Annotated in this window: 99 protein-coding genes and 1 pseudogene (2 of these 100 running past the window's edge); 50 read left to right on the top strand and 50 right to left on the bottom strand. The window is 67.7% G+C overall.

The annotated features are described in order from the left end of the window. The 3 genes from AWC12_RS27770 to AWC12_RS27780 form a co-directional block, all read left to right on the top strand. Positions 1–304: the 3' portion of an Hsp20/alpha crystallin family protein gene (locus tag AWC12_RS27770; protein ID WP_024446660.1), read on the top strand. 128 nt of this gene lie to the left of the window's left edge; 304 of the gene's 432 nt are visible here — the last part of the coding sequence; the start codon falls outside the window, past its left edge; it ends in the stop codon at positions 302–304. A 68-nt stretch (positions 305–372) separates the two neighbouring features. Continuing rightward, positions 373–804, top strand: a complete 432-nt coding sequence (locus tag AWC12_RS27775) for a hypothetical protein (protein ID WP_024446659.1) — start codon at positions 373–375, stop codon at positions 802–804. Positions 805–903: 99 nt separating this feature from the next. Next, positions 904–1,968 carry a GGDEF domain-containing protein gene (locus AWC12_RS27780; RefSeq protein WP_085178140.1) on the top strand — a complete coding sequence of 355 codons (1,065 nt, stop codon included), beginning with the start codon at positions 904–906 and terminating at the stop codon, positions 1,966–1,968. Between the two features lie 13 nt (positions 1,969–1,981). Here the strand turns inward: AWC12_RS27780 and AWC12_RS27785 are convergent, their stop codons facing one another. The 6 genes from AWC12_RS27785 to AWC12_RS27815 all read right to left on the bottom strand — a co-directional run bounded on the left by AWC12_RS27785 (position 1,982) and on the right by AWC12_RS27815 (position 4,668). Further along, a complete protein-coding gene (locus tag AWC12_RS27785) occupies positions 1,982–2,545 on the bottom strand; it encodes a hypothetical protein (protein ID WP_085178141.1) in 564 nt (187 codons plus the stop codon). Positions 2,546–2,547: 2 nt separating this feature from the next. Beyond that, positions 2,548–3,084, bottom strand: coding sequence for a DUF6286 domain-containing protein (locus tag AWC12_RS27790; RefSeq protein ID WP_085178142.1), 537 nt, complete (start codon positions 3,082–3,084; stop codon positions 2,548–2,550). Continuing rightward, positions 3,081–3,455: an Asp23/Gls24 family envelope stress response protein gene (locus tag AWC12_RS27795; protein ID WP_085178143.1), complete on the bottom strand. Its 375-nt coding sequence runs from the start codon at positions 3,453–3,455 to the stop codon at positions 3,081–3,083. The genes AWC12_RS27790 and AWC12_RS27795 overlap by 4 nt, the downstream gene beginning before the upstream one ends. Beyond that, positions 3,448–3,627 carry a hypothetical protein gene (locus tag AWC12_RS27800; protein WP_064284027.1) on the bottom strand — a complete coding sequence of 60 codons (180 nt, stop codon included), beginning with the start codon at positions 3,625–3,627 and terminating at the stop codon, positions 3,448–3,450. Before AWC12_RS27800 ends, AWC12_RS27795 begins: the two co-directional genes overlap by 8 nt. Before the next feature lie 262 nt (positions 3,628–3,889). After that, on the bottom strand, positions 3,890–4,204 hold the full coding sequence (locus AWC12_RS27810; RefSeq protein WP_085178145.1) for a hypothetical protein: 315 nt from the start codon (positions 4,202–4,204) through the stop codon (positions 3,890–3,892). Next, on the bottom strand, positions 4,204–4,668 hold the full coding sequence (locus tag AWC12_RS27815) for an Asp23/Gls24 family envelope stress response protein (RefSeq protein WP_085178146.1): 465 nt from the start codon (positions 4,666–4,668) through the stop codon (positions 4,204–4,206). The genes AWC12_RS27810 and AWC12_RS27815 overlap by 1 nt, the downstream gene beginning before the upstream one ends. A 141-nt stretch (positions 4,669–4,809) precedes the next feature. Between AWC12_RS27815 and AWC12_RS27820 the strand changes: the two genes are divergently transcribed. Continuing rightward, a complete protein-coding gene (locus tag AWC12_RS27820) occupies positions 4,810–5,247 on the top strand; it encodes a universal stress protein (RefSeq protein ID WP_024446652.1) in 438 nt (145 codons plus the stop codon). Positions 5,248–5,396: 149 nt separating this feature from the next. Further along, positions 5,397–5,828: a hypothetical protein gene (locus AWC12_RS27825; RefSeq protein WP_085178147.1), complete on the top strand. Its 432-nt coding sequence runs from the start codon at positions 5,397–5,399 to the stop codon at positions 5,826–5,828. Positions 5,829–5,832: 4 nt separating this feature from the next. Here the strand turns inward: AWC12_RS27825 and AWC12_RS27830 are convergent, their stop codons facing one another. Continuing rightward, the gene (locus tag AWC12_RS27830; RefSeq protein WP_024446650.1) at positions 5,833–6,594 is read right to left on the bottom strand and encodes an isocitrate lyase/PEP mutase family protein; all 762 of its coding nucleotides are present in this window, start codon (positions 6,592–6,594) and stop codon (positions 5,833–5,835) included. A gap of 113 nt (positions 6,595–6,707) precedes the next feature. Between AWC12_RS27830 and AWC12_RS27835 the strand changes: the two genes are divergently transcribed. The 5 genes from AWC12_RS27835 to AWC12_RS31770 all read left to right on the top strand — a co-directional run bounded on the left by AWC12_RS27835 (position 6,708) and on the right by AWC12_RS31770 (position 11,162). Next, positions 6,708–7,010 (top strand): Rv0250c family protein, encoded by a 303-nt coding sequence (locus tag AWC12_RS27835; RefSeq protein WP_024446649.1) that lies wholly within the window; start codon positions 6,708–6,710, stop codon positions 7,008–7,010. 73 nt (positions 7,011–7,083) lie between these two features. After that, a complete protein-coding gene (locus tag AWC12_RS27840; protein WP_024446648.1) occupies positions 7,084–7,902 on the top strand; it encodes a succinate dehydrogenase subunit SdhC in 819 nt (272 codons plus the stop codon). A gap of 49 nt (positions 7,903–7,951) precedes the next feature. Next, positions 7,952–9,877, top strand: a complete 1,926-nt coding sequence (locus tag AWC12_RS27845) for a fumarate reductase/succinate dehydrogenase flavoprotein subunit (protein WP_085178148.1) — start codon at positions 7,952–7,954, stop codon at positions 9,875–9,877. Between the two features lie 2 nt (positions 9,878–9,879). Then, entirely contained in the window at positions 9,880–10,632 is a 753-nt protein-coding gene (locus AWC12_RS27850) for a succinate dehydrogenase/fumarate reductase iron-sulfur subunit (RefSeq protein WP_024446646.1), read from the top strand. A gap of 44 nt (positions 10,633–10,676) precedes the next feature. Beyond that, positions 10,677–11,162 carry a hypothetical protein gene (locus tag AWC12_RS31770; RefSeq protein WP_085178149.1) on the top strand — a complete coding sequence of 162 codons (486 nt, stop codon included), beginning with the start codon at positions 10,677–10,679 and terminating at the stop codon, positions 11,160–11,162. 13 nt (positions 11,163–11,175) lie between these two features. Here AWC12_RS31770 and AWC12_RS27860 read toward each other — a convergent pair whose 3' ends face one another. Then, a complete protein-coding gene (locus AWC12_RS27860) occupies positions 11,176–11,634 on the bottom strand; it encodes an Lrp/AsnC family transcriptional regulator (RefSeq protein WP_085178150.1) in 459 nt (152 codons plus the stop codon). A gap of 60 nt (positions 11,635–11,694) precedes the next feature. Here AWC12_RS27860 and AWC12_RS27865 point away from each other — a divergent pair, with 60 nt between their 5' ends. From AWC12_RS27865 to AWC12_RS30760, 3 genes are all read left to right on the top strand, one after another. Then, on the top strand, positions 11,695–13,428 hold the full coding sequence (locus tag AWC12_RS27865; RefSeq protein WP_024446643.1) for an acyl-CoA dehydrogenase family protein: 1,734 nt from the start codon (positions 11,695–11,697) through the stop codon (positions 13,426–13,428). Positions 13,429–13,518: 90 nt separating this feature from the next. Then, complete coding sequence (locus AWC12_RS27870) at positions 13,519–13,962, top strand: rhodanese-like domain-containing protein (RefSeq protein WP_085178151.1); 444 nt, start codon at positions 13,519–13,521, stop codon at positions 13,960–13,962. A 59-nt stretch (positions 13,963–14,021) separates the two neighbouring features. Then, complete coding sequence (locus AWC12_RS30760) at positions 14,022–14,183, top strand: hypothetical protein (RefSeq protein WP_110802514.1); 162 nt, start codon at positions 14,022–14,024, stop codon at positions 14,181–14,183. Positions 14,184–14,213: 30 nt separating this feature from the next. Here AWC12_RS30760 and AWC12_RS27875 read toward each other — a convergent pair whose 3' ends face one another. Beyond that, positions 14,214–14,723, bottom strand: coding sequence for a flavin reductase family protein (locus AWC12_RS27875; RefSeq protein ID WP_024446641.1), 510 nt, complete (start codon positions 14,721–14,723; stop codon positions 14,214–14,216). Between the two features lie 117 nt (positions 14,724–14,840). Between AWC12_RS27875 and AWC12_RS27880 the strand changes: the two genes are divergently transcribed. Further along, complete coding sequence (locus tag AWC12_RS27880; RefSeq protein ID WP_085178152.1) at positions 14,841–15,491, top strand: GAP family protein; 651 nt, start codon at positions 14,841–14,843, stop codon at positions 15,489–15,491. Here the strand turns inward: AWC12_RS27880 and pe are convergent. The 4 genes from pe to AWC12_RS27900 form a co-directional block, all read right to left on the bottom strand. Further along, entirely contained in the window at positions 15,488–16,633 is a 1,146-nt protein-coding gene (gene pe / locus AWC12_RS27885) for an acyltransferase PE (RefSeq protein WP_024446639.1), read from the bottom strand. The two genes, AWC12_RS27880 and pe, sit on opposite strands and share 4 nt — an antisense overlap. Before the next feature lie 18 nt (positions 16,634–16,651). Continuing rightward, positions 16,652–18,412, bottom strand: a complete 1,761-nt coding sequence (locus AWC12_RS27890) for an AMP-binding protein (RefSeq protein WP_081660010.1) — start codon at positions 18,410–18,412, stop codon at positions 16,652–16,654. 88 nt (positions 18,413–18,500) lie between these two features. Further along, positions 18,501–21,509, bottom strand: coding sequence for an MMPL/RND family transporter (locus tag AWC12_RS27895; protein WP_085178153.1), 3,009 nt, complete (start codon positions 21,507–21,509; stop codon positions 18,501–18,503). Between the two features lie 63 nt (positions 21,510–21,572). Beyond that, entirely contained in the window at positions 21,573–22,994 is a 1,422-nt protein-coding gene (locus AWC12_RS27900; RefSeq protein ID WP_085178154.1) for a condensation domain-containing protein, read from the bottom strand. 214 nt (positions 22,995–23,208) lie between these two features. Between AWC12_RS27900 and AWC12_RS27905 the strand changes: the two genes are divergently transcribed. The 3 genes from AWC12_RS27905 to AWC12_RS27915 are packed head-to-tail and all read left to right on the top strand — an operon-like array spanning position 23,209 to position 35,506. Then, complete coding sequence (locus AWC12_RS27905) at positions 23,209–34,185, top strand: type I polyketide synthase (protein ID WP_085178155.1); 10,977 nt, start codon at positions 23,209–23,211, stop codon at positions 34,183–34,185. Positions 34,186–34,195: 10 nt separating this feature from the next. After that, complete coding sequence (locus tag AWC12_RS27910) at positions 34,196–34,690, top strand: TspO/MBR family protein (RefSeq protein WP_110808766.1); 495 nt, start codon at positions 34,196–34,198, stop codon at positions 34,688–34,690. 30 nt (positions 34,691–34,720) lie between these two features. Then, on the top strand, positions 34,721–35,506 hold the full coding sequence (locus AWC12_RS27915) for an SDR family oxidoreductase (RefSeq protein ID WP_024445873.1): 786 nt from the start codon (positions 34,721–34,723) through the stop codon (positions 35,504–35,506). Here the strand turns inward: AWC12_RS27915 and AWC12_RS27920 are convergent. Continuing rightward, a complete protein-coding gene (locus AWC12_RS27920) occupies positions 35,503–36,591 on the bottom strand; it encodes an NAD(P)H-dependent amine dehydrogenase family protein (protein WP_085178156.1) in 1,089 nt (362 codons plus the stop codon). The genes AWC12_RS27915 and AWC12_RS27920 overlap by 4 nt on opposite strands. Before the next feature lie 237 nt (positions 36,592–36,828). Here AWC12_RS27920 and AWC12_RS27925 point away from each other — a divergent pair, with 237 nt between their 5' ends. After that, on the top strand, positions 36,829–38,664 hold the full coding sequence (locus tag AWC12_RS27925) for an acyl-CoA dehydrogenase (RefSeq protein ID WP_024445875.1): 1,836 nt from the start codon (positions 36,829–36,831) through the stop codon (positions 38,662–38,664). 168 nt (positions 38,665–38,832) lie between these two features. Further along, positions 38,833–39,753 carry a DUF2189 domain-containing protein gene (locus tag AWC12_RS27930; protein WP_085178157.1) on the top strand — a complete coding sequence of 307 codons (921 nt, stop codon included), beginning with the start codon at positions 38,833–38,835 and terminating at the stop codon, positions 39,751–39,753. Here the strand turns inward: AWC12_RS27930 and AWC12_RS27935 are convergent. The 3 genes from AWC12_RS27935 to AWC12_RS27945 all read right to left on the bottom strand — a co-directional run bounded on the left by AWC12_RS27935 (position 39,743) and on the right by AWC12_RS27945 (position 42,708). Continuing rightward, on the bottom strand, positions 39,743–40,018 hold the full coding sequence (locus AWC12_RS27935) for a hypothetical protein (RefSeq protein ID WP_024445877.1): 276 nt from the start codon (positions 40,016–40,018) through the stop codon (positions 39,743–39,745). The two genes, AWC12_RS27930 and AWC12_RS27935, sit on opposite strands and share 11 nt — an antisense overlap. A gap of 238 nt (positions 40,019–40,256) precedes the next feature. Beyond that, positions 40,257–41,183, bottom strand: coding sequence for a TIGR03564 family F420-dependent LLM class oxidoreductase (locus AWC12_RS27940; protein ID WP_085178158.1), 927 nt, complete (start codon positions 41,181–41,183; stop codon positions 40,257–40,259). A gap of 223 nt (positions 41,184–41,406) precedes the next feature. Next, positions 41,407–42,708 carry an acetyl-CoA C-acetyltransferase gene (locus AWC12_RS27945; RefSeq protein WP_085178159.1) on the bottom strand — a complete coding sequence of 434 codons (1,302 nt, stop codon included), beginning with the start codon at positions 42,706–42,708 and terminating at the stop codon, positions 41,407–41,409. Between the two features lie 159 nt (positions 42,709–42,867). Here AWC12_RS27945 and AWC12_RS27950 point away from each other — a divergent pair, with 159 nt between their 5' ends. Both AWC12_RS27950 and AWC12_RS27955 read left to right on the top strand, forming a co-directional pair. Next, on the top strand, positions 42,868–44,220 hold the full coding sequence (locus AWC12_RS27950; protein ID WP_024445880.1) for a 3-oxoacyl-ACP reductase: 1,353 nt from the start codon (positions 42,868–42,870) through the stop codon (positions 44,218–44,220). Between the two features lies 1 nt (position 44,221). After that, complete coding sequence (locus AWC12_RS27955) at positions 44,222–45,070, top strand: MaoC/PaaZ C-terminal domain-containing protein (RefSeq protein ID WP_085178160.1); 849 nt, start codon at positions 44,222–44,224, stop codon at positions 45,068–45,070. Here AWC12_RS27955 and AWC12_RS27960 read toward each other — a convergent pair. Then, a complete protein-coding gene (locus AWC12_RS27960) occupies positions 45,057–45,698 on the bottom strand; it encodes a TetR/AcrR family transcriptional regulator (RefSeq protein ID WP_024445882.1) in 642 nt (213 codons plus the stop codon). The two genes, AWC12_RS27955 and AWC12_RS27960, sit on opposite strands and share 14 nt — an antisense overlap. Positions 45,699–45,763: 65 nt before the next feature. Continuing rightward, positions 45,764–46,969, bottom strand: a complete 1,206-nt coding sequence (locus tag AWC12_RS27965) for a glycoside hydrolase family 3 N-terminal domain-containing protein (RefSeq protein ID WP_085178235.1) — start codon at positions 46,967–46,969, stop codon at positions 45,764–45,766. A 210-nt stretch (positions 46,970–47,179) separates the two neighbouring features. Here AWC12_RS27965 and AWC12_RS27970 point away from each other — a divergent pair, with 210 nt between their 5' ends. The 4 genes from AWC12_RS27970 to AWC12_RS27985 are packed head-to-tail and all read left to right on the top strand — an operon-like array spanning position 47,180 to position 53,610. Further along, complete coding sequence (locus AWC12_RS27970) at positions 47,180–47,668, top strand: universal stress protein (protein ID WP_085178161.1); 489 nt, start codon at positions 47,180–47,182, stop codon at positions 47,666–47,668. Between the two features lie 57 nt (positions 47,669–47,725). After that, positions 47,726–47,899: a DUF2613 domain-containing protein gene (locus AWC12_RS27975; protein WP_003933939.1), complete on the top strand. Its 174-nt coding sequence runs from the start codon at positions 47,726–47,728 to the stop codon at positions 47,897–47,899. 19 nt (positions 47,900–47,918) lie between these two features. Beyond that, a complete protein-coding gene (locus AWC12_RS27980; protein WP_207576499.1) occupies positions 47,919–52,124 on the top strand; it encodes an alpha-(1->3)-arabinofuranosyltransferase in 4,206 nt (1,401 codons plus the stop codon). A 1-nt stretch (position 52,125) separates the two neighbouring features. Continuing rightward, on the top strand, positions 52,126–53,610 hold the full coding sequence (locus tag AWC12_RS27985; RefSeq protein WP_420087754.1) for an AMP-binding protein: 1,485 nt from the start codon (positions 52,126–52,128) through the stop codon (positions 53,608–53,610). 108 nt (positions 53,611–53,718) lie between these two features. On the opposite strand, the gene AWC12_RS27990 is transcribed toward AWC12_RS27985, so the two are convergent. Then, entirely contained in the window at positions 53,719–54,897 is a 1,179-nt protein-coding gene (locus tag AWC12_RS27990; RefSeq protein WP_110808767.1) for an acyltransferase family protein, read from the bottom strand. Between the two features lie 181 nt (positions 54,898–55,078). Here AWC12_RS27990 and pgfA point away from each other — a divergent pair, with 181 nt between their 5' ends. Beyond that, positions 55,079–56,284, top strand: a complete 1,206-nt coding sequence (gene pgfA / locus AWC12_RS27995; RefSeq protein WP_024445888.1) for a cell envelope lipid trafficking protein PgfA — start codon at positions 55,079–55,081, stop codon at positions 56,282–56,284. A gap of 20 nt (positions 56,285–56,304) precedes the next feature. Further along, on the top strand, positions 56,305–58,047 hold the full coding sequence (locus AWC12_RS28000) for an MmpA family trehalose lipid delivery protein (protein ID WP_085178165.1): 1,743 nt from the start codon (positions 56,305–56,307) through the stop codon (positions 58,045–58,047). Here the strand turns inward: AWC12_RS28000 and AWC12_RS28005 are convergent. Genes AWC12_RS28005 through AWC12_RS28015 form a run of 3 tightly spaced genes read right to left on the bottom strand, consistent with a single transcriptional unit; the run spans position 57,988 to position 59,338 of the window. Further along, positions 57,988–58,248, bottom strand: a complete 261-nt coding sequence (locus tag AWC12_RS28005) for a hypothetical protein (protein ID WP_024445890.1) — start codon at positions 58,246–58,248, stop codon at positions 57,988–57,990. The two genes, AWC12_RS28000 and AWC12_RS28005, sit on opposite strands and share 60 nt — an antisense overlap. 11 nt (positions 58,249–58,259) lie before the next feature. Next, positions 58,260–59,120, bottom strand: coding sequence for an oxygenase MpaB family protein (locus tag AWC12_RS28010; RefSeq protein ID WP_085178236.1), 861 nt, complete (start codon positions 59,118–59,120; stop codon positions 58,260–58,262). Next, entirely contained in the window at positions 59,117–59,338 is a 222-nt protein-coding gene (locus AWC12_RS28015; RefSeq protein WP_085178166.1) for a hypothetical protein, read from the bottom strand. The genes AWC12_RS28010 and AWC12_RS28015 overlap by 4 nt, the downstream gene beginning before the upstream one ends. 200 nt (positions 59,339–59,538) lie before the next feature. Between AWC12_RS28015 and AWC12_RS28020 the strand changes: the two genes are divergently transcribed. After that, a complete protein-coding gene (locus tag AWC12_RS28020) occupies positions 59,539–60,693 on the top strand; it encodes a cytochrome P450 (protein WP_337360680.1) in 1,155 nt (384 codons plus the stop codon). On the opposite strand, the gene AWC12_RS28025 is transcribed toward AWC12_RS28020, so the two are convergent. Next, the gene (locus AWC12_RS28025; protein WP_085178168.1) at positions 60,668–61,894 is read right to left on the bottom strand and encodes a glycosyltransferase family 4 protein; all 1,227 of its coding nucleotides are present in this window, start codon (positions 61,892–61,894) and stop codon (positions 60,668–60,670) included. The two genes, AWC12_RS28020 and AWC12_RS28025, sit on opposite strands and share 26 nt — an antisense overlap. 36 nt (positions 61,895–61,930) lie before the next feature. On the opposite strand from AWC12_RS28025, the gene AWC12_RS28030 reads away from it, so the two are divergent. Beyond that, entirely contained in the window at positions 61,931–62,698 is a 768-nt protein-coding gene (locus AWC12_RS28030; protein ID WP_085178169.1) for a class I SAM-dependent methyltransferase, read from the top strand. Between the two features lie 54 nt (positions 62,699–62,752). Then, positions 62,753–64,228: an aldehyde dehydrogenase gene (locus tag AWC12_RS28035; RefSeq protein ID WP_085178170.1), complete on the top strand. Its 1,476-nt coding sequence runs from the start codon at positions 62,753–62,755 to the stop codon at positions 64,226–64,228. Between the two features lie 70 nt (positions 64,229–64,298). On the opposite strand, the gene AWC12_RS28040 is transcribed toward AWC12_RS28035, so the two are convergent. The 5 genes and pseudogenes from AWC12_RS28040 to AWC12_RS28060 form a co-directional block, all read right to left on the bottom strand. Further along, entirely contained in the window at positions 64,299–64,694 is a 396-nt protein-coding gene (locus AWC12_RS28040) for a YybH family protein (RefSeq protein WP_085178171.1), read from the bottom strand. Between the two features lie 45 nt (positions 64,695–64,739). Continuing rightward, positions 64,740–66,574 (bottom strand): annotated as a pseudogene (locus AWC12_RS28045) (acyl-CoA dehydrogenase). 64 nt (positions 66,575–66,638) lie between these two features. Further along, a complete protein-coding gene (locus tag AWC12_RS28050; RefSeq protein WP_085178172.1) occupies positions 66,639–67,160 on the bottom strand; it encodes a dihydrofolate reductase family protein in 522 nt (173 codons plus the stop codon). Between the two features lie 11 nt (positions 67,161–67,171). Further along, positions 67,172–68,098 (bottom strand): helix-turn-helix domain-containing protein, encoded by a 927-nt coding sequence (locus tag AWC12_RS28055; RefSeq protein ID WP_024445900.1) that lies wholly within the window; start codon positions 68,096–68,098, stop codon positions 67,172–67,174. A gap of 123 nt (positions 68,099–68,221) precedes the next feature. Beyond that, positions 68,222–69,049, bottom strand: a complete 828-nt coding sequence (locus tag AWC12_RS28060) for an arylamine N-acetyltransferase family protein (RefSeq protein ID WP_085178173.1) — start codon at positions 69,047–69,049, stop codon at positions 68,222–68,224. 217 nt (positions 69,050–69,266) lie between these two features. On the opposite strand from AWC12_RS28060, the gene AWC12_RS28065 reads away from it, so the two are divergent. The 4 genes from AWC12_RS28065 to AWC12_RS28080 all read left to right on the top strand — a co-directional run bounded on the left by AWC12_RS28065 (position 69,267) and on the right by AWC12_RS28080 (position 73,816). Then, on the top strand, positions 69,267–69,950 hold the full coding sequence (locus tag AWC12_RS28065; protein ID WP_085178237.1) for an SDR family oxidoreductase: 684 nt from the start codon (positions 69,267–69,269) through the stop codon (positions 69,948–69,950). A gap of 133 nt (positions 69,951–70,083) precedes the next feature. Continuing rightward, a complete protein-coding gene (locus AWC12_RS28070) occupies positions 70,084–70,893 on the top strand; it encodes a 1-acyl-sn-glycerol-3-phosphate acyltransferase (RefSeq protein WP_024449345.1) in 810 nt (269 codons plus the stop codon). Positions 70,894–70,896: 3 nt separating this feature from the next. Further along, the gene (gene fadD12, locus AWC12_RS28075) at positions 70,897–72,543 is read left to right on the top strand and encodes an acyl-CoA ligase FadD12 (protein ID WP_085178174.1); all 1,647 of its coding nucleotides are present in this window, start codon (positions 70,897–70,899) and stop codon (positions 72,541–72,543) included. Further along, positions 72,536–73,816 carry an alpha/beta hydrolase gene (locus AWC12_RS28080; protein WP_085178175.1) on the top strand — a complete coding sequence of 427 codons (1,281 nt, stop codon included), beginning with the start codon at positions 72,536–72,538 and terminating at the stop codon, positions 73,814–73,816. Before fadD12 ends, AWC12_RS28080 begins: the two co-directional genes overlap by 8 nt. A 124-nt stretch (positions 73,817–73,940) precedes the next feature. Here the strand turns inward: AWC12_RS28080 and AWC12_RS28085 are convergent, their stop codons facing one another. Together AWC12_RS28085 and AWC12_RS28090 are read right to left on the bottom strand one after the other, a co-directional pair. After that, positions 73,941–75,359, bottom strand: a complete 1,419-nt coding sequence (locus tag AWC12_RS28085) for a WS/DGAT/MGAT family O-acyltransferase (RefSeq protein ID WP_085178176.1) — start codon at positions 75,357–75,359, stop codon at positions 73,941–73,943. 94 nt (positions 75,360–75,453) lie between these two features. Beyond that, on the bottom strand, positions 75,454–76,674 hold the full coding sequence (locus tag AWC12_RS28090) for an alpha/beta hydrolase (protein ID WP_085178177.1): 1,221 nt from the start codon (positions 76,672–76,674) through the stop codon (positions 75,454–75,456). Positions 76,675–76,843: 169 nt separating this feature from the next. On the opposite strand from AWC12_RS28090, the gene AWC12_RS28095 reads away from it, so the two are divergent. Both AWC12_RS28095 and AWC12_RS28100 read left to right on the top strand, forming a co-directional pair. Then, positions 76,844–79,021: an acyl-CoA dehydrogenase family protein gene (locus AWC12_RS28095; protein WP_085178178.1), complete on the top strand. Its 2,178-nt coding sequence runs from the start codon at positions 76,844–76,846 to the stop codon at positions 79,019–79,021. 44 nt (positions 79,022–79,065) lie between these two features. Beyond that, positions 79,066–79,971, top strand: a complete 906-nt coding sequence (locus AWC12_RS28100; RefSeq protein ID WP_024449351.1) for an alpha/beta hydrolase — start codon at positions 79,066–79,068, stop codon at positions 79,969–79,971. On the opposite strand, the gene AWC12_RS28105 is transcribed toward AWC12_RS28100, so the two are convergent. Genes AWC12_RS28105 through AWC12_RS28115 form a run of 3 tightly spaced genes read right to left on the bottom strand, consistent with a single transcriptional unit; the run spans position 79,968 to position 83,371 of the window. Beyond that, the gene (locus AWC12_RS28105) at positions 79,968–81,242 is read right to left on the bottom strand and encodes an amidohydrolase family protein (RefSeq protein ID WP_085178179.1); all 1,275 of its coding nucleotides are present in this window, start codon (positions 81,240–81,242) and stop codon (positions 79,968–79,970) included. The genes AWC12_RS28100 and AWC12_RS28105 overlap by 4 nt on opposite strands. Then, positions 81,236–82,351, bottom strand: a complete 1,116-nt coding sequence (locus tag AWC12_RS28110; protein ID WP_085178180.1) for a CoA transferase — start codon at positions 82,349–82,351, stop codon at positions 81,236–81,238. Before AWC12_RS28110 ends, AWC12_RS28105 begins: the two co-directional genes overlap by 7 nt. A gap of 15 nt (positions 82,352–82,366) precedes the next feature. Then, positions 82,367–83,371 (bottom strand): MaoC family dehydratase, encoded by a 1,005-nt coding sequence (locus tag AWC12_RS28115; RefSeq protein WP_085178181.1) that lies wholly within the window; start codon positions 83,369–83,371, stop codon positions 82,367–82,369. A gap of 40 nt (positions 83,372–83,411) precedes the next feature. On the opposite strand from AWC12_RS28115, the gene AWC12_RS28120 reads away from it, so the two are divergent. Beyond that, positions 83,412–84,605 carry an acyl-CoA dehydrogenase family protein gene (locus AWC12_RS28120; RefSeq protein ID WP_085178182.1) on the top strand — a complete coding sequence of 398 codons (1,194 nt, stop codon included), beginning with the start codon at positions 83,412–83,414 and terminating at the stop codon, positions 84,603–84,605. Next, complete coding sequence (locus AWC12_RS28125) at positions 84,605–85,327, top strand: GntR family transcriptional regulator (RefSeq protein WP_085178183.1); 723 nt, start codon at positions 84,605–84,607, stop codon at positions 85,325–85,327. The genes AWC12_RS28120 and AWC12_RS28125 overlap by 1 nt, the downstream gene beginning before the upstream one ends. On the opposite strand, the gene AWC12_RS28130 is transcribed toward AWC12_RS28125, so the two are convergent. Beyond that, positions 85,297–86,151 carry a helix-turn-helix domain-containing protein gene (locus tag AWC12_RS28130; protein WP_085178184.1) on the bottom strand — a complete coding sequence of 285 codons (855 nt, stop codon included), beginning with the start codon at positions 86,149–86,151 and terminating at the stop codon, positions 85,297–85,299. The two genes, AWC12_RS28125 and AWC12_RS28130, sit on opposite strands and share 31 nt — an antisense overlap. Before the next feature lie 86 nt (positions 86,152–86,237). On the opposite strand from AWC12_RS28130, the gene AWC12_RS28135 reads away from it, so the two are divergent. Next, positions 86,238–86,966, top strand: coding sequence for an SDR family oxidoreductase (locus tag AWC12_RS28135; RefSeq protein WP_085178238.1), 729 nt, complete (start codon positions 86,238–86,240; stop codon positions 86,964–86,966). 1 nt (position 86,967) lies between these two features. On the opposite strand, the gene AWC12_RS28140 is transcribed toward AWC12_RS28135, so the two are convergent. Both AWC12_RS28140 and fadD4 read right to left on the bottom strand, forming a co-directional pair. Then, on the bottom strand, positions 86,968–87,846 hold the full coding sequence (locus tag AWC12_RS28140) for an enoyl-CoA hydratase/isomerase family protein (protein ID WP_110808769.1): 879 nt from the start codon (positions 87,844–87,846) through the stop codon (positions 86,968–86,970). Then, positions 87,843–89,363 carry a fatty-acid--CoA ligase FadD4 gene (gene fadD4 / locus AWC12_RS28145; RefSeq protein WP_085178186.1) on the bottom strand — a complete coding sequence of 507 codons (1,521 nt, stop codon included), beginning with the start codon at positions 89,361–89,363 and terminating at the stop codon, positions 87,843–87,845. Before fadD4 ends, AWC12_RS28140 begins: the two co-directional genes overlap by 4 nt. 236 nt (positions 89,364–89,599) lie before the next feature. Between fadD4 and AWC12_RS31260 the strand changes: the two genes are divergently transcribed. Next, positions 89,600–89,776, top strand: a complete 177-nt coding sequence (locus tag AWC12_RS31260; protein ID WP_165762864.1) for a hypothetical protein — start codon at positions 89,600–89,602, stop codon at positions 89,774–89,776. A gap of 81 nt (positions 89,777–89,857) precedes the next feature. Here AWC12_RS31260 and AWC12_RS28150 read toward each other — a convergent pair whose 3' ends face one another. The 3 genes from AWC12_RS28150 to AWC12_RS28160 all read right to left on the bottom strand — a co-directional run bounded on the left by AWC12_RS28150 (position 89,858) and on the right by AWC12_RS28160 (position 94,027). Continuing rightward, on the bottom strand, positions 89,858–91,687 hold the full coding sequence (locus AWC12_RS28150) for a phosphoenolpyruvate carboxykinase (GTP) (RefSeq protein WP_024449364.1): 1,830 nt from the start codon (positions 91,685–91,687) through the stop codon (positions 89,858–89,860). Positions 91,688–91,850: 163 nt separating this feature from the next. Then, positions 91,851–93,026 (bottom strand): hypothetical protein, encoded by a 1,176-nt coding sequence (locus AWC12_RS28155; RefSeq protein ID WP_234814189.1) that lies wholly within the window; start codon positions 93,024–93,026, stop codon positions 91,851–91,853. Positions 93,027–93,046: 20 nt separating this feature from the next. Next, positions 93,047–94,027, bottom strand: a complete 981-nt coding sequence (locus tag AWC12_RS28160) for a hypothetical protein (protein ID WP_234814190.1) — start codon at positions 94,025–94,027, stop codon at positions 93,047–93,049. A 149-nt stretch (positions 94,028–94,176) separates the two neighbouring features. Between AWC12_RS28160 and trmB the strand changes: the two genes are divergently transcribed. The 3 genes from trmB (at position 94,177) to AWC12_RS28175 (ending at position 99,031) form a co-directional block, all read left to right on the top strand. After that, positions 94,177–94,932: a tRNA (guanosine(46)-N7)-methyltransferase TrmB gene (gene trmB / locus AWC12_RS28165; protein WP_024449367.1), complete on the top strand. Its 756-nt coding sequence runs from the start codon at positions 94,177–94,179 to the stop codon at positions 94,930–94,932. After that, positions 94,929–95,654, top strand: a complete 726-nt coding sequence (locus tag AWC12_RS28170; RefSeq protein WP_085178188.1) for an NYN domain-containing protein — start codon at positions 94,929–94,931, stop codon at positions 95,652–95,654. The genes trmB and AWC12_RS28170 overlap by 4 nt, the downstream gene beginning before the upstream one ends. Before the next feature lie 62 nt (positions 95,655–95,716). Further along, positions 95,717–99,031, top strand: a complete 3,315-nt coding sequence (locus AWC12_RS28175) for an MMPL family transporter (protein ID WP_085178189.1) — start codon at positions 95,717–95,719, stop codon at positions 99,029–99,031. Between the two features lie 19 nt (positions 99,032–99,050). Here the strand turns inward: AWC12_RS28175 and AWC12_RS28180 are convergent, their stop codons facing one another. Next, a complete protein-coding gene (locus AWC12_RS28180) occupies positions 99,051–99,401 on the bottom strand; it encodes a cupin domain-containing protein (RefSeq protein ID WP_024449370.1) in 351 nt (116 codons plus the stop codon). Positions 99,402–99,407: 6 nt separating this feature from the next. Beyond that, on the bottom strand, positions 99,408–100,562 hold the full coding sequence (locus AWC12_RS28185; RefSeq protein ID WP_024449371.1) for an AI-2E family transporter: 1,155 nt from the start codon (positions 100,560–100,562) through the stop codon (positions 99,408–99,410). Positions 100,563–100,639: 77 nt separating this feature from the next. On the opposite strand from AWC12_RS28185, the gene AWC12_RS28190 reads away from it, so the two are divergent. The 3 genes from AWC12_RS28190 to AWC12_RS28200 are packed head-to-tail and all read left to right on the top strand — an operon-like array spanning position 100,640 to position 103,451. Further along, the gene (locus AWC12_RS28190; RefSeq protein ID WP_085178190.1) at positions 100,640–101,815 is read left to right on the top strand and encodes a lysylphosphatidylglycerol synthase transmembrane domain-containing protein; all 1,176 of its coding nucleotides are present in this window, start codon (positions 100,640–100,642) and stop codon (positions 101,813–101,815) included. A gap of 9 nt (positions 101,816–101,824) precedes the next feature. Continuing rightward, entirely contained in the window at positions 101,825–103,087 is a 1,263-nt protein-coding gene (locus AWC12_RS28195) for a M23 family metallopeptidase (RefSeq protein ID WP_085178191.1), read from the top strand. Then, complete coding sequence (locus AWC12_RS28200) at positions 103,074–103,451, top strand: DUF3054 domain-containing protein (RefSeq protein ID WP_024449374.1); 378 nt, start codon at positions 103,074–103,076, stop codon at positions 103,449–103,451. Before AWC12_RS28195 ends, AWC12_RS28200 begins: the two co-directional genes overlap by 14 nt. Position 103,452: 1 nt before the next feature. Here the strand turns inward: AWC12_RS28200 and AWC12_RS28205 are convergent, their stop codons facing one another. The 4 genes from AWC12_RS28205 to AWC12_RS28220 all read right to left on the bottom strand — a co-directional run bounded on the left by AWC12_RS28205 (position 103,453) and on the right by AWC12_RS28220 (position 106,497). Next, entirely contained in the window at positions 103,453–104,793 is a 1,341-nt protein-coding gene (locus tag AWC12_RS28205; RefSeq protein WP_085178192.1) for a HAMP domain-containing sensor histidine kinase, read from the bottom strand. Beyond that, positions 104,790–105,536: a response regulator transcription factor gene (locus AWC12_RS28210; protein ID WP_085178193.1), complete on the bottom strand. Its 747-nt coding sequence runs from the start codon at positions 105,534–105,536 to the stop codon at positions 104,790–104,792. Before AWC12_RS28210 ends, AWC12_RS28205 begins: the two co-directional genes overlap by 4 nt. Before the next feature lie 8 nt (positions 105,537–105,544). Continuing rightward, positions 105,545–105,946 carry a heme-binding protein gene (locus tag AWC12_RS28215; protein ID WP_024449377.1) on the bottom strand — a complete coding sequence of 134 codons (402 nt, stop codon included), beginning with the start codon at positions 105,944–105,946 and terminating at the stop codon, positions 105,545–105,547. A gap of 140 nt (positions 105,947–106,086) precedes the next feature. Further along, positions 106,087–106,497, bottom strand: coding sequence for a hemophore (locus AWC12_RS28220; protein WP_085178194.1), 411 nt, complete (start codon positions 106,495–106,497; stop codon positions 106,087–106,089). A gap of 280 nt (positions 106,498–106,777) precedes the next feature. Between AWC12_RS28220 and AWC12_RS28225 the strand changes: the two genes are divergently transcribed. The 3 genes from AWC12_RS28225 to AWC12_RS28235 are packed head-to-tail and all read left to right on the top strand — an operon-like array spanning position 106,778 to position 110,898. After that, on the top strand, positions 106,778–109,711 hold the full coding sequence (locus AWC12_RS28225) for an MMPL family transporter (protein WP_085178195.1): 2,934 nt from the start codon (positions 106,778–106,780) through the stop codon (positions 109,709–109,711). An 8-nt stretch (positions 109,712–109,719) separates the two neighbouring features. Then, complete coding sequence (locus tag AWC12_RS28230) at positions 109,720–110,223, top strand: XRE family transcriptional regulator (RefSeq protein ID WP_412093778.1); 504 nt, start codon at positions 109,720–109,722, stop codon at positions 110,221–110,223. Between the two features lie 3 nt (positions 110,224–110,226). Further along, a complete protein-coding gene (locus tag AWC12_RS28235; protein WP_051226970.1) occupies positions 110,227–110,898 on the top strand; it encodes an alpha/beta fold hydrolase in 672 nt (223 codons plus the stop codon). Positions 110,899–110,928: 30 nt separating this feature from the next. Here AWC12_RS28235 and AWC12_RS28240 read toward each other — a convergent pair whose 3' ends face one another. The 4 genes from AWC12_RS28240 to AWC12_RS31265 form a co-directional block, all read right to left on the bottom strand. After that, a complete protein-coding gene (locus AWC12_RS28240; RefSeq protein WP_085178196.1) occupies positions 110,929–111,690 on the bottom strand; it encodes a class I SAM-dependent methyltransferase in 762 nt (253 codons plus the stop codon). Next, positions 111,683–112,675, bottom strand: coding sequence for a methylenetetrahydrofolate reductase C-terminal domain-containing protein (locus AWC12_RS28245; RefSeq protein ID WP_165762865.1), 993 nt, complete (start codon positions 112,673–112,675; stop codon positions 111,683–111,685). Before AWC12_RS28245 ends, AWC12_RS28240 begins: the two co-directional genes overlap by 8 nt. A gap of 89 nt (positions 112,676–112,764) precedes the next feature. Then, on the bottom strand, positions 112,765–113,454 hold the full coding sequence (locus tag AWC12_RS28250) for a hypothetical protein (RefSeq protein WP_085178197.1): 690 nt from the start codon (positions 113,452–113,454) through the stop codon (positions 112,765–112,767). Beyond that, positions 113,451–114,125, bottom strand: a complete 675-nt coding sequence (locus AWC12_RS31265; RefSeq protein WP_420087755.1) for a hypothetical protein — start codon at positions 114,123–114,125, stop codon at positions 113,451–113,453. Before AWC12_RS31265 ends, AWC12_RS28250 begins: the two co-directional genes overlap by 4 nt. On the opposite strand from AWC12_RS31265, the gene AWC12_RS28260 reads away from it, so the two are divergent. Then, on the top strand, positions 114,088–115,343 hold the 5' portion of the coding sequence (locus AWC12_RS28260; RefSeq protein WP_085178199.1) for a M13 family metallopeptidase. 742 nt of this gene lie beyond the right edge of the window; only the first 1,256 of its 1,998 coding nucleotides appear in the window; its start codon is at positions 114,088–114,090; its stop codon lies beyond the right edge, outside the window. The two genes, AWC12_RS31265 and AWC12_RS28260, sit on opposite strands and share 38 nt — an antisense overlap.

Below are 115,343 nucleotides of genomic sequence, written 5' to 3' on the forward strand. Positions count from 1 at the left end.
TGGCGACGACGCGGTGGTGCGGGTCGACCTGCCCGGCGTCGACGTCGAGAAGGACGTCACGGTCGAGGTCGACAGGGGCCGCCTCGTGATCCGAGGTGAGCGCCGCGACGAGCGCTCCGACGAGACCGCTGGCCGCACGATCAGCGAGGTGCGGTACGGCTCCTTCCGCCGCTCGTTCACGCTGCCCGCGCACGTCACCGGCGACGCCGTGACCGCGGGATACGAGGCGGGGGTGCTGACCGTACGGGTGGCCGGTGCCCACAAGGGCGCCGAAGCCCAGCGCATCGCCGTCGAGAGCAAGTAACCCGCTGAGAGCCAGCAGCGGTGGGAGCCTCCGGTTCCCACCGCTGTTCTGGATACAGTGCTCCCACCATGAGCCCATCACTGGGGATCGACACGGTCGTGACCGTGCTGGCGTCGGGCCTCATCTTCCTGTGGTCGCTCGTGCTCGGAATCTGGAAGTACCGCCAGATGGCAACCAGTCCGGACCACGTGGCACACCCCTACGTCGACATCGCCCATCGCGCCGCGCTGCTGTATGCATTCGCGACCATGCTGCTGGCGGTCTTCGTCGAGCTCAGCGCCTGGCCGACGTGGGCGAATCTCACCGCCGCGGCCGTCGTCGTGGCGTTCTTCGTCCTCGCGATCGCAACCTACGTCGCGCACGGCATCCGTCGGGACACGACCAACCAGTTCGAGAACGTCGACACCACGGTCAGACTGGCGATGGCCTCACTCATCGTCGGCGAGATCGGCGGTTTCGCCGTACTGCTGGCCGGTTTCGTCACCGGACAGTTCTTCTAGACTAAATCTAAATTGCTGTTCCTCCGCGAATATCGGCCTGATCTGTATAGTCGCCTGAGTATGAATTAGCTGACTAGCGATGGTCCGGGGGGTACTCGCTTGACGTCGAGGGTTCAGCGCTGGTGGGACGAACCCGACCACTTCGAGTGGGTCACCCAGTTCCTGCGCCAGCGCGGCTTTCTTCGCTCCACCCAGTTCGTGATGGCCACCGTTTCAGGGTCGGCCTCGCTGGTCACGCTCAGCTTCGTGGCCGGGCTCGGTTGGTCGGTCGAGGCGCGACTCGCCCTGGGCGTGCTGGGTGTGCTGTTCACCCTGGGCATGACCGCGTTCTGGCTGACGCGTTGGCCCACCCGCAGACAGTCGGAGATCGCGGTCACGGTTGGCACGCTGTTCGTCGCCATCTGGAGCATGGCCCAGCCCAGCACGTCGGTCGCAGTACTGGCGTGCACGGCCACCGCTGTGACCGGCGGTTACATCGCGTTCTTCCACAACACGCGGCTGCTGGTGTTCAACTTCGCCGTGGCGATAACCATCACGACCTCAGCGACGTGGCGGCTGGGCTCCGACACCGACATCGCCACCGCTGTGGCTGCCTTCTGGCTCGCCTGGTTCCCGAACGTCACGGTTCCACTGGCCATCCGCGGCATCACCAAGGCCATGGGCGCGTACGCCGAGCAATCCGGCTCGGATCCACTGACGGGACTGCTCAACCGCCGCGGGTTCGCGGACGCGATCGCCCACCAGCTCACCGAAGCACCGCCTTCTGCAACGCATCTGGGGCTGGTGATGGTCGATCTCGACTACTTCAAACTCGTCAACGACACCCACGGCCACGCAGCAGGCGACCGTGCACTGCAGGCCGTCGCGGAGCTGCTGCGTCAGCGCAGCCCGCACGGTGCCACGCTCTGCCGGGCCGGCGGGGAAGAATTCATCGTCGCCGTCGCCGGACCGCGAGGCGGCGCCGAATCTGTCGCCGGACAACTGTGCCGCGCGATCGCGGAGTTGCCGCAGAACGTCACGGCCAGCGTCGGGACCTGCAGCATCGCACTGGACCATCTGCGCACCCGCAACTCCGACGTGCTGATCGATGAGCTGATCGCGACTGCCGACACCGCGATGTATGTCGCAAAGCGCAACGGCGGCAATCAAGTTCAGTTGGGCTAGTGCCACTGCCCTGCTAGGCGACCGGACCCCGGCGGTTGCGTGCGGTGACCCGGACTCGCGTGCGCACGGCGACCCGCTCGCCGAGCATCTGGGCGACGGTCGCGGCGGTGTCGTCCGCTGCGAGCACCGCGAGCTCCAGCGAGCGACGTGCCGCGACCGTCGCAGTCAATGTGATGGTCGGAGCGCCGTTCTCGACGCTGGCACGGGCGCTCGCCTTGAGCACCGCTGGATGCTGCGCCAGGACATCGGCCGCAGCCGACGCCACCGCCGCCGCGTCGGCACTCAGCGTGCCGTCGGTGTTCGTGTCATCGGCAAGGCGCACATCGCGCACGCGCGGCGCACGCCGGTGCCCCGAAAGCCACCACAACCCGACGACGACGAGCACTGCGCCGACACCTCCGCAGGCCCACGGCCACCACGATGCATCGACATCCCGCAGGGCCGCGGCCAGCTGCACCGGCCTGCCGCCTGCGAGGCGGCCCTGCCACCACAGCACTGCCGCGGCACCCGCGGCGAGCAGCAGGAGGCCGATGAGGAAGACCGCGATGCGGTCCAGAAGCACAGTTGCACGCGTCATGGTCACTTCCTCCCCGCCAAGCGCACCCGGATGCGGGGCGCATGCTCCAGTGCTGCGAGTTCGGTTGTCACGGCCCGGTTCACCGCGTTCTTCAGTTCGGCCTCCGCGGTTCCCGACACCTCACATCGAACGGTGAGCGCCCGCCGGGAAGCGGTGGAGCGGGCCGAGATGACACCGGGTACGGCCTCCGCCGATGCGCTGGCGATCCTGGCGACATCGGTCACATCGACATAGACGGCTGTCTGTGCGGTCGCGCGTACGGCTCGGCGCCGCCGCGGTTTGACTGCCACCCCCACGAGGATGATCCCGACGACCCCGGCTGCGATGCCGGCGAAGGGTGTCCACGGCATCGGGGCCGAACCGTCGGCCGCACTGACCGCGTCGGCGATCCACGACGCTCCGCCGATCCACCCGGCGGCCACGAGCGCCTCGCGCACGCCGAGCCCACCGAGCACTATCAGGACCATCGCCGAAGCGGCGGCGAGGTAGCTGGCACCCGCGGGGGCCAGCGGTTGTGCACCTTCCCTAACCTGTGTCATTGCAGTACTTTCCGTCGTTCGCCCGGGTCAGGTGCGACGACGGACCGGACATGGACATCCACTCCGTCGACGACAAGGCCGCTCAGCTCGGACAGTCCGCGACCGACCCGGCGGCGCACTTCGGCCGTGGTTTCCGGCAGCGGCCGCCCCCACACCACCGCGACCTCCAGACTGGCTCGTACATGGTCGCCTGCGACGACGACGTCGACCCGCGGCAGCTCACGAAGAGCCAGCTTTCCGATGCCGTGGCTGGCTCTGACGATGCCGTCCACTTCCAGTGCCGTCGCGCAGGCGACCGCCTCGACGGCCTTGTCGCGGATCGTCAAGCTCCCCCGGGCGCCCGGGTCGTCGTCGCCGACCTGGTCAGCCACGGCCCCGGCCCCGCAGAATGCTCATCGCGTCGAATTCGCCGTCACGGTGTCCCCCGATGACGTAGCCGATGGCGCCGAGAACCAGCGCGAGCAGAAATCCGGTGAAGCCGCCCGCAGCCGCGGCCACCCCGAGAAGCAGTCCGGCCAGCAGACCGGCGGTTGCGGTGGTCATGAGTTTCCTCCAGTGTCACTATGTGTTCGAAAAGTGTTGTGGTGCAGCGTCGCAAAGCGGCGACGCCGCAGTCGGCGGGTGAGGCGCGACAGCGCGCGCGAGAACCTGGTCCGCCTGGTCACCATGATGGTGGGGCGCTGCTTGGGCGCCGGGCTTGTGGCCTGCAGCGCCGACATCAACGCCTCGGCAGATCCGCCGGCATCAGGATGATGCCGGCGGATTGCCTGGCGGCGCGCGCGACGACCAGCAGCGTCCGACATGGTCAGTCCGCGCCGGACGGTGACGTCATTGCGACCGCTTCCACGGTCACATCCACTGCGGCGCCGGGGAATTCGGCGGCCACGGCCGCTCGCACCGCGGCGGCGGTCTCCCGCACCGGGGTGTCGGCCCACGCGGTGATGTGCACGTCGATAGCACTCTCACCGACACGGATGCCGACCACCCTTCGGCCCGCGAGATGAGTTGCGATCTCACCGAACATCCCGGAGTGCAGATCGGCCACTCCCGGCAAGGCCCGCACGATGGCGTCGATCCTGTCGGCGGGTTCGGGCTGTTCGGCGGCTTCGTCGCGGCCCACTACTCGACCCTGGCGAGCCGACCGTCTGCCGGTTGATCGGGTTCGTCGTCACCGATGTACACGTCGTGCACCGTGATGTCGACCTCGACGACCTCCAGCCCCGTCATGCGCTCGATAGCCGCGATCACGTTGCGGCGGATGCCCGTGGCCAGGTCTGCGATGGAGACGCCGTATTCGGCGACGATGTCGATATCGACCGCTGCCTGCTTCTCGCCGACCTCGACCGAAACACCTTGTGCGTGGTTGACCGTGGCGCCGGGAATACGCTCCCGCAAGGCGCCGACTGCCCGACTCGCGCTGCCGCCCAGGGCATGCACGCCGGAAACCTCCCGTGCGGCCAGGCCGGCGATCTTCGACACCACGGTGTCGGCGATGCTGGTCTTCCCGTGCGTCGTGGTGAGTGGGCCAGGCTGGGTCGCGACCACCGACGTGGCCGGCGAAGCAGCGCTCTGGGTGTTGCTCATCTCTACTCCTTTCGCTGTTGTCATGACTGTTGGTCGGAGCCGACGCGGGAAACCGAATGTGCGAGCGATGTGACCTCACTCACCCACATCTTACTGTAAAGTAAGAACAAGTGTTCACTCAAAGTCGAGCAAGGAGCGCCCATGCCCAACTACCGCCTGATCGTTGTCGGAACCGACGGGTCGGACACCTCTCTACGCGCCGTCGACAAGGCCGCGTCCCTGGCTGCGGAGTCGGACGCCAAGCTGGTGATCGCCTCCGCCTACACCCCGCAGCGGCGCGACTCCGCCGGACCGGACCCCGATCAGCCGCGCCACCCGCGTGACACCCCGGTGGCCGATCTACTCACCGACGCCGCCGACCGAGCGAAGAACGCCGGCGCCCGCGACGTCGACGTCCGCGCGCTGGAGGGCACTCCCGCCGACGCGCTGGTCGACCTCGCCGCCGAACTCGGTGCGGATCTGCTCGTCGTGGGCAGCGTCGGGCTGAACTCCGTGGTGGGGCGTCTCGTCGGCTCCGTGCCGCGCATCGTGCAGCGGCGCGCCGAGACCGAGGTGCTGGTCGTCGAGACCTCGGGGTAACGGCTGCCGCTTCGGCCGCGCGCCGTGTCGCCGCTTCGCGTGGTGGAGGAATTGACGTTCGTCAAGATTGGCGACATCCTGAGAATCAGCCCGGACGGCGCGCGGACACCACCGTCGCGCCAGGACACCCTCCAGCAAAGGCTGCAGCGATGGCGATAGGCGACTACGACGTACTGGCGCGTGCGTCCCGCGTCCTGCGGGCAGTGCCGGAACCGGGGTGGTCGGCGATCGAACAGTCCGTCATCGAAGCCGTCCGGCGAACCCCTCGCGGAGGCTGGCCGATCGCCGTCGTCGACCCGGCGCCCGGGTCCGTCCCGGGCCGCATCCGCGTCAGCGACCTCGTCGTGCGGACTTTGGTCGCGCAGCAGTTGGCCGCCGATCCGGACCTCAAGCTCAGCGACGTCGAGGTCGAGATCGAAGGCGAGAACCTGCGGGCGGTCCGTATCGAGGTCAGTGGACGTTACGGCAGCGACCTGGCCCGAGCGGCCGAACGGGTCCGCGCACTCGCCGAGACCGTCGTCGCGGAGACGACGGGTCAGGACGCAGACGTGACCATCACCGTCATCGACGTCCACCGCTGAACCGCTACTTCCAGCGGTCGAGAATCTCCTTCGACCGCTCGGTCAGCGCCGCCTGCCAGAACGGTCCGAAACTGATGCGCGCCACCCCGAGCGGTCCGTACGACGCCGGATCCGATTGATCGGGGCGCGCGATCGCGTTGACGGGCAACGGCAGCTCGGACGTCAGACGCTTCATGACCTCGGGCGGATGGATTCCGACCGGGTAGAGCACGTCGGCTCCGGCGTCGGCAGCTTCCTTCAGTCGGGCGATCGCCCGATCCACCCGGTCGGCATCGTCGCCGTCCTGCCGCAGGAACAGGTCGGTCCTGGCGTTGACCACCACCCGCACGCCTGCTGCGTCAGCCGCGGCGCGCAGCCCGCCGACCAGTTCGGCGTGCTCGCCGGACGACCGCAGTCTGCCGCCCTCACTGTGCACCGTGTCCTCGATGTTGAGGCCGACGGCGCCCACTGACAGCAAACCTTCGATCAGCCGGTTCGGCGACTCGGCGTATCCCGATTCGATGTCGACCGACACCGGAACGTCCACTGCGGCGGTGATCTGCGCGACGCGGGTCAACACGTCGTCGAAGGTCATGCCTTCGTTGTCGGACTTGCCGACCGAGTCGGCCATCGGATGGCTGCCCACGGTCAGCGCGCTGAACCCGGCGCCCACCGCCAGGTTGGCCGACCACGCGTCCCACACCGTCGGCAGCACCACGGGATCGCCGGGCCGGTGCAGCGCCAGCAGCGCATCGGCACGGGACTTCAGAGACTCATCCATGGCCATGTGTTCCGTCATCTCCGCTCGTCAAAGTGATCTGTCTCACGCTGTCATCGGTGATTTCGCTAGCATCAATTGCGTACTGTGATCCATGACACCCTTCAGCCCAAGGAGGTCGCTTGTCCAGCACCAGCACCACCGAACTCGCCCAGCTTCACGAACTGATCGGAAGCCTCAGGCGATGCGTCACGTCGCTGGCGTCGCGATACGGGGACAGCCCTGCCACCCGGCGCATCGTCAACGACGCTGAACGCATCCTCAACGATATCGATCGTCTCGACATCGATGCCGAGGAGCTGGAACTCGCGCGGGGCGTCAGCCGGCACCATCACGTCGCCGAGCGGATTCCGATCCCGGACACCCAGTACGACACCGATTTCTGGCGCGGTGTCGACGACGAGGGTCTCGGCGGCACACGCTGAGATCGTGTGCCGGCTCTCCTGACACGGGGGAGGCGGCACCCCTCGGGGGACACAACTGCATCGAAAGGTAACTGTGAGCGCACCCACCGCCGACCGCAAAGCGACCGGCGTCTTCTCCCCTGGCCGTGCCCAGATCTCGCAGCGCACGCTTCGGACAGACAACTGGCTGAAGTCCCCCATCCTCACCGACCTGGGGTTCGCCGCGTTCATCATCTACGCGACGGTGCGCGCCTTCCAGCAGGACCACTACTACGTCGCCGACTACCACTACCTGACGCCGTTCTACTCGCCGTGCGTCAGCACCGGGTGCATTCCCGAGGCCTCGCACTTCGGCCAGTTCCTGCCCGACGTGTGGTGGCTGCCCTACGCCGCACTGTCACTGCCGTTCCTGCTGCTGTTCCGGCTGACGTGCTACTACTACCGCGGCGCCTACTACCGCACGGTGTGGCAGTCCCCCACCGCCTGTGCGGTGGCCGAACCGCATAAGAAGTACAGCGGTGAGACGAAATTCCCGCTGATCATCCAGAACACGCACCGGTACTTCTTCTACATCGCCGGCATCATCTCGGTGATCAACACCTACGACGCGATCATCGCGTTCCACTCGCCGTCCGGCTTCGGTTTCGGACTGGGCAACGTGATCCTGCTCGTCAACGTCGTCCTGCTGTGGACGTACACCATCTCGTGCCACTCCTGCAGGCACGTCGCCGGCGGGCGCCTGAAGCACTTCTCGAAACACCCTGTCCGCTACTGGATGTGGACCCAGATCAGCAAGCTCAACGTCCGGCACAAGCAGTACGCCTGGATCACGCTGGGCACCCTGATGTTCACCGACTTCTACATCATGCTGGTCGCCAGCGGAACCATCTCTGATCTGAGATTCATTGGCTGACAAGGTGATTGTCTCCCAGCGAATCGATCAGACGGACAAGTGAGGATCAATGAGTGAACTAGAACGGCACGAGTACGACGTCGTCGTGATCGGTGCCGGAGGCGCGGGACTGCGAGCGGTGATCGAGGCCAGGGAGCGCGGTCTGCGCGTGGCCGTGGTGACGAAATCGCTGTTCGGCAAGGCCCATACCGTGATGGCCGAAGGCGGTTGCGCCGCTGCGATGCGCAACGTCAACACCAAGGACTCGTGGCAGGTGCACTTCGGTGACACCATGCGCGGCGGCAAGTTCCTCAATAACTGGCGCATGGCCGAGCTGCACGCCCAGGAAGCCCCCGACCGCGTGTGGGAACTCGAAACCTACGGCGCGCTGTTCGACCGCACCAAGGACGGCCGGATCAGCCAGCGCAACTTCGGCGGCCACACCTACCCGCGCCTGGCACACGTCGGTGACCGCACCGGCCTGGAGATCATCCGCACGCTGCAGCAGAAGATCGTCTCGCTGCAGCAGGAAGACAAGAAAGAACTCGGCGACTACGACGCCCGCATCCGGGTGTTCCACGAGTGCTCGATCACCGAGATCATCAAAGACGGTGACCGGGTCGCCGGGGCTTTCGGCTACTACCGCGAGACCGGGAAGTTCGTGCTGTTCGAGGCACCCGCGATCGTGCTGGCCACCGGCGGCATCGGTAAGTCGTTCAAGGTGTCGTCGAACTCGTGGGAGTACACCGGCGACGGACACGCCCTGGCGCTGCGTGCCGGTTCGGGCCTGATCAACATGGAGTTCATCCAGTTCCATCCCACGGGCATGGTCTGGCCGCTGTCGGTGAAGGGCATTCTCGTCACCGAAGGCGTGCGCGGCGACGGCGGGGTTCTGAAGAACTCCGAGGGCAAGCGCTTCATGTTCGACTACATCCCCGACGTGTTCAAGGGTCAGTACGCCGAGTCCGAGCAAGAAGCCGACCAGTGGCTCAAGGACAACGACTCCGCGCGCCGCACCCCTGACCTGCTGCCCCGCGACGAGGTGGCCCGCGCCATCAACGAAGAGGTCAAGGCAGGCCGCGGAACCCCGCACGGCGGTGTGTATCTGGACATCGCGTCGCGCATGCCCGCCGAGGAGATCAAGCGCAGGCTGCCCTCGATGTACCACCAGTTCATCGAGCTCGCCGAGGTGGACATCACCAAGGACGAGATGGAGGTCGGCCCGACCTGTCACTACGTGATGGGAGGCATCGAGGTCGATCCAGACAGCGGCCAGGCCGCCACGCCGGGTCTGTTCGCCGCAGGCGAGTGCTCCGGCGGTATGCACGGTTCCAACCGGCTGGGCGGCAACTCGCTGTCCGATCTGCTGGTGTTCGGTCGCCGGGCAGGCCTGGGAGCATCGGATTACGTTCGGGCACTTGGTGATCGACCCTCTGTCTCGGAAGCGGCGCTCGAGCGCGCGGAGGCGTTGGCGCTGTCGCCGTTCGAAGCCAAGGACAACCCCGAGAACCCGTACACCCTGCACGCCGAGCTGCAGGAGTCGATGAACGACCTTGCGGGCATCATCCGCAAGGAGAACGAGCTCGAAGAGGCCCTCGTCAAGATCGACGAGCTGAAGAAGCGCTACGCCAACGTCGCTGTCGAGGGCGGCCGCATCTTCAACCCGGGCTGGCACCTGGCCATCGACTTGCGCAACATGCTCCTCGTCAGCGAGTGCGTGGCCAAGGCCGCGCTGCAGCGCACCGAGAGCCGAGGCGGGCATACCCGCGACGACCATCCGAAGATGGATTCGCACTGGCGCAACAAGCTGTTGGTGTGCCGGACGGTGGACGGTGCCGGTGACGAGCCGGGCGATCCGGTGATCCCCGAAGTCTCGGTGGCGGCGGAGCCCCAGCCGCCGATGCGGCCGGACCTGCTCGCGACGTTCGAACTGTCCGAGCTGGAGAAGTACTACACCGCAGAAGAGTTGCTCGAGCACCCCGAACAGAAGGGCTGATCATGCCTGCATACAACGCCAAGCTTCGGGTCTGGCGCGGCGACGAGGCCGGCGGCGAGCTGAAGGATTTCACCGTCGAGGTGAACGAGGGCGAGGTGGTGCTCGACATCATCCATCGCCTGCAGGCCACACAGACCCCTGACCTCGCGGTCAGGTGGAACTGCAAGGCGGGCAAGTGCGGATCCTGCTCGGCGGAGATCAACGGCCGTCCCCGACTGATGTGCATGACGCGGATGTCGACGTTCGGTGAGGACGAGGTCGTCACCGTCACCCCGCTGCGGACCTTCCCGGTGATGCGCGATCTGGTCACCGACGTGTCCTTCAACTACGAGAAGGCCAGGGAGATCCCGTCGTTCACGCCCCCCAAGGATCTGCAGCCGGGCGAGTACCGGATGGCGCAGGAGGATGTGAACCGGTCACAGGAGTTCCGCAAGTGCATCGAGTGCTTCCTGTGCCAGAACGTGTGCCACGTCAACCGTGACCACGAGGAGAACAAGCTGGCATTCTCCGGCCCTCGCTACCTGATGCGTCAGGCCGAACTGGACATGCACCCGCTGGACACCCACGGCCACCGCGCCGAGCAGGCGCAGGAAGAGAACGGCCTGGGCTTCTGCAACATCACCAAGTGCTGCACCGAGGTCTGCCCCGAGCACATCAAGATCACCGACAACGCGCTGATCCCGATGAAGGAACGGGCCGCCGACCGCAAGTACGACCCGGTGGTGTGGTTGGGCAACAAGCTGTTCCGGCGATGAGCGCTTGCGCGAAGAGCAGATGACGCAGGAAGTAGCCTCGCGAGATGACGGTCGAGCCTGCAGAGTCGCCGGAGGCCCGTGCCGTCGTCCGGTCGTCCAGGACTGAGAACAGCTACGCCGTCGCGGGTTCCATCTCCACGACGGACAGCGCGGTGGTGGCGGGCTCGATAGCCACGAACGGCAGCGCGGTGGTGGCGGGATCCGTCGCCACCGCGGGCAGCGCCGTCGTGGTGGGGTCGGTCGCCACAGCCGGCAGCGCGGCCGTCGCACGGTCGATCGCGACCTCGGGAAGCGCCGCCGTCGCGGGATCGATCGCGACCGCCGGTAGCGCCGCGATCGCGGGCTGCGTCCTGGCCGTCCTGTGCATCGTCTGCCGAGGTTGCCTGGCATGCCTTGCCTGCATCGCGTGCACGAAATGCAAAGCGTGCGTTGGATGTGTCAACTGCGAGGACTGTATCGGCTGCGTCGGCTGTGTGAACTGCACCGGACTGCGTAACGCCGTGGGCCTGCGCGACGTGCACGCCGCCTGATCACGCTGTCCGATCATGCTGGCGACAGTGCGCGACCGGTCAGCGGACTGGAGTAGACGACGTTCGTGGTGATCGGGCCGAGCGTGGCCAGACGGCCGGTGAGACGTTCCAGATCCGACATCGAGCGCGCCAGCACCTTCACGATGAAGCAGTCGTCACCCGTCACGTGGTGGGCCTCGACCACTTCAGGTGTGACGTCCAGCAGATCGTGCAGCGGCTTGTAGTTGCCCGACGGATACGCCAGCCGGACAAACGCCGTGATGGTGTAGCCCAGCGCCGCAGCCGAGACCGTCGCGGTGTAGCCGGTGATCACGCCGAGGTCGACGAGGCGGCGGACGCGGTCGGCCGTGGCGCTCGGAGACAACGTCACCGTCCGCGCCAGATCGGCGGTACTCATCCGGCCGTCGCTCTGCAGCGCCGCCAAGATGACTTCGTCGGTGCGGTCCAGCGCGATCCCGTTGTTGTCCGCCATAGCGGCGATGATCGCACCGAACGAGCTTCGCGGTCGGGCGACCGCGCTAGATTCGCGATCATGACCGCCTTACTGCTCAACCCCAACAACTTCGACCTGCAATGGCTGGACGCGGAGTCGCGGCGCCAGCTCAGCGCGCTGATCCACTGGTTCGAGGAGCGCGGCAAGGCGCGGTTGCTTCGCGACGATCTGGACGGCGCCTGGGTGTCCGACTTCCTGGACTTCGTGAAGCGGGAGAGGTTGTTCGCGACGTTCCTCACCCCGTCGGAGTTCGCCGGTGACGACCCGAACAAGCGGTGGGACACCTCGCGCAACGCCGTGCTCAGCGAGATCCTCGGCTTCTACGGTCTCTCGTACTGGTACGCCGAGCAGGTGACGATCCTGGGCCTCGGCCCGATCTGGCAGAGCGACAACGTGAAGGCCAAGGAGAAGGCCGCCGCCCAACTCGAAGCCGGCGGCGTGATGGCGTTCGGACTCTCCGAGCGTGAGCACGGCGCCGACATCTACAACACCGACCTGCTGCTGACACCTGCCGCCGACGGGGACGCGGAGGGGGTGCTGTTCCGCGCGTCCGGACAGAAGTACTACATCGGCAACGGCAACGTCGCCGGCATGGTGTCGGTCTTCGGACGTCGCACCGATGTGGACGGGGCGGACGGATACGTCTGGTTCGCCGCCGACAGCCAGCATGAGAACTATGAGCTGATCGACAACGTCGTGCACGGTCAGATGTTCGTCAGCAATTTCGCGCTCCACGACTACCCGGTGTACGAGGAGGACATCCTCGCCACCGGGCCCGACGCGTTCTCGGCCGCCCTCAACACCGTCAACGTCGGCAAGTTCAACCTGTGCAGCGGTTCGATCGGGATGTGCGAGCACGCCTTCTACGAGGCGATCAACCACGCCAACAACCGGATCCTGTACGGCAATCCGGTCACCGATTTCCCGCACGTACGCGCCAGCTTCGTCGACGCCTACGCACGACTGATTGCCATGAAGCTGTTCAGTGACCGCGCCATCGACTACTTCCGCAGCGCCGGACCGCAGGATCGCCGGTACCTGCTGTTCAACCCGGTGACGAAGTCGAAGGTCACATCCGAAGGTGAGCGGGTCGTCACGCTGCTGTGGGATGTACTGGCCGCCAAAGGGTTCGAGAAGAACACCTACTTCTATCAGGTGACCCGTCTCATCGGGGCGCTGCCGCGCCTCGAGGGCACCGTTCACGTCAACGTGGCGCAGATCCTGAAGTTCATGCCGAACTACATGTTCAATCCGGCCGACTACCCGCAGATCGGCACCCGCAGCGATCCCGCCGACGACGTCTTCTTCTGGTCGCAGGGCCCGGCGCGCGGGGCGTCGAAGGTGCAGTTCGCCGATTGGGCACCGGTCTACGAAAGGAACGCCGACATCCCCAACGTCGGTGTTTTCTATCAGCAGGTACAGGCCTTCAAGGATCTGCTGGCCACCGCTGCACCCGACGCCGACCAGCAGAGCGACCTCGACTTCGTCCTCGTCGTCGGGCATTTGTTCAGCCTCGTCGTCTACGGGCAGCTCATCCTCGAACAGGCCGAGCTGACAGGCCTGGAGCACGACCTCGTCGACCAGATCTTCGACGTGCAGGTGCGCGACTTCTCGGCGTATGCGGTGGCGCTGCACGGCAAGCCGAGCTCCACGGAGGCACAACAGCAGTGGGCGCTCGCGGCGGTGCGCAAGCCGGCGACCGACCCCGCCCGCTTCGGCCGCGTCTGGGATCAGGTGAAGAGCCTCGACGGCACCTACGAAATGCGGCCCTAGCGGCATAACGCCGTGGAAAGCACGGCCGAGAAGGCGATACGCCGGCGATCAGGCATTCCCCGCCCGACGGCGGCACTGTTCGATGGAGCAATGACCGTGATCGGCGCCCACGCCTTCTTCGCCGCCAAGCTCGCCCATGAGATCGACGCCGCCGACCTGGCCGCGGCCCGATCCTCGGGGAGCGGTCCGATCGTGGTGGACACCCGGTCGGCGGCGGCGTGGGACCAGGGTCATCTGCCAGGCGCACTGCACATCCCCGGCGGTGAACTCTCCGCACGTGCGGCAAGCGAGCTGCCGGACCGTGACGCCGACATCGTCGTCTACTGCTGGGGCCCGGGATGCAACGGCGCCACCAAGGCGGCTTTCACGCTCAGCGGCATGGGTTATCGGCGGGTGCGCGAGCTGATCGGCGGCTTCGAATACTGGGCCCGGGAGGGACTGTCGGTCGCCACGGCGCACGGGCGGACGAGGCGTGCACCGGACAGTCTGACCGCGGTGGCTCCCACCGATTTCACCGCCCGCGTCCAGGCTTGATTCACCACTTCGGGGGTACGCTCCAGGAAGCAGCCAATCACCGACGAAAGGCAGCTCTGATGTCGCTTCGGCAGCCTCATAGCATCAACGACATTCGCACCGCGATCCGCGAACTCAGCACCCGCGCCGACCTCGCCCGCAAAGAGGGCCGCAGCGCCGACGCCGCCGAACTGGACCAACGCGTCACCAAGTATCGCGAGGAACTCGCCGACCGGCCCTGAAGACAGGCGGCTTCGCGAAACCCGCGTGCGTCAGGCGCCGAGCCTGCGAAATGTGCTGCGGTGGAACACGATCGGCGGTACATCTGGATGCACGGTGATGTCGCTGACCCTCAGCACCACGATGGTGTGATCGCCCGCGGGTACCAGCTGTTCGATGCTGCTCTCCAGCCACACGCTGGTGCCGTGGATGAACACCGCGCCACGCTCCGACGACGCCGTCTGCAGCCCGGCGAAGCGGTCGCCGGTCTTGGCCGCCAGCGTGCGCGCGGCGTCGTCATGCGCCTCGCCGAGCACGCTGATGCCGAGGTAAGGCCGGTCCACGAGTTTGGGCCAGGTGGTCGACGAGTTCTGCACGCAGAACGACACCAGCGGCGGATCCAGGGAGACGGGGACGAATGTGCTCGCCGCCAATCCGACACGGGTGCCGTCCACCTCGGCCGCGATCGCAATGACGCCAGAGGGGAAGTGCCCGAACGCCTCCCGCAGTGAGGACGGGCTCAGGTCGGCCGGCTGGGCTTGATCGCCTTTGGTACCGCTCATCGACTCGATCCTCCCACGTGCCCCGGTGCGGCGGCCACGTGGCCATCTTCGCTGGGCCGCATGGATCTGGCCAGCGTCCGGATCAATCGGATCGCAAGCCGGTAACGTGACGCCATCATGTGGTTCCCGCTTCTGGTGATGGCCGTCGCCGTCAGCTTGGAGCCGTTCCGGATCGGCATGACCGTGGTGATGCTGAACCGCCCCCGGCCACTGCTACAGCTGGTCGCGTTTCTCGTCGGGGGCTTCGTCATGGGCACCGTCGTCGGTGTGACGGTGCTGTTCGTGCTGCGGCCCGCACTGGGGAACGCACATTTCACCCTGCCGAAGGTGCAGATCGCCGTGGGTCTGGTCGTGCTCGCCACGGCGGCCCTGGTGGGGGCTGGGTTTCTGGGCGGGGTGCGCGACCGGGAACCGGGCCGATTCCAGACGCGAGCCAAAAAACTGCTCACCGGCCGTTCGCTGTGGACGGCGGGCGCCGCGGGCCTCGGCATCGCTCTGCCGTCGGTGGACTATCTCGCAGCCCTCGCGCTGATCGCCGCGTCAGGAGCCGCGGCGTCCACGCAGTTCGGTGCACTGGTGGCGTTCAACGTGGTGGCGTTCGCACTCGTCGAGATCCCGCTGCTGTGTTACCTGGTGTCCCCGGACCGCACCCGCGCCGTGCTGTCGACGCTCAACGACCGGATCCGTGCGCGGGGCCGCTACGGGGTGTGCGCGCTGATGGCAGTCGTCGGCTGCGTGCTGCTTGCGGTGGGTTTCGCCAGCCTCTAGCGCGGTGCGGCGGTGGGCGGGTTGTTGAGCACGTACTGCAGACCGGCCAGCAACTGCGACACCGGGTCGGCGCCGCCGCCGAAGGCGGCCTGGGTGGCCGGCGCTGTGACCTCGGCGGGGTCGTAGCCGTTCACCGGATCGACGGTGACCGGAGCGGTGGCCGGATTGTCGTTGCGGGAATAGCCGGCATCGACGTAGGGCATCAGCACCTTGTCGAGTTCGATCAGCGTGTTCTTGTCGACCCCGAGGTACTTGAACGGTAGGACGAGCGGAAGATGCTCTTCGGGGATCATGATCGTCGTCGTCTTCGCGCCGCGGGAGTTGACTGTGGTCCTGATGTTCTGCGGCGGCACCATGCTGGGGTTGGTGAACGCGACTGCGGTGTGGCCGGTGGCCAGACCGACGATCGCGTTGGCCACCGACAGCCAGTTGTCCGGCCGGTCCGGCCAGTCGGCGATGCTGTCGTAGGCGGACACGAATTGGTAAGTGTCGTACTGACTTTCAACCGGCGCAGGAATCCGGTAGTCGAGGGAGGGGACGACGCTCCCGACCGGGAAGTTCTGCGTCAGGAAGCTCTCCCCGAACGCGTGCTTGCCGACGGGATTACCGTACGTGGCAAAGCTCAGCTGATCCGGCGGCGGCGCGGCGGGGTCGTAAGCGAGACGCGCCTGGACGTCGTCGAGCACGGATGCGCCCTCGGACAATCCGATCGCCGTGCCGGGGCCCCCTTCGCGGATCGCCGCGATGAGATTGGGACCGCCGACGTCGATGGACTCGCCGTAACTGGGACCGTCGAGCCCGAGACCGGGCACCACACGGTCCCCGAAGGCGCCGATCCCGGGGAACAACCGCTCCAGCGTGTGGCCTTGAACCTGGCCCGCCGGGTAGTCCACGATCTGGCGGTCCAGGCCGGGGAACCAGTCCGCACCGGTGCGCATGATGTACTCGTCGTACGGGATGCCGAGCACGTGCGCGCCGCCGAGCGCGTAGCCCTTACCCGGCGTCCCCCACGGCGTCGGACCACCCGCACCGGTTCCGGGAGGCGGCGGGGGCGGCTCGTCGGCCGTGGCGATCCCGAAACCGAAACAGCCTGTCGCACCGATGGTTACCGCGGCGGCCGCCGCAGCGAACTCTCTGCGCATCACTTGACCCTACCTGTCTCAGGCGTCCAACCGGGTGAACTGATCCTGCCGGTACTGCTCGACGCACGCGGCGCGACGGATCTTGCCGCTCGTCGTCGTCGGGATGGATCCGGGCGGCACCAGCACCAGATCTCCGACGTTCAGCCCGTGGGCATTGGAAATCGCGGACGTGACGTCGCTCTTGACCTCGGTGAGCCAGTGCAGCGCATCTCCGTTCAGTTCGGGGCGCTTCTTCAGCTCGATGACGGTGACCAGGTTCTCGGTGCTGTTCACCGGGACCGAGATCGCCGCGACCCGCCCGCGGGTGATCTCCTGCACCGTCGCCTCGATGTCCTCGGGGTGGTGATTGCGGCCGCGGATGATCAGCAGGTCCTTGATGCGACCGACGACGAACAACCCGCCGTCGTGGATGAAGCCCAGGTCACCGGTCCGCAGCCAGGGACCGTCCGGCGTGCCTGGCGACGGCTCGGAGATTGTCGCGCCGAAGCACTGCTGCTCCTCTTCGGGTCTGGCCCAGTAGCCGGTCGAGACGTTGTCGCCGTGCACCCAGATCTCGCCGATCACGTCCGGCGCGCACTCGCGTTCGGTGTCGACGTCGACGATGCGCACCACGGGTGACTGCGGCAGACGGTAGCTCACCAGCGCGGTACCGGTTCCGGCCGCGCACGGCTGGGCGCGGCCCTCCGACAGCCCGTCGGAATCGAACCGCACGACGCGGCTGTCGGATGAAGTGGAATCGTGCCAGGTGCAGCTGGCCACGAACACTGTCGCCTCGGCGAGGCCGTACGACGGCCGCAGCATGTGGTCACGGAAGTTGAAGTGCGCGAAGCGGTCTGTGAAACGCTCCAAGGTGGCCGGCTCGACACGCTCGGCGCCGTTGATGATGCCCCGCACCCCGCCGAGATCGAGTCCTTCGAGGTCGCTGTCCTTGGTCTTGCGGGTGGCCAGGTCAAACGCGAAGTTGGGCGCACCCGAGAACGCGTTCGGGTTCTCGGCCAGCGCCCGCACCCACCGCGACGGCTTCTCCAGGAACGCCACCGGGCTCGTCAGCTCGGCGCGATAGCCCCCGAGGATCGGTGCGCAGACGCCCAGCACCAGACCCATGTCGTGGTAGAAGGGCAGCCACGACACGATGGTCAGATCGGCGGTCGAGGTGACGGGTGGGCCCGCGAACAGACTGCGCATCAACTGCTCGAAGTTCACCTGCAGATTCCGGTGGGTGATCTCGACGCCGGTGGGCAGCCTCGTCGAGCCCGAGCTGTACTGCAGGTAGGCGATGGGCGGAAGCTCGGCGAGCTCCAGGTTCGGGGCGCCTTCGCCATCGAGGTCCAGCGCGTCGATCTCGACGATCTTGGGCGCGGTGTCCATCGGTGACTGGTCGACCCAGTCGACGACGTCCGCCGCGACTGATGAGGTCGTCAGCACGACCGAGGGCTTCGTGTCGGCGAACACCGCGCTCACCCGGTCGTGGCTGGAGCCGCGGTGCGGCAATGGCAGCGGTACCGCGACGAGCCCCGCCTGCATCGATCCGAGGAACGCCAGGATGTACTCCAGGCCCTGAGGAGCCAGGATCACCGCCGTACTGCCCGCGGATCCATGGAGGCTGAGCTCGCGCGCCACGTTCATCGTCCGGCGTGACAGCTGCGCCCACGTCAGGCTTTCGCGCACGCCCGACGGATCGTCGAGGTAATCGGTGAAGGTGAACGCGACATCGCCGGGGCGCATGCTGGCACGACCATGCAACATCGACAGAATCGAAGACTGGGATGCAGGCGTCAAAGCAGGTCCGTAACAACTCGTGGAATCCGGCGGTGCAGGGTTGTTTCGGTAACTGTGCGCCCCGCCCCGGTTGGTAGTTTCACATAGATCACGTGCTGGCGCTAACCCCGAGTCGTTGCTCCTGCGGCGGGTTCACCTTCGACGGCCACCAGTTCGCTCGTCCGACCAGTGTGGCGATCGCGGGCACGGTGATGGTGCGAACCACAAAGGTGTCCAGCAGTATGCCGACACCGATCACGAAACCGCCCTGGATCACGATGCCGATGCTGGAGAACAGCAGGCCGCTCATCGACGCGGCGAAGATCAAGCCGGCGGCGGTGATCACGCCGCCCGTGGAGCTCAGCGTGCGGATGATGCCGTAGCGGATGCTGCGCGGGGACTCGTCGCGCATCCGCGACACGAACAGCATGTTGTAGTCGGCGCCGACCGCGACGAGCACCACGAAGGCCAGCGGCGCCACACTCCAGTGCAGTTCCTGTCCGAGAAGGAACTGGAACGTCAGCACCCCGATCCCGATGGCGGCGAAATATGACAGCACCACCGAGCCGACGAGGTACAGCGGGGCAATCACCGACCGGAGCAGCACCATCAGTGTCAGCAGTACGACGATCAGCGTCGCGGCGATGATGAAGCGGATGTCGCGCTCGTAGTAGTCGCGGGTGTCGCGCAGCGCCGCCGGGAAGCCGCCCATCGAGATCGTCGCGTCCGACAGAGCCGTATTCGGTTGCGCACCCCGCGCGACGTCACTTATCGTGTTGACCTGATCCATCGCCTCGGAGCTGAACGGGTTGAGTTTCGTCTGGACCAGGTAGCGCACCGAGTGGCCGTCGGGCGAGATATAGGCCGCAGCGGCCTTCTGGAATTCGACGGCATTGAGCACCTCGGCCGGAATGCTGAAGCCGGCCATATTCGAGCTCGACGCGTCGTTGCGCATGGTCAGCAGGAAGGCGGCGGCCTGGTCCAGCCCGTCGGCCATCACCTTGATCTGCGCAACCAGTTCGTCGACCCCGCCTGCCACCTGACGGCTCCCGTCGGCGAGTCGGTCGGCGCCGTCCTGCAGATCGTCGAGGCCCGACCGCGCGCCGGCCGGAGTGTCCAGCCCCATCGCCGAGATCGCTTTCGTCAGCTTGGCCATCGCGGCGTTGAGCTGGTTCACGGTGGAGGTGAGGCTCTGTCTGTCGTCGACTCCCTGCAGTTGCCCGGCCAGCGTGTTGATCTCGTCGACCCGTCCCTCGTCGCGCGCGGCGACGAGCTTCTCGAACTGCATCCGGGTGTCGACGCACGACGGGTTGGCATCGCACACGCGGTTGCCCTGCAGGGCGGTCAGGACCGGGCCGATCCAGGCGAACATGTCTTTGACCGCGCGGAAGTTCAGCCCCATGGACAAACCGAGTCTGTTGACGCTGTCGACGAGCTTGGCGGCGGTGGCGACGTCGCGCACCAGTTTGTCGCCGCCGTACTCGGTGCGGACCGACGAGAACGTGTCGATGAGGCCGGCCAAGGTCGGCGCGATCTCGTTGACCTGCGCGCGGACGTCGCCGAGGCTGTCTGCCAGGGTGTCGGCGCCCTCGGCGAGGGTGTTGAGGTCGCCGCGGCGTTCCCCGATCTGGGCGGAACCGGCGGCGAGCCGGTCGCCGACGATGCCCGCCTGGAACGTGGCGCGGAACTCCGGCGGCACCTCGCCGAGCGGGCGGGTGATGCCGCTGATCAGGGAGACGTCGGGCAGCTGTGCGATGCGCGACGCCATCTGCTCCAGATCCGCCAGCGCCTGCGGGGTGCGCAGATCGTGCGGCGACTGGATGAGGATGTACTGCGGAATCGACTGGCTGATCGGGAAGTGCTTCTCCATCGCCGCGTAACCCACCGAACTCGGCGCCGACGGGTCGACCACCTTGCGGTCGTCGTAGTTGAACCGCGCGAATATCGCGCAACCGGCCAACAGGACCAGCACGAGCACACTGGCGACCAGATGCGGCACGGGCCTGCGAACGATGCGGATGCCGGACCGCCGCCAGAACCGGGCGGTGAGTTCGCGTCGGGGTTTGATCCAGCCGCGAGGGCCCGCCAGCACCAGGATCGCGGGCAGCAGCGTCACCCCGGCCAGGTAGGCGACGCCGATGCCGATCGCCGCGGACACCCCGATGGTCCGGAAGACACCCATCTGGGCGAAGTTCATGACCAGGAACGTGATGCCGACGGTGAGCGCGGACGCAGTGATCACCTTGCCGATGGAGATCATCGCCGCTCTGACGGCACGGTCGGGATCGTCGCCCGCTCGCACATAGTCGTGGTAGCGGCTGATCAGGAAGACGGCGTAGTCAGTGCCGGCGCCGGCCATGATCGCGCTGAGGAAGACGACGGACTGATTGGAAACGCCCGCACCGGTGAGCTGTGAATAGGCCGCTACCAGGCCCTGGGCGATGAGCAGCGACGACCCGATGGTCACCAGCGGCAGCAGCATCGTCACGATGCTGCGGTACACGACGAACAGCACCAGCAGGACCATGACGGCGATCGCGGCCTCGATCGGAAGACGATCCTGTTCACCGGCGACGGTCAGGTCGGCCGCGGTCGCGGCCGGACCGGTGACGTACACGTCGAGGTTGCGGCCCGCCGAGTCGTCGGGCACCTGATGCTTGACGATGTCCGCGACACGGTTGAACGCCTCGAAGGCCCGGGGGGTGCCCAGCTCCCCCACCAGCCCGACCGGCAGCACCCAGGTGGTCTTGTCCTCGCTGGTCAGGAATTGCCGCAACTGCGGGGTGCTGACGAAGTCCTGCACCGACACGACGTCGGCGACGTCGTCACGCACGGCGTCCACCACCTCGCGGTAGGTGGCTTCGTCGGCGGGTTCGAGCCCCGCCTCGTTGATGAAGGCGACGACGAGGAGGTTGTCGGCGCCGGGTTCGTCGAACGCCTCGGCCATTTTCTTGGCCGTCACGGTCGACGGTGCGTCCCCGGGCAGGATGACCAGCGGATGCTTGGCGGCCATCTCACCAAGGGAGGGAACGGTCAGCGGCAGCGCGACCGCCATCGCGATCCACACGCCGATGACGGCCCAGGGCCATCTGACCACAAGATCGGCCAGCCGTCTCATCGCCTCACCCCCCGCCCGCACACTGCGCGCCGCAAGAAACCAACTCCTGCGAATTGCACCACGCTACGCGACGCGACCCCACGTCCCGCTGTCCGCGACGGATACGCACACGGACTTCATTGCCTGCATGTAGCGCTGCACCGACTTCTTCGCAATCGGATTGTCGGGGTGCATGATCGCCATCACCGTGCCCTCGCCGTACCGGAAAATGTAGATCGTGAGCTGGTAGGAAAAGCGACCATCCGGATAGATGCCGATATTGTTCGCCAGGCCCATTTCGCCCGCCGCAAGAATGGCATTCAGCGGGGCGGCGCCGCCGTGCAGGAAATTGGTGACCGGGAAGTTCGGCCGCGGCCAATTCAGCGACGGCTCCAATTCCAGCACCCGGTAATACGGCACCTTCGCCATGTTCAGACCGGAATCGAAAGCGGCCTGGGCCGCACCGGCGGCTTCGGCGAAGGTCACCGCTCCGATCGGAACGGTGATCGGGATCAGGCCGGTGAACCAGCCCTGCGTCATGAAGTTGTCGGACGCGGTGCGCGAATCCCTGGGCGTGAGGCCGTAGAACGTCAGTGCGCCGGTCAACTCGTGTTCGACCTGGGCAAGGCATGCGAAGAGCCCCCCGACGAAGCGCGCTCCCGCGCCCGAGGCAGCCGATTCGAAGCGCTCCGTCTGCGGAACGTCCAACAGGACTACGGAGGTCATTGTGCTGGTGGTGGACTCCGACGGGTTGCCCAACGGCAGCGGGAATTCCGGGAATCCGTTGTCGTTCTCCTCGGCGAAATCGATCCACGTCCTCACGCCGGGCGAATCCACGGTCAACTGGGAGGTGTACTCCCGCTCGCGGATGCAGAAATCGTCGAAGCTTCCGGCCTCGGGAAGTACCAGCGCTTCGCCGCCGCTGCTGAGCGCGGAATACATTCCGTTGGCTTCCATCATCGTGGTGCCGATCAGCGTCGCGTCGCCGTGTACGTGATCCATCGCGGCAAAAAAGGCGAAATAGCCGTCGTTCTGAATGATCCCGAATGTGAAGCAGCCCCATTCCAACGGATTCGGGATGTTCACCACGTGGGCGCGAATCTCGTCGACGGTCATGGTGCCGTGGTCGATCGGGACGAACGTGATGTCATCGGGGTCTTCCAGCGCGCGCCGGATGAACTGTCCATCGGCGGTCCGCTCGAACCAGCTACGGAAGGTGTCGTGCCGCCGCAGGTAGGCATTGACAGCGTGATCCATCGCGGCGACGTCGCACTCGCCCGCCACCTCACAGCTCGCGATGATCTGCCGGGAGAAGGTCCTACCTGACTCATTTCGTTCAAAATAGTTACGCAGGTGCTGGCCCTGCATATAGCTGATCGGCACCGTGCTGACCGGCGCCTGCCTGGCTTTCTCGATGGACGCGGCCGTCGGATGCCACGAGGTGACCGACCCCGAACTCAGCGACCATTCCTCAAGTGCGCCAACCGTTATCTTCCCGATGCGCAATACTGGGTCCCCCTGGTCCTTTTGCTTGGATCGGCTCCGGCCACCGCACTGTCGCTCGTCGCCGGATAAACATACCGAATACTGCGCCGAGGACGTCCGGCTAATCGGAGAGCCCTGGACTGCGGCACCACCCGGTCACGGGGCACAGTGACATAGGATCCGTCCACATTCGGTCGTGGGGGGTCACATTGATCGCCGGGGGGAGCACAGCCACATGACACCTGTCGAGGGGACCGACGAGTCGGCTCCACGCTTCGCGATCGTGGGATACGCGGGGCGTTTCCCGGGTGCCCGGAACACCGATGAGTTCTGGGACGTGCTGCGGGAGGGACGCGACGCGATCTCCGAGGTCCCCGCCGACCGCTGGGACGTCGAGGAGTTCTTCGACCCCCAGCCCGGGACACCCGGCAAGGTCGCCACCCGCCGCGCGGGCTTCGTCGAAGACGTGACCGGGTTCGACGCACCGTTCTTCGGCATGTCCACCCGCGAAGTTCGCCTGATGGACCCGCAGCACCGGATCCTGCTGGAGACGGCGTGGCGGGCGATCGAGCATTCGGGCACGGCCCCGACATCGCTGGCCGACAGCAATACCGGCGTCTTCATCGGTCTGGCCACCCACGACTACCTGGGAATGGCCTCCGATGAGCTGACCTACCCCGAGATCGAGGCCTACATGGCCATCGGAACATCGAGCGCCGCTGCCGCCGGCCGCATCAGCTACCGGTTGGGGCTGCAGGGTCCCGCGGTAGCCGTCGACACGGCGTGCAGCTCCTCACTGGTGGCGATACACCAGGCGTGCCAGGCCCTTCAGCTGGGTGAATGCGACCTGGCGCTGGCCGGCGGCGCGAACGTCATCCTGACCCCGGCGACCATGATCACCTTCTCCAACGCGCAGATGCTCTCGCCGGACGGCCGCTGCAAGACGTTCGACGCGGCCGCCGACGGCTACGTGCGTGGCGAGGGCTGCGGCGTCATCGTCGTCAAGCGGTTGGAGGACGCGCTGCGCGACGGCGACCGCATCCGGGCCGTGATCCGCGGCAGCGCGATCAACCAGGACGGCGCGTCGGGCGGCCTGACGGTGCCCAACGGTGTCGCTCAGCAGCGGGTCATCTCCGACGCGCTGAAGCGGGCCGGCCTCCAACCCCGCGACGTCAGCTACCTGGAGGCGCACGGCACCGGAACCTCGCTCGGCGATCCGATCGAGGCGCAGGCGGCAGGCGAGGTCCTGGGCGCCGGACGCGATCCCGGTCAGCCGCTGCTGATCGGCTCGGCCAAGACCAACATCGGCCACCTGGAGGCGGCTGCGGGAATCGCCGGCGTGATCAAGGTGATCCTGTCGCTCGAGCACGAGACGCTGCCCAAGCATCTGCACTTCGAGAATCCGTCGCCGCACATTCCCTGGGATCGGCTGGCCGTCGAGGTCGTCACCGAAACCACCCCGTGGGAGCGCAACGCCCGGCCGCGCGTCGCCGGGGTCAGCTCGTTCGGCTTCGCCGGGACCAATGCGCACGTCATCCTCGAGGAGGCGCCCGAGACGGCCCCCGCCGAGCAGGCTGAGCCGCAGGGCTTCAGCGTCGTGCCGCTATCGGCGCGCACCCCCGCCGCTCTGGCGCAGATCGCCGACGGGTACCGCAGCTGGCTCGACACCCACCCCGAAGCGACGCTGGCCGATCTGGCCTACACCGCGGGAGCGGGCCGGGCACATCTGGAGCACCGCGCCGCGCTGGTGGTCGACTCGCGAGACTCCGCCGTCGAGCTTCTGGGCGCGCTCGCCGACGACCGCCCGGCGCCCGGTCTGGTCCGCGGCGAATCCCACGACGTACCAAAGACAGCGTGGCTGTTCACCGGTCAGGGCAGCCAGTACCCGGGCATGGCGCGCGAGCTGTTCGACACTGAGCCGGTGTTCGCCGCAACCCTGCGCCGGTGCGCGGACGCAGTCGCCGGAGTACTCGAAAAGCCTTTGCTGGAAGTCATTTTCGACGAGGCTTGGGCAGAGACGTTGCGCCACACCGCCTACGCCCAGCCCGCATTGTTCGCAGTCGAGATGGGTCTGGCGCATCTGTGGCAGTCATGGGGCTTCGAGCCAGACGTGGTGCTGGGCCACAGCGTCGGCCAGTACTCGGCGGCCTGCGTCGCAGGGGTTTTCAGCCTCGAAGACGGCATGCTGCTGATGGCCGAGCGCGGACGCCTCTTCGGCAGCCTGCCCCCGGGTGGCCGAATGGTCGCAGTGTTCGCCCCCGCCGAGCGTGTGGAACGTCTCACCGACGAGTACCCGACCTTGTCGGTCGCCGCCTACAACGGCGCCAGCACCGTATTGTCAGGGCCCGCAGGGGATCTCGAGCAGGCCGTCGGCGTGCTGTCATCGGACGGCGCCCGGTGCGACTGGCTGGAGACCAGCCACGCATTCCATTCAGCGCTGCTCGATCCGATCCTCGACCAATTCGAGGCCTACGCTGCCAACTTCAATTTCTCTGCGCCGCAGAAGATCCTGATCGACAACCGCACCGGCGAGGCACTCGGCAGGAGCGTCAGGCTCGACGGGCCCTACTGGCGCAGGCATGCGCGCCAGCCCGTGCAGTTCGCCAAGAGCGTGGACACCCTCGCCGGCATGAACTGCAAGGTCCTGGTCGAGATCGGCCCGCAGCCGGTGCTGACCGCAGCGGCTCTACGGGCGTGGCCCGATGTCGCGACCACACCGCGCGCGATCGCGTCGCTTCGTCGAAACACCGCAGACCACCGGCAGATCATCGAGGCCGTCGCCGACGCCTACATTCTGGGCCACGAGCCGGATTTCGCCGCCTTCCGCCGTGCCAACGCCCGCAAGCTCGACCTGCCCACCTACCCGTTCGAGCATCGCCAGTACTGGTTCAACGACAGTCAGAACAAGCAGGCGCAACCGCAGGCGCGAGGCCCGCAGACCGAGACGGTCCGCCTTCTTGAGGACGGACGCATCGAGGAGCTCGCCGCCCTCCTCGGCGGCACCGAGGGCGACAAGCAGACCCTCGATGTGCTGAGCAGGCTTGCCGCACAACATAATCAGCAGCGATCGTCGCAGTCGGTCGCCGATGACCGCTACGAGTTCGGTTGGCAGAAGTCGGCAACGCCCGCGACGGCCGCGGAGACCAGCTCGTGGATTCTGGTCGGCGATGACACTGACTCGCTGCAGCCCCTGACCGATGTGCTGACCGCGCGTGGACTGCGGTACCGGATCCTGGGACAGCCGGTCTCCGACACCGACGAAGAGAAGTTCGCCGACACGTTGCGTGCAGCAGCTGGTGAGGATTCGTCGCTGCGCATCGTCGACGTCGCGGCCCTCGACGGCCGGACCGCCCCGTCCATGCAGGCGCTGCTGCGGATGCAGCATCGCGTCCTGGGGGGAGCCCGGCGCCTGCTGCGTGCCGCGCTCGCGGCCGAACTGCGAAGCCCGGTGTGGGTGGTCACGAGGGGCGCCCAACGAGTCACCGACACCGATTCGGTGTCGCCGGATCAGAGCTGCCTGTGGGGGTTCGGGCGCGCAGCAGCACTGGAATTTCCACAACTGTGGGGCGGGCTGGCGGACCTTTCCGCGGGCACCGCGGACGAATGGTCCCGGCTCGTCGACCGGATCGCCGCACCGCTCGACTCCTCGACCCGGGAAGACCAGCTAGCGCTGCGCGATCAGACCGTCTACGTTCCCCGCCTGGTCCGCCGGCCGGCACAGTCTGCCGCCACTCCGCTGCACTTGCGCGGTGACGCAAGCTATCTCGTGACCGGGGGGTTGGGATCGATCGGGCTGGAGATCGCCGGGCACCTGGCCGCCAACGGCGCCAGGCACCTGGTGCTGACCAGCCGTCGCACCCCCGGCGAGGCAGCCCAGCAGCGCATCGACATGCTGGCCGCACAGCACGGCTGCCAGATCAGGGTCGTCACTGCCGACGTCGCCGACGCGCACCAGGTCGCACGACTGCTGACCACCATCGCCGCCGAACTGCCGCCGCTGGCGGGCATCGTCCACGCCGCGGGCGAGATCGGCACCACAGCGCTCAGCAGTCTCGATGACGCGGAGGTGGATCGCGTCTTCGCCGGAAAGGTTTGGGGTGCATGGCATCTCAGTGAGGCGCTGGCGACGTCGAACGCTGACGTCAAACTCGACTTCTTCCTCAGCACCTCGTCGATCGCCTCGGTGTGGGGCGGATACGGGCAGACCGCCTACGGCGCCGCCAACGCATTCCTCGACGCTTTGGCCTGGCGCCAGCGCGAACAGGGCATCGCCGGGATCAGCGTGAACTTCGGTCCCTGGTCGACGGGCATGGCGGACGCGGAATCGCGTGCGCGTCTCGAGCAGCGCGGTATCAAGACACTCTCGCCCACCGATGCGCTGGCCGGCATGGCCGATGTGGCGGCATCGGCCGGGGCGCAAGGTGTCGTCGCCAAAGTCGACTGGTCGCGCTTCCTGCCCCTGTACCAGCAGGCGGGGCGCCGGTCCTTCCTCGCCGAACTCGAGCGCGAGGTACCCGGACAGCTGACGACGGAGGCGCCCGCGACGCGTTCGGGCAAGACCGCGCTGGTGGAGCGCCTCACCAATGCGCCTGTGCAGCAACGCCGAAAGCTGCTGATCGACTACCTGCGCAATGTGGTGGCCGAGGTGACCCGTGTCGACGCCGTCGAGATCCGTGAGGACGCCGGGTTCTTCGATCTCGGCATGGATTCGCTGATGGCCGTGGAGTTGCGGCGTCACCTCGAGCAGGGCGTGGGCGCCGAGATTCCGGTGACGCTGGCGATGGATCATCCCCGGCTCTCGGATGTCGCCGACTATCTGCTGGGCGAGGTGCTCGGACTCAGCGAGGCCGCCGCTGCGCCCCGACTCACGTCGGCGGTGACGACGCACACCGACGAACCGATCGCCATCGTCGCGGTGTCCTGCCGCTTCCCCGGCGCCCCCGATCCGGAGGCGTTCTGGGACGTGCTGGCCGGCGGTGTCGACGCCATCCGGGAGGTTCCGGAGGACCGGTTCGACATCGACGAGTTCTACGATCCCGACCCGGATTCTCCGGGCAAGACGTACACCAGGTTCGGCGGATTCCTGGACGGCATCGACGGTTTCGATCCCGAGTTCTTCGGCATCTCCCCGCGCGAAGCGGTCTGGATCGAGCCGCAGCAGCGGTTGATGCTGGAGACGGTGTGGGAGGGCCTGGAAAGGGCCGGATACTCGCCGGCGGCGTTGCGCGGCAGCCGCACCGGTGTATTCGTCGGTGTCGCCGCCAACGAATACGCCCACCTGCTCTCGTCCGAGCCTATCGACAAGATCGAGCCGCACTTCATCACCGGTAATGCGCTCAACGCCATCTCGGGACGGGTCGCGTTCGCGCTCGGCTTCGAAGGTCCGGCCGTGGCCATCGACACCGCGTGCAGTTCGGCACTGGTCGCCGTGCATCAAGCCTGCCTGGCGCTGCGGGCCGACGACTGCGACATGGCACTGGCCGGCGGCGTGAACGTCCTGCTGAGCCCGGTCACCGTGGTCGCGGCCTCGCGCGCCCGCATGCTTTCTCCCGTCGGGCGATGCAAGACCTTCGACGCCACGGCCGACGGCTACGTACGCAGTGAGGGCTGCGGCGTTCTGGTCCTCAAGCGATTGAGCGACGCCCAGCGCGACGGGGACCAGATCCGCGCGGTTATCGCCGGCAGCGCGGTCAACCAGGACGGCGCGTCCAGCGGTTTGACGGTGCCGAATGGCGGTGCGCAGCAACGTCTCATCACGTCGGTGCTGGCCCGCGCCGGGCTGTCGGGCGGCGACGTCGACTACCTGGAGGCGCACGGAACGGGCACACCGCTGGGTGATCCGATCGAGGTGCAGGCGGCGGCCGCCGCCTATGGCGGGTCCCGAGTTCCCGACCGGCCCCTGCTGATGGGATCGGTGAAGACCAACATCGGCCACACCGAGTCCGCTTCCGGCGCTGCGGGTCTGATCAAGGTCGTGCTCTCGTTGCAGCACGGCGTGCTGCCCAAGAGCCTGCACTTCGACACCCCGTCGCCGCACATCCCGTGGGATTCGCTACCGGTGCGGGTGGTCGACGAGGCGGTCGCCTGGGATGCAAACGGCAGGCCCAGGCGTGCCGGGGTGAGCTCTTTCGGGTTCACCGGCACCAACGCCCATGTGTTGATCGAGGAAGCGCCCGCGGTTCCGTCTGCGGCCGACGAGACCGCTGTCGAGATCATCGATGACGCTGTTTCGGAATCAGATTCGGAACCCGCGGAGGAGCAGGTGAGCGTGCTGCCGTTGTCCGCGCGGTCACCCGAGGCGCTCGCTGCGCTGGCCCGTAGGTACGAGTCATGGCTCGCCGCGAATCCCGACGTCGACCTCGCCAGCCTGTGCCTGACCGCCGGCACCGGCCGATCGCACTTCGACCATCGAGCCGCGCTGGTGGTCGATTCGGTGCAGACGGCGCGCGACGGCCTCGCCGAACTGGCCGAGAACCGGCTGCGGCCCGGTGTCGTGCGCGGTGAGACCGCCCACCACCCGACCACGGCGTGGCTGTTCACGGGGCAGGGCAGCCAGTATCCAGGGATGGCGCGCGAGTTGTTCGAGACGGAGCCAGTTTTCGCCGATACTGTGACCCGTTGCGCGGACGCCGTCGCCGACATCGTCACCCGCCCGCTGCTGGAGGTGATGTTCGCCACCGATCGGGCAACCTCAGAGTTGTTGCGGCACACGTCCTTTGCGCAGCCGGCGTTGTTTGCGGTGGAGATGGGCCTGGCCCGGCTGTGGCAGTCGTGGGGCATCGAGCCCGATGTGGTGCTCGGGCACAGCGTGGGCCAGTATGCGGCGGCATGTGTGGCCGGGGTGTTCAGCGTCGAAGACGGTGCCCGGCTGATGGCCGAGCGAGGACGGCTGTTCGGCAGCCTTCCCGAGGGTGGGCGCATGGTCGCGGTGTTCTCCGACGCCAAGCACGTCGAGAACCTCGCGGGCGAGTTCCCGCGGGTGTCGGTTGCCGCATATAACGGGCCCAACACCGTGCTGTCGGGTCCGGGCGAGGATCTGGAGCAGATCGTCGAACGGTTCGGCGGCGAAGGCATCCGCTGCACCTGGCTGCAGACCAGCCACGCGTTCCACTCGGAGTTGCTCGACCCGGTGCTCGACGACTTCGAGTCATACGCGGCGCAACTAGAATTCGCGGTCCCGACGATGCCACTGGTCTGTAACCGCACCGGGGCCGTGCTGACCGCACAGTCGCCGCTTGACGCGCAGTACTGGCGGCGGCATTCTCGTCAGCCCGTGCAATTCGCGGAGAGTGTGCGCACCGTCGCGGCATTGGGCTGCTCGGTGTTGATGGAGATCGGCCCGCAGCCGGTGTTGACGGGTGCCGCGGCGCAGGTTTGGCCGGAGCATCTGCCCCCGCCTCGGGCGATCGCGTCCCTGCGCAAGAGCGTCAGCGACCGGCGACAGATCGCCGACGCGTTGGCGGCGGCCTACGTCGGCGGGCACCGGCCCGATTTCGCTGCGCTGCACCGGCAGCCCGGTCTTCGGTTGGAATTGCCGACCTATCCGTTCCAGCGGCGTCGCTTCTGGCCGAAGACCTCGGGAATCGCTCTCGACGGGCCGGTCGGCTCCGGAATCCTGGGAAGCGCCAAGGATCTCGCGTCCGGCGATTCGGTCTACACCAGCAGGCTGTCGGTCAAGTCGCAGCCGTGGCTTTCCGATCACGTCATCTACGGCACCGTCGTGGTGCCCGGGGCGACGTACGCCGCGATGGCGCTGACCGCGGTCGGCACCCCGGCGCATGCGAAGGAGGTGTTCTTCTACGAGCCGATCATCCTGCCCGAGAAGAGTTCCCGCGAGGTTCAGCTGACCCTGCATCCGCTGGAGAGCACCCAGTGGAAGTTCCAGGTGCACAGTCGCCCGTACGGCGAGAGTGGTGCCGAGTGGGCGCTCAATGCCGAGGGCACGGTGGTAGCCGGCGCCGAGGATCATCCTGAGCCGGAAGACTCCGAGCCGGTCGACGATGTCCTCGAACGGCTGAACCGCATGCGTCCACAGGAGTTGTTCGAGACGTTCGCCGATCTGGAGTTGGCGTGGGGGCCGACCTGGTCGGGATCGCTGAAGTCGTTGTGGCTTGGCGACGGTGAAGCGGTCGGCGACATCCTGGTCGGCCCCGAGCTCGCCGAGCAGCTGGGCACCGAGCCGATGCACCCGGTGCTGATGGACCTGTGTACCGGTGTGGCGTTCCCGGCGTTCCCGGCGCTGCTGGCCGCCGAGCAGGGTGTCAACGATCTGTTCTTGCCGTTGCGGTACGGGCAGGTGTCGCTGCGGGAGAAGATGCCGCGCCGCTTCTATTGCCGCGCCAAGTGGCATGAGAGCGCCCTCGACAGCGAGACCCAGGTGTTCGACCTGGACTTCCTGGATCGAGATGGGCAGCGACTGGGCGGGATTCGAGAGTTCACCGTCAAACGCGCACCCCGTGAGGCCCTGTTGCGCGGACTGGGCGGCGACGCCACCCGGCTGCTGTACACGCTGGGATGGCACGAGGTCCCACCCACGCCCGCCGACGGCGCCACCGTGCACGGCACCTGGCTCGTCGCCGGGTTCGACGAGCTCGCGAGCCTGGTGCCCGGCTGCATTCCGGTCGACCGCACCACGAATCCGGAGCTGCTCGGAAAGCTGCTCGCAGACGCCAAGGAACGCGGTGTGCCGTTCTCCGGAGTGGTCTGGCATCCCAGCCCACCGGCGACAGACGAGTTCACGACAGACGTCGCCGCACGGATCGAAGGCGAGATCGCCCACCTGCTCAGCGCCGTGCACACCGTGCAGGGCGGCAGTGTCACGTTGCCCGGCGGGCTGTGGATCGTCACCGAGCGGGCTGTGGCGACCGAGTCCGGCGAGCCCGTCGACCCGGTGCAGGCTGCGCTGTGGGGTTTCGGGCGGACCACGATCAACGAGGAGCCGGCGCTGCGCACCAAGCTCGTCGACTGCGACGGGACCCCCGAGGCCGTACAGGTACTCGCCAACCTGCTGGCAAGCCCGATCGAGGAGCCCGAACTGGCTGTGCGGCAGGGGAAGTTGCTGGCATCGCGGTTGCTGCCGTGGGCCCGCAGTGGTCACCTGAGCGTTCCGCGTGGCGGCGACTACGTCCTGGCGCCCACCGAGCGCGGTGCGATCGACAACCTGCGGCTGACCGAGACCGACGTCGCGCCCCCGGATGCGGGCTACGTGCAGGTGCGGGTGGAGGCCGCGGGCTTGAACTTCCGCGACGTGCTCAACGTGCTGGGTCTCTATCCCGGCGACCCCGGACCGATCGGCGGTGACTTCGCCGGTGTCGTCACGCACGTGGGCGAGGGAGCCACGGGTGTGGAAGTGGGCCAGCGGGTCTACGGGTCGATGCAGGGAGCGTTCGCCAGCCGGTTCAACGTGCCCGCCCAGTTCCTGGCGCCAATCCCCGACGGGGTCAGCGCTGTGGAGGCCGCGACCATTCCGGCCGCGGCCCTGACGGTTCGGCTGGCGTTCGACTGGGCGCAGCTCAAGCCTGGTGACAAGGTCCTCATCCACGCGGCCAGTGGCGGGGTGGGTCTGGCCGCGGTCCAGATGGCTCAGCGGTGCGGGGCCGAGGTGTTCGCCACCGCCAGCACCTTCAAGCGTGCGACGTTGCGCAAGCTCGGCGTCAAGCACGTCTACGATTCGCGCACCACCGATTTCGCCGACCAGATCCTGGCCGACACCGACGGTGCCGGTGTTGACGTGGTGCTCAACAGCCTGACCAGCGAGGGGTTCATCGAGGCGACCCTGCGGGCCACCGCCGAGCACGGCCGCTTCGCCGAGATCGCCAAGCGTGACATCTGGACTGCCGAGCAGATGGCGCAGGCCCGCCCCGACATCGCCTACGAGATCGTGGCGCTGGACACGGTGATGTTCACCGAGCCCGATCGCATCCGCGACCTTCTCACCGAGGTGTCCGAGGGCCTGGCCGGCGGGCAGTGGACACCGCTGCCCGCAGAGGTCTACCCGCTGACCGAGGCGCGCGCCGCCTTCCGCCGCATGCAGCAGGCCCGCCACATCGGCAAGATCGTCGTGCAGATCCCGAACCCGCTGCAGCCCAAGCCTGACCGCAGCTACCTGATCACCGGCGGGCTCGGGGCGATCGGACTGCACACGGCGTCCTATCTGGCCCAGCTCGGTGCCGGTGACATCGTGCTGACCAGCAGGCGCGCGCCGCAGGCCGGCGCACAGCAGGTCATCGACGACATCGTCGAGCGCTTCAAATGCCGCATCCACGTCTTCACCGCCGATGTCGGTGAGGAGTCCGAAGTCGCGGCGCTGCTGGACCGGATCCGCACGGAACTGCCGCCACTGGCGGGCGTGGCCCACCTGGCCGGCGTCCTCGACGACGCCCTGCTCTCCCAGCAGAGTATGGAACGCTTCCGAACGACCCTGGCGCCCAAGGCGTTCGGTGCGTGCCACCTCGACCGGATGACAAGGGGCGACGAGCTGGACTTCTTCCTGGTGTCCTCTTCGGTGTCGAGTCTGTTCGGCTCGCCAGGTCAGGCGAACTATGCGACTGCCAACGCGCTGCTCGACGGTCTTGTCGCGCGTCGCAGAGCCCACGGATTACCTGCTACGGGCATCAACTTCGGCCCGTGGGCGCAGGGCGGCATGGCCTCGTCGGAGGCAGCGACCGCCAACATCAGCGCCCAGGGTCTCATTCCGTTGGAACCCTCGGCAGCGCTGGGTGCACTCGCCGAGGTCGTCGCCAACGGCACCGGCCAGGCCACCGTGATCAAGGCCAACTGGGCGCGCGCGGCGAAGGTGCTCGGTGCCTCGCGTCCGCCGATCCTGGACCTCGTGCTGCCGAGTGCGGCAGGTGAGGTGACCGGCGACAGCGAACTGCTGAAGCAGCTGATGGAGATCCCAGTGCCCCAACGCGCCGGCTTTGTGACCGAGTTCCTCCAGCGCGAAGTGCAGAACTTCCTGCGGCTCGCACAGCCGCCCGCGGCAACCAGTCGTTTCCTGGACCTGGGGACCGATTCATTGATGGCGATCGAACTGCGCAACCGGTTGCACAGCCAGTTCGGCGGCAAGTTCACCATCAACGCCACCGCGGTATTCGACTACCCGACCATCGGCGGGCTGGCCGAATACCTGGTCGGGCAGCTGCCTGACGCGGAGAACACGTCACCGAATGGCCACGAACAGCCCGCCGGAGACTCGGATCAGTCGGGGTAACCTGCCGACCATGGTGGCCGAGCATCCGAGAGCGCGTTCCCGGTCAGCACTGGCGTTGGCGATCTCGCTGCTCGCGGTGGTGGCCGCGTCGGCCCTCGGCGGGCTTGCGAGCGCGAGCTCCGCTGAGGTCTACCGACGCCTGGAGCAGCCGGCGTTCGCGCCGCCGTCATGGGTGTTCGGCCCGACCTGGACGCTGCTGTATGCGTTGATGGCGATCGCCGCGTGGCTGGTCTGGCGCACCGGACCGGGTCGCGAGACCAACCGCGCCCTGACGCTCTACGCGGTGCAGCTGGTGCTCAACGCGGCGTGGACGCCCCTGTTCTTCGGATTGGGTTGGCGCGGTATCGCGTTCGCAGAACTGAGTGTCCTGCTCGTCGTCCTCGTCGCGACCGTCGTCGCATTCTGGCGGCGCAGCGCCGTCGCCGGTGCGCTGCTGCTGCCCTACCTGGCGTGGTCGGCATTCGCGCTGTATCTGAACTTCGCCGTCTGGCAACTGAACAACTGACCCCGCCCACCACGCAAGCGAGGAACCTGCATGACGAGATCGGTGTTCATCACCGGGGCAGCGACGGGCATCGGTCGCGCGACGGCGATGCTGTACGCCAACCGCGGCTACCGAGTCGGCGGCTATGACGTCGACGAGGACGGCCTGCGCGTGCTGGCCGCCGACATCTCGGCGGTCGGTGGCACACCCTCCGTCGGACACCTCGACGTCACCGACGCCGACGAGTTCGCGCAAAGGCTCGCCGAGTTCGCCGAGCAGTCCGGCGGGCGAATCGACGTGTTGATCAACAACGCTGGCCTGCTCAACGCCGGGCGCTTCGAAGAGATCCCGCTCGAGGTGCACCATCGCGAGATCGAGGTGAACGTCAAAGGCGTGGTGAACGGCCTGCACGCGGCGTTCCCGTACCTGAAGCACGGAGCGGTCGTCGTCAATCTTGCCTCCGCGTCGGCGATCTACGGCCAGGCCGAACTGGCGAACTATTCGGCGACCAAATTCTTCGTCCGCGCCATCACCGAGGCACTCAACCTCGAATGGGGGCTGCACGGAATCCGCGTCATCGACATGTGGCCGCTGTACGTGAACACGGCGATGACCAAGAACGTCAAGACCGGCACCACCCAGTCCCTGGGCATCCGCCTGACCGCCCAGGACATCGCCCGCGACATCGTCGCCGCCGTGGACACCACGTGGCCGCGCCGAGCCATCGCGCAGGTGCACTATCCGGTCGGCGTGCAGGCCAAGGCACTGGCCATCGGCGCGCGGTTCTCCCCCGCGTGGCTCACCCGACTCGTCAACAAGGGCCTGGCCGGCCACTAACTCCAGCGCGCGGTTTCGGCCTCGGCGGGCAGCGCCGAGCGCAGCGGAACCTGCAGGCCGTCGTAGATTCCCGGCTTCTGTTCGACGAGCCAGTTGAGCGCGCCGAGCAACCGGTTCGCCGCGGTGGTGTTGCCCCCGTCGGCGCGGGTTCCGCCTGGGACGTCGGCGCGGGTCGTGATCGTCAGCTTCGGGTCACCGTCGACGATCACGCGGTGGTCGCCCACCCCCTCGTCGGGTTGCGGCCAGTCGGGCGCACACGACGGATGGATGCGGGTGATGTGCTCGATGACGACGCGTTGCCTACCGCCCGACCAGCCGATCACCTTGAGGAAGAACGCGCCCTGCGTTCCCTTCTCGAACGGGCCCATCACGGTGTCGACGGTCTCTTCGAGCGGGCGCCGCTCGACCTCCTCGGTGATGTCGTCGATCTCGATGCCGAGTCCACGCCCGATCAGCCGGACGTTGCCGCCCCACACCATCGTCGGAATCGTCGGAAGCAGCATCATCGGCGTCTCGTCCATGGAACCCCCGAACCCGCAGGACACCTTGACGGCGAACGGCTGGTTGTAGGTCGAGTAGTCGAAGATCTCCTGGCAGGTGATCGTGTTGATGCGGGTGCACAGGCTCGCCGCGGTGACGGCCAGCGCGTCGTTCCCCCACCCGGGGTCGACACCGCTGACGAGCAGGGTGGCGCCCCCTTCCTCGGCGGCCGAGGTCAGCCGATCAACCCATTCGACCGGCGCGGACGCCGGGTCGTAGAGCGAGTACAGCGAGGGGGTGACGACGTGCTTGCCCGCTCGCAGGCACCGCTCGATATCGGCGATGGCCTCGTCCGGGCGGATGTCGCCGGATGCCATGTACGCGACGGCGTCGCTTGCCGCGAGCGCCGCGTCAACGTCTGTTGTCAGGGTGACCCCGGTCGGGCCGTCCAGCCCGCCGAACGCAGCGGCGTCCGTGCCGGCCTTGTCCTGCGATGAGGTGATGACGCCCGTCAAGCGCAACCCGGGAAACGCCGTGACGGAACGGATCGACGTGGAACCCATGTTGCCCGTTCCCCACACCGCGACACCGATTGCTCTGGTCATAGAGACACCCTAAACGGCTAAACGTGACTATCATCACAGACCCACAAAATCGCAGTTCAGAACCGCTTTTGAGGCGCAAATCGACCCCCGGCCAACCGCCCGGTTGGTTATGGCCCTGAAATTGCTCACACTCGTCTTGCGTTGAAGTTACCGAGCGGTATAGTTACGCACAGTTACTGGTGGGTAACTTAACAACGATTACCCAACCGCGTGTGGCGTTCTCATCGAGGAGGAATCGTGGGCCACTACAAGAGCAATGTCCGTGACCAGGTATTCAACCTGTTCGAGGTTCTCGGGGTCGACAAGGCGTTGGGTCAGGGCTCATTCGCCGACCTCGACGTCGAGACCGCCGTCGACATGCTGGGTGAAATCTCCCGGCTCGCCGAGGGTCCCGTCGCCGCCTCCTTCGAAGAGGGAGACCGCAACCCGCCGGTGTTCGACCCCAAGACGCACACCGTGACGCTGCCCGAGGCGTTCAAGAAGTCGGTGCGCGCTGTCGTCGAAGGCGGCTGGGACAAGCTGTCGGTCAGCGAGGAGCTGGGCGGCACCCCGATGCCGAGCGCGTTGTCGTGGGCTCTGCAGGAGCACATCCTGGGCGCCAACCCGGCCGTGTACATGTACGCGATGGGCGCCGGCTTCGCCGACATCTTCTATCACCTCGGCACCGAAGAGCAGAAGAAGTGGGCCATGCTCGCCGCGGAGCGCGGCTGGGGCTCCACAATGGTTCTGACCGAGCCGGATGCCGGCTCCGATGTGGGCGCCGGCCGCACCAAGGCCGTCCAGCAGCCCGACGGCACCTGGCACATCGACGGCGTGAAGCGCTTCATCACCTCGGCCGATTCGGACGACCTTTTCGAAAACATCATGCACCTGGTGCTGGCGCGGCCCGAGGGGGCCGGCCCGGGCACCAAGGGCCTGTCGCTGTTCTTCGTGCCGAAGTTCCACTTCGACCCGGAGACCGGTGAGCCCGGCGAGCGCAACGGCGTCTTCGTCACCAACGTCGAGCACAAGATGGGCCTGAAGGTCTCCGCGACTTGCGAGCTCTCGCTCGGTCAGCACGGCACCCCCGCGGTGGGCTGGCTCGTCGGCGAGGTGCACGACGGCATCGCGCAGATGTTCGACGTCATCGAGCAGGCGCGAATGATGGTGGGCACCAAGGCTATTGCCACGCTGTCGACCGGTTACCTGAACGCGCTGGAGTACGCGAAGTCTCGCGTGCAGGGTGCGGATCTGACGCAGATGACCGACAAGACCGCGCCGCGCGTCACCATCACTCATCACCCGGACGTACGTCGCTCGCTGATGACCCAGAAGGCGTACGCCGAGGGTCTGCGTGCGCTCTACCTGTTCACCGCCACCCATCAGGACGCCGAGGTAGCCAAGACGATCCACGGCATCGAGCCCGAACTGGCCGTCAAGGTCAACGACCTGATGCTGCCGATCGTCAAGGGTGTCGGCTCGGAGCAGGCCTACGCGAAGCTGACCGAGTCGCTCCAGACCTTCGGTGGATCCGGCTTCCTGCAGGACTATCCGATCGAGCAGTACATCCGCGACGCCAAGATCGACTCGCTCTACGAGGGCACCACGGCCATCCAGGCGCAGGACTTCTTCTTCCGCAAGATCGTCCGCGACAAGGGTGTGGCGCTGGGTCACGTCGCCGGCCAGATCGAGCAGTTCGTGAAGTCCGAGACCGGCAATGGCCGGCTGAAGGCCGAGCGTGCGCTGCTGGCGACCGCGCTGGAGGACGTTCAGGGGATGGCCGCGTCGCTGACCGGTTATCTGATGGCCTCGCAGGAGGATCCGGCGAGCATCTACAAGGTCGGGCTGGGCTCTGTGCGCTTCCTGATGAGCGTCGGCGACCTGGTGATCGGCTGGCTGTTGCAGAGGCAGGCCGCTGTCGCAATCGAGAAGCTCGACGCCGGTGCCACCGGTGACGATCGCGCCTTCTACGAGGGCAAGATCGCGGTGGCGTCGTTCTTCGCGAAGAACTTCCTGCCGCTACTCACCAGCACCCGCACCATCATCGAGAACCTCGACAACGAGGTCATGGAACTGGACGAAGCGAGCTTCTGACCCCCTAGGACCGCTTCGGACCCGAGACGCCCCCGGACTCTTCCCGGGGGCGTCTTGCGTTGCGGGGCAACGGAGCTCTCCGCGCGAGCAGACGCAAACTCGCACGATCCGCGGTATTTTCATGCGAGTTTGTGTCTGCTCGCCTTCTCCAGACAGAGGGGACCCCGCATGACGAACCTTCCAGACGACCGGCCGCCGGGATCGGTGCCTCCCGGCTCAGTCCCTCCCCCACAGCAGTACGGCTACCAGCCACCACAGCCCCCGCCCGGGTACGGGCCACCGCCCGGCTACGGTCCGCCGCCGCCCGGGCATGCGCCGCCGCCCGGCTACGGTCCGCCGCCGGTTTTCGGCAAGCCTGGCCCCGATATCGGAGCCGGCCTCAAATGGGCCTGGAACGCGTTCACTCAGAACGCTTTCCCGCTGGTCGGGTCACTGGTGATCTGGATGCTGGCCGCCGTCGTGCTGTTCGGGGTCCCCTACGGCATGGCATTCGTATTGGCCGAGCCGACATCCACGACATATCGGGAGTACTCGGAGTACTCCGAATACTCCAGCACGTCGTCGTCATTGCAGTTCGGCGCCGCCAGCATCGTCCTGGTCGTCGTCGCGTCCGTCCTGCTGTGGCTGACGATCGGCGCGCTCACCTCGGCGCTGCTCACGGGATACCTCAAGATTGCCGACGGGCAGCCCGTCACGTTGGCCTCGTTCCTCAAGCCGAACCGCCTCGGCGCGATGCTGGGACTGCAGTTACTCATCATGGCGGCGACGCTCATCGGCTTCATCTTGTGCATCGTTCCGGGCATCATCGTCGGATTTCTGACGATTCTCGCGCCTCTGGCGCTGCTCGATCGCGGGTTGCCGGTCATCGAGGCGATCAAGACGAGCGTCAACCTCGTCAAGGCCAACATTGTGCCGGTGCTGTTGATGTACCTGATCACCGCCGCGCTGGGCACGGTCGGCCAGTTTGCTTGTCTCATCGGCCTTTTCGTCGCGATCCCGGTCAGCTACCTATATCAGGTCTACGTGTACCGCGAACTCTCGGGAGGGCCGGTCACCCCGCTCGCACCGCGCAACACCGCTACCTACTAGTTTTGCGGCTCTTCGTAATCCGCACCAGGCCCACCACGAGGAAAGCCGCGGCCGCGACACCTTTGAGGTAGCTCGACCACCCGGCGCTGTCGAGGGCCAACGTCGCCATGAACGCCGCGAGGGCGATCATCGACGCACCGAGGTACAACTGCGTCCGGCGTTCCCGTTTCGTCGGATTGGCTTCGCGGGGGGCAATCACTGCGTAGGCGAAGAGGCCGAGTGCAGCCACGAAGGTCAGCAGCTGCACGACGTTGAGCACCGTCATGCCCTATTTCTAGCCGTCGGGCGACCAGACAGAAAATCGCACGCATCAGGGGAATTTCGTGACTGCTTGTCGAGGACCTCTCCCCGGACATAAGGGCGGGTTCGGGAGGACATGTGGGCGCGCCTCGTTCGTCTCGCGCGGCCGACTTTCATCCCCTGCCGGCTCTTCGGACCCGTCACTCCCGAACCCGTCGTGCGATCGATGCTACGCCTGCGTTCACCTCCGGGAAAGGGGTGATTTAACCGATTTCCCGCAGCAGCGCGCGGGTCCGATCACGGCCCTCGGCACTGGAGTCGAATACCGCGCCGACGTATTCGTCGACCCCCGACGCCTTCAGGTCGGCCAGGCGATCGCGGACGGTCGCCTCGTCGCCGATGATGGCGGCATCCTCGGGTCCGGCATAGCCTTCGCGGTCCAGCATTGCGCGGTAGGACGGCAGCGTCCCGTAGACGGCGAACTGCTCGGCGGCCTGCCTGCGTGCCGCGTCGACATCGTCGGTGACGGCGATAGGCAGCGACGCGACCACGCGCACCGCATCGTCGGGGCGGCCGGCGTCGGCGGCCGCCTGGCGCAGCGTCGGGCTGACGTGGTCGCGCAGCGTCGTCGGCCCCGTCATCCATGTGCAGGTGCCCTGGGTGCGCCGGCCCGCCAGCCGCAGAAGCTGCGGACCGAGCGCGGCGATGTAGACGTCGGGCCGTGGGGCGCCGGGGATGACGAGGGCACCGCACGTGGTGACGGTCTCACCTGTGGCATTCGCGGGTTCGCCGGCCAGCAGCGGGAGCAACCCATCGAGGAACTCGTTGAGCCTGCGCACCGGCTTGTCCCACGGAATGCCCCACATGCCCTCGGTCACCGCTGCGTGCGTCATCCCGAGCCCGAGGATGAAGCGCCCGCCGGAAGCGAGGCTGACGGTGAGCGCGCGCTGCGCCATCTGCATCGGATGCTGGTTCTGGATCGGGACCACACCGCTGGCGACCTCGATCGTGTCGACCTCGTGCAGGGCAACGGCCAGGATCGTCAGTAGGTCGGGTTCGTAGGGCAGCTGGCTGATCCAGACGCGGGCGAAACCCTCGTCGCGGAGCTGGCTGAGGTAGGCGATGGTGGCGTCGATCGGCGAACCGCCGCCGTCAAGGCCACTGATCTGTCCGAACATGCTGATCTGCATGCCTGAAATCTATCTCTGAAAGACAAGAGCCCCGTGTTGCCGTCGGGTCGGGGGGTCAGACGGCAACACGGAGCTATCCCGTCTATCGACCGCATGTCAGCGGGCGTTACAGCGATCCGCAAAAAATTTCGCCGAAACTGCATTCCATGCGGCGATATCGCAGAAAAGCGCACATGGAATGCAGTTTCGGCGGGGACGATAGGCCTCCAGGATGGCGGGGACGCTAAGCCTCCAGGATGGCGGTGACCCCCTGGCCGCCGGCGGCGCAGACGGAGATGAGGCCGCGCACCGGGGCACCGGTCTGAGCCTTCTTCTCGGCGAGCTGCTTGGCCAGCTGCGCCACGATCCGTCCGCCGGTCGCGGCGAACGGGTGCCCCGCGGCCAGCGACGAGCCATTGACGTTGAGCTTCGACCGGTCGATGGATCCGAGCGCAGCGTCGAGGCCGAGTCGCTCCTTGCAGTAGTCCTCGGACTCCCAGGCGGTCAGCGTCGCCAGCACGACGGACGCGAACGCCTCGTGAATCTCATAGAAGTCGAAGTCCTGCAGGGTGAGGCCGTTGCGGGCGAGCAGCCGCGGCACCGCGTACGTCGGCGCCATCAGCAGGCCGTCGCGGCCGTTGACGTAATCGACGGCCGCCGTTTCGCCGTCGACGAAATACGCCAGGACAGGAAGCGAATGCGCGGACGCCCACTCCTCGGACGACAGCAGCGCCACCGAGGCGCCATCGGTCAGCGGCGTCGAGTTGCCCGCCGTCATCGTCGCGTCGCCGTTGCGCACACCGAAGACGGGCTTGAGCTTGGCCAGCTTCTCCGGGGACGAGTCGGGCCGCAGGTTGTTGTCGCGGTAGAGGCCGAGGAACGGGGAGACGAGATCGTCGAAGAATCCGCGATCGTAGGCGGCGGCCATGTTGGTGTGGCTGGCCGCGGCGAGTTCGTCCTGATCGGTGCGCTTGACGCCCATCTCCTTGGCGGTGACGGCGGCGTGCTCTCCCATCGACATGCCGGTGCGGGGCTCGCTGTTGACCGGGATCTCGACGCCGAGGGCGGCGGGCAGCTTGCCGACCAGCTTCAGCCGGTCGACGTTCGACTTGGCGCGGCGCAGCCCCAGCAGCACCTTGCGTAGGTCGTCGCCGAACGCGATCGGGGCGTCAGAGGCGGTGTCCACACCGCCGGCCGCGGCCACCTCGTAGCGACCCTGGGCGATCCCGTCGGCCGCCGCGATGGTCGACTGCAGGCCCGTTCCGCACGCCTGCTGCAGGTCGAACGCCGGGGTGTAGGACGACAGCGAACTGCCCAACACGCACTCGCGCATCAAGTTGAAGTCGCGGCTGTGCTTGAGCACAGCGCCGCCGATGACGGCGTCGAGCCTCTCGCCCTTGAGGTTGAAGCGCTCGGCCAGTCCGTCCAGCGCGGCGGTGAACATGTCCTGGTTGGACGCGTTCGCGTAGGCGCCGTCGGATCGCGCGAACGGAATCCGGTTTCCTCCGAGGATTGCTACCCGGCGGGTTGTCTTGCTGTCAGCCACGTCTGCCTCCCGGCTTGCTCCTGGGTGTCGAGCGTCATACTACCCACCGTTCTTACTCTGGAGTAAGTTCGGTGATGGACGCGACAGTTCGGGTACCCCCGAGCCGTCGAAGTAGAACTAACCCGGATCTCACCCCGGTCCACAAGAAAGGGCAGCGCTGTGGCTTCCGATCTTCTCTCGCAAGTCGTCAACTCCGGTCCAGGCTCGTTCCTGGCCAAGCAGCTGGGTGTGCCGCAGCCCGAGCCGCTGCGCCGGTACAAGCAGGGTGAACCGCCGCTGGCCGGTTCCCTGCTGATCGGCGGCGAGGGCCGGGTTGTCGAGCCCCTGCGGGCCGCACTTGCCGAGGACTACGACGTGGTCGCCAACAACCTCGGTGGCCGCTGGGCAGATTCGTTCGGCGGGCTGGTCTACGACGCCACCGGCATCACCGAGCCCGAGGGACTCAAGGGTCTCTACGAGTTCTTCACCCCGCTGCTGCGCAACCTCGGCCACTCCGGCCGCGTCGTCGTCATCGGCACCACGCCCGAGGAGGCAGGAAGCGTGCACGAGCGTGCGGTGCAGCGCGGCCTCGAGGGGTTCACCCGCTCACTGGGTAAGGAGCTGCGCAACGGATCGACCGCCGCCCTGGTGTACCTGTCCGCCGACGCGAAGCCGGCCGCCACGGGGCTGGAGTCCACGTTGCGGTTCCTGCTGTCGGGCAAGTCGGCCTACGTCGACGGTCAGGTCTTCCACGTCGGTGCCGCCGACGCCACCCCGCCCGCGGACTGGGACCGCCCGCTCGCAGGCAAGGTCGCCATCGTGACGGGTGCTGCGCGCGGCATCGGCGCGACGATCGCCGAGGTGTTCGCGCGCGACGGCGCGAAGGTCATCGCGGTGGACGTTGAGCAGGCCGCCGAGGCGCTCGGCCAGACCGCGAGCAAGGTCGGCGGAACCGCTCTGACGCTTGATGTCACTGCCGCTGACGCCGTCGACCGGATCAGCGAGCATGTCCGCGAGCACTACGAGGGCAAGCTGGACATCCTGGTCAACAACGCGGGCATCACTCGCGACAAGCTGTTGGCCAACATGGACGAATCCCGCTGGGACTCCGTCATCGCGGTGAATCTCATTGCGCCCCTTCGCCTCGCCGAGGGCCTGGTGGAGAGCGGGCTGATCGGCGACGGTGGACGCATCATCGGGCTGTCGTCGATGGCGGGCATCGCCGGAAACCGCGGGCAGACCAACTACGCGACCACCAAGGCAGGCATGATCGGGCTGACCGATGCGCTGGCCCCGCAGTTCGCCGAGAAGAACATCACCATCAACGCGGTCGCGCCCGGCTTCATCGAGACGAAGATGACCGAGGCGATTCCGCTGGCGACCCGCGAGGTGGGCCGCCGGCTCAACTCGCTGTTCCAGGGTGGTCAGCCGGTCGACGTGGCCGAGGCGATCGCCTACTTCGCCAGCCCGGGTTCGAATGCCGTCACCGGCAACACGATTCGGGTGTGCGGCCAAGCCATGCTGGGGGCCTGAGATGGGACAGCAGCCTTCGGGTCTGAAGAATCTCGCGTTGGCCGCCGCGGGCGCCCTACCGTTCGTCCCCCGTGGCGACACGCTGCCGACCCGCACGCTGACCGTCGAGGACCTCGCGATCGACCCGGCCAACGTCGCCGACTACGCCGCCGTGACGGGGCTGCGCTTCGACAACGCCGTGCCGCTCACGTACCCATTCGCGCTGACGTTCCCGACGGTCATGCAACTGATCACCGGGTTCGACTTTCCTTTCGCCGCAATGGGTTCGGTGCATCTGGAGAATCACATCACCCAGTACCGGCCGATCGCGGTGACCGACACCGTCTCGGTTGCGGTCCGCGCCGAGAACATGCGTGAACACCGCCGGGGTCTGCTCGTCGACATCCTCACCGACGTGAAGGTCGGCAACGAACTGGCCTGGCAGCAGGTCACGACGTTCCTGCACCAACAGCGCACCAGCCTGTCCGACGAACCGAAGCCGCCGCCGCAAAAGCAGCCGAAACTGCCGCCGCCCAACGCGATCCTGAGTATCACGCCGAGCCAGATCAAGCAATACGCCTCGGTCGGCGGCGACCACAATCCCATCCACACCAATGGGATCGCTGCCAAGCTGTTCGGGTTCCCCACCGTGATCGCGCACGGCATGTTCAGTGCCGCCGCGGTTCTGGCGAACATCGAAGGCCAGCTTCCCGATGCGGTGAAGTACTCGGTGAAGTTCGCAAAACCGGTGGTGCTGCCTGCCCGCGCCGGACTCTACGTCGACCGCACCGCGGACGGTTGGGAGCTGACGCTACGGCACCTGTCGAAGGGCTACCCACACCTGACGGGCACTGTCTCTAGCTTGAGATGACGGCGGTCGCGTCGGTGGCTTCGGCGTCCAACGCGGCGGACGGTGCACCTTTGAGGCCCAGCCAGAAGAGGTTGATCATCAGCTCGGAGGCCTCGTGCACGTCGGCGTCGCCGGTGCTCACCCGGGAAGCGATCGCCTCGCCCGCGCCCACCAATGCGACCGCCATCATGTCGAAATCGGTGTCGGGTTCGGGGAAGCGCGTCCCCGACCGCAGCAGCCTGCCGACGATCTCGATGATGCGTTCCCTGCCCTCGCGGACGGTGTGGGCGAAGGCCTGCGAACTGGTGGCCTGGGTGTAGAGCACCATCCATGACGCGCGGTGGGCGTCGATGTAGTTCAGAAACGCCAGCACCGCGGTGCGCAGCAACTCTTTCGGCGGCGCACTGAAATCGATGTTGCTGTTCACCTCGTCGACGAAGCGGCCGAGTTCGCGGTTCAGGCAGGCGCCGAACAGCTCCTCCTTGGAGCCGTAGTACAGATAGAGCATCGGCTTACTGATCTGCGCCTCGGCCGCGATCGCGTCCATTGAGGTCTCGTGGTAGCCGTTGACCGAGAAGATCTCCACGGCCGCGTCGAGCATCTGTTGCTCACGGACGGCGCGCGGCAACCGCTTGGTCCCACCTGCCATCTCCGTGCCCTTCCTGACCGACGAGCAACACTTTCCCTAAGACAGGGTAAGCAATTGCCGACCGATCAGCCGCCGCACCGTGACGACGGGCCCTTCGTCGCGACGATGCGCATCACCGCGGCGTCCACACTCGACATGGTCAGCTCACCGGCGCCGACGGCGGCCTCCAGCCTGTCGAGCACCGCGGGGACCTGGTCGGTGGACAGCCACAGCGCCACGTCGGCTCCGGCCTGCAGTGCCCGCAGCACCGCGTCGGCGATCCCGAACCTGTCGGTGATCGCCTGCATGCCCGAGAGGTCATCGGTGAACACCAGGCCGTTGAACGGCGGGCCGCCGTAACCCCCTGAGCGCAGCAGTCCGTAGGCCTCCGGGCTCAGGCTGGCCGGTTGGCTGCCGGTCAGACCCGGCACCTCCAGATGGCCGACCATCACGCCGACGGGGGCCTGCGCGGTGAGGGTGCGGTATGGGACCAGGTCCGTGGCCTGCAGCTGATCCAGCGACGGCGCGACGACGCTGCCGGTGTGCGAATCACCGGAGCCCGATCCGTGGCCGGGGAAGTGCTTGAGCACGGGCAGTACACCGGCCTCGCGGAGGCCGCGCGCGTAGGCGCCCGCGTAGTCGGTGACCGTGGTCGGATCGGCTCCGAACGAGCGGTCGCCGATGACGGTGTCGTCGGGGGCGTCGGTGACGTCGACGACGGGAGCGAAGTCGACTGTGATGCCAAGGTTGCGCATCTTTCTGCCGCGCTCGAGCGCGATCGCGTACACCTGCTCCGGGGTGTTGGCTGCGGCGAGTGCCCGGGCGGGCGGTTGACTGCCGATCAGCCCGGACAGCCGTGACACCCGGCCACCTTCCTCGTCGACGCTGACCGCCAGCGGCAGCGGCCCGGCGTTGACGATGCCGGGCAGCGAGCCGTCGGACAGCATCGACATGTCGGTCCAGCTGCCGATCATGATTCCGCCGACGCGGTGGTCGGCGGCCACCGCGCGGGCGTCGGCAGCTCCGGTTACCCCGACCATCAGGAGTTGGGCGAGCTTGTCCCGCGTCGACATGGACGCGGCCACCGCCGCGGGGTCACCGCACGCAGGGGCGGCAGGCGGCGCGGGGACGGGAGCGGCCGGCAGGTTACCGGCGGCCAGGGAGGGCTCGGCGGTGGCGACGGGCGGTGCGGCGACCGGCTCGGGCTCGGCAGGCGTGGCGCAACCCGCCAGGAGCGCGGTTGCCGCCAGAACTCCGATCAGGGCGTTCGGGACGATCCTCGGTGCTGGCATCGTCACGACACTAATAGCAGCGGAAGCTTCGATCTATGCCCCGGTCGTCGAGCCAGCTGCGTCAGCCCCGGGCCATGATCGTCTCGGCGCGGCTGCGCACCAGGTCAACCGGTCGTCGGCAGGGTCACCACCGAGCGCCAGAACGGGCGCTGATCTGCGGCCACGATCAAATATTCTGGACCCAGTGGCGAGCAGCGAACAGGAGTGGCGATGGAAGGCCCCGTGCCCCGGGACAAGAAGACAGTGCTGCTCATCGCCTTCGACGGGTCAGCGACCGCGCGCCGCGCCGTGCAGTACGCAGGGCGGTTCCTGACTGCTGACCGTGCCGTCGTGCTGACGGTGTGGTCGCCGATGGATCACGGAACCGATCCGGGCGCCTACCAATACGACCTGGACGGACCTCCGGACCCGCGCGACGACGACGAGGACGACATCGCGCTGATCGAGGCGCAACGCATCAACGACGAAGGGCTTGAGCTCGCGCTGGCGGCGGGGCTTCCTGCCGAGCCGCTGCGTCGGGCCGTGACGTTCACGGTGTGGCAGACCATCATCGAGGCCGCCGACGACCTCGACGCTGACCTGATCGTGACCGGCACCAGGGCAACGACCGGTTTTCGGTCACTGTTGCAGTCGAGCGTGGCCGATCATGTGCTGCGTCGCGGTCATCGTCCGGTGCTGATCGTGCCGCCCGAGCCGTAAATTGCGCCGCTTCACGGGGGCCGGGCCCGAAAGGGTCTCCGTGCTAGTTTGGGCCGCATGGATCGGTTTCTCGTGCCCGCCGCAGCCAGCATCGTCGTCGGTCTGCTGCTGGGCGCGGCTGCCGTGTTCGGGGTGACGCTGATGGTGCAGCAGGACACGAAGCCTCCGCTGCAGGCGGGCGATCCGGCGTCATCGGTCCTCAACAGGGTCGAGTACGGCGACCGTACCTAAACTGCCTGCCGACACTGAACTGAGCGTCCGGCCGCTGTCACGTCGTTGGCTGTGGCTTGCCAGCGCGGCGGCGCTGGCCCTGACCTTCGCCCAGTCACCGGGTCAGATCTCGCCGGACACCAAGCTCGATCTCACCGCCAATCCGCTGCGCTTCCTCGCCCGCGCGTTCAATCTGTGGAACAGCGACTTGCCGTTCGGGCAAGCGCAGAACCAGGCCTACGGCTACCTCTTCCCGCACGGCACGTTCTTTCTGGCCGGTGATGTTCTCGGCCTGCCCGGCTGGGTGACGCAGCGCCTGTGGTGGGCGCTGATCCTGGTGGTCGGGTTCTGGGGCGTGCTGCGAGTGGCCGAAGCGCTCGGCATCGGGACCACCACGTCGCGGGTCGTCGGAGCCATGGCATTTGCGCTGTCGCCGCGCGTGCTGACGACGCTGGGCGCGATTTCCTCCGAGACGCTGCCGATGATGCTGGCGCCGTGGGTGCTGCTGCCGGTGATCCTTGCCCTCAGGGGTGATCCCCGGGTGCGCCTGCTGGCGGCCCGTTCGGCGTTGGCGATCGCGTTGATGGGCGCGGTGAATGCGGTCGCGACGCTGAGCGCGTGCCTGTGCGCCGCGGTGTGGCTGCTGTGCCATCGGCCCAACCGCACGTGGTGGCGTTTCGTGGCGTGGTGGCTTCAGTGTGTGGCGCTCGCGGTGACCTGGTGGGTGGTGGCGCTGCTGCACCTGGGGCGGATCAGCCCGCCGTTCCTCGATTTCATCGAGTCCTCGGGTGTCACGACCCAGTGGATGTCGCTGACGGAGATGTTGCGCGGCACCGGGGCGTGGACGCCGTATGTGGCACCGACGGCGACCGCGGGCGCCCAGCTGGTGACCGGTTCGGTCGCGGTGCTCGCCACGACTCTGGTGGCCGCGGGCGGTCTCGCAGGCCTCGCGCTGACCCGGATGCCGGCCAGAGGCCGGCTGATCACGATGCTGCTCGTCGGGGTCGTGTTGCTCGGCGCCGGATACTCGGGCGGCCTCGGGTCGCCGATAGCCCATGCGGTGCAGGCGTTTCTGGACGCGGACGGCACACCGCTGCGCAACCTGCACAAGCTCGAGCCGCTGCTTCGGCTCCCCCTCACGTTGGGCCTGGCTCACCTGCTGGGACGTATCCCGCTGCCGGGCAGCGCGCCGACACGGGTGTGGCGTGATGCGTTCGCCCACCCCGAGAACGACAAGCGCGTCGCGGTCGGCATCGTGCTGCTGTCGGCGCTCACCGCGGCGACGGCGCTGGCCTGGACGGGGCGGCTCACTCCACCCGGGGCATTCGACGCGATCCCGCCGTACTGGCATGACACCGCGCAATGGCTGGACGACAACAACTCCGGCGGCCGGGTGCTCGTCGCACCCGGCGCCCCGTTCGCCACGCAGATCTGGGGCAACAGCCACGATGAACCCCTGCAGGTCCTCGGGGACAGCGCGTGGGGCGTGCGCGATTCGATACCGCTGACTCCGCCCGAGACGATCCGCGCGCTGGACTCGGTGCAACGGTTGTTCGCTGCTGGCCGGCCCTCCGACGGCCTCGCCGACACCCTTGCCCGGCAGGGTATCTCGTATGTCGTGGTGCGCAATGACCTCGACCCCGACACGTCGCGGTCGGCCCGCCCCATCCTGGTGCACCGCGCGATCGACGGCTCTCCGGGACTGACGAAGGTCGCCGAGTTCGGCAATCCGGTCGGGCCGGGAGCGCTGGAGGGTTTCGTCGCCGACAGCGGGCTGCGACCCCGTTACCCGGCAGTCGAGATCTACCGGGTCGACACCGCGACGGAACCGATGAAACCCTATGTGGCCCAGTCCGACACCATGGCGCGGGTGGACGGCGGACCGGAGTCCCTACTGCGTCTCGACGAGCGGCGCAGACTCTCCGGCCAACCACCGTTGGGCCCGATGCTGTTGACGCAGGACGCCTTACGCGCAGGGCTACCCGCTCCGCTGGTGACGGTCACCGACACCCCGACAGCACGCGAAACCGATTACGGTCGGGTCGACGATCATTCATCGGCGATTCGCGGGCCCGACGACACTCGCAACACCTTCAACAGGGTGCCCGACTATCCGTCCAACGGCGCCGATCCCGTCTACGGCCGGTGGGATGGCGGACGGATCACGGTCTCCAGTGCCGCGTCGGATTCGACGGCGTTGCCCAATGTTTCGCCGTCGTCGGGGCCTGCGTCGGCGATCGACGGCGACTCCTCCACGAGCTGGGTGTCCAACTCGCTGCAGACCGCGCTGGGCCAGTGGCTGCAGGTCGACTTCGACCATCCGGTCACCAACGCCACCCTGACCATCACCCCGAGTGCGACCGCGGTCGGCGCGCAGGTGCGGCGGCTCGAGGTGTCGACGGTCAACGGGACGACCACCGTCAGGTTCGACGAGGCAGGGAAACCGGTGACCGTCGCGCTGCCCTACGGCGAATCGCCGTGGGTGCGGATCACCGCAACGGGGACCGACGACGGTTCACCCGGTGTGCAGTTCGGCCTCACCGACATCAACGTCACGCAGTATGACGCGAACGGGTTCGCCCACCCGGTGACTCTGCGGCACACCGTCGACGTTCCTGGCCCGCCTGCGGATGCGGTTGTTGCGCAATGGGATTTGGGGTCTGAGCTACTGGGCCGCGCCGGATGCGCCGAGAGCCCGACCGGCACCCGGTGCTCGGCGGCGATGGCGCTGGCCGCCGAGGAACCGGTGAACCTGAGCAGGACGCTGACGGTTCCGGAGCCGACGCCGGTGACGCCGACGGTGTGGGTGCGGGCCCGGCAGGGACCGAATCTGGCCGATCTCATCGCGCAGCCGGATACGACGCGGGCAGCCGGTGACAGTGATGCGATCGACGTGCTGGGTTCGGCCTATGCCGCCACCGACGGCGACCCCGGCACGTCCTGGACCGCGCCGCAGCGCACGGTGCAGCCGCGCACCCCGCCTTCGCTGACCCTCACCCTGCCCAGCCCGCGCACCGTCTCGTCGATCCGTGTCACGCCGAGTTCGTCGCCGCTGCCCGCCCACCCGACCATGATCGCCGTCGACCTCGGCGACGGTCCGCAGGTGCGGCGCATGACCGCGGGAACCGAGACGTTCTCCCTCCATCCGCATGTCACGGACTCGATCAGAGTGTGGTTGCTCGACTGGGACGACGTGATCGACCGCACCGCACTGGGTTTCGATCAGCTCAAGCCGCCGGGCCTGGCGGAGATCGTCGCGCTGGACGAGCGCGGCGCCCCCATCGGCGCGGCGGACGCCGCGACCAACCGGGATCGCACGGTGAGCCTGCCCTGCGGGCGTGGACCTGTCATCGGCGTAGCCGGGGAGTTCGTGCAGACTGCGGTGACGACCACGGTCGGTGATCTGCTGGAAGGCCGACCCATCCCGGCACGCCCCTGTCGCGTCGCACCGATCTCGCTCCCGGTCGGTCAGCAGGAGCTGCTCATCAGCCCGGGGCCCGCGCTGATCGTCGACGGCGTCCAGCTGGCCACTCCGCGCGCCGATGAAGTCCGCCCGGCCACAACGTCTTCCGTTGCCGTCACCCGGTGGAGTAATGACCACCGCGAGGTGACCGTCGGCCCGTCGGAACAGTCCCGGATCCTCGTCGTCCCGGAGAGCGTCAACCCCGGCTGGGTCGCGCGCGACGACGCGGGGACCATGCTGACACCGGTCACGGTCAACGGCTGGCAGCAGGGCTGGGTGGTGGCCGCCGGCGACGGAGGCACCGTCACGTTGAATTTCGCGTCGAACGCGACCTACCGCGCCGGCCTCATCGGCGGCCTGGCCCTCCTGCCGCTACTCGTCGCCCTGGCGTTCGTCCCGGCGCGCCGCACCGGAGACGACTACGGCCCCGCGCGCCCGTGGCAGCCCCACCCGCTGTCGATCGGTGCGGCGACAGTCTCTGCAGCGCTGGTCATCTCGGGCTTCACCGGCGCTCTCCTCGCGCTCGTGGCCCTCGCCGTCCGATACCTGCTGCGTCGCCGCGACAGGATCCGCGACGCAGCAACGGTGGGTACGGCGGCCTTTGGTCTGATCCTGGCCGGCGCCGTCCTGAGCCAGTATCCGTGGCGCTCGGTCGACGGATACCTCGGGCACTCTGCCGGCGTGCAGTTGCTGGCGCTGCTGTCGGTGCTGGCCGTGGCGATGTCGACGGTGACCTTCGCCGAACCGCGTCGCGCGCCGCGCGGTGACGACAAAGATGGCTGACATGACAGCCACCGGCACCGATGCGCCCGTAGCTCCGATCGGCACGCAGGTCTCGGCGCTCGCCGCGAAGGCGCCCGATGCCCCCGCAGTCACCTGCGCCGCGGTGACCGTCAACCGAGCAGACCTGGACACCACGACCAACCGGGTGGCGCGCGGCTTTGCCTCGCTCGGGGTCGGTGTCGGCGACTACGTCACCATCGTGCTGCCGAACTCACTGGACTGGGTGTTCGCGGTACTTGCATGCTGGAAACTCGGCGCGGTGCCACAGCCGCTGTCGGCACGGCTGCCCGACGCGGAGCTGGCCGCGCTGCTGGAGTTGCGGCGCCCGGCACTGCTGGTCGGACGACACGACCCCACCGGCGTGACACCCTGCACGGCAATGGATCTGGCCGCCGAGTTCGCCGGCTTTCCTGCCGACGCGCTTCCCGAGGCGGTGTCACCGGTGTGGAAGTCGATGGCCTCGGGTGGGAGTACCGGACGGCCGAAGCTGATCGAGGCCGGCAACAACAGCCGGGTTCCGCCTGCCATCGGCTACCCGTTGGGCGCGCAGGACGGCGACGTGAACCTGATCTCGGTTCCGTTGAGCCACAACACCGGATTCACCACGTTCGCCATCGGCGTGCTGCAGGGCCACCACCTCGTGGTGATGCCGCGATTCGAACCGCGCGAGTTCCTGCGGCTGGTCACCGAGCACCGGGTGACGTTCCTGGCGACGGTCCCGACGATCATGCAGCGGCTGCTGCCTGTCTACCGGGCGCAACCGGATGCCTATGACCTGTCGTCGATCCGCCGGTTCTGGCACCTGGCGGCGCCGTGCCCGCCCGCCGTCAAGCAGGCCTGGATCGAGATCCTCGGCCCTGCCTCGGTGTGGGAACTGTACGGCGGCACGGAGTTACAGGCCCTGACATTCATTTCCGGCGAGCAGTGGCTGACCCACCCCGGGTCGGTGGGCGTCGTCGTCGCCGGGGAGATGAAGGTCCTCGACGACGACGGAAACGAGTGCCCGCCCGGGGTGGTCGGCGAGATCTACATGCGGCCCGGACCTTCGGCCAGGCCGACGTACCGGTACATCGGCAGCACCGCCAAGACGCGTGACGGCTGGGACTCGCTGGGCGACCTCGGCTACTTCGACGACGAGGGTTTCCTCTACCTCAACGACCGCAGGGTCGACATGTTCACCGTCGGCGGGCGCAATGTGTACCCAGCCGAGATCGAGTCGGCGTTGGCGGAGCATCCTGCGGTGCTGTCGAGCCTGGTGGTGGGCCTGCCCGACGGGGATCTGGGTCAGGTGCCGCACGCGATCGTGCAGGCCGACGGTCTCGACGAAGCGGGCGTCGTCGCCTTTCTGGCCGAGCGGATCGCCGGCTACAAGCTGCCGCGGTCGGTGGAGTTCGTCGACCGCCCGTTGCGAGACGATGCGGGCAAGGCGCGTCGGTCGGCGGTCCGCGACGAGGTGATCGCGCGGCGGGCCGCGCAGTCCAGCTAGAGCGCGGCGGGCCGCGCAATCGGACTAGAGCGCGGCGCACCGATCGCCGAAACTGCATTCCGCGCGGTCATTTCCGCGGAACGGCCGCGCGGAATGCAGTTTCGGCGGTTACTGGGCGCGGGCGGGCTCAATCTGGTTGTCGACCGACGAGTCCAGCGGTGTCGGATCGTTGCGGCGCTCCCAGCGCCGCAACGCATTCCGGCAGGGCGATTCCACGAGGGCGTAGCTGACCGCAGCGATGGCGAAACCGAAAACCACCGTCAGCATCAGCACGACCGTGAAATGCCCGTTGAACGCGAACTCCCCGATGATCGGAAACACCATCGCCAACGCCGCCAGATGCCACACGAACAGTCCGTAGGACCAGCGGCCCAGCGTCACCATGATCGGACTGCCCAGGATCCGGTGCGAGGTGTCGAGGCGGTCGAGCACCAGAGGCGCCAGCAGCGCGCCCGCGACGACAGCTCCCATCGCGGTCTTCAACGTCACCTGCCCGATCGAGCCGGGGTGCAGTCCTTCGCGCCCCGCCAACGGGGACGCCGCGATCAGGAACGCCGTCAGCGCGATCAGCGCCATCAGCACCCGTCGCCGCGCCAGCCGGTGCGCCCGCCCCACCGGGCTGACCGTCAGTTCTGCCAGCACCATCCCGGCGGCGAACCAGGAGAAGAAGGCGGGCGGCCAGTTCCACAGGTTGTGCCCGGACGCCCCGTCGAACGGAATACGCACCCAGAACAGGCTCGCCACCGCGACGGCCACGATCGCGGGGATCCTGGCCCGGACGGGGAGACGGCGGGCCAGCAGCGCCAGCAGCGGCAGCGCCAGATAGAAGCTCATCTCGACCGACAGGCTCCACATCTGCGTAAGACCTGCTGTCAACGTCAACGGCACATAGATCTGGGTCAGCGTCAGGTTGGCCAGCCACACCGTGAAGTCGGCCTTCACCTCGGGCAGCAGGGTCATGATCACCACGACGGCCACCAGGTAACCGGGCATGATGCGCACGATCCGCGACCGCAGATAGTGGCCCGTCGACGGACGTGAGCGCAGCCCGCGTGCGGCGGCGGCGTGGCCGCGCCACAGCAGGAACCCCGAGAGCGCGAAGAACACCGCGACCGCAAGATCGAAACGACCGAGGATCCGGCCGGTGATGCCACCGGACATGCCGGTCTGGAACGCGACGTGGGTGACGACCACTCCGACAGCCGCGCACGCGCGCAGACCCTCAACCGCGGGCAGGAACCCGCGCGTCCCGCCCACGGTGTCGTCGGCGTCCGGAGTTCCGGTCACGCCGAACAGTGTGCCCCTGACGCGCGGCCGGAGCGAAAACGGGTAGTCAGGCCGTGCCGTCGAACGCCTCGTAGTAAGCGACGACCTTAATGTCGGCTGTTAGGGTCGAACGGACTTTTGGGCGTCTGGCTGGGCGCCGCCACCGCCACGCCCGTGGCGGCGCGCGAAGGGAGACACGGTATTGAACCGCGCAGTTGCGCTGAGGATCGCCGCGTGCGGAATCATGGGCCTCGGAGCCGCCCTGCTCATCGCCGCCCTGCTGTTGTCCACCTACACCCAGGGCAAGATCGCCAAGATCCCGCTGACCATCGACACCACCCTCGTCAGCGACGGCACGGGCACCGCCTTCGACCCGGCCTCGCTGCTCGGTGAGCGGTTCGTGGTCAACGAGGACATCCCCGTGGTGATGCAGCAGCAGATGAGCGTGGAGTCGCCGTCGAACGCGGATGTCGTCACCCTGCAGGTCGGTACGTCGCTGCGGCGCTCGGATCAGCAGCAGGACAACGGTCTGCTGCTGGCGATGGTCGACACCGTGACCCTGAACCGGCAAACGGCGGAGGCGGTCTCCAGCGAGACCAACCCCGGCGGCTCGGTGCAGAAACCGCGCGCCATCGAAGACGAGAATCCGCCGACCAGCATCGCGTTGCCGCACGAGGGGCTGGCCTACCGGTTCCCGTTCGACACCGAGAAGAAGACCTACCCGTACTTCGACCCGATCGCGCAGAAGGCCTTCGACGCCAACTATTCGGGTGAAGAGGACGTCAACGGTCTGACGGCCTACAAGTTCACCCAGAACATCGGCTTCGACGCCGACGGCAAGCTCGTCGAGCCCGTCAAGTACGCCTCGCTGTACGACGACGACGCCGACGCCCAGGTGACGGCCCGCGCCGCACTGTGGGGCATCGAGGGCGATCCCGAAGAACCGATCACGATGACGCGCTACTACGCGGCGCAGCGCACCTTCTGGGTCGATCCGGTGTCGGGGACCATCGTCAAAGAAACCGACCGCGCCTACCACTACTACGCTCGCGAGGCTCTCAAGCCCGAGGTGACGTTCGTCGACTACACGGTGACGACCAACGAGGAGTCGGTCGAGTCCCAGGTGGCCGCCGCGCAGGACGAGCGCGATCGGGTGTCGCTGTGGGGCCGCATCCTGCCGATCACGTTTACCGCACTCGGGTTGGTCGCGCTCGTCGGCGGAGCCCTGCTCGGGTCGTTCAGCCTGCGTGCGGAGTCGCTGTTGATCGATCCGGGTCTCGACGACACCGGCAACCGCTTCTTCGGCGGCCGCGGCGACGAAGGTGAGCCGGTTCCCGGCGCCGAGGCCAAAACCGAGAAGCTGCCGGCGCAGCGGCCGTCCGACCTGCCGCCGGACAGACCCGTCTGATCAGGTTTTCCCGCGCGCTCATCGCGCCGGCCTACTCGCTGGCGCTGACTCTCGCCGTGACCGCGCCGCTGTTGGGGCCTGGTTACCTGCTGCTGCGCGATGCCGTGTCGACGCCGCGCTCATATCTGTCGGACGCTGCGCTCGGGCTGACACAGGCCGCACCTCGGGCGCTGCCCCAGGACTTCTTCGTCGCCACGGCGTCGACGGTCGTGGACGGCGGCGTGGTGGTGAAGGCGCTGCTGATCCTCGGTCTGTGGCTGGCCGGCTGGGGTGCCGCGCGGCTGGCCGGGGTTGTGCTGCCCGAGTCCGGGATTGCCGGCCAGTGCGTGGCCGCCACCATCGCGATCTGGAATCCCTATGTGGCAGAACGGCTTCTGCAGGGGCACTGGAGCCTGCTGGTGGGCTACGGGTGTCTGCCGTGGGTGGCGGCGACGGTTCTTTCCCTTCGTCGGGGATCGCCGAAACTGCATTCCGCGCGGGAAAACTCGCGAAAAGGCCGCATGGAATGCAGTTTCGGCAGGGTGTGCGCGCTTCTGTTCTGGCTGGCGCTGGCGGGCCTGACGCCGACCGGTCTGATGCTGGCCGCCACGATCGCCATGGCCTGCGCACTGGCCCCGGGGGCGGGGCGTCCCCGCTGGTGGTGCGCCGGGCTGAGCTTGGGTGCTGCAGTGACGGCGGCGCTGCCATGGCTGCTGGCCTCGGCGCTGTCGGGCGGGTGGGCGCCGGATCAGTCGGCGGGCGTGGCGGCATTCGCGGCGCGGGCCGAACCCGGGCTGGCCACCTTCGGCAGCCTCGCCAGCCTGGGTGGCATCTGGAACGCCGACGCGGTGCCGCCCTCGCGGACAACGCTTTTCGCGGTGGTCTCGGCGGTCGTCCTGGTGGGGATCGTCGTCGTCGGTGCTCCTCAGCTGCTGCGCAGACGCGCCGCCGCGCCGCTGGTGATCGTGGCAGTACTCGCCGTGGTGGTGCCCGCGCTGATGGCCACGGGCCCCGGCCTCTCATTGGTCGAGGCGATGATCGACGCCGTGCCGGGCCTCGGCGTGATCCGCGACGGCCAGAAGTGGGTGGCGTTGGCGATGCCGGCGTACGCCCTCGGCGGGGCCGCCGCCATCCTGACGGTGCGGCCCCGGGTGCCCGCTCTGGCTACGGCCGCAGTGTGCTGCGCCGCGCTGATCGCGACGCTGCCCGACCTGGCGTGGGGTGTCGGCGGACGCGTGTCGCCGGTCGCCTATCCCACGGGCTGGACTGCCGCCGCGGCCGTCGTCAACGCCGACCCCGCGCCTGTCGCGGTCCTTCCTGTCGACAGCATGCGCCAATTCCGTTGGGCCGGCGAGGCTCCCGTGCTGGATCCGCTGCCTCGCTGGGTACGCGCCGACGTGCTCGGCACCGGTGACCTGACCATCGGCGGGGTCACCGTGCCGGGCGACGGCAGCCGCGCCCGGGCAATTCAGCAGATGCTGACAACGGGGGCGGCACGAGACGAACTCGCAGCGGCCGGTGTCGGCTGGGTGGTGGTCGAGAACCCAGGAGGGGCACCCGATCTGGCACTGCCGGTCGCCTTCCGCGACGACGATCTCGCCGTCTACCGCGTCGGCGGCGACACCCCGGGTTCACCACACCGTGGCATCATGCTCGGCGCGCATGCGGTCTGGCTTGGTCAGCTGCTTCTCGGGCTCCTCGGGATGACGGTCGCGCGTCTGCGGTCACGTCACGCACACCGACGGCACGAGGACATGCAGCGGCCACAGAGCGGCGACCAATAGGTAGGCCGCCATGCCGCCGCCGGCGGGAATTTCGCCGGCCAGCAGATCTTCGAGCCGGCGCACCTCGTCGGCATGGAAGAAGGCCCACACCAAGCCCAGGGTGACGTACGGGATCAGCAGCCACAGCCCGAACTCGACCATGCCGCCGACGGACACCCGCTTGCTCAGCCCACGGCGGGTCGCGGTGCGCACACTCGGCATAGCGCTCTCCCTCAGACCAGCTGGCGTTGCCGTCGGACGCGGTTGCGGACGTCGGCGAGCAGCACGTAGCTGCCGCCCTGCCGGATGAAGCCCGGCAGGAATCGGTTGACGAATGCCACGAACAGGAACAGCCGCTCGAAAAGGCGCTGCCGGGTTCGGCCCCACCGCACCCCGAGGGCGTCGCGGAACACCGGTGCCAGAAAGCCTGCCGTCAAGAACTTCAGCAGCGGCCGAAACGGAAGCGCCAGAATCGGATTGATCATCCGCAAGTTGAGCAGGTCGGTGAGGTAGGACCGCACGACGTCGTCCATCGACACCTGCAGGCACGCGGTGTCCCAGTAGTCGTCGAACTCGGCCCGAGTGGGTGGCCACTGCTCTTCGGTGACCTGCAGCGTGGTCCCCAGCGTCCAGGCCGACCGGTAGAACTGCTCGGCCTGCTCCTCGGTCATCGGTCCGCGCAACAGCTGATAGGTGTCCTCTAGCCCGACGAAAAGGCATGCCGCCACCCACATCTGGAGATCGCGGTCGAAAGCATTGTAGGAGACCGGGCTCGACGGATCGGACTTCACATGCCGATGCACCTCGTTGACGGCGGCGCGGAATGCCGCCCGGTCGTCGTCGGTGCCGAGGATCGCGACCGCAAGGTACTGGAACGTCGTGCGGGCCCGCTTCCAAGGATGCTTCATCAGATTGCCGGAGTCGACCTTGCTCTCGACGACTCCGTGCCCCACGCCGGGGCGCGACAGCTGCATGATCACGTTGGCCGCTCCGGCGGCGAACGACCAGAAGTCCATGGCGTCGGCGACCTGCACCGGATCGTCGGTCCAGCGCGCGGTGCGCCGCGTGATGTTAATGCGATTGCGATTGGTCATGGGCATACGTCCGTGAACAGCAGGATGGGCCAGAAGAGCACCGAACCGATGAACACGGCCGCCTTAGCCGCACCGTCGGCATGCTCGATGTACTCGGGCCGGAACACCGAGAACAGCAGGCCGATTACACCGTACGGCGCTGCGAGCATCAGCCCGGCGCCGAACCACTCTGCCAGCGTCATCTCGTAGTCCATGATCCGGCGCACTGGGGTCAGCATGTCGGATATGTTAATGACCGTTCGGCTTGATGTCCGTCGTATCAGAACACCGTCGACGAGCTTTTCGATTCCCGACTCACTGCGTTGCACCGGTACTAGAGTTCGCACCGAGCCGGGAGGTAGTCGTGCCCAACACCACGCCAGACGCGATCACGGTCGGCGGTGCCGATCTCACCGATCCCGACACGTACCTCGCCGGAATGCCCTACGACGCCTTCCGGGAACTGCGGCACCGAGCACCCGTCGCATGGCACCCGTACGGCGATAAACCCGGATTCTGGGCGCTCACCCGTCACGACGACATCTACGCCGTCTCCCGCGACAGCGAGACGTGGTCCTCGCAGAACACAGGCGTCTTCATCGACGTCCCGGCACCCGACGAGGCCTACCAGCTGGCGTTGATGATGCTGACGATGGATTCGCCGCGGCACACCGCACTGCGGGCGCTGATCAGCCGCGGATTCACGTCGAGGCACGTGGCTCGATTGAGCGCGCGCACCGCGGACATGGCCCGCGACATCGTCGACAACGCCATGGAGCGCGGTGAATGCGAGTTCGTCGGCGATGTGGCCGGCGCGCTGCCGTCCTATGTGATCGCCGAACTGCTGGGCATCCCGCTCGACGACGGCCGGGCGCTCTACGCACTCACCGAGATCATGAACACCCGCACGATGGGTGATCCCGAGCTGATCGACGCGCAGGTGCGGCTGTTCGAGTACGCCACCGAACTTGCGGCAGGCAAGCGCGCGAACCCTGTCGACGACATCGCCACCGCACTGCTGCACGCCGAGGTGGATGGCAAGCGGCTCACCGACCTCGAATTCAACCTGTTCTTCATGCTGTTGCTCAACGCGGGCGGGGACACCACCCGAAACCTGGTCGCCGCAGGAACTCTCGCTCTGATCGAACATCCTGATCAGTGGGCCCGGCTGGCGGCAGATCCGTCGCTGATGCCGACGGCGATCGAGGAGATGCTGCGCTGGACCAGCCCGGTGACTGTCTTCACGCGCACTGCCATGCGCGACACGAGCATGCGAGGCACCGCGATCCGGAAAGGGCAGCGGGTGGCGATGTTCTACCCGTCGGCCAATCGAGACGAGGACCACTTCACCGAACCCGACAGGTTCGACATCGGCCGCACGCCGAATCAACATCTGGCTTTCGGCGGCGGCGGAACCCACTTCTGCCTCGGCGCCAGCCTCGCCAGGGTCGAGGCTGCGGCGATCTTCCGCGAAATAGTCACCCGTACACAGGGAATCGAACTCGCCGGGCCGGTCGAAAGGGTGCGGTCGGTGTTGATGAACGGCATCCACTCGATGCCGGTGCGGCTCACCCCTGCTGCAGTGCCCGCATAGGTCTGTCGAGGACACCGCTGGTCAGGTGGCCGGCCCGCACAGTCTCCAGCACCGCACGCATCGCCTCGGCGCTCTGCTCCCACGAGAACTCGCCGCTGCGTAGTTGCGCTTTGACACCGAGCTGTTCGCGCAGCATGTCGTCGGTGAGGAGCCGCTCCAGCCCGTCCACCAACTCCGGGAGTCCGTCGACGAGCATGCCCGTCACCCCGTCGACGATCGAGTCCGTCAATCCACCCGAGGAGCGGTAACCGATGGTGGGTACGCCGTGCTGGGCCGCCTCGACAACCGCGAGCCCCCAGCCTTCCTTGCGGGAGGGCAGCACGTGCACCCAACTGCGCTGAAGCACCGCATGTTTGGTGTCGTGGTCGACGTGGCCGTGAAAGGTGACCGCGTCGGTGATGCCCAGCCGGGCGGCGTGGTCGACGAGCTTCTGCGACCACCAGCCGCCCCCGAGGACGTCGAGGTGCAGATCGGGTACCCGGGTGCGCAACTGGGCGATGGCGTCGAGCGCGTCCTCGATCTGCTTGTGGGGCACCAATCGAGACAGCACGACGACGCGCGGGGTCGCCGAGCGGGGAAAGGCCAGCGAGCTCTCGGGTGCCGCGTCCACCCCGTTGCGCACCACCGCGACGTGGTCGGGGTGTACACCGAGAAGCGTGAGGTCCCGGGCCGAGGGCAGAGACACCGTGACGTACTGGTTGCGCCGGTGCGCGCGCGGAGACAGCCAGGATTCGACGAACCATCCGATACGGCTCATCACCGGACCGGCGACGGGCCATTGCTCGCGGTGACAGTGGTGGACCAGTACGACCGTCCCCCTGCCGTAGGCGAGCCGGGACAGGAACGGCAGACCGTTCTGGGTGTCCACGACGACGTCGGGGCGCACATGGCGCATCGGACCGAGCCCGATGCGCGCCGCGACCATGGCCAGCCCCGCCCTTATGTACACCGAATAGGGACCGCCGCGACGCTGGATCTCCACGCCGTCGACGATTTCGCGACGCGCGGCGCCGGGGTAACGCGCCGTGCGCAGCGTGACGCGGGTGCCCGACGCGGCGAGTTGAGCGCCGATCCGCTGCAGGTAGGTCTCGCTGCCGCCGCCCTGGGGATGGCCGGTGTCGCGCCAGCACAGCAGCAGCACCGAGCGCACGGAGGCCTGCGCACGCGAGGAGCAATCAGGCAGGCGGGAGGGGTCAGACATCCCGGTCAGCCTAACCGCCCTGCGTAGGGTGACCGGGTGGTCGCTACCGATCTGTTCGCCCGGCGGGCGACTCTGACGCGGTCGCTGCGGTTGTTGTCGGCGTTCCGGTTCGAGCGCAGCGACCCCGACCGGTTCTACGGCCCCCTGGCCGACGACACCGTCGACATGGTTGCCGACCTGTGGCGCTCGACGACCCGAACCGATCCCCGCGATGTGACGGTGCTCGACGTCGGCGGTGGCCCCGGATACTTCGCCACCGCGTTCACCGAGGCCGGCATGCGCTACATCGGCGTGGAGCCCGACCCGAGGGAGATGCACTCGGCCGCTCCTCGCACGCACAGCAGGGCCGGGACGTTCGTCAGAGCCTCGGGCATGTCATTGCCATTCGCCGATGGCAGCGTGGACGTCTGCCTGTCGTCCAATGTCGCCGAGCACGTGGCGCACCCGTGGCGTCTCGGCGACGAGATGCTGCGGGTGACGCGGCCCGGCGGGCTGGTCGTGCTGTCCTACACGGTGTGGCTCGGGCCGTTCGGCGGCCACGAAATGGGGCTCACGCACTATCTCGGCGGACGCCGGGCAGCCGAGCGGTACACCCGCAGGCACGGCCATCGGCCCAAGAACGACTACGGCTCGTCGTTGTTCGCCGTCCACGCGCGCGACGGCCTGCGCTGGGCGAAAGGCACCGGCGCCATGCTCGCCGCATTTCCTCGCTACCACCCGCGATGGGCCTGGGGACTGACCAAGGTGCCCGCCCTTCGCGAATTCACCGTGAGCAATCTGGTGGTCGTGCTCAGCCCGTCCTGATCTCCCGACTGCAACAGGTTCTCGTTTCTGTCTACTGTCGGTACTGTGACCGGTATGACATCCAGCACTGCCTTCAAGACCCAATGGGACAAGCTGTTCATCGGCGGCAAGTGGGTCGAGCCGGCCACCTCGGACGTGATCGAGGTGCACTCCCCCGCCACCGGCGAGCTGGTCGGCAAGGTCCCGCTCGCGTCGGCCGCCGACGTCGACGCCGCGTGCGCTGCCGCTCGCAAGGCCTTCGACGAGGGCCCGTGGCCCCATATGTCTCCCGCCGAGCGCGCCGAGGTGCTCGGCCGCGCCGTCAAGATCATGGAAGAGCGCGCAGAAGAGCTGAAGTTCCTACTGGCCGCCGAGACGGGCCAGCCGCCGACGATCGTCGACATGATGCAGTACGGCGCCGCGATGTCGGCGTTCAACTACTTCGTCGGCGCGGCCGACAAGTTCCAGTGGCAGGACATCCGCGACGGCGTCTACGGCCAGACGTTGGTCGTCAAGGAGCCCATCGGCGTCGTCGGCGCGGTGACCGCCTGGAACGTCCCGTTCTTCCTGGCCGCCAACAAGCTGGGGCCCGCCCTGCTCGCCGGCTGCACCGTCGTGCTCAAGCCCGCCGCCGAGACCCCGCTGTCGGTGTTCGCGATGGCCGAGGCGTTCGCCGAGGCCGGCCTTCCCGAGGGTGTGCTCTCCATCGTGCCCGGCGGTCCGGAGACCGGCCGCGCGCTGACAGCCAACCCGGAGCTCGACAAGTTCACCTTCACCGGCAGCTCCGGCGTCGGTAAGGAGATCGGCAAGCTGGCAGCCGAGAAGCTCAAACCGTGCACGCTGGAGCTGGGCGGCAAGTCGGCCGCGATCATCCTCGAAGACGCCGACCTGGACTCGACGCTGCCGATGCTGGTGTTCTCCGGCCTGATGAACTGCGGGCAGGCCTGCGTGGGGCAGACCCGCATCCTGGCGCCGCGGTCGCGCTACGACGAGGTCGTCGAGAAATTGTCCGCGGCCGTGGCCGCCATGCCGATCGGTCTTCCCGACGATGCCGGCGCCATGATCGGCCCGCTGATCTCTGAGAAGCAGCGCGACCGCGTCGAGGGCTACATCAAGAAGGGCGTCGAGGAAGGCGCCCGCCTCGTCACCGGCGGCGGCCGCCCCGAGGGACTCGACAGCGGCTGGTTCGTCCAGCCGACCGTCTTCGCCGACGTCGACAACTCGATGACGATCGCCCAGGAGGAGATCTTCGGGCCGGTGCTGGCCGTGATCGCCTACGAGGACGAGGACGACGCCGTGCGCATCGCCAACGACTCGGTCTACGGCCTCGCCGGTTCGGTGTACACCACCGACAACGACAAGGCACTGAAGATCGCCCGCAGGATCCGCACCGGCACCTACGCGGTCAACATGTACGCGTTCGACCCGGGCGCACCGTTCGGCGGCTACAAGAACTCGGGCATCGGACGCGAGAACGGCCCCGAGGGCATCGCCGCCTACACCGAACCCAAGAGCATCCTGCTGCCGTTCGGCTACACCCCCTCCACCTGATCCCTCGCCGAGCAGACGCAAACTCACACGAAATGGCCTCGGCCAGTGCGAGTTTGCGTCTACTCGCGTTTCAGGGCAGCGGGAACGAGTGGTGCTCGTGGGCGATCAGCCACGCGCCGTCCACCTTGCGCAGCCCGAGGGTGACGCGTAGCCGGTGGTCAGGCTTGGCGGCGAGCTCCTCGGGCCTGCCGCACCGGAGCAGGGCGCGGGCGAATGCCACATCGCTGCCGGAGGTGACGTCGAGCTCGACGAGCTCGAAGACCGCTCCGCTCGCGATGAACTCGAAGAACGGCGGCCAACTGTCCCGGTACGCCGCGAGCCCCCTGACGCCGTTCTGCGGCGGCGGGACATCGAACATCACGATGTCGTCGGTATGGGCGGCGACGACGCCGTCGAGATCGCGTGATCGGACGGCCTCGATCCACCGCTCGACGACGGCACGGATTTCGGTCTGGTCATCGGTCATGTGTGTTGCGACCTCCGCCGCCCGCCGAACTCATCGCGCGCTTCTTTAGAACGCGGCTTCCGGCAGGTCCATCGCGGTCAGATCCACCGCCTGCAGCACGGTGCGCTGCGCGCTCAGTCGCGGCAGCACGTTCTGGGCGAAGAACTTCCCGGTCGCGACCTTGCCGGCATAGAACGCCCGGTCCTTCTCGCCGGCATCGCCGTCGAGCGCGGTGAGCGCGATCTCGGCCTGCTGCAACAGAAGCCAGCCGAGCAGCAGATCGCCGACGGCGAGCAGGAACGGGACCGACTCCAGCCCGAGCCGGTACAGCTCGCGCGGGTTCTGCTGGGAATCGACAAGGTATTTCGTCATCGCGGCGACCATCGCCTGCACCTCGCTGACCGCGGTGGACAGCAGTGCGCGTTCGTCGGCCAGTTCAGGGCGTGCCGCGGGGTCGTCGAGGAACCGGCGCAAATTCGTCACGACGTGCAGCAGAGCGCCACCCTGGTCCCTGGCGATCTTGCGGAAAAAGAAGTCCTGCGCCTGGATCGCGGTGGTGCCCTCGTAGAGTGAGTCAATCTTGGCGTCGCGGATGTACTGCTCGATCGGGTAATCCTGCAGGAAGCCCGAACCGCCAAGCGTCTGAAGCGATTCGGTGAGGCATTGGTAGGCGCGTTCGGAGCCGACCCCCTTGACGATCGGCAACAGCAGGTCGTTGACCCGGCGCGCCATCGCGGCGTCGGCACCGGAGACGATGTCGGCGGCGACCGCGTCCTGGTGCGCCGCGGTGTAGAGGTACAGCGCACGCATCCCCTCCGCGTACGCTTTCTGCGTCAGCAGGGCGCGACGCACATCGGGATGGTGAATGATCGTCACGCGGGGTGCCGTCTTGTCGCGCATCTGCGACATGTCGGACCCCTGCACGCGCGTCTTGGCGTAATCCAGTGCGTTCAGATATGCGGTGGAAAGTGTCGCAATAGCTTTAGTACCCACCATCATTCGGGCGTACTCGATCACCTTGAACATCTGCGCGATACCGTTGTGGGTGTCGTTGACCAGCCAGCCGACCGCTGGCGTACCGTGCTGGCCGAAGCTCAGCTCACACGTCGCCGAGGCCTTCAGCCCCATCTTGTGCTCGAGGCCGGTGACGAAGACGCCGTTGCGCTCGCCGGGCTCGCCGGTCTGGGGGTCGAAGTGGAACTTCGGGACGAGAAACAGCGATAGCCCCCTGGTACCGGGCACTGCACCCTCCGGGCGGGCGAGGACGACGTGGATGATGTTCTCGAAAAGGTTGTCGGCGTCGCCGTTGGTGATGAAGCGCTTCACGCCGTCGAGGTGCCAGGTGCCGTCGGGCTGCGGGGTGGCTTTGGTCCGGCCCGCGCCGACGTCGGACCCGGCATCGGGTTCGGTGAGCACCATGGTGGCGCCCCAGTTGCGCTCGATCATCAGCGCTGCCCAGTGGCGTTGCAGTTCGTTGCCGATGGCGTTGATGGTTCCGGCCATCTGAGGCCGGCGGAATACATGAACGCCGCAGGCTGGGCGCCGAGGGCGAGCTCGTTGATGGCCCAGTCCAGCATCGAGGGGGCGGGCACACCGCCGATGGACTCGGCCATGCCGACGCGGAACCACTCCCCGTCGTGCCAGGCGCGGAACGATCTCTTAAACGGCTCGGGAATGCTCACCCCGTGGGTGGCGGGGTCGAATGACGGTGGAGTGCGGTCGGTCTCGGCGAACGCCTCCGCGAGGGGCCCCTCGGCCACCTTGGCCGCCTCGTGCAGCATCTCGTGCACCGACTGCGGGTCCAAGTCGCCGAACTCGCCCGTCGCGAGGACCTTCTCCACTGCCAGCACCTCGAAGAGGTTGAACTCGAGATCTCGGACGTTGCTCCTGTAGTGCCCCATGCGGTCGACCTCCGGTGATACCCGCTGTTCCGAGTTGCCAGAATACGACGGCCCGGTCCGCCCGCTACGCGCAGCGCCAGTGCGCGCACACGAAATCGCCGTTGACCGCCGAGTCGACCAGCGCCCATTCCGACCGCAGCGGCAGCACCGGCGAGCCCGCGCCGAGGGTGCACGGTGCATAGGACACGATGACCTCGTCGATCAGACCGGCGGTGACGAACTGTCCGGCGACGTCGCCACCGCCGACGACCCAGACGTTGCGGCCCGCGGCCGCTTCCACCAGGACCGGGTGCAGCTCGGCGACGTCGCCGGCGAACGTCTGCACCGGATGCCCGGCGGCGACCACCTCGGGGCGGTGCGTGACGACCCATGACGGCTGCGGGTACATCCAGTCGCCGGGTTGGTTCTTCACGATCCATTCGTAGGTGTCGGCGCCCATCACGAGTGCGCCGACCTCAGCCATGAACGGATCGATCGCAAACGGGCCGTCCTGTGTGATGTCGCGGGACATCAGCCACTCCAGGCTGCCGTTCTCGTCGACGATGTAGCCGTCGAGGCTGGAGGCGGTGTAGTAGACGGTGCTCATCGATGTCCTTCCTAGGTCCTTCTCATCCAGTCCAGTGGGTCTCCGCGCCGCGCGGTGACGCCATGGCCGGCGAGCATGGTGCGAACCAGTTCGCGGCGGTGCGCGGAGTAGGTGAGAACGTGCGCGACGATGCCGTAGAGCTGGAACGACTCCGGCGGGTCGCACAGCGCGTCGATCACGGTGTCGCCGAGTCGGCCGGCTGCGGTGTACTCGGAAACCATTGCGCGCCAGCGCTTTGCGATGCGCTCGTGGTGGGCGAGCAGCCCTACGGGATCGGTGGAGTCCGCTTGAGTCGACGTCCGCGCCGGGAAGTCGTCGCCGGCGATCGTCGCCAGCCACACCTCCTTGTTCCACACGATCGCACCGAGCACGGCACCGACGCTGGGTTCGGGGCCGTCCCATTCCAGCACCGTCTGCCCCGGCGCCACCTCGGCCGCCCACTGCTCGGCGGTCAGTTGCGCGGCCTGCGACAGCAGGTGGGTCGTGTCGTCGAGGTCGTGCGCGATCATCAGCTGTGCGACGTCGGGTACGGCGGCCGCCGCCTCGTCGCGGTCGCTGTCCAGCCACAACGACTGCGGTGGATGGAAGTGCAGTCCGTTGGGTGCCGGAAGCCGGAAGTGGACGTCGACCGCCTGCGACGGCGGTACGCCGTACGTGCGTCGGAAGGCGCGGGAGAACACCTCCGCCGAGGACCATCCTTCGTCGGCAGCCACGGCCGACACCGACTCGCCGCGCTGCAATCGCCACGCCGCCCGCTCGAGCATGACCCGGCGGCGAAGGGCCGCCGGGGATTCGCCGGTCAACCTCCGCACCTCGCGCGAGAAGTGAAACTCCGAGGCGAAGCTGCTGCGTGCCATATCTGCGACATCGCCGTTGCCGGCATCGGTGACGGCGTCGAGCAGTTCACGCAGTCTGTCTCGTCCGGCGGGATCGGTCACGGTGTCCGAGTATCGTCGGCGGCCGCCGATCGGGACATGACATTTCCTGCTGTCCAGCCGCCGAAACTGCATTCCATGCGCTGCGAACGCGAATTTTCGCGCATGGAATGCAGTTTCGGCGGGTCAGGTGTCGAGCACTTCGCCGACGCGCGCCTCCAGAGCGGCCCGGTTCCCGAGCTCGCCGGTGTCTATGCCGAACGTCTCGCCCAGCACGTCGAGCACCTCGGCCGCCGTCTCCAGCCGGGTCTTCTCGGTGCCGCCGGCGCGATGCACCGCGAGGTGGCGACCGCGAAGGTTCCAGCGGGCGTCGTCGGTCACGATCGCCGCGGTCAATCCGACGACGAAGCCCGACTTCGGGTAGGTCGAGACGTACCAGCTGCCGACCTCCAGGTCGATCTGTGGCCGCGGGTCCGGGTTCAGCAAGTACAGCGGCTGCCAGGCGCCGCGGATCTGGGCCTGCAGCTCGAAACCCTCGGGGTGGTCGAGCAACCGGTAGGGCTCGTGGCGGGTCTGCTGCACCGGCCCGCTCTGCAGCCGGATCGGCGACGTCAGGGTCTGACCGCCGAACCCGACGTCGACCAGATAGGGGCCGTCACCGTCGGGGAGGGTGACGGCGAGCACCTGATGCGTCTGAGCGGGCAGCGAATCGTCTTCGTGCATCCACACGACCCGCCCCGCCAGGCGGGCAACGTCGTACCCCAGCTCGTCGAGGACGTAGCCGAGCAGACCGTTGTGCTCATAGCAGTAGCCGCCACGGCGGCGATGAATCAATTTGTCGGCCAACGCTTTTGCGGAGAGATCGACAATCGGCACCCCGGTGAGCGGGTCGAGGTTCTCGAACGGGATGGACCGGTTGTGGGCCGCGACAACTCCGCGCAATGTGTTCAGCGTCGGTTCCGTTGGACCGGTGAAGGAGATCCGGACGAAGTACGGGTCGAGCAGACTGGACATAGCAACCATGGTGCGACCTCAACGATGGTTCAGGTCAAGCGCACAGCCCGAAAAAGCACTATGGCGGAAGCCCCCGACCGGGTCCCGCCATAGTGCTCTTTGAAACTACAGCGGGCGGCTCGCGCTTCGTCGCATTTCGACGTGGTCGGTTACCGGCTAGCTGCAATCTTCTGAGTATTTGGGACTATACCGAGGGGTGCCTCACGTTGTCGTGATCATGACGAACACCGAACACATCACCGCACTCGTGACCGGCGCCAACCGCGGCCTCGGCCGAGAGTTCGCCGCGCAGCTCATCGCTCGCGGCGCGAAGGTCTACGCCGGCGCGCGCCGGCCCGAATCCGTCGACCTACCCGGGGCCATCCCGCTACAGCTCGACATCACCGACCCCGAGTCCGTGCGCCGCGCCGCCGAGACCGCGAGCGACGTCAACGTCGTCATCAACAACGCCGGGGTCTCGACGCGAGCGGGGCTTCTCGATGGCTCGCTGGAGGACATCCGGCTGGAGATGGAGACCCACTACTTCGGAACGCTGGGCGTCATCCGCGCGTTCGTCCCGGCACTCGAGCGCAATGGCGGCGGCCGCATCCTCAACGTGCTGTCGGTGCTGTCCTGGGTACATCCCCCGACCAGTGGCGCCTACTCAGCGGCCAAGGCGGCCGGATGGGCGCTCACCGACGCGGTCCGCACCGAGCTGGCCGAGCGCGGCATCCACGTCGCGGCGCTGCACGTCGGCTACATGGACACCGACATGGTCAGCTACATCCCCGCCGACCAGAAAACAGATCCGGCAGTTGTTGCCGGGCTGGCCCTCGACGGATTATTTGCCGGTGCACCCGAGATCCTCGGCGACGAACTGACCCGCACCGTCAAGTCACAACTGTCGGGCTCACGGTCTTGACGGCGTAGCGCCGACACTGACATCTTCGGTCAAGTGATGCTGGTCATAGCTTTTCGGGCGGCTGTGAGCAGCGGGTATACTAGCAAAACTGGAACATGTTCCAGTCCGACGCCGAAGCTGCAAGGGGGCCGCTGTGAACGCGACCGACGTCATCCCGTCCGAACTCACCAAATGGGATCCGGTGCTCACCGAACGCGTGATGGGCATCCTGAAACCGTTCCTCAAAGGGTGGCATCGCGCTGAGGTACGAGGGCTGGAGAACTTCCCGAACGGCGGCGCGCTGGTGGTGTCTAACCACTCCGGCGGACTGTTCGCCATGGATGTGCCGGTGTTCGCCAGCGGCTTCTACGACAGGTTCGGCTACGAGCGGCCCGTCTACACGCTCAGCCACGACATGCTGATGGTCGGCCCGACCGGAGCGTTCTTCAAGAAGACCGGCTTCATCCCGGCCAACCACAAGAACGCCGACGAAGCACTGCGCTCGGGCGGCGTCGTCGTCGTCTTCCCAGGCGGCGACTACGACGTCTACCGCCCCTCCCTGTCGGCAAACAAGATCGACTTCGGCGGCCGGACCGGGTACGTGAAGGCGGCCATCAACGCCGGCGTCCCCATCGTGCCGACGGTCGGCATCGGCGGACAGGAAAGCCAGCTGTTCCTCACCCGCGGGACCGACATCGCCAAGGCCCTGGGACCGGTGGCGCGGGCATTCCGCACCAAGATCCTGCCCGTCTCGTTCGGCTTCCCCTTCGGCCTGTCCGTCGTACTTCCCGTCAACGTGCCCCTGCCGACCAAGATCACGATGAAGGCCCTGCCGCCGATCGACATCGCCAAGGAGTTCGGCGAGAACCCCGATATCGATGAGGTCGACGCCCACGTGCGCCGGGTGATGCAGCGCGCCCTCGACGAACTGGCTCAGGAGCGCAAGCTCCCGGTGCTGGGCTGATAGATGGGCCTCCTCGACCCAGTCACCAACACCCTCGGCCTGCTCTCCACGATGGCGCGCGCGGGCATCATCGCCCCTATGCGCCCGGACAAGTACCTGCGCATCGCCGGCGCGATGCAGCGCGAGAACATGGCGATCACCTCCGGCTTCGCCGCCGCGGCGCAACGCTGTCCAGACCGGGCCGGTCTGGTCGACGAACTCGGCATTCTCACCTGGCGCCAGATCGACCGTCGCGCCGACGCGTTCGCCGCCGCCCTTCAGGCACTGCCGGGCGGAGCGCCCGAGGTGATCGCGCTGATGGCGCGCAATCATCGTGGCTTCGTCGACGCCCTGATCGCGGCCAACCGCATCGGTGCCGACGTACTGCTGCTCAACACGTCGTTCGCCGGACCTGCACTGGCCGAGGTGCTGGAGCGCGAAGGCAGCCAAGACGGACGAGCCAAGACGGTGGCGGTGGTCTACGACGAGGAGTTCTCCGAGATCGTGGACCGCGCGCTGGCGGACCGGCCGGACACCACCCGCATCCTCGCGTGGACCGATGCCCCGAGTGAGGGTCTGACGGTCGAGAACATGATCGCCGAGCACGGCGGCGAGGAACCGGTGAGGGCGGACGAGAAGAGCCGCGTCATCCTGCTGACCTCGGGCACCACGGGAACGCCCAAGGGGGCCAAGCACTCCGGCGGAGATCCCAGCGTGCTCAAGGCGATCCTGGACCGAACCCCGTGGCGCGCCGAGCAGCCCGTCGTCGTCGTTGCCCCGATGTTCCACGCATGGGGCTTCTCGCAGCTGGCCTTCGCGGCGTCGATGGCGTGCACGATCATCACCCGCCGCAAGTTCGACCCCGAGGCCACACTGGAACTCGTCGACAAGCATCGGGCGACCGGGCTGTGCGTGGTGCCGGTGATGTTCGACCGCATCATGGACCTTCCCGACGAGGTGCTCGACAAGTACAGCGGGCGCTCGCTGCGCTTCGCCGCGGCGTCGGGCTCACGGATGCGCCCCGACGTCGTCATCAAGTTCATGGACCGCTTCGGCGACGTGATCTACAACAACTACAACGCCACCGAGGCGGGCATGATCGCGACGGCCACACCCCGCGATCTGCGCGCCGCGCCGGACACCGCGGGCAAGCCCGCCGAAGGAACCGAGATCAAGATCCTCGATTCCGAGTTCAACGAGGTGCCCACCGGCCAGACCGGCGGCATCTACGTGCGCAACTCGACGCAGTTCGACGGATACACCTCCGGGACGACGAAAGAGTTCCACGAGGGATTCATGTCGTCGGGCGACCTGGGCTACCTCGACGACGCCGGAAGGCTTTTCGTCGTCGGCCGCGACGACGAGATGATCGTCTCCGGCGGCGAGAACGTCTACCCCATCGAGGTGGAGAAGACGCTGACCGCACATCCCGACGTTGCCGAGGCGCACGTGCTCGGCGTAGACGATGAGAAGTTCGGCCAGCGGCTCGCGGCGTTCGTGGTTTTGAACCCCGGCGCGGCGGCTACCCCGGAGGCGCTGAAACAGCACGTTCGCGACAACCTCGCGAACTACAAGGTGCCAAGGGAGATCACGGTGCTCGACGAGCTTCCTCGCAGCATCACCGGCAAGATCTCGCGCAAGGAACTGAAGGACCGGATCGCGGATGCCTAAACGCCGCCCGCTGCTGCGTGCGGCAGCAGAGTTGCTCAATGCTGCCAACGGTCTGCGACCCCTGGCCCGCGACGGGTACCCGACCATCCCGGTGTTCGCCTTCGGATGGCCGACCTCGGAGCTGTCCCCGCTCTACATGACCGGTTCGATGCTCGACGCTGTCCGACGCGGCATCCGCGGCGACTTCCGCGACCCCCGTGGCCGGATCGCGCTGGCACTCACCGCGATTGCGTGGGCTCTGCTGTATGTCATCCACCGCCGCAACGTGGCCTCGCAACCGTTCTTCGAAGATCCGCTGCGCGAAGCGCTCGGCCCCGACTACGACGCGATCGCCGAGAAGGCGAGGTCGTCGCGGCGACGGTACTTCGGTGTGCCGCCCAACGACTTCGTCCGGCGCCGCTACGTGGAGAAGGCGGGCACCGTGCATTACGGGCCGCTGCGGGTGAACCGCGCCGACATCTGGCGTCGATCCGACCTGCCTCGACACGGCAAAGCGCCTGTGCTCCTCCAGGTTCCGGGTGGAGCGTGGGCCATCGGTATGCGCAAGCCGCAGAGCTATCCGCTGATGAGCCACCTCGCCGACCACGGTTGGATCTGCGTGTCGATCGACTACCGTGTCAGCCCGAAGAACACCTGGCCGGACCATATCGTCGACGTGAAACGGGCACTGGCGTGGATCAAGGAGAACATCGCCGACTGGGGCGGTGACCCTGATTTCGTCGCGATTACCGGCGGATCCGCCGGCGGTCACCTGTCGTCACTGGCGGCGCTCACCGCTGACGATCCACAGTTCCAACCGGGCTTCGAGGATGCCGACACCTCCGTGGTCGCGGCGGTGCCGATTTACGGTCGCTACGACTGGGTTTCGGCGCGTGGCAGCGGGCGCCGGGAGTTCATCGCGTTCCTGCAGAAGTTCGTCGTGAAGAAACCGATCACCGAGGACCGGCAGTTGTACGTCGATGCGTCGGCGAGCTACCGGTTGCGGCCTGACGCCCCGCCGTTCTTCGTTCTGCACGGCCGGGACGACTCGATCATCCCGGTTCCCGAGGGGCGTGAGTTTGCCGAAGCTTTGAAGAAGGTCTCGACGTCACCGGTGGTTTACGCCGAAATCCCCCACGCCCAGCACGCATTCGACTTCTACTACGGTTCGCCACGTGCGCACTACACGGCGCAGGCTGTCGAGGAGTTCCTGTCCTGGGTGATGGCCACTCGCAGGGGCGAGAACGCGCTAGGAATCGCCGAAACTGCAACTGCGCAGGGAAAGTTCGAGTAGGGCCCTGCGTAGATGCAGTCTCGGCGGTAGCTGATTCGCGGCGGGCCGACTAATTGGCCACGTCGGCGGGCCGACTAATTGGCCACGTCGGCGGGCCGACTAATTGGCCACGTCGGCGGGCCGACTAATTGGCCATTGCCGTTTCGACGACCGTCAGCTCGGCGGAAAGCCCTGCGGCGCGACGGATTTCGATGAAATCTTCCACCATTGCAGCGGTAAGCTCATGCGGGTCGTCGACCGTCTTGCCGTCGGAGAGCACCGAGATGTTGATCTGGTCGACGTAGCTCCACACGGTGATGTTGAGTCCGCTGCCCATGGTGAGCGGTCCGACCGAGTAGATCTCAGTGACGAGCGCACCGCCAACGCGGGCGCGCTCCTTGGGGCCCGGCACGTTGGAGATCGGCAGGTTCATCACCTTGTTCTGGCCGTCCTTGTGTGACAGCCAGCGGAACATCGCCTCGGCGGGACCGGGCGGGAAGTATGCGGACCACCGGCTGACCAGTTCTGGCCCGAGCAGGTTATTGCTCTCTTTGCCTGCGACCGCGGCGTCGTGTGCGGCGCGGACCCGCTCCAGTGGATCGTCCAGTTCGACGGGAATGCTGACGAGCACGCCGGTGAAGTAGTTGCCGTAGATGCGGTCGCGCGAGAAGTCGAAGCTCACCGGCACCGATGCGAGCAGAGGGTGGTCTGCGTGGCCGTCATAGTGCAGCAACAACTTTCGCAACGCACCTGCAGACATCGCGAGGATCATGTCATTGATGGTGACGCCGAGATGTTTACCGGTCGCCTTGACGTCATCCAGCGCGAGCGTGGTGGTGGCGAACTTCCGGGTCGCGTCGATCTGGTGGTTGATGAACGTCGGCGGCGGCGTGAACGGACGGGTCAACTCGGGAGAAAGCTTGTGCCCGCTCTCTCGCACCCTGCGGAGGCCCTGCGCCGTGTAGCGCACTACGTCAGGGAACTTCGCGATCTGGCGGAGGTGGTCGGTGAAGGCTGAACGGACCAGCTCGCCTTTGGACGGGGCGGGGTCGGTGGCGTAGGAATCGCGGTCGGCCTGCGGCCCGTCCTGCAGATCCATGCCTCGTGCCAGCAGATTGGCCGACGCCACGCCGTCCGCGAGGGCGTGGTGGATCTTGCCGAGTACCGCGATGCGGCCGCCCGCCAGACCTTCGATGAGGTACATCTCCCACAGCGGTCGGCTGCGATCCAGCGGCGTGCTGGCGATCCTGCCGACTTCCTCGTCGAGTTCGCGGCGGCCGCCCGGTGCAGCGACCCGCGCCGACCGAACGTGGTACGCGAGGTCCACCTCGGCGTTTTCGCGCCACATGGGGTGGTGGAACTTGAACGGGATGTCGACCAGCTCGAAGCGGAACGGCTCGAGCTTGTACAGCCTGCTGTGGATGACCTTGCGGAGCTCTTCGACCCCGAACGTCGCACCGCCGAGATCATCGAGCTCGATGACGGCCAGCTTGAGCGTGTGCATGTGAACGCTGGGAGTCTCGCTGTAGAGCAGCACAGCATCCCAGCCGCGGAGTCTTTTCACCGCAAAAGTCTCTTCACCGCAAAAAGCCTCTTCACCGCGCCACCTTCCTCACGCCCGTCGGCTCCTCGCGCAAGCGCTCGTCGGCCAGAGGTGCCTATATAACCTCTTTGGCCCCGATGAGGCTCCTGTTTCGGTGAATGTGGTTGAGGAACAGTCCGATTGCCGTCGCCGTGGCACCCGTGCGGGCACCGTCGGTCATGTCGAAGCCATGGCCTGCGCCGGGAAGCTCGATGTAGCCGACGATCGAGCGGGAGACGTTGCGTAGACGTTCGACGAAGCTCTGCGCCTGAGCCACTGGGATCACGCTGTCGCCGGTTCCGTGGATAACCAGGAACGGTGGCGCCTCGGAATGGATGCGCGCCATCGGAGAGGCCTTGCGGAACACGTCGGGATGCTTGTCGAGCTTGCGCTTGACGACCACTCGCTCAAGGAAGTCCATAAAGCGGACCCTCTCCACGGTGGACTTGTCTTCCCAGTCGTACCGCCCGTAGATGCCGACGACCGCGTCCACTGACGTGTCGGAGCCTTCGGGGAGTTCGGACTGCATGTCGGGATCGTTGGCGGTCAGTCCGGCCAGCGCTGCAAGATGCCCGCCGGCCGAGGTGCCCGCGATCGCGATGAAGTTACGGTCGCCGCCGAACTTGTCGACGTTCGCACGCGCCCAGGCGATCGCGGTCTTGACGTCGGCGATGTGTGCCGGCCACGGGTTGTGCGGCGCGACTCGGTACTCCACGGACAGGCACACCCAGCCCATCTCGGCCAGATGCGACATCAATGCATAGCCCTGCAGCATGCGGCCACCGTGCACCCACGCACCGCCGGGAACGAAGATCATCACCGGGGCATCGGCGGGGGTGTCGTCGCGACGCCACACGTCGAGCAGCTGGGTCGGACGAGGGCCGTACCGCACCGATGTCTTGTGCACGTTGCGCAGGTGCTCGCGCATCTTCCAGATCGGCGGAGTGCGCTCGGCGGCGGGCCATTCGATCTCGAGGTCCTTCGGCGAAACGACCCCCCGCAGCGCGGCTTCGGTGACCGCGTTGGTGCAGTCCCGCTCCTGCTGCTTCTTCTGCGCATCGTTGGGCGTCACCAGCGACTTGGCCAGCGCGCCGACGAAATCAGGGGCGTGCCGAGCGCCCCAGACGCCTGCCGCCGTCAACGCTCCAAGGGGTTCAAGGTGTTTCCCGACCACCGGCAGCGAAGCCGAAGCCACGCTCGCCGCCAGCAAGTAGTCGGAAAATCCTGCGTTCAGCAACCACTGGACACGGGTAGTCAAGGTGGGTCCGGGATACCGCGTATCCGGGCGTTCCGTCATGGCGCGAAGCGTACCCCCGTTGAATAGATTCAAACGACAATCTCAGCGAAGTTGTCTACTGATTTTCGGATGTAGTCAATTTGTGATCTGACTCACAAGTGCTGGTGCGATAAATGCCCCGCGATAGCGTCGGTTTGACATCCGTCAACTTCAACGAAGAAGGCATTCCGTGAGCAAGACCGCGAGCACATCCGCGCTGGCCATCACCGACGACCACCAGGACCTCGCGGACGCCGCCGCAGGCCAGTTGGCCCGCTTGCAGGCGCTTGCCAAGGCCCGGGCCACCCTCGACGGCGGCCCCGCACATCCAGACGAAATCTGGTCGGCTGCAAAGGATCTCGGCTGGACAGGGCTCGCGATCGCCGAAGAGCACGGCGGTTCGGGCTACGGACTCGCCGAGCTGGCCGTGGTCACCGAGTGCCTCGGCCGGCAGCTGGCCCCCGGACCGTTCCTGTCCAGCGTCTCGGCCTCCGTCGTCATCGACCGATGCGCACCGGAATCCGTTCGGGCCGAACTGCTCCCGGGTCTCGCGAGTGGGGCGACGACCGCCGCGCTCGGCGTGTCGGGGACGATCGGCCTGGATTCCGACCAGCTGGCCACCGGCGAATGTTCCGCGGTGCTCGGCGCCCCGGACGCGAGCCTGCTGGTGCTCGCCGCCGGCGAGGACGTCGTCGTCGTCGATCCGGCCGCCGACGGCGTCACGGTCACCCCCCTGGAAAGTCTGGACACCACCCGCAGCATCGGCTCGGTGGCGTTGACCAGCGTCTCCATCCCTGTTGACCGCGTACTGCGCGGCGCCGCGCGCAACGCCAGGACCGTCTTCCGGATCCTGGCGTCGGCCGAGGCCGTCGGTGTCAGCTGGGCGGCGCTCGAGATGGCTGTCGAGTACGCCAAGGTGCGCGAACAGTTCGGCCGCACCATCGGCACCTTCCAGGCCGTCAAACACCATGCGGCCAACATGCTGGTCAACGCGGAGACAGCGACAGCGGCAGCCTGGGACGCGGCACGCTCCGACGATCTCGACAGCGCGTGGTTTCCCGCCGCGGTGGCTGCGACCCTGGCGATCCGGGCCCAGGTATTAAACGCACAGAACAATATTCAGCTGCATGGTGGGATCGGCTTCACCTGGGAACACGACGCGCATCTCTATCTCCGCAGAGCCAGAACGCTTGCCGTGCTGATGGCCGACGGTGCCGATCCCGTACTCGACGTCGTCGAGGGCCAGCGCCGCGGCCAGGCGCACGGCGCGTCGTTCACGCTTCCTCCGGAGTCCGAGCAGTATCGCGGCCCGGCACGCGAGGCCGCCGCCACGGTGCGGGACCTGCCCGCCGACCAACAGCGGGATTTCCTCGTCGAATCCGGATATCTCGTACCGCACTGGCCGACACCGTGGGGACGCGCGGCAAACGTTCTCGAACAGCTGGTGATCGAAGAGGAGTTCGGGGGCATCGAGCGTCCCGACATGGGGATCACCGGCTGGGTGGCGCTGACGATCGCGCAGGCAGGCACCGACGACCAGCGTGAACGGTGGGTGGAGCCGGTGCTGCGCGGCCAGGTGATGTGGTGCCAGCTGTTCTCCGAGCCCGGCGCCGGATCCGACGCCGCCGCGGTCCGCACCTCAGCCAAGAAGGTCGACGGCGGATGGCGGGTGACCGGGCAGAAGGTCTGGACGAGCCTGGCGCACATGTGCCAATGGGGGCTGGCGACCGTGCGGACCGATCCGGACGCCCCGAAACACGCCGGCGTCACGATGATGGCCGTCGACATGACCGCCGAAGGGGTGACGGTCAATCCGCTGCGCGGCATCACCGGCGACGCGCACTTCAACGAGGTGTTCTTCGACGACGTGTTCGTGCCGGACGCCGACGTCGTCGGTGACGTGAACAAGGGGTGGCTGGTCGCGCGGGCGACGCTCGGCAACGAGCGGATCTCGATCGGCGGCGGCTCAGGGGCACCGACCGGCACCACCCCCGACCACCTGGTCAAGCTGCTCGACAGCTCGCCAAACACCGCCGCGATGTACGTCCGGCGAGCCGGCGAGATCATCGCCGACATCCACACGCTGCGGCTGCTCAACCTACGCCGCGCGACCCGCGCGATCGCCGGCGCCGAACCGGGCCCCGAAGGCAACGTCACCAAGCTGCTGGTCGCCGAATCGGGCCAGCACCTCACCGAGCTGGCGTTCGAGCTGGCGGGCACGGCCGCGGTGGTCGAACAGGCCCCGCAGCTGACCCGCAGCTATCTGGGCAACCGGGCGATGACGATCGCGGGTGGGACCTCGGAGATCACCCGCAATACGATCGCCGAGCGGATCCTGGGTCTTCCTCGGGATCCGCTGCTTCGTTGACCCAGGCCACCAGCCTGCTGCCCGTGCACACGCATACTGATCCGGTGCACAGCATCGACTTCCATCCCGAGCTCCGCCGCGCCGCCCGGCTGGTGCCCAAGCAGGTCATCACCCCGCTGACGTTGCCGCTGATGCGCGCCGCGTCGCGGATGATGTGGCGCAAGGCTCCCGCCGACGACATCGAGGTCCTCACGCTGTCGTCGGGCGTCGGTGTCCGGCTGCACCGCCCGGCCGGTGTGACGACCCCGGGCCCTGCGCTGCTGTGGATCCACGGAGGCGGCTACGTCATCGGTGACGCCGCTCAGGACGATGTGCTGTGCCGCCGCTTCGCCAGTGAGCTCGGCGCTACGGTGGTGTCGGTCAACTACCGTCTCGCCCCCGAGCATCCTTATCCGGCGCCCGTCGAGGACTGCTATTCGGCGCTGAGCTGGTTGGCTGCGCTGCCCGCCGTCGATCCGTCCCGCGTCGCGATCGGCGGTGCCAGCGCGGGCGGCGGCCTCGCCGCATCGCTGGCACTGCTGGCTCGCGACCGCGCTGAAATCCCTTTAGCAGCACAACTTCTCGTGTACCCGATGATCGACGACCGTACGGTGGACCGCACCGGCCTTGACAATCCCGGACACCGGCTGTGGAACCAGTCCAGCAACCGATTCGGTTGGCGCGCCTATCTCGGCAACGCGGACCCCGATGTCGCCGTGCCGGCACGGCGGGACGACCTCTCGGGGCTGCCACCGGCGTGGATCGGCGTCGGAACACTGGACCTGTTCCACGACGAGGATCTTGCTTATGCGGAGCGGCTGCGAGCGGCCGGAGTTGCGTGCGAGGTCGAGGTCGTCGACGGCGCGTTCCACGGGTTCGACGGCGTCGCCCCGAAAGCCGATGTCTCGCTGTCGTTTTTCCGGAGTCAGTGCGCGCTGCTGCGGTCGGCGTTCGCGCACGAAGCCGCCTAACGTTCGTAGACAACCTCGCCGCCGATGACGGTGGCGCCGACAGCCGCGGCGTCGAGTTCGGCCAACGTCTCGCTCGGCGGTGTCGTCATGATGCACAGGTCACCGGGTGCTCCTACCTCGACGCGACCGGGGTGACCCGGCCGGTTACCCGTGAACAGCGCCAACGCCATTGTCGCCGAGATCTTTTCGTCAGCGCCCAGCACGATGCCCGACGGTGTGCGGCGATGTACCGCGGCGTGTATCGCCGCCCACGGATCCGCGTCGCCGAAGGGCGCGTCGGTGGACAACCCGACCCGAACCCCGGCGCGCAGTAGTGAAGCCACCCGCCACAGTTCGTGGTGTTCGGCCTCGGAAACATCGGCCAGATACTGATCACCGCGCTCAGCAACGAAATTCGGCTGGGTCACCACGGGAATGCCACTCGCGGCGAGGTCGGTCAGCGTTCCGTCGGGGACGACGGCAGCGTGCTCGATGCGGTCGAGGGGATGGCGCCCCGCGGTGCGGAACGCTTCCAGACCGACGATCAATTGGGCGGCGGTGACGCAGTGCAGCGCGACAGGCACTCCCACCGAATGACGGTGGCGGATCCAGCGCGCCAATGCCTCGAGGTCGAGTTCGTCGTCGTGCAGGATGCGCTTGCCTGGCGCAAGGCAACGCACCGTCTGCCGCATCTGCTGCTGAACTTCCGTGATGTCGCCGGCCCCGAGTTCGGGTGTGGCATCGGTGACTCCGGTGACGCCGTAGCGGCACAGCTGGGCGCTGAGCTCAGCCAGGTCGGGCTCGCTCGGTGGCAAAGCCCAGCTGGCATCCGAGCTTCGCAGGATCCCGGTGGGGTGCTCGGCGAGTCCGACCCGGATCAGCCCGGGAGTGTTGAGAGTCCACTGCACTCCGCTGCGGTGCTGGATGCGCACCGGGATCGTCGGTGCGACACCGTCGAGGGTGTCGCGGTCCAGCGGACCCGCTGCGGAATCGTGATAGCCGATCCCGCGGATCCAGCCGTCCCCTCCTGGCCCCGCGGCCGCGAGAACCCTTGCCAAGTCTGCCTTGCCGCGAACATGCTCCGGGCCGACACGGACTGAGTGCAGTGCCGCCGCGGCGGCTCGCAGGTGCAGGTGATGGTCGGTCAGCCCGGGTAGCACTGTGCCGCCCGCGGCGTCGTATTCCGTTTCGCCGGCCGCGGCCGCCAACCCGGACGCGACGGCCACGATCTTTTCCTCGACGCGGATGTCGGTCTCGGTGCCGTCGATCAGGACCGCCCGCCGAATCAGCATGAGGTCGCCAGCCGCTCGGCCACCATGCGGTGCACGAGATCGTTGTCGGCGCCGAGAGGAGCCGCGGGCACCGTGAGTGATGGCATTGCGGTGCAGTCTGTTTCGTCGTCGGTGATGAGCCGGGCGTACTCTGCAGCAACCGCCGACATCGACACCTCGATCAGCTCCCCGCCGCCGCGGGCACGCGATTCCAGCACGGCGCGGGCCGCGCAGACGCCGGTCAACGGGTCGGCGATCGCGTCGCCGCAGAACTGGGGCGCCTCCGGGGTGCCACCGACGAGTGCGCCCGACACCGCGGCATCGTCGCCGAACGCCACCCAGTCGGCGCGCTCGCCCGTCGTGCCGTGGCCCGTGATGCGGATCCACGTGCGGCCGGGGCGCGCCGCCACCTCCGCCGGGCCGAGACCGCGCCGCTGCAACGCGGCGGGACGTGACGACTCGATCACCACGTCTGCGATCGCCAGCAGTCTGCGGAGTGCGGCCGGATCATCGAAATCTGCGCTGTACGAGAGCTTTCCGGCATTGATCCAATCGAAGAACTCCACCGGCCCGTTGCGGGTGCCGTCCCGACGTTGCGCGCTTTCCACTTTGACCACGGTTGCTCCCGCGTCGGCCAATACTCGGCCGCACAACGGACCCGCCCACATCGACGACAGGTCCACGATCAGCAGATCCGGCGACGGGATCGGCGCACCGCGTTCACCAGACCTGCTGACAGTGGTTGGTGCGGAGACGGATTCGCCGAGTACGCCGACGGGCAGGCCGAGCAGGCGGGCCCGCTCGGCGAAGGCCGCCACACCGAGATCGCGGACCTTGCAGTCGATGGCGTCCCACGGCGCATCGGGCATGGTGTCGTGTTCGATCAGCGCTGGGACGGCGTCGAGGTCATCGGGCCGGGACAGCGTCAGCGCGCACCACCCGCCCGGCCCGTCCATCAGCCGCGTCGCACCCCCCGACGAGATACGACCCGGCGGCGGCAGGCCGAGCAGCGCTGCGCGTCCACCGATCGCCTCGTCTGCATCGATGTCCACCCCGGCCAGAGACGCGATGGCCTGCGCGTTCTCGCGTGCATGGGCCAGCACTGCAGCGGGCACACGCACGGAACTCACCCCACCATTGTGGCCTCAGAACAGCAGCCCGGTGAATTTCCAGTCCAGAACCTGTCGATCCTCGCCTTCGGCCGCGTAGACGGCCGACCTCAGTCGGACGATTCCGCCGCGTCCGTCAGCCAGCGGTTCGGCACCTTCGACGGTGAGCTCGCTGTAGAGCGTGTCACCCTCGTGCACGGGCCCGGTGTGGTCGCAGGACTCCCATCCCAGCACGGTCACAAGGTTGGGCAGCAACCGGGTCGTCTGAGCCAGCGCCAGCCCGATGGTGTGGCCGCCGTATACCAGCCGCTTGCCTGCCACGCGTGAATCATGATGTGTGGCAGCGATGTTCAACGTCAACCGGGCCAGCTCCGGCGCACTGCTGACGACGTCGGCGGTGCTGTACAGCACGCGACCCACGAGCCCGGGCTCGAAATGCGGACCGGGCACCCGGGCGCGGAACGCATTGGCATCCCAGCTCGACGTCGGGTCGGCCACTACCTCGCCGTCCCCGCCGATACCGGACAGATCGTCGTGATGACCCGTCTGAACGGTGTCGCTGCTCAGCGGCAGCATCGCGCACCGGTAGAAGTCCAGGACCAGCCTGCCGACACCGTCGATGGTCGTCATCCGCAACGCGGCGAGCCCGGTCGGTTGCCGCCCCGGCTTCGCCGAGTTCTGTTTGAGACCAACCACTTCGGTGCGTGTGTACAGGGTGTCTCCGATGACGGGAAACCGATGGAAGGTCAGCCCGCGGTAGAACAGGTTGGCCTTGACCCGCTGGGTCGCCAGCGTGGACTGCCCGATCGCGACGTCGCACACCAGCGCGGGATGTGCCAGCGGGGCCGTCGCACCGGTCACCGCGTAAGACAGTTCCGCATCCAGCGGCAACCGAAGGCGGTCGCCGAGAATCGCCTGGTGCGCCGCGGCGACGCCCGCCGACAGCGTCATTGACGGAGCGGAGTCGAAGACCTGGCCGACCCTCAGGTCGTCGAAGAAGGGTCCACCCGCGCTTTGGCCGTACAAAGTCACAGTCGGCATGCTGGCACCAGGCCCGGACGCATGTCAATATGGCTGACAAATGGCCGTACATATTGGACGTCTCGGAGGTGCGCAGGTGGTCGAAGGACTCAGCAGCGAAGAATCGATGCTGGTCGAGACGGTGCGCACGTTCATCGATCGCGACGTCAGGCCGGCCGTCCGCGACCTCGAGCACACCAACACCTACCCCCAGGCGTGGATCGAGCAGATGAAGAGCATCGGCATCTACGGGCTCGCCATTCCCGAGTCTCATGGTGGCGCGCCGGTCTCCACCCGGTGCTACGTCCTGGTCACCCAGGAGCTGGCCCGCGGGTGGATGAGCCTGGCGGGCGCCATGGGCGGCCACACCGTGGTCGCGAAGCTGGTGACACTGTTCGGCACCGAAGACCAGCAGCAGCGCTACCTGCCCGCGATGGCCACCGGGGAACTGCGCGCGACGATGGCACTGACCGAGCCCGGTGGCGGCTCCGATCTGCAGGCCATGACGACGGTCGCACGCCGCGACGGCGACGACCTCGTGATCAGCGGGGCGAAGACATGGATCTCCAACGCCCGACGATCGAGGCTGATCGCGCTGCTGTGCAAGACGGATCCGGCTGCGACACCGAGGCATTCGGGCATCTCGGTCGTTCTGGTCGAGAATCCGTCCGAAGGCCTTACGGTGTCGCGCGATCTGCCTAAGCTCGGCTACAAAGGCGTCGAGTCCTGCGAGTTGTCCTTTGACCAGTGCCGGGTTCCCGCCTCGGCGATCCTCGGCGGCACACCGGGGCACGGTTTCGCGCAGATGATGAAAGGCCTTGAGACAGGCCGGATTCAGGTGGCCGCGCGCGCGTTGGGCGTCGCGTCGGCGGCTCTGGCCGACGCGCTGGCCTACGCGCAGGACCGGGAAAGCTTCGGGCAACCGATCTGGAAGCACCAGGCCGTCGGCCACTACCTGGCGGACATGGCGACGAAGCTGACAGCGGCACGACAGCTGACGTTTCACGCCGCCGACCGATACGACAGCGGTGAGCGCGCCGACATGGAAGCGGGGATGGCCAAGCTGTTCGCCTCCGAGGTCGCGATGGAGATCGCGCTCAACGCCGTCCGTATCCACGGCGGGTACGGCTACTCGACCGAATACGACGTCGAGCGCTACTTCCGCGACGCCCCGCTCATGATCGTCGGCGAAGGCACCAACGAGATCCAGCGCAACGTGATCGCGGGGCAGCTGGTAGCCCGGGGCGGCATCTGATGCCGCCCGCGTATCAGGTTCTGCGCGAACGGCTCCGGGACGAGATCGCCGCCGGCCGTTATCCGGACGGGACTCGGTTGCCGACCGAGTCGGAGCTGGTCGCCCGCCACGGGCTGTCACGCCAGACGGTCCGGCGCGCATTCCAGGACCTGGTCGCCGAGGGTTCGGTGTACCGGGTGCCCGGGCGGGGTAGCTACGCGAGCGACCGCGGTCGGCGTTACCTGCGCCAGCTCGGATCGATCGAAGACCTGATGAGTCTGTCCGACGACACCACCATGGAGGTTCTCGACGGGCTGCACCGCCGCGTCGACATCGACGCCGCCAGTCGCCTCAGACTCGACGGCGACGTGGTGTACTCGGTGGTGTTCCGGCGGCTGCACGATGGAATAGCTTTTGGGCACACAGAAGTTCATCTGCCCCCGGCGGTGGCTGCCCCGGTGCTCGCGTCGCCGTCGCTCGCCTCGGGCGCGGTGACGACGCATACCGTCATCGGACTGCTGGAGCCGCACCTCGAAAGGCCGATCGCCGAAGCGGCGCAGTCGATCACGGTGACCGCCGCCGACCGCTCCGCCGCCGCCGCGGTGGCGTGCGAGCCCGGCCACCCGATGCTGCGGGTGGACCGGCTCTACTCCGACGACGCGGGCCGCCCCGTCGAGCTCGCCGTCAGCCAGTTCCTGCCCGAGCAGTACACCTACCGGGTCACGTTGAAGCGGTCCGGGTGACCGTCATCGTTGCTGCTGCTCGTCGCGGCAATGCTGCCTAGCAGCCTCAGCGCGTCGGCACTCGGGCTGCCCGGGTCGGCGTCGTAGACGATGAGCTCCTGGCCCGGCGCGGCCCGAACGTCGAACGTCTGCATGTTCAGCGTGACCGTACCGACCTCCGGATGTTGAAAGGTCTTTCGGGCCAGGCATTTCCGCCGCGCATCCCGGCGCTCCCACAGGCTGCGGAACTCGTCGACCGTAAGCAGCTCGCCGAGCACCTCCTGGGCCCTCGGGTCGTCGGGCGCGGCCCCGTAGGCCATCCGGAAGCCTGCGACGGAGTCGGCTGCGACGAGGTCCCAGTCGACGTAGAAGCCGCGGGCACGCGGATCGGTGAAGACCAGCAGCATCAGGTTGCCCACGGCGCCGAGCTCGCCGAACAGCGCCGTGGCCATCGGGTTGGCCGCCAGGATGTCGTAGGCACGGTTGTAGACCAGAGCCGGGTTGTCCGGCCACGCCTCCATCAGCCGTAGCAATCCGGGGTCGACCCGGTCCGGCTGCTGCCGCCTCGGCAGCCTGGGCGTGTGGCCTGCCAGGCTGAAGAGATGTGTGCGGCCGTCGGCGTCGAGGCGAAGCGCCGCGGCGAGGGCCTCGAGGACCTGCACCGACGGTGAGCGTTCTCTTCCTTGCTCCAGGCGGCCGTAATAGTCCACGCTGACGCCGGCCAGCAGAGCCACTTCCTCGCGGCGCAGTCCGGGGACGCGGCGCACGCCCGTGCTGGTCAACCCGACGTCGGCGGGCCGCAACACGGCCCGCCGGCTTTTCAGATAGTCACCCAGTTCGGCCACTCTCCCAGACTAGGCGCGGATTCCCGCCGTCGCCTGGGTGTATCGCACCCTGGTTGGCTCGGCCGGCTGCGCCGATTCTGGTGGACATGAGCGAATCGAAGATCATCCTCGTCACAGGAGCTAGCAGCGGGATCGGCGAGGCGGTGGCACAACGCCTCGCCGCCGACGGACACCACGTGGTCGCGGGTGCGCGGCGCGAGGACCGCCTCGACCAACTCGCCGCCAAGATCAAAGACGCCGGCGGCAGCATCGAAACACGCCGACTCGACGTCACCGACCCCGCGGATGTGACCGCTTTCGTCGATGCGGCGGTGGCCGCCCACGGCCGGGTGGACGTCGTCGTCAACAACGCCGGGGTGATGCCGCTGTCGCGGCTGGACGCCCTGCTCGTCGACGAGTGGAACAGGATGATCGACGTCAACGTTCGCGGTCTTCTGCACGGCATCGCCGCCGCGCTGCCGCACTTTAAGCGCCAGGGTGGCGGGCATTTCATCACGGTGGCCTCGATCGGGGCCCACGAAGTCGTACCCACCGCTGCGGTGTACTGCGCGACGAAGTACGCCGCATGGGCGATCACCGAGGGGCTGCGGCTGGAGTCCGACCCGTCGATCCGGGTGACAACCGTCTCGCCGGGTGTCGTCGAATCGGAACTTGCGGACACGATCTCGGATCCGAATGCCGCCGCGGCGATGAAAGACTACCGGGCCGAGGCTATTTCACCGGATGCGATCGCACGGGGTATCGCCTACGCGATCAACGAACCGGCCGACGTGGACGTCAACGAGTTGATCATTCGCCCGGCGCGGCAACGCTGATTCAGCCGATTTCGTCGACCAGGCCCCACCGCAGCGCCGTATCGGCGTCGATCGATCGGCCCGACAGCACGAGATAGGCGGTGCGCCAGCGGCCGATGCGGCGGGTGATGCTGACGGTGCCGCCCGCCCCCGGGATCAGGCCGAGCGCCAGCTCGGGAAGTCCGAGCACCGCGTCGGGATGACAGGCGATCCATCCGCAGAAGGCCGCCATCTCCAACCCGCTGCCCTGCACCTGTCCGTGGATCTCGGCGCGGCAGGCCCGCCCCAGCCGGGCGGTGATCTCATCGAGCACGAGCGCGGGGCTGTGGCGGGTACGGGCGATGTGGGCGCTGGCCGGATCGGCGAAGGTGCCGAACTCGGCGAGGTCGCCTCCGCTGCAGAAGGACGGGCCATTGCCGGTCAGCACCATCTCGGTTACCGACGGATCGAGACGGGCGACCTCCAGCGCCTCGAGCAGCGCGGCCCTGGCGTCGGTGGAGAACGCGTTGTGCCGGCCCGGTCGGTTGAACCGGACCGTCAGGCGGTCGTTATCACGTTCAGCAACAACGGGATCCGCGATCTGCGGCACCACCGCGGGGCCACGCTCTGCCAGCCAGCGCGCGAATTCCGCGCCGGATTGCAGTGTCGAGTAGGCCAGCGACTCGGTGACGATTCCAGGGAACGTCGAGGCGGCCGGGTCGACGGCGCGCAGGACGTCGTCGCAGACTGCGGCCGTCTGCGGCCAGCGCTCGCAGCGCGCGCTGAGCTCGGCAAGCGCATCGGGGACGGATTCCACGGTGATCGCGCAACGGTCGTCGGTGGCATCCTCGGTCAGCGTGAACGTCGCGTCGTCGGACGGATCCCCGACGGCGACCCGCACTCCCCCGGCCAGCGTGTTCACGAGTACTTGCTTATCAGCTCCTGCTTGTAAAGCTTTCCGGTGTCCGTGCGGGGAAGCTGCGCTTCGAAAGAGATCGACCGTGGGCATTTGTAGTGCGCCAATCGATCTCGCAACCACGCAACCAATTCCTCCGCGAATTCAGTTGTGGCATCGGCGGGGTCGACGGTCTGCACGACACCCATGACGCGCTGCCCCATCTCGTCGTCGGGCACGCCGAACACCGCGGCGTCCATCACCTTGGGGTGGGTGACGAGCATGTTCTCGGCTTCCTGCGGGTAGATGTTCACCCCGCCCGAGATGATCATGTGATGCCGGCGGTCGGTGAGGTAGAGATAGCCCTCGTCGTCGACGTAGCCGATGTCGCCGACGGTCTTCCAGCCGTGCCGGTGCCGCGACTTGGCGGTTTTGTCCGGATCGTTGAGGTATTCGAAGTCGAAACCGCCTTCGAAGTAGATTTCGCCGGCCTCGCCCGGCGGTAGTTCGGTACCGTCCTCGCCGACGATGTGCAGCGTGCCCGCCAGCGGGCGCCCGACCGAGCCCGGGTGGGTCAGCCATTCCTCCGCGGTGATCAGCGTGGAGCCGTGGGCCTCGGACGATGCGTAGTACTCGTCGATGATGGGGCCCCACCAGTCGATCATCTGTTTCTTGATCTCGACGGGGCACGGGGCGGCCGCGTGCATGACCCGTTCCAGGCTGGACACGTCGTAGGACGTGCGGACCTCTTCGGGGAGCTTCAGCATGCGGGTGAACATCACCGGTACGAACTGGCCGTGTGTCACATGATGTTTGGCGATCGCGTCGAGAGCGCCTTCGGCGTCGAACTTCTCCATCACGACCGTGGTGATGCCGCCGGCCTGCGTCTGCATGGACCACACCGAGGGCGCAGTGTGGTACAGCGGTGCGGGGCTGAGGTAGACGGCGTCGGGGTGCATCCAGAACGAGACCAGCGCTGCCATCAGGCCGGGCGACTCGGACGGCGGCACGTGGGGCAGCGCGCGCTTGATGCCCTTGGGGCGTCCCGTGGTGCCCGAAGAGTACTGCAGCAGGTCACCCTCGATCTCGTCGTCGATCGGCGTATCTGGTTGATCCGCAACGCATTCGGGGTAGCTCTGCCAGCCGTCGAGCCGTCCGTCGGCGATGATGCGCAGCGGGGGGAGACCGTTGGGGAGCTCCGCGGCGAGCCCGGCGAGGGTGTCGGTGAGCTTGCCGGAACCGACGATCGCCTTCGCGCTGCTGTTGTCGATGATGTAGGCCGCCTCGGCGGCGGTCAGGTGCGTGTTGATCGGTACGTAGTAGAGGCCGCAGCGACGAGCGGCCCACATGACCGCATGCATGTGCTGGTTGTTCTCCATCAGGATCGCGACGGCGTCGCCTTCGACGAGGCCCGCGTCGCGGAACAGGTGCGCGAGCCGGTTCGCCCGGGCCTCCAACTCACCGAATGTGACCACCGTGCCGGACGGATACATGACGATGGCGGGCTTGTCAGGGGCGGCAACAGCGGTGTCGCGGATCTGCATGCGAAGACTCTACAAAATCAAACTTGACACCTGTCAAGCAGCGCACGTGACTGACGCCACATCCGTTTTGCGTTCGGTTCGACAGCTGGCTGGCGCCTCAATATCTATGTCCATGACAACGCACACGTCCACAGGAAATGCCGTCACCGCCGGTCCTGTGGCCGGCGAAACCCTCAAGGATCCGGCCCGCTGGCCAGGTCACGCGTTGGTCGCCGCGGGTCTGTTGGCGTTCGCTGTTGAGCCTGACCGGCTTTGCCGTCGGCCGTAACGGCGCCGCGCTGGCCGGAGTCGTCACTGCAGTGCTTCTGGTTGCCGGCGGCCTTGGCTGGTTGTTCGTCGAACATCGCCGGGCCCGCGCCAAGCTGGTCGGCGCCGCGCCGGAACGACCGGAGGACGCTGCACCGCTGTCCTGACGAGTGCGCCCTTAACGCACGCCGCGAGCGGCGTGTCCACGGACAGACACGCGCGCTCGCGGTGCAACGGTGCGCTACTAGCTAGCTCTCTTCGGCCAGGCGGGTCTTCAGCGCGTCGAACTCGTCCTTGATGCCCGTCGGCAGCTTCTCGCCGACGAATTCGAACCACTCCTCGATCAGCGGCAGTTCCTTGCGCCACTCCTCGGCATTGACCGCCAGCGCGAGGTCCACATCGTCGGCGTCGACGTCCAAGCCCTCGAGGTCGAGATCCGAGGCGGTGGGGACGATGCCGATCGGCGTGCTCTTGCCCTCCGCGGTGTGCTCGATGCGCTCGACGGCCCACTTCAGCACGCGGCTGTTCTCACCAAAGCCGGGCCACAGGAAGCGTCCGTCGTCGCCGCGGCGGAACCAGTTGACGAAGAACACCTTCGGCAGCTGCGACTCGTCGGCGTTCTTGCCGATGTTGATCCAGTGCTGGAAGTAGTCGCCGACGTTGTAGCCGAGGAACGGCAGCATCGCCATCGGGTCGCGGCGCACTGTGCCGACCTTGCCTTCGGCGGCGGCGGTCTGCTCGGAGCCCAGCGTGGCCCCGATGAACACGCCGTGCTGCCAGTCGCGGGCCTCGGTGATCAGCGGGACGGTCGTCTTGCGGCGGCCGCCGAACAGGATCGCCGAGATCGGCACACCCTGCGGGTCATCCCACTCCGGCGCGAGCGTCGGGCACTGCGCGATCGGCGTGCAGTAGCGCGAGTTCGGATGTGCCGCCTTGGTTTCCGTCTCGCGCAGGATCCAGTCGTTGCCCTTCCAGTCGATCAGGTGATCGGGCTCGCCCTCGAGGCCCTCCCACCACACGTCGCCGTCGTCGGTCTTGGCGACGTTGGTGAAGACGGTGTTGCCCCCCGCGATGGTCTTCATCGCATTGGGGTTGGAGTCCCAGTTGGTGCCCGGCGCGACACCGAAGAAACCGAACTCGGGGTTGGTGGCGTACAGGCGGCCGTCCTTGCCGAACCGCATCCAGGCGATGTCGTCACCCACGGTCTCGGCGCGCCAGCCCGGGATGGTGGGCTGCAGCATCGCGAGGTTGGTCTTGCCGCACGCCGACGGGAAGGCCGCGGCAATGTAGTACGCCTTGTTCTCCGGCGAGATCAGCTTGAGGATCAGCATGTGCTCGGCGAGCCAGCCCTCGTCGTGGGCCATCGCCGATGCGATGCGCAGCGAGTAGCACTTCTTACCGAGCAGTGCGTTTCCGCCGTAGCCCGAGCCGTAGCTCCAGATCTCGCGGGTCTCCGGAAAGTGAGTGATGTACTTCGTGTCGTTACACGGCCACGGCACGTCCTTTTGCCCCGGCTCCAGGGGGGCACCCAGTGAGTGCAGGGCTTTGACGAAGAAGCCGTCCTCGCCCAGCTTCTCCAGCGCCGCGGCACCCATCCGGGTCATGGTGCGCATCGACACGACCACGTACTCCGAGTCGGTGATCTCCACACCGAGCTTGGGGTCCTCGGCATCGAGCGGGCCCATGCAGAACGGCACCACCCACATGGTGCGTCCGCGCATCGAACCGCGGTAGAGGTCGGTCATGATGCCGCGCATCTCGGCGGGGTCCATCCAGTTGTTGGTGGGCCCGGCGTCGATCTCGCGCTGGCTGCAGATGTAGGTCCGCGACTCGACGCGGGCGACGTCGGACGGATCGGAGAGCGCCAGATAGGAGTTCGGCTGCTTATCGGGGTTCAGCTTCTGGAAGGTGCCTGCCTCGACGAGCTGAGCGCACACCCTCTCGTACTCTTCTTCGGATCCGTCGGCCCACGCGACGCGGTCCGGCTGGGTCAGCTCGGCAACTTCGCGAACCCAAGCGAGCAGTCCCTGGTGGTTGGTCGGTGCGGAATCCAGTCCCGGAATCGTCGCTGCGGTCATGCTGTGTTGTCTCCCTGCATCTTCTGCGAAAGGTCTGCCAGAAACGCGGGCGGCGACGAAAAGCGAGCTCACACGCTCGTCCCTTCGATGGCAGCCACGACCGTCACTGTGTATTGAGGTTAACGCGGGTGACATACCCGCGGGAATTCAGGACTATGTCCATTCACTCACAGGAACGATTCAGATGGCTTTCACCGGGAGGTCTACCCAGCGGTAACAAGTGCGGGTCCTCCCGGGAACGCAAATGTTTCCGGAGTTCGGCATCGATCGCCGCGATTTTCCGCCCGAACTCGACGTCCTCCGCGGCGCCCGCGGCGGCACTTTCGGATGCCAACGCCGCTTCGGCCGCCAGCATGCTCGTCGCCACCTTTTCCTCTGCAGCGGCCCGCACCGCGGCAGAAATCTCGACCACCCACGACTGAAGGACAGCTCGGACGTGCAGCAGGGCACGGGCGCGGATCACCCACACCGCGGTCGCCGCGCCCACGCCGACGCCGGTGACCAGGCCCGCCGCCGCCAGCCCCGGCGCCAGGCCTGTCACCAACCGCGTCACCACCAGCGCGACCCCGAACCCGAAGCCCGCCCCGAGCACAGCCATCAAGCGGTTCTCCAGGCGGTGTGACCGCAGCGGCGGACCCGTGACGGCGACCGCGAACCACGTGGCGGTGTGGTTGGTGTGCGCGGCGATGTCGCTGTCGATCTCGGCCAGGACGTCGTCGCACCGGCGCCTGACGCGTTCCGCGAAGCCCGGCACCTGGTGGCTGCGCAGAGTCGCAGTCTCGTCGATCAACTCCGCCCGCAGGGCCGCACACCGCCTGCGCGCGGTCTGCGTCGAAACCAGTCGCGCCTGCTGGACATCGCTGCGGAGCGTGCGCGCCCGGTCCGACACCGCCACCCGCCTGCGGCGTGACAGCTCCTCCCGCTCATCGCGAAGTAGCGCCGCGCGAAACTCCCTCGTGCGCAGCGTGATTCGCTCCGGATCGGCAAGTTCGGCCTCCATCAGGCGGACAAGCTCGTCCAGGCTCGGCTTCCCCAGCCGGGGCGCGGCCGCCGCACCGATCCACGGCATGCCGAGCCGCTCACGGTTGGCTGCCAGGACGCGCCGCCAGTCACGGTGGTCGTCGATCTTCGACACCACGCCGATCACCACATTCGTCGCAAAATCCACCAGCGCGCAATCGGATTCGACGACCGGGGCGACCGCCGATGCGACGAAGACGACCGCTACCGGCACAGGCATCCCGCCGACGTCATCCGCTTCGACGAACCGGTATGACGGCATCCGTCGCCGCAACGCGGCAGCCATCGAGGTGACCCCGGCGCGCGGGGGGCCCGTCACCAAGACCACGTCTTGTGCGCTCACCGCGCCTGCCCGAGCAGTCGCAGCGACCCGCGCGAGATCTCAGCAGCGCACCGGCGATGGAGCGCATCCAGCGGGCCGTCGGCGTAGCGGCGCCACTGCACCGCCCGCCGCACGTGGGTGTCCGGGTCGTCGCCCGGGTCTACCCGCAGACCCGAGGCCTCGAACAGTCCGACAGCGGCCGCCATCATCGCGATCACCACCTCGTCGCCGGCCAGGAACGCCGCGAGATCGTCGTCGCGGGTTTCGGTGGCCGCCCCCTCCAGCGTCACCAGGGCGGCACGTGCCCGCCGGTACCCGACCTCGGCGGCGAAACCCCCGAGCCGCTCAACGACCGCCTCGGTCTGGCTCAACCCCCGCACTCTGGCCGCCACCGCGTCCGCCCCTGCGCCCTCGACGACGGCCAGCACGGCGTGGGCCAGGCCGAAACGGTCGAAGCGTTCGAGCAGGCGCCGCCGAATCGGTGCGGGCACCACGTGGTCAGAACCGACGAAGGCATCGGTCGACGTCATGTCGGCGGGCTCGGTGGCCAGCGTCCGAAGCGCGTCGATCAGCTCGCCGTCGAGCTCGACCTCGGCGAGGTGGGCGACCATCGGCACGACGGGTCGCCCCACCGCGACGGCGATGTCGTCGGCGCTGCGCCTGGCCGCCGCCAGCGGACCGCCGACGACTCGGCCGGACAGATCGGCTTTGTTGAGGACGACCAGCGACGGCAGATCACCTCGCAGCGCGCGCCGATCTTCGGGCTTCGGTGTCTCGGCGATGACCACGACACGGACGTCGGCCGCGTCGGTAACCACTGCGACCCCGGCGCCGGTCAACGCACGCGCCACGGCGCCGCGACCCACCCCCGGACGGCCGACCACGGCGACCGCGAGAGGAGCACGTAGCCGCGCTTCGATCGCGCGCAGCCGCTGCGCTCCCGTCGACGCGGCGTAGCGTCCCAGAACATCGGCCAACGCCGGAACAGGTGACGACATCGATGCTCCCCCCGGGGTACATCGTGGCACCGGTCACGAGAGGGCAACGACACATCTTTTGCGAGCCCGTGGCCTGGGTAACCGCCTGTACCAGGAGAAGGCAACTGTTGGGTATCAATCTGTAACACGATGCGGGGAGCAGGGCGTTGATAGGCGACCATGGACGGATGCAGTCAACGGGTTCCGAGGTCGCCGCATCCGCGGATTCACCTCACCCGCACTTCAACCGGCGCGTCACCAGCTTCCGCGCGCGTCGCTCGACGATCTCGGACAACCAGCAGGCCACCTGGGACCGGCTGTGGCCGCAACTCGGCCGCCAGGCCCGTGACGGCGACAACCCGGCCGGTCCCCTGGACACCGACGCGTGGTTCGGCAGGCACGCCCCCGTCGTCCTGGAGATCGGGTGCGGCACGGGCACGTCCACCCTGGCGATGGCGAAGGCCGAGCCCGACATCGACGTCGTCGCCGTCGAGGTCTACCGACGCGGGCTGGCGCAGCTGCTGAGCGCCATCGACCGCGAACAGGTCGCCAACATCCGGCTCATCCGCGGTGACGGCGTCGACGTCCTCACCTCGATGTTCGGCCCGGAGTCACTCACCGGCGTCCGGGTCTTCTTCCCCGACCCGTGGCCGAAAGCACGTCACCACAAGCGCCGTCTTCTGCAGCCCGACACCGTGGCTCTGATCGCCGACCGGCTCCGCCCCGGCGGTGTGCTGCACGCGGCCACCGACCACCAGGGTTATGCCGAGCACATCGCCGAGGTCGGCGACGCCGAGCCCCGGTTGCGCCGCGTCGCCGTCGATGACGACCTGCCGATCTCGGTCGCCCGGCCCGTGACGAAGTACGAGCGCAAGGCACTCGCGGGGCCGATCGTGACCGAACTGCTCTGGGAGAGGACGCCGTGAGCCTCACCGACAACCTGCACGCCGCAGCGCTGCCCGACACCCCCGAGGTCGTCACGCCGGCCGAGCTCGGCGCCGAGGCGGCACCGCAGGCCGGGCGGGTCCTCCTCGTCTGGGACGCCCCGAACCTCGACATGGGTCTCGGCTCGATCCTCGGCGGCCGTCCCACTGCCGCGCACCGCCCGCGGTTCGACGCGCTGGGCCGCTGGCTGCTCTCGCGCACTGCCGAGCTGTCTGCCGAGTACGCGGACAGTGGACGCGCGGTGGCCCTGGAGCCCGAGGCAACCGTCTTCACCAACATCGCCCCGGGCAGTGCCGATGTCGTGCGGCCCTGGGTGGAGGCCTTGCGTAACGTGGGCTTCGCGGTGTTCGCCAAACCGAAGGTGGACGAAGACAGCGACGTCGACAGCGACATGCTGGCCCATATCGCCCTGCGCAACAGCCAGGGACTTGCCGGTCTCATCGTTGCTTCCGCCGACGGTCAGGCGTTCAAACTGCCGCTGGAGGACATCGCCAGGGACGGCGTCGCAGTCCAGGTGCTCGGATTTCGCGAACATGCCAGTTGGGCGTTAGCGTCGGATACCTTGGAGTTCGTCGATCTGGAGGACATCGCTGGTGTCTTCCGGGAGCCGTTACCGCGGATCGGACTCGATTCGCTGCCCGAGCAGGGCGCTTGGCTGCAGCCGTTCCGGCCGCTGTCGTCGCTCCTGACCTCGCGCGTCTAGAAAACTAAAAGCCTCGGTTTCGACGTGCGCGGGCCGACAGACATGACCGTTAGGAGCTGAACGTGTTCGCCTGGTGGGGTCGAACGGTGTACCAGTACCGATACATAGTGATCGGTGTCATGGTCGCACTGTGCCTGGGCGGCGGCGTCTACGGCATCAGCCTGGGACAGCACGTCACCCAGAGCGGTTTCTATGACGAGGGCAGCCAATCCGTCCACGCGTCGCTGGTTTCGGACGAGGCTTACGGCCGCGACCGCACCAGCCACGTCGTGGCGATCCTGACGCCGCCCGACGGTGAGAAGGTCACCGATCCCGAGTGGATCAAGACGGTCACCGATGAGCTCAACGACCTCGTCGCCGACCACGAGGACCAGATCGTCAGCTGGGTCGGCTGGCTGCGCGCGCCGGACAGCGACTCCCCGACCGTGCAGCAGATGAAGACCGCTGACGAGTCGAAGACCTTCATCAGCATCCCGCTCAAGGGCGACGACGACGACGAGATCCTGAAGAACTACCAGGCCATCGAGCCCCAGCTCTCCGAGGTCAACGACGGCCGCATCCAGCTGGCCGGCCTGAATCCGCTGGCCAGCGAGCTGACCGGAACCATCGGCGAGGACCAGAAGCGTGCCGAGGTGGCCGCCATCCCGCTGGTCTGCGTCGTGCTCTTCTTCGTATTCGGCGGTGTGATCGCCGCGGCGCTGCCCGGCATCATCGGCGGCCTGACGATCGCAGGCGCGTTGGGCATCATGCGCGTCTTCGCCGAGTTCATGCCCGTCCACTTCTTCGCCCAGCCCGTCGTCACGCTGATGGGGTTGGGCATTGCCATCGACTACGGCCTCTTCATGGTGAGCCGGTTCCGAGAAGAGCTGGCGGAGGGCTACGACACCGAGGCCGCCGTCCGGCGCGCCGTGATGACGTCGGGCCGCACCATCATGTTCTCGGCCGTCATCCTGGTCGCGTCCTCGGTTCCGCTGCTGCTGTTCCCGCAGGGCTTCCTCAAGTCGATCACCTACGCCATCATCGCCTCGGTCATGCTGGCGGCGATCCTGTCGATCACCGTGCTGCCGGCAGCGCTCGGAATCCTGGGCCCCCGTGTCGACGCGCTCGGCGTGCGTTGGCTGCTGAAGTTCATCCAGTCCGACGTCACCTCGGACCCGTCCAACACCAAGACCAACACGCTGGCGATCGCCTCGATCCCGGCGGGCCTGCTGGTCCCGCCGGTCGGCGTCGCGCTGGGCCACCTGGCCAGGAAGCGCATCCGGCAGTCCGGCGAGCAAGGTCTGCCGCTGACGATGATCGGCTTGGCGCTCGGCTACGTCGGAACGCTGGGCTGGCTGACCTACCTGGTCATGGCCAACAGGGACGCCCTGGACGGTGGTCTGTACTGGGTCCTGCTGGGCGTGATCATCTTCGTCGCCGTCGTCGCAGGCGGGCTGGCGCTCGCCCGGTACGTGCCGCTGGCCCGCACACCGATCGTGTGGTGGGTCGAGTGGCTGGCGGAGAAGACGCAGAAGACCAAGACACGCGCCGAAGTCGAGAAGGGCTTCTGGGGCAAGCTCGTCAATGTCGTGATGAAGCGGCCGATCGCGTTCGCCGCGCCGATTCTGATCGTGATGATCCTGCTGGTGATCCCGCTGGGACAGCTCGCGCTCGGCGGCATCAGCGAGAAGTACCTGCCGCCCGACAACGGCGTGCGCCAGGCGCAGGAGGATTTCGACCGCAGCTTCCCCGGTTTCCGCACCGAACCGTTGACGTTGGTCATCGAACGGCAGGACGGTGAGCCGGTCACCGACCAGCAGCTGGCCGAGGTCCGCGCCGAGGCGATGACGATCAGCGGGTTCATCGACCCGGACAACGACCCCTCCAAGATGTGGCAGGAGCGCTCCGTTCAGGAGGGCGGCTCGAAAGACCCGTCGATCCGGGTCCTGCAGAACGGTCTGATCAACCGCAACGACGCGTCCCAGAAGATCGACGAACTCCGCTCGATCCAGCCTCCCCGCGGCCTCGACATCTCTGTCGGCGGTACCCCCGCGCTGGAACAGGACAGCATCCACAGCCTGTTCGACAAGCTGCCTCTGATGGTGGTCGTGCTGATCGTCACGACGACGATCCTGATGTTCCTCGCATTCGGATCCATCGTGCTGCCGATCAAGGCGGCGCTGATGAGCGCGCTGACGCTCGGGTCCACGATGGGCATCCTCACCTGGATGTTCGTCGACGGCCACGGCTCAGGGCTGATGAACTACACACCTCAGCCGCTGATGGCTCCGATGATCGGCCTGATCATCGCGGTGATCTGGGGTCTGTCGACCGACTACGAGGTCTTCCTCGTCTCCCGCATGGTCGAGGCCCGCGAGCGCGGCATGTCCACGGCGGAGGCGATCCGCATCGGCACCGCCACCACCGGACGCCTGATCACGGGCGCGGCGCTGGTGCTGGCCGTGGTCGCAGGCGCGTTCGTGTTCTCCGACCTGGTGATGATGAAGTACTTGGCGTTCGGCCTGCTCATCGCGCTGCTGCTGGACGCGACGATCATCCGGATGTTCCTGGTGCCCGCCATCATGAAGCTGCTCGGTGACGACTGCTGGTGGGCGCCGCGCTGGATGAAGCGGATCCAGGAGAAGCTCGGCCTCGGTGAGACGGAACTCCCCGACGAGCGCAAGCGTCCGACGGTCCGCGACGAGCGTGACGAACCCGCCGAGGCACTCGTCGGTGTGGGCGGCCCGCCGCCCATGGCGGGCGGGCGAGGGTTGCCGCCGCACGATCCCGGCCACCCCGGACCCGGCCGTCCCGGACCGGGACGTCCGCCCGTCGGCCCCCGACCCGGGTTGCCGCCGCGGACAGGCGAACCGTCCGCTCAGGGCACGACGCGGATCCCGACCGCACCGCCGCGTCCGCCGGTGGCCCCGCCACCGGTCCCCGCGCCGGATCCCGAGCCGCAGACCACCCGGCTGTCGGTCGCCAAGAACGTGGTCCGCAGCGCGGTGAGCGGCGCCGCCGCGGCGGCGCAGCGCGCACGGTCCGACAAACCGGCGGCCCCGCAGCCGCGAGAAGACCGCGAGATCGAATCGTGGCTCGGTGACCTGCGCGGCACCGACGCCCCCGCGGGTCCGCCTCATCCTCTGCGGCCGTCGGCCGAGCCGACCCGCGCGATGCCTGACACCGTCAGCAACGAGCCGACCACGGCGATACCGCAGGCCCACGGTGACGAGGCCGACGACGCCGCGCCCACCCGGGCCATCCCCGCGCAGCGCAAGACGGATGCCGACGCCGCGACGGAGAAGCTCAATACACGGCCCGATTCGGAGGACACCCCGCGCCGCGGTGGCGGCGGGCTCAGCGCGCAGGACCTGCTGCGCCGCGAAGGCCGGCTCTAGCTCGGAGGGTCATTCCGCGTCAGGCCTGGGTGAGGTAGATCTTGCGCAGGGTTTCGGTGACGGTCCACGTCGTCTCGGCGCCCGCGGCCAGACGCACGACGTCGCCGGGACCGACCCGGAGCGTGGGACTGTCGTCACCGAACTCGATGGTCGCCGAACCTGCCAGGACGATGAAGACCTCGTCGACCTCGACGTCGGTGGCGACACCCGGCGTCATCTCCCAGACGCCTACCTCGACGCCGTAGAAGCTGGTCAGTTCCGCCGCACCGATCCGTGGGTCACCACCGACACGTTGGTCGCCGGGCACCGCCTCGTGGTCGAGATGAAGTCCGGCCGCGTGGGACACGCTGTTCGATCCGAGTTCGGCCATGTCAGGTCAGCCTTTCGTGGGCTCGACGTCGTCGGGTTCGGCGTTGATGAGGCCCTCGTCGTCGGCTTCCATCGCCGCTTCCTCGGCTTCGGGGTCGTCGGCGATCAGAACGCGAATCGCGCTGTTGAGGAATGCCAGCGTCGGCACGGCGAGCAGTGCCCCGACGATCCCGGCGAGCACGCCGCCGCCAGCGATGGCGAGCACGATGGCCAGCGGATGGATCGCAACGGCCCGACCCATCACCAGCGGTTGCAGGACATGGCCCTCCAGCTGCTGCACCGCGATGATCAGGCCGAGCGTGATCAGCGCGAAGACCCAGCCCTTCGCGATCAGCGCGACAACCACCGCCAGAAAGCCGGTCACGAGAGCGCCGACCAACGGGACGAACGCGCCCATGAAGACCAGCGAGGCAAGCGGCAGCGCCAGCGGCACCCCCATGATCGCCAAGCCGACGCCGATGCCGATCGCGTCCACGGCCGCCACCAGGAATGTCGCGCGCACAAAGCCGATCAGCGACCGAAAGCCCGCCCGGCCCGCATCCCGCACCCGCCCCTGCACGTGCTTGGGGAACACTTTGGTGACGAACCCGAAGATGTTGCGGCCGCCGTGCAGCAGGAAGATCAGAGTGAAGAAGACCAGCAGGGCACCGGTGACGATTTCGGTCAGCGTGCCCGCCGTGGACAGCGCGCCGCTGGTGAGTTTCTCCTGATTGCTCTGCAACGCCTCGATGGCGGTGTCGCGGGCCTGGTTGATCTGCTGGTCGCTGACCTGAAGCGGGCCGTCGGTCAGCCACTTGCCGACCCCTTCGATGCTTGTCGAGACTTGGCCCACCAAAGCGGGTGCGCCCTCCACGAATTGGGTCACGACGAACGCGAGCAGCGCCCCGAACAGCGCAATGCTGGTGAGCAGCACCAGCGCCACCGCACCTCCGCGCGGGGCACCGCGCTTGTCGAGGAAGTCGACGACGGGCATCAGAAGCGCTGCGATTATCGTCGCCAACGCGACCGGGACCACCAGGATCTCGAGCTTCAGCATGAGCCACAGCACGGTGAGCACCGCGCCGAAAATCACCAGGAGACGCCACGACCAGGCCGCCGCCCGACGCACCACGGGAGTGACCGACGCGTCGGCGAAGGAGTCCAGAGACGGGCGGATCGGCATCCCGGTAGCGTAACGGGCTCGCCCACCCAAGCCCCGGATCTGCGGTTTTCGTCGCTTCTACGCTTAGTCTGTAGGGCGTGTCCCACGACGCGCCCGCGAGCGACACGCAGGCCGACCCCGGCCAGCATCGCTCCCGGGGCAAGTATTGGTGGCTGCGCTGGGTTCTGATCGCGCTGGCCGTCATCGTGCTGGCCGTCGAGCTCGCGCTGGTGCGCGACCAGCTGGCCAAGGCGTGGAAGAGCGTGGTGTCGGCCAATCCGCTGTGGGTGCTGGCCGCCGTGGTCGCGGCGATGGCCTCGATGCACAGCTTCGCCCAGATCCAGCGCACGCTGCTGCGATCGGCAGGTGTGCGCGTCCACCAGTGGCGGTCCGAGACGGCGTTCTACGCCGGCAACGCATTGTCGACGACGCTGCCCGGCGGCCCGGTACTGTCGGCGACGTTCATCTACCGTCAACAAAGACTTTGGGGCGCATCACCTTTGGTGGCCTCGTGGCAGCTCGTCATGTCCGGCGTGCTCCAGATCGTCGGGCTTGCGCTGCTGGGCCTCGGCGGCGCCTTCCTGCTGGGCGCCAGCAAGAACCCGCTGTCGCTGATCTTCTCGCTTGGCGGGTTCGTCGCGCTGATCCTGCTGGCGCAGGCGGTGGCCACCCGCCCGGAACTCATCGAGGGCATCGGCGGCCGGGTGCTGAGCTGGGTGAACTCGGTGCGCGGCAAACCTCCGCAAACCGGTCTGGCCAAGTGGCGCGAGATCCTTACCCAGCTGGAGTCGGTGCAGCTCAGCCGCCGCGATCTCGGTGAGGCTTTCAGCTGGTCGCTGTTCAACTGGGTCGCCGACGTCGCTTGCCTGCTCTTCGCCTGCTATGCCACCGGCGGGCATCCCTCGATCGCCGGCGTCACCGTCGCCTACGCGGCTGCGCGCGCGGTCGGCTCCATCCCGCTGATGCCGGGCGGCCTGCTCGTGGTCGAGGCGGTGCTGGTGCCCGGCCTGGTGTCGAGCGGGATGTCGCTGGCGTCCGCGATCTCGGCCATGCTGATCTATCGCCTCGTCAGCTGGATCTTCATCTCTGCCATCGGCTGGGTGGTGTTCTTCTTCATGTTCCGCACCGAGAGCGGAATCGACCCCGACTCCCGCACGACACCGGAACCTGACGCCGAGGCAGCTGAACAGTTCAGCCCAGACCCCGATGCGCCACACCCTCCGGGAGAGAATTCCGGCGACCCCCCGGAAGACCCCCGCGACCCACGAAAGTAGCTGCGCCCCATGCCGGTTCGCTCGACCCTCGCCGTCCTGTCCGCCGCAGCGCTGTTGACCGCGTCGTGCGCCTCGTCCCCCGAGACCACGCCCGCGGCGACCAGTGCCTCCCCGCTGCCCGCAGCCACGCCCGTCCCGGCGCCCCCGGACACCACGGTCCCGTCGGTCGCCACCCCATTGGTGGGCCGCGTCCTGGCCGCACCCATCCCGGTGCCTGCCACCGACGGCAAGGTCCACCTGGCCTACGAGCTGATGGTCACCAACACGCTGGCCCAGGACGTGACCCTGACGTCGGTCGAGGTGCGCGGCGGCAGCGACAACAGAGACAACAGGGACACGGCGCTGCTCACCCTGCCCCGAGACCGCCTGCAGTACTGGACCCGTGTGCTCGGAACCCCCACGCCGACAACGGTGATCGGTGCGGCCCAAACCGCGACGGTGTGGCTGGACGTGGCGCTGCCGCCCACCGATCCGATTCCCGAGCAGCTCACCCACGCCGTCTCGATCACCGTTCCCGACCCGATGCCGCCCCTGTTCCCAGATGCGATGACAGAGGAGGTCGCGCCCGTCACGGTCCAGACGCGCAAGCCCGTCGAGATCTCACCGCCGCTGGCCGGCCCGAACTGGCTGGACGGCAACAGCTGCTGCGACATGACGGCACACCGAATGGCGCTCAACCCCATCAACGGTGAGATCTGGGCGGCCGAACGCTTCGCCATCGACTACGTCCAGCTCGGCCCTGACGGCCGGCTCTTCACCGGAGACAAGGTCAACACCGACAGCTACCCGTATTTCGGTGCCGACATCCTCGCGGTGGGCGACGGTCCTGTGGTCAGCGTGCAGGACGGACTCCCCGAACAGGTGCCCGGTGTCACGCCAAAGGGCTTGGCGCTGGGCGAATACGGCGGAAACCACATCGTCCAGGACCTCGGTGAGGGCAACTACGCGTTCTACGCCCATCTGCAGACCGGCTCGGTGAAGGTCAAGCCCGGCGACCGGCTGACCACCGGCCAGTCCATCGCGTCGCTAGGCAACTCCGGCAACTCCGATGCGCCGCATCTGCACTTCCATGTGATGAGCACGCCGGACCCTCTGCGCTCCGACGGCCTGCCGTTCGTCTTCGGGTCGTACCGCCTCGACTCGCGAACCACCGCCGACCTCGACGGCCTGCTCGACGGCAGGCCCGCCGATCTCGAGCCCGGTTTCGCGCCGCGCGACCAAAAGGGCACCACCCCACTTGTTTACGATGTGATGACCTATGAAGAGCGTTGACCGTTCCCTCGCGCTGAAAGCGCTCGCCGCGGACCTCCTGTGTGTCGTGGTGTTCTGCACGATCGGGCGGCGCAGTCACGCCGAAGGTCTGACCATCGCGGGGATCGCCGAGACGGCGTGGCCGTTCCTGGCGGGCACCGGCGTGGGTTGGCTGCTCGCGAGGGGCTGGCAGCGCCCGACCTCGCTGGCTCCGACAGGGCTGATCGTCTGGGTGGCCACCGTCGTCGTCGGCATGCTGCTGCGCAAGCTCACCTCGCAGGGCACCGCGACGAGCTTCATCGTCGTCGCATCCATCACGACCGCGGTGCTGCTGCTCGGCTGGCGTGGCGTCATCCATGCGTTGTCACGGCGCGCCGGCCGTTAGATCACTGCTCCGAATCTTGTGGCAGCTCAGGAGACGTCGACACCACAAGGGTGGCACGCAAGCCACCCAGCGGTCCGTCGGTGAGGGCGATCGCCCCGCCGTGCAGCTCGGCCTGCTGAGCCACCAGCGCCAGCCCCAGCCCTGAACCGCCCGGCGCGGCGTTGCTGCCGCGCGAAAACCTCCCGAGCACCGTCTCGTGCTCCTCGGCGGGCAAGCCCCGGCCGTTGTCGTCGACGACGATGGTGATCTCGTTGGCGTCCCGATGCGCGGCCAACACGATGCGGGTCGCCGCACCGTGGGTGATCGCGTTGCGCACCAGGTTGTCGACGGCCAGCCTCAGGCCGCTGGGCCAGCCCAGCACGGTACCCAGGTCGTCGGCGGCCTCGATGTCGATCTGCACGTCGCGGCTCACCCGCATGTTCTCCCGGGCAACCCGGTCGAGCATGTCGGCCACGTCGATCACCTCGCGGTCCTCGGCCTGAGCGAGCTGACCCGACGCGAGCTGGCCCAGCGCGGTGATGATGCCTTCGACCCTGCGCTGCGCGCGCGAAAGATCGGCGACGACTTCTTCGCGCTCGTCATCGGGCAGATTGTGGATGCGCAGCGTGTCCAGGTCGGCGCGCATCGCGGTCAGCGGCGTGCGCAGTTCGTGAGCCGCGTTGGCGGCGAAGTCCTGGGCGGCCTGCAGCGAGTTGGTGGTGGCCCGCTGTGCGGCTGCCAATCGGTCCAACATCGCGCTCATCGCCTCGGACAGGTCCTCGGCCTCGCGGACTCCGTGCACCGCCGGGATCTGCTCGCTGCCGTCACCGAGCTGTTTGGTGTGTTCGGTCAGTTTGCGCAGCGGGCGGATCGCAGGACCGGCCAGCAACCAGCCCAGGACGCCGGCAAGGAGCACCGTCACGACCCCGACCCCGATGTAGAACGGAATCCTGGCCCGGCTCAACAGGATGCTGTCGGCGCGGATGCCGATCGACATCAGTACCCCGCCGTCTTCCTCCACCGGGATGGTGCGCACCCGGTACTCCACCCCGTTGACGATCACGGTCTCGGTGCCCGGCGGCAACGCGGGCAACTGAAAACCCCGCTGGAAGACGACCTGGCCCGAGGATCGCGACCGCCCCGTCTGCAGCACCCCGCGGCGCGGGTCGGTCAGCTGATCGGGAAACACGCTGGCGTCGACGATCGCATCGAGACGCCGATCCAGCTGTACCTCATCGTTGTTGGCCAGTACCAACGAGGTGAGAATGGTGAACGCGGCGACGACGGCAGCCGCGGCGGCCGCCGCCGCGATGGCAACCCTGGTGCGCAGAGACGCCGACCTGAGGAACCTCGGAAGTCTCAGGGCTCTTCCCGCAGCACGTAACCGATACCGCGCACCGTATGGATGACGCGGGGAAGCCCGTCGCGTTCGAGCTTGCGGCGCAGATAGGACACGAACACGTCGGCGACGTTGGTGTCGACGTCGAAGTCGTAACCCCAGACCAGCTCCAGCAGACGCTGCCGGCTCAGCACGACGCCTGCGTTCTCGGCGAGCGCGGCCAGGAGATCGAACTCCCGCTTGGTCAGGGCGACCCGTTCGCCGGCGACGAACACCAGCCTGCGCGCGGTGTCGATGGTCAGCGATCCGACCGTCATCGAATCGGAGGTCGGGTCGGAGTGATGTGCCCGCCGCAGCAGCGCATGCAGCCGGGCCACCAGCTCGCCCAGATCGAAAGGCTTGGTGAGGTAGTCGTCGGCGCCGGCCTCGAGTCCGGCGATGCGGTCGTTGACGGTGTCGCGCGCCGACAGCACGCAGATCGGAATGTCGTTGCCGAGTGCTCGCAGCGCCGTCACCACGGCGACCCCGTCGAGTTCGGGCATCTGCACGTCGAGCACGAGCGCATCGTGGGATTCACTGGACAGCAGCCGCAGCGCTTCCCTGCCCGTCGCGGCAACGCGCACGTCGAACCCGGAATGCCGCAGACCTCGGGCAACCGAGGTCCGGACATCCGGGTCGTCGTCCACCATGAGAACCGTCCGGCCCGCGCCGTCCTGGGCGGACAGCTCCCCCGCGCGAGCGGGAGGAGTATCCACCCTGTCCCGCATCGTCGTGATTAGAAGTCGGGTCCGTCCGGATCCTGCGGGGTGAAGCCGCAGCGGTGCTTGATGTCGGCAAGCGGCTGACGAACACCCTTCAGCTCGGCCTCGATCTGCGGGTGGGCGGCGAGGTACTCGGCCACCTCGGCGTCGATCTGGGCACGCGGCGCGCCGTGCAGATTGCTGAAGAACGTGTTCACCTCGGGATGGGTGAACAGGTAGGCGGAGGTGGCCGCCGAAACACCGGAGGCGACGCCGGCGAAGTCGGCCGCGGTGCAGTTCGGCGGGTCGTTCTGCGGGACGGGCTGAGCCGAAGCCGGCGCAGCACCTAGGACGCCGAACAGCACAGCGCCGGACACCGCACCCGCGCCCAGCACGCCTGCTACCGCACGACGCACCATGGGGGCCGAGTTCAACATGAAGGCTCCTTCTTCAGAAGAGGTTGACAGACCGCGCCGAAGTCGGCCGCCGGTCGGGACCATCCTAGAAAGCTAAGCAGAAGCTCCGCGCACTTTCTTGCCTAGCGGTTAACCAATCGTGAGAAAGTCCCCAGACGCAATCAGCGCATGCCGAGGTTCTGCGCCGCAGGAAGCTCCGGGCTCTGCTGGGCTGCCTGCACGAGCCCGAGGGCCTGCGGCAGGGTCAGGGGCAGCTTGCACCGGGCCGACAGCGACTGCAGCGGCGACTGCAGGCGTTGAAGGTCCGAAGCAACCTGCGGGTTGGCGTCGAAGTACGCCTTCAGCGCGGCGAGTGACTGCGGCCCTTCCTGCTGTTGCGAGATCGCGGTGATGGCTTGGTTGGTCTTCGGGTTGGCCTCCAGATAGTTGCCCGTGTAGGTGGCCACCTCCGCCACCGTTCTGGCGACCTCGCTGGCCGCGCACGGATCCGGTGCGGCCACCGCCGTCGGACTCCACACCATGGTTGCTCCGGCGGCGCACACGGCGACGGCGGCGACCCTGACTGGCTGCATGACGAACTCCTAACAGTTCGCTAACGCCGCAGTCGTTCGGCAAATGGACTGCGATCATTAACGGTGTCGTTGTGCGAGGTCCCCGACCCTGTACTTCTGGAAACCACATACTGCCATCGCCTCGGCCCGGCCAGCCACCGCAGCGGCCCTCACGCAGGCATTAGAGCTGCATGAGGCATTGCTGGCAGGGTCGTCAGGGACGGTTGTCCCACAGCGTCCTGCTGTACGCTTCCGCTACGAAAAGCCGGGGAGAAAGTGGGGAGTTCCCATCCAGCAGTTCATGATGCGCGTGAGCAGCAACCTGCGCAGGTTCCGCTGGGCAGTGTTCGCGGTCTGGCTGTTGCTACTGGTGCCCTCGGTGTATCTGGCCATGAACCAGAGCGGCAACCTCACCGGCGGCGGCTTCGAGGTTGCGGGCTCGCAATCGCTGTACGTGCAGCGTCAACTCGAGGCACAGTTCCCCGACCAGGGTGCGTCCCCGCTGGCGCTCGTCGCCTCGCCGCGCGCGGATGCGTCGTTCGAGGACATGAACCAGGCCGTCGCGCGCTTGGAGCGGCTGGCCGCCGAGGTGCCCAGCGTCACCGTGATGCCGAACCCGGCCCAGCCGCCGCCGCAACCCGACCGCCCCTACGTCATCACTCTGCAACTGGGTTTCGAGAACACCGGCGCGGTCGACATCGCCAAGCAGCTGCGCGAGAAGGTCGGTGTCAACGGTGAAGAACCGGGCGAGCTGGAGAACGGCAAGGTCCGCCTCTACGTCATCGGCCAGGGCGCGCTCGGCGCCGCCGCGACGGAGGCCACCAAGCACGACATCGCCCAGGCCGAGAAGTGGAACTTCCCGATCGTCCTGATCATCCTGCTCGCGGTGTTCGGCTCGCTGGCCGCCGCGGCGATGCCGCTGCTGCTGGGCATCTGCACCGTCGTCGTGACCATGGGCGTGGTCTTCGTCCTGTCGATGTACATGACGATGTCGGTGTTCGTGACGTCGACGGTGTCAATGTTCGGCATCGCCGTCGCGATCGACTACTCGCTGTTCATCCTGATGAGGTTCCGGGAGGAACTGCGCGCCGGCCGGGAACCCGAGGACGCCGCCGACGCCGCGATGGCGACGTCCGGCCTCGCGGTGGTGATGTCGGGGCTGACGGTCATCGCGTCGGTCACCGGCATCTACCTGATCAACACACCGGTCCTTCAGTCGATGGCCACAGGCGCGATCCTGGCCGTCGCCATCGCGGTTCTGACGTCGACGACGCTGACGCCCGCGGTGCTGGCCACCTTCGGCAGACGAGCGGCCAAACGGTCGTCGTATCTGCACTGGGGCCGCGGCGTCGAGGCGACGCAGTCGAAGTTCTGGACACGCTGGACCGGCTGGGTGATGCGCAGGCCGTGGGTGTCAGCGCTGGCCGCCGCGGCGCTGCTGCTGACGTTCGCAGCGCCCGCGTTCTCGATGATGCTGGGCAACAGCATGCAGCGGCAGTTCGATGCCACCCACGAGATCCGCGGCGGCGTGAACGCCGCAGCCGAGGCGCTGGGCCCCGGTGCGCTGGGACCGGTCCGGGTCCTCGTGACGTTCCCCGACGGCAACGCCGCGTCCGCACCCGCCAAAGAGCCCCTGCTGCAGGCGCTGAGACAGAAGATGTCCGAGGCGCCCAACACGGTCTCGGTGTCGCCGCCGGTGTTCGGGACCGACTACCGCAGCGCCCTGCTCTCGGCGGTCCTGTCGGTCGATCCCGAGGACATGGGGGCGCGCGACACCATCGACTGGCTGCGCGAGCAGCTGCCACCGGTCGCCGGTGACGGGGCCCGCATCTCCGTCGGCGGGCCGACCGCGCTGATCAAGGACTTCGACGACCGGGTCTCCGAAACCCAGCCGCTGGTGTTCGCGTTCGTCGCGCTGATCGCGTTCGTGATGTTGCTGGTCTCGATCCGCTCGGTGTTCCTGGCGTTCAAGGGCGTCCTGATGACGGTGCTGTCGGTGGCCGCCGCATACGGCTCGCTGGTGGTGGTGTTCCAGTGGGGCTGGCTGCAGGACCTGGGCTTCGAGAAGATCTCGTCGCTGGACAGCACGATCCCCCCGCTGGTGCTGGCGCTGACATTCGGCCTGTCCATGGACTACGAGATCTTCCTGCTGACCCGGATCCGGGAGCGCTTCCTGCAGACCGGCAACACCCGTGACGCAGTCGCCTACGGCGTGTCGACCAGCGCCCGCACCATCACGAGCGCGGCACTGATCATGATCGCGGTGTTCATCGGCTTCGCGTTCGCGGGCATGCCGCTGGTCGCCCAGCTCGGGGTGGCGTGCGCGGTGGCGATCGCGGTGGACGCCACGGTGGTCCGCCTGGTGCTGGTGCCCGCGCTGATGGCGATGTTCGACGAATGGAACTGGTGGCTGCCGCGCTGGCTGGACCGCATCCTGCCGTCGGTCGACTTCGAGAAGCCGCTGCCCAAGGCAGACATCGGCGACCTCGTCATCATTCCCGACGACATCTCGGCGCTGGCGCCCTCCGGCTCCGATCTCCGCACCGTGGTGAAGTCCGCCGCCAAGTTCAAAACCCTTGCGCCGCAAGCGATCACCGTCGCTGATCCACTCGCGTTCAGCGGCTGCCCGCCGTATCACAAGATGACCGGCACCCGCGTCGGGCGCGACGAACGCGTCACGGCCGCGGTGACAAACCGGGCGCACGGCAAGACCGTCGCGGTCAAGCTGCCCAAGCATCCGGTGACGATGTGGCGGGGCAGGCTCGACGTTGCGCTCGACGCGCTGGCGGTCGAGCGTGCCGCTCCCGACAACGGCCGCATCGAGCGGATCGCACCGATGGAGACCACCAACGTGCTGCTGCCCACCGGTGACCGGCTTCAGATCCCGACCGGAGCCGAGACGCTGCGGCTGAAGAGTTTCCTGATCATGGAGCGCAACGTCGCGCACGATTACACCGATTTCGCCGAGCTGGTGGATTCGATGGACACCAACACCGCGGCAGAAGTGCTGGCAGGCATGGACCGGTACTACGCTGGACCATCGGCGCGCGGGCCGCGGGCGACCGCCCATCAGGGACACTGGGTGGCAACACAGCTGGTGCGCCGACTGGCCGAGCCCGCGCCGTCTGACGGACCGGACATCGCGGCGGCCGGAGCAGACGGAGAGACCGAATGGGCCAGGGTGAGGCAGCGCTGCCTCTCGGTTGCGGTGGCGATGCTGGACGAAGCGAGGTGACCTCGAACTTGACCAAGCCCCCTGAGATTCGAGGGGCTGCGGACGCTTCGACGCGCAGTCGCGCCGTGCCCCCTTCCGTCGACAACCGACCGGTGGAGTTCTGGCCGACCGCTGCGATCCGGGCGGCGCTGGAGAGCGACGACCTCAATGTGTGGCAGCGCATCGTCGTGGCGATCAAGCGCGATCCCTACGGGAGGACCGCACGTCAGGTCGAGGAAGTGCTGGAGACCGCCCGCCCTTACGGGGTGTCGCGAGCCATGTCGGAGGTGCTGATCCGCACCCGTGAGCACCTCGAGGCCAACGAGTGCGCCGAGGTGGCCCGCCACGTCCACCTGTTGTTGGAGCGCTCAGGTCTGGGCGAGCAGGAGTTCGCCTCACGCATCGGCGTGCCCGCCGAGCAGTTCGCCGCCTACCTGCGCGGCAGCGAGAGCCCCGCGGCATCGCTGATGATCCGCATGGGCCGGCTCTCCGACCGCTTCGCCAAGATGCGTTCCCAGCGCAACCGCGACTAGATCGTGGCCCATCTGCTGATCCCTGGTGCGGGCGGCAGCGCCTGGTACTGGCACCGCGTCGTCCCCCTTCTGGAACAGGCCGGGTTGGCGGTTATCGCTGTCGACCTGCCCGCCGACGACCCCGAAGCCGACCTGCTGACCTACGCCGACGTCGCGTCCGTCGCGGCGATGGACGCCGACGGGCCGCTGACGATCGTCGCGCAGTCGCTGGGCGCCATGACGGCGCCGATCGTGGCCGAGCGGCTGCCGACAGCGTCGTTGATCCTGCTCAACCCGATGGTCCCGGCTCCCGGGGAGGCGCCGGGCAACTGGTGGGTCAACACCGGGCAGAAGGAGGCGCAGATGGACTACTTCCGCGAGATCGGGATCGGCAGAGACGAATTCGACGCCGTGGAGGACTTCTTCCACGACGTGCCCGCTGAGGTGCGCGACACCGCGCTGAGCCGATCGGAGCCCGAGCAGTCGGACGGGCCGTTCATCGAGCCGTGGCCGCTGCCCGACTGGCCGGCAGTGCCCACGCGCGTGCTCGCGGGCAGCGAGGACCGGCTGTTTCCGCTGGAGTTCCAGCGGCGGGTGGTCCGCGATCGTCTTGGGCTGGAGGTCGAGGTGGTCCCCGGCGGGCATCTAGCGGCGCTCAGCCACCCCGAGGCCATCGCGGCAGCGCTACTGGACTAGCCGCCGCCCATCGATCACAGCCCTGGCTTCTCACTCGTGAAAACGCAGGCTGAGCACGTGCCCGGTCACGAGCCCGTCGCCGAGCAGTCGGCCCATCTCGTCGGATTGTTCCTCGGCCAGTTGCCACGGCCGCTTGTGCCCGTGCCTGCGTTGCAGAGCTTCCTCGACGGCGTCCATCTTCGACTGCCACTGTTCGGGGATTTCCGTCAGGTCGGCGGTTTTCACCCTGCTCGCGATGGTCAGCCCGGCGTCGAAGAGAAGCTGCTGCAGCGAAGCCTCGGTCGGGAAGCGGTTGCCCTCGGGCTGATCCTGCGGTGACAGCTGCTCCTCGGCGAGGAACACGAGGAGCCCGATACGCCCGGGAGCCCGTACCACGCGCCGCAACTCGGTGAGCAGACCCGACTGATCCGGCACGGTGCACAGCACGCCGAGAGACCATGCGGCGTCGAAGATGTCGTCGCCGAACGGCAGCTTCGACGCGCTGGCCTGCGCCGCGGGCCACCCGAACAGTGATCGGGCCGCCCGGCACGCGCCGCCCTCGGGGTCGACCAGCACGGGTTCGACAGCGCGCTGCTGGACGGCGTACGCCGCAGGACCGCCGACCCCGGCGCCGCAGTCCAGGAACGACTCCCCGGCCCCGAGTGCGAGTTCGTCGACGAGCCAGTCAAGTGCGGCCGGGTTGCCGCTGCCGCGACAGCCCGCCGGGGTGTAGAAGTCCGGGCCGAGGTCTCGGGCCACCTCCGCGGTCCATTCGGCGACGGTGTCGAACTCGGCCGACATCGCCTCACCCATTGCTTCGCACCCACTCTCGAATACGTTGTCCCACTTCGGCCTTGATCTCCGCCCCGACCCGGGTGCCCGCACCCGAGGCCAGACCGGAAATGTTGACGCCGACCACCCCGTCGATGCCGAGCAGGGCCCGGGCTTCGTCCACCGCCGCCGAGATGCCGGCCTCGCGCGGATCGGGTGCGGTCAGGATCGAGCGCACCACCGCGTCATCGAGGGCCAGGCCCGGAAGTCCCTGCAGTGCCGCGGCGGAGGCCTCGTCGGTCAGCACCGCGACCGCCGCGAGCACCGGAATCGTCAGACCGGCCTCGCGGGCGGCAGCCATGAACTGCGCGACCATCGCCGGGGTCGACACATGGTTCAGGACGGCCACGCCGGCGCCTGCCCGCTGCTTGTGCACCAGTCGCTGCGGTCGCTGCGAAACCGGCGGGGCCGTGGGGGTTTCGGGAACCGCGGTCGTCATCGCCAGTGACGCGGCCAGCGACACCAGTCGTGGCCCGTCGAGGTCGAAAGTCTGCGTCACGTCGGGGCGCACGTCGTAGGCGCGCCCGTCGCCGGTCACGCACAGCACCGTCTGTACCCCGACGAGTTGCAGTCCGCGCAATTCCTGTTCGAGCACCACCCGGTTGCGGTCCCGGCACGACAGCGTGATCCACGGTTCGACACCGCTGTCGAGCAGCGTGCTCGCCGTCAGGACCGGTGGGAAGTCGGGGCGGTTCTGATGTTCGCCGACCAGCACCGCGTCGCACGTTCCGGAGAGGGCCGCGGCCGTCGCGGTCATGTCGTCCAGGTCGAAAGGGAGGCTACTGAAGTCGGTGAGGACCAACGGGGCGCTCACGGCGCGCGGCTCGGGGATCAGACCTTCCCAGGGGACGACGTCGGGGAACACGCACGGCCCGGCCCGCATCTCACATTGCCCGTCGGGTCGAACCCCACCGCACGGGCCGAACTGCATGCGCTTCGGGCAGTCCAGCGTGCAAACCTGCGTCAAGGCAGCACCCCTTCCCTCCAACGTCTGGCCCAAGGGTGTTCCCACTCCCGGCCGGTTTAGTCCCGGCGGGCCGGAGCGTGGCTGGGTGGTCAGCGGGAGTGGATCGGCGAGACGTCTTCGACAACCCAGCGGCCGTCGGTCTTCGACAGCGCGACCCGCAGCGCGAGCACCGCGGTGTCGGGCCGCTTCCCGGGCGAAGACTGCGTGCCGCGCAGGATGACCGCCACACTGGCCGCGTCGGGACCGATGGCCTCGACGCCCGCCGATACCGTGCTGGCCTGGGCCGATACGTTTCGGCTGCCCAAATCCTTTGCCACCGCCGCGAACTCATTCTTGAACCGCTCGGCGCTGGCAGGCGACATCATGCCCGCGGCGCGGTCGATCGACGAGGTCGGGTTTTGCGGCGTGAACGTCGCGGAGGCCTCCGCGACGCTGCTCGCGATGCCGGTCACCTCGGCGCTGTCGGCGTTGAGCGTGCGGTCGGGGACCGTCCACTTCACGTAGCCGACGACCGCCGCAGCCACCAGCGCAGCCGTGGCCGTCCCGACGACCGCCAGCCGCAGCCCGGGTCCGTCGTCGTCGGTGCCGACCGTGACGGCGTCGCGACGTGCGAGCGCGAAGTTCACCACGACGCCTTCGACGACGAGGACGCAGAGCACCGAGCAGACCGACACCCACCACAGCGGCCAGGCCAGGGCAATGCCGATGTACACCAGCGCGAGCACCGCCGCGAGCGGCGCCAGCACATCGAATGCGAGGACGCGCAGCCGATTCCTCATCGGATGGGCTCCAACCGCGAGATGAGCAGCTTGCCGTCGACGTCGGTGACGTCCAACCGCAGCGTCCAGCGCACCGTCTGAGGCTCTTCGGTGCCGGAGTTCTCGCTCAGAGAGGTCGCGATCACCATGACGGTGTCGGTGCGCGACGAGAAGCCGGCCAGATCCGCCTCGGGCGGCGGTTGAGCGCCGGGCTGGTCGTGGTGGATGGTCTCGATCGCCACGGAGTCGACCTGGCCGGTGGTCGTCGACTGCAGGGTCTGAACCAGCCTGCGGAAGGGCTCCACGCTGGTCTCGAAGTCCGCGTTGAGCTGCCCGACGGTGCCCTCGTGGAGCTTGGCCATGTCGGCGTCGACGGTGTCTTTGTTCATGTTGATCAGGACGCCCGTCCACTCCGCGGCCACCTGCAGCACCTGGGTGCGGTATCGGAGTTCGGCGGTCTCGTCCCGGTGCCCGGACCACACCATGGCCGCCAGCACGACGGCGATGAGCGCCACCACCCCCAGCACGGCCGAAGCGACGCCGAAGCCTGTGAAGACCCCGTGGACGCCGCCACCACGCGGTTCGTGCTCGGGGACCTGCTCGTCGTCGGGCATGCGCGTGAGGGTACCTGGACGTTTCTGGCACGCTGGTGGGGTGACGTTAGAAGCTTCCCCGAATCTCCAGTCCGGCATCGACCTGCGCTACGTCGACGCCGATGTCCGCCCACAGGACGACCTGTTCGGTCACGTCAACGGCCGCTGGCTGCGCGAATACCAGATCCCCGGCGACCGGGCCACCGACGGTGCCTTCCGCACGCTCTACGACCGCGCCGAGGAGCAGATCCGCGATCTGATCACCGAAGCGGCTGACGCCAACGCTGCTGAAGGAACCGACGAGCAGCGCATCGGCGACCTGTATGCGAGCTTCATGGACGAGCAGACGGTGCGCGCGCGTGGCCTGCAGCCACTGCTCGACGAACTGGCCGCGATCGACGCCGCCGACTCGCGCGACGCCCTGGCCGGGGTGCTCGGCTCGCTCCAGCGCAGCGGTATCGGCGGTGGCACCGGCCTCTACGTCGACACCGACTCGAAGGACTCGACGCGCTACCTGCTGCACCTGAGTCAGTCAGGGATCGGCCTTCCCGACGAGTCCTACTTCCGCGACGAGCAGCACGCCGAGATCCTGGCCGCCTACCCCGGGCACATCGCGGCGATGTTCGCGCTGGTGTACGGCGGCGATCACGCGCAGACGGCGACGAAGATCGTCGCGCTGGAGACCAAGATCGCGGCCGCACACTGGGATGTCGTGAAGCGCCGCGACGCCGATCTGACCTACAACCTGCGGACGTTCGCCGAGGTCGTCGACGAGGCACCGGGCTTCAACTGGCAGGGCTGGCTGGGCGGGCTCGGTGCTGACCTCTCCGGGGGCCGGAGCGGGCCGTCCGAAGTCGTTGTGCGCCAGCCCGATTACCTGACCTCCTTTGCCGCCCTGTGGGCCGACGAAGACCTGGAGGACTGGAAGAACTGGCTGCGATGGCGCGTCATTCACGGCAGGACGTTCCTGCTGACCGACGAGCTCATCGCCGAGGACTTCGCGTTCTACGGCAAGTTACTGTCGGGCACGGAGGAGATCCGCGAGCGCTGGAAGCGGGGCGTCTCGGTCACCGAAAGCCTGATGGGTGAGGCGCTGGGCCGCCTCTACGTCGAGCGTCACTTCCCGCCGCAGGCCAAGGCGCGGATGGACGAACTGGTCGCCAACCTGCGTGAGGCGTACCGCGTCAGCATCAACACGCTGGACTGGATGACCCCGCAGACGCGCGAGAAGGCGCTGGCCAAGCTCGACAAGTTCACGCCGAAGATCGGCTATCCGAACAAGTGGCGGGACTATTCGTCGCTGGTGATCAAGCGTGA

The sequence above is a fragment of the Mycolicibacterium iranicum genome, assembly GCF_002101705.1.
GTDB classification, from domain to species: Bacteria; Actinomycetota; Actinomycetes; order Mycobacteriales; family Mycobacteriaceae; genus Mycobacterium; species Mycobacterium iranicum.

What these genes read in the sequence shown, in the direction of transcription:
- AWC12_RS27820 (WP_024446652.1), top strand. Translation starts at nt 4,810, where the DNA reads ATGCCCAACTACCGCCTGATCGTTGTCGGAACCGACGGGTCGGACACC.
- AWC12_RS27910 (WP_110808766.1), top strand. Translation starts at nt 34,196, where the DNA reads ATGGTGGCCGAGCATCCGAGAGCGCGTTCCCGGTCAGCACTGGCGTTG.
- AWC12_RS28025 (WP_085178168.1), bottom strand. Translation starts at nt 61,894, where the DNA reads ATGTCTGACCCCTCCCGCCTGCCTGATTGCTCCTCGCGTGCGCAGGCC.
- AWC12_RS27895 (WP_085178153.1), bottom strand. Translation starts at nt 21,509, where the DNA reads ATGAGACGGCTGGCCGATCTTGTGGTCAGATGGCCCTGGGCCGTCATC.
- AWC12_RS28200 (WP_024449374.1), top strand. Translation starts at nt 103,074, where the DNA reads ATGAAGAGCGTTGACCGTTCCCTCGCGCTGAAAGCGCTCGCCGCGGAC.
- AWC12_RS27970 (WP_085178161.1), top strand. Translation starts at nt 47,180, where the DNA reads ATGGAAGGCCCCGTGCCCCGGGACAAGAAGACAGTGCTGCTCATCGCC.
- AWC12_RS27940 (WP_085178158.1), bottom strand. Translation starts at nt 41,183, where the DNA reads ATGCAGATCAGCATGTTCGGACAGATCAGTGGCCTTGACGGCGGCGGT.
- AWC12_RS28125 (WP_085178183.1), top strand. Translation starts at nt 84,605, where the DNA reads ATGCCGCCCGCGTATCAGGTTCTGCGCGAACGGCTCCGGGACGAGATC.
- AWC12_RS27860 (WP_085178150.1), bottom strand. Translation starts at nt 11,634, where the DNA reads ATGGCGGACAACAACGGGATCGCGCTGGACCGCACCGACGAAGTCATC.
- AWC12_RS27930 (WP_085178157.1), top strand. Translation starts at nt 38,833, where the DNA reads ATGACGAACCTTCCAGACGACCGGCCGCCGGGATCGGTGCCTCCCGGC.
- AWC12_RS27775 (WP_024446659.1), top strand. Translation starts at nt 373, where the DNA reads ATGAGCCCATCACTGGGGATCGACACGGTCGTGACCGTGCTGGCGTCG.
- AWC12_RS28150 (WP_024449364.1), bottom strand. Translation starts at nt 91,687, where the DNA reads ATGACCGCAGCGACGATTCCGGGACTGGATTCCGCACCGACCAACCAC.
- AWC12_RS28040 (WP_085178171.1), bottom strand. Translation starts at nt 64,694, where the DNA reads ATGACCGATGACCAGACCGAAATCCGTGCCGTCGTCGAGCGGTGGATC.
- AWC12_RS28195 (WP_085178191.1), top strand. Translation starts at nt 101,825, where the DNA reads ATGCCGGTTCGCTCGACCCTCGCCGTCCTGTCCGCCGCAGCGCTGTTG.
- AWC12_RS28240 (WP_085178196.1), bottom strand. Translation starts at nt 111,690, where the DNA reads ATGGGTGAGGCGATGTCGGCCGAGTTCGACACCGTCGCCGAATGGACC.
- AWC12_RS28065 (WP_085178237.1), top strand. Translation starts at nt 69,267, where the DNA reads ATGACGAACACCGAACACATCACCGCACTCGTGACCGGCGCCAACCGC.
- AWC12_RS27845 (WP_085178148.1), top strand. Translation starts at nt 7,952, where the DNA reads ATGAGTGAACTAGAACGGCACGAGTACGACGTCGTCGTGATCGGTGCC.
- AWC12_RS28115 (WP_085178181.1), bottom strand. Translation starts at nt 83,371, where the DNA reads ATGCCGACTGTGACTTTGTACGGCCAAAGCGCGGGTGGACCCTTCTTC.
- AWC12_RS28090 (WP_085178177.1), bottom strand. Translation starts at nt 76,674, where the DNA reads ATGACGGAACGCCCGGATACGCGGTATCCCGGACCCACCTTGACTACC.
- AWC12_RS28020 (WP_337360680.1), top strand. Translation starts at nt 59,539, where the DNA reads ATGCCCTACGACGCCTTCCGGGAACTGCGGCACCGAGCACCCGTCGCA.
- AWC12_RS28180 (WP_024449370.1), bottom strand. Translation starts at nt 99,401, where the DNA reads ATGGCCGAACTCGGATCGAACAGCGTGTCCCACGCGGCCGGACTTCAT.
- AWC12_RS27920 (WP_085178156.1), bottom strand. Translation starts at nt 36,591, where the DNA reads ATGACCAGAGCAATCGGTGTCGCGGTGTGGGGAACGGGCAACATGGGT.
- AWC12_RS28160 (WP_234814190.1), bottom strand. Translation starts at nt 94,027, where the DNA reads ATGTCGTCACCTGTTCCGGCGTTGGCCGATGTTCTGGGACGCTACGCC.
- AWC12_RS28035 (WP_085178170.1), top strand. Translation starts at nt 62,753, where the DNA reads ATGACATCCAGCACTGCCTTCAAGACCCAATGGGACAAGCTGTTCATC.
- AWC12_RS28120 (WP_085178182.1), top strand. Translation starts at nt 83,412, where the DNA reads ATGGCCGTACATATTGGACGTCTCGGAGGTGCGCAGGTGGTCGAAGGA.
- AWC12_RS27870 (WP_085178151.1), top strand. Translation starts at nt 13,519, where the DNA reads ATGACCGTGATCGGCGCCCACGCCTTCTTCGCCGCCAAGCTCGCCCAT.
- AWC12_RS27865 (WP_024446643.1), top strand. Translation starts at nt 11,695, where the DNA reads ATGACCGCCTTACTGCTCAACCCCAACAACTTCGACCTGCAATGGCTG.
- AWC12_RS28250 (WP_085178197.1), bottom strand. Translation starts at nt 113,454, where the DNA reads ATGAGGAATCGGCTGCGCGTCCTCGCATTCGATGTGCTGGCGCCGCTC.
- AWC12_RS27790 (WP_085178142.1), bottom strand. Translation starts at nt 3,084, where the DNA reads ATGACACAGGTTAGGGAAGGTGCACAACCGCTGGCCCCCGCGGGTGCC.
- AWC12_RS28080 (WP_085178175.1), top strand. Translation starts at nt 72,536, where the DNA reads ATGCCTAAACGCCGCCCGCTGCTGCGTGCGGCAGCAGAGTTGCTCAAT.
- AWC12_RS27825 (WP_085178147.1), top strand. Translation starts at nt 5,397, where the DNA reads ATGGCGATAGGCGACTACGACGTACTGGCGCGTGCGTCCCGCGTCCTG.
- AWC12_RS28010 (WP_085178236.1), bottom strand. Translation starts at nt 59,120, where the DNA reads ATGACCAATCGCAATCGCATTAACATCACGCGGCGCACCGCGCGCTGG.
- AWC12_RS31265 (WP_420087755.1), bottom strand. Translation starts at nt 114,125, where the DNA reads ATGCCGGACTGGAGATTCGGGGAAGCTTCTAACGTCACCCCACCAGCG.
- fadD12 (WP_085178174.1), top strand. Translation starts at nt 70,897, where the DNA reads ATGGGCCTCCTCGACCCAGTCACCAACACCCTCGGCCTGCTCTCCACG.
- AWC12_RS30760 (WP_110802514.1), top strand. Translation starts at nt 14,022, where the DNA reads ATGTCGCTTCGGCAGCCTCATAGCATCAACGACATTCGCACCGCGATC.
- AWC12_RS28005 (WP_024445890.1), bottom strand. Translation starts at nt 58,248, where the DNA reads ATGCCGAGTGTGCGCACCGCGACCCGCCGTGGGCTGAGCAAGCGGGTG.
- AWC12_RS28015 (WP_085178166.1), bottom strand. Translation starts at nt 59,338, where the DNA reads ATGCTGACCCCAGTGCGCCGGATCATGGACTACGAGATGACGCTGGCA.
- fadD4 (WP_085178186.1), bottom strand. Translation starts at nt 89,363, where the DNA reads ATGCAGATCCGCGACACCGCTGTTGCCGCCCCTGACAAGCCCGCCATC.
- AWC12_RS27880 (WP_085178152.1), top strand. Translation starts at nt 14,841, where the DNA reads ATGTGGTTCCCGCTTCTGGTGATGGCCGTCGCCGTCAGCTTGGAGCCG.
- AWC12_RS27975 (WP_003933939.1), top strand. Translation starts at nt 47,726, where the DNA reads ATGGATCGGTTTCTCGTGCCCGCCGCAGCCAGCATCGTCGTCGGTCTG.
- AWC12_RS27960 (WP_024445882.1), bottom strand. Translation starts at nt 45,698, where the DNA reads ATGGCAGGTGGGACCAAGCGGTTGCCGCGCGCCGTCCGTGAGCAACAG.
- AWC12_RS28050 (WP_085178172.1), bottom strand. Translation starts at nt 67,160, where the DNA reads ATGAGCACCGTCTACTACACCGCCTCCAGCCTCGACGGCTACATCGTC.
- AWC12_RS27815 (WP_085178146.1), bottom strand. Translation starts at nt 4,668, where the DNA reads ATGAGCAACACCCAGAGCGCTGCTTCGCCGGCCACGTCGGTGGTCGCG.
- AWC12_RS31770 (WP_085178149.1), top strand. Translation starts at nt 10,677, where the DNA reads ATGACGGTCGAGCCTGCAGAGTCGCCGGAGGCCCGTGCCGTCGTCCGG.
- AWC12_RS27955 (WP_085178160.1), top strand. Translation starts at nt 44,222, where the DNA reads ATGGGACAGCAGCCTTCGGGTCTGAAGAATCTCGCGTTGGCCGCCGCG.
- AWC12_RS28185 (WP_024449371.1), bottom strand. Translation starts at nt 100,562, where the DNA reads ATGCCGATCCGCCCGTCTCTGGACTCCTTCGCCGACGCGTCGGTCACT.
- AWC12_RS27785 (WP_085178141.1), bottom strand. Translation starts at nt 2,545, where the DNA reads ATGACGCGTGCAACTGTGCTTCTGGACCGCATCGCGGTCTTCCTCATC.
- AWC12_RS28060 (WP_085178173.1), bottom strand. Translation starts at nt 69,049, where the DNA reads ATGTCCAGTCTGCTCGACCCGTACTTCGTCCGGATCTCCTTCACCGGT.
- AWC12_RS27915 (WP_024445873.1), top strand. Translation starts at nt 34,721, where the DNA reads ATGACGAGATCGGTGTTCATCACCGGGGCAGCGACGGGCATCGGTCGC.
- AWC12_RS28135 (WP_085178238.1), top strand. Translation starts at nt 86,238, where the DNA reads ATGAGCGAATCGAAGATCATCCTCGTCACAGGAGCTAGCAGCGGGATC.
- AWC12_RS27830 (WP_024446650.1), bottom strand. Translation starts at nt 6,594, where the DNA reads ATGGCCATGGATGAGTCTCTGAAGTCCCGTGCCGATGCGCTGCTGGCG.
- AWC12_RS28220 (WP_085178194.1), bottom strand. Translation starts at nt 106,497, where the DNA reads ATGCAGCCAGTCAGGGTCGCCGCCGTCGCCGTGTGCGCCGCCGGAGCA.
- AWC12_RS27905 (WP_085178155.1), top strand. Translation starts at nt 23,209, where the DNA reads ATGACACCTGTCGAGGGGACCGACGAGTCGGCTCCACGCTTCGCGATC.
- pe (WP_024446639.1), bottom strand. Translation starts at nt 16,633, where the DNA reads ATGCGCAGAGAGTTCGCTGCGGCGGCCGCCGCGGTAACCATCGGTGCG.
- AWC12_RS27935 (WP_024445877.1), bottom strand. Translation starts at nt 40,018, where the DNA reads ATGACGGTGCTCAACGTCGTGCAGCTGCTGACCTTCGTGGCTGCACTC.
- AWC12_RS27850 (WP_024446646.1), top strand. Translation starts at nt 9,880, where the DNA reads ATGCCTGCATACAACGCCAAGCTTCGGGTCTGGCGCGGCGACGAGGCC.
- AWC12_RS27875 (WP_024446641.1), bottom strand. Translation starts at nt 14,723, where the DNA reads ATGAGCGGTACCAAAGGCGATCAAGCCCAGCCGGCCGACCTGAGCCCG.
- AWC12_RS28105 (WP_085178179.1), bottom strand. Translation starts at nt 81,242, where the DNA reads ATGCTGATTCGGCGGGCGGTCCTGATCGACGGCACCGAGACCGACATC.
- AWC12_RS27965 (WP_085178235.1), bottom strand. Translation starts at nt 46,969, where the DNA reads ATGCCAGCACCGAGGATCGTCCCGAACGCCCTGATCGGAGTTCTGGCG.
- AWC12_RS27800 (WP_064284027.1), bottom strand. Translation starts at nt 3,627, where the DNA reads ATGACCACCGCAACCGCCGGTCTGCTGGCCGGACTGCTTCTCGGGGTG.
- AWC12_RS28225 (WP_085178195.1), top strand. Translation starts at nt 106,778, where the DNA reads ATGATGCGCGTGAGCAGCAACCTGCGCAGGTTCCGCTGGGCAGTGTTC.
- AWC12_RS27985 (WP_420087754.1), top strand. Translation starts at nt 52,126, where the DNA reads ATGACAGCCACCGGCACCGATGCGCCCGTAGCTCCGATCGGCACGCAG.
- AWC12_RS28215 (WP_024449377.1), bottom strand. Translation starts at nt 105,946, where the DNA reads ATGTTGAACTCGGCCCCCATGGTGCGTCGTGCGGTAGCAGGCGTGCTG.
- AWC12_RS28210 (WP_085178193.1), bottom strand. Translation starts at nt 105,536, where the DNA reads ATGCGGGACAGGGTGGATACTCCTCCCGCTCGCGCGGGGGAGCTGTCC.